Annotated in this window: 105 protein-coding genes and 2 pseudogenes; 62 read left to right on the forward strand and 45 right to left on the reverse strand. The window is 67.3% G+C overall.

The window, feature by feature from the left end; translation table 11 throughout:
* Nucleotides 1-363: hypothetical protein (locus J8N05_RS46650; RefSeq protein ID WP_210894563.1), on the forward strand; the 363-nt coding region annotated here is incomplete at its 5' end.
* Entirely contained in the window at nt 360-626 is a 267-nt protein-coding gene (locus J8N05_RS46655) for a hypothetical protein (protein WP_210894564.1), read from the forward strand. The genes J8N05_RS46650 and J8N05_RS46655, both read left to right, overlap by 4 nt.
* Nucleotides 627-790: 164 nt before the next feature.
* Here J8N05_RS46655 and J8N05_RS46660 read toward each other — a convergent pair whose 3' ends face one another.
* Complete coding sequence (locus J8N05_RS46660; protein ID WP_210894566.1) at nt 791-943, reverse strand: hypothetical protein; 153 nt, start codon at nt 941-943, stop codon at nt 791-793.
* Between the two features lie 543 nt (nt 944-1,486).
* Here J8N05_RS46660 and J8N05_RS46665 point away from each other — a divergent pair.
* The 11 genes from J8N05_RS46665 (at nt 1,487) to J8N05_RS46710 (ending at nt 6,142) form a co-directional block, all read left to right on the forward strand.
* Nucleotides 1,487-1,810 (forward strand): hypothetical protein, encoded by a 324-nt coding sequence (locus J8N05_RS46665; protein ID WP_247707049.1) that lies wholly within the window; start codon nt 1,487-1,489, stop codon nt 1,808-1,810.
* 85 nt (nt 1,811-1,895) lie between these two features.
* Nucleotides 1,896-2,078 carry a hypothetical protein gene (locus J8N05_RS46670; RefSeq protein WP_210894569.1) on the forward strand — a complete coding sequence of 61 codons (183 nt, stop codon included), beginning with the start codon at nt 1,896-1,898 and terminating at the stop codon, nt 2,076-2,078.
* The gene (locus J8N05_RS46675) at nt 2,071-2,916 is read left to right on the forward strand and encodes a sigma-70 family RNA polymerase sigma factor (protein ID WP_210894571.1); all 846 of its coding nucleotides are present in this window, start codon (nt 2,071-2,073) and stop codon (nt 2,914-2,916) included. The genes J8N05_RS46670 and J8N05_RS46675 overlap by 8 nt, the downstream gene beginning before the upstream one ends.
* 303 nt (nt 2,917-3,219) lie before the next feature.
* The gene (locus J8N05_RS46680; protein WP_210894573.1) at nt 3,220-3,591 is read left to right on the forward strand and encodes a PadR family transcriptional regulator; all 372 of its coding nucleotides are present in this window, start codon (nt 3,220-3,222) and stop codon (nt 3,589-3,591) included.
* A gap of 125 nt (nt 3,592-3,716) precedes the next feature.
* The gene (locus J8N05_RS46685; RefSeq protein ID WP_210894575.1) at nt 3,717-4,019 is read left to right on the forward strand and encodes a hypothetical protein; all 303 of its coding nucleotides are present in this window, start codon (nt 3,717-3,719) and stop codon (nt 4,017-4,019) included.
* A complete protein-coding gene (locus J8N05_RS46690) occupies nt 4,016-4,294 on the forward strand; it encodes a hypothetical protein (RefSeq protein ID WP_210894577.1) in 279 nt (92 codons plus the stop codon). The genes J8N05_RS46685 and J8N05_RS46690 overlap by 4 nt, the downstream gene beginning before the upstream one ends.
* Nucleotides 4,295-4,577: 283 nt before the next feature.
* Nucleotides 4,578-4,706, forward strand: coding sequence for a hypothetical protein (locus tag J8N05_RS48035; protein ID WP_282108217.1), 129 nt, complete (start codon nt 4,578-4,580; stop codon nt 4,704-4,706).
* 109 nt (nt 4,707-4,815) lie between these two features.
* Nucleotides 4,816-5,064, forward strand: a complete 249-nt coding sequence (locus J8N05_RS47845) for a hypothetical protein (RefSeq protein WP_247707050.1) — start codon at nt 4,816-4,818, stop codon at nt 5,062-5,064.
* Nucleotides 5,065-5,176: 112 nt separating this feature from the next.
* Nucleotides 5,177-5,554 (forward strand): PadR family transcriptional regulator, encoded by a 378-nt coding sequence (locus tag J8N05_RS46700; protein WP_247707051.1) that lies wholly within the window; start codon nt 5,177-5,179, stop codon nt 5,552-5,554.
* Nucleotides 5,547-5,942 (forward strand): hypothetical protein, encoded by a 396-nt coding sequence (locus tag J8N05_RS46705; RefSeq protein WP_210894579.1) that lies wholly within the window; start codon nt 5,547-5,549, stop codon nt 5,940-5,942. The genes J8N05_RS46700 and J8N05_RS46705 overlap by 8 nt, the downstream gene beginning before the upstream one ends.
* A complete protein-coding gene (locus J8N05_RS46710; protein ID WP_210894580.1) occupies nt 5,939-6,142 on the forward strand; it encodes a hypothetical protein in 204 nt (67 codons plus the stop codon). The genes J8N05_RS46705 and J8N05_RS46710 overlap by 4 nt, the downstream gene beginning before the upstream one ends.
* Before the next feature lie 229 nt (nt 6,143-6,371).
* Here J8N05_RS46710 and J8N05_RS46715 read toward each other — a convergent pair whose 3' ends face one another.
* The 3 genes from J8N05_RS46715 to J8N05_RS46725 form a co-directional block, all read right to left on the reverse strand.
* On the reverse strand, nt 6,372-7,691 hold the full coding sequence (locus J8N05_RS46715; protein WP_210894582.1) for a ParB/RepB/Spo0J family partition protein: 1,320 nt from the start codon (nt 7,689-7,691) through the stop codon (nt 6,372-6,374).
* Nucleotides 7,688-8,842, reverse strand: coding sequence for a ParA family protein (locus tag J8N05_RS46720; RefSeq protein WP_210894584.1), 1,155 nt, complete (start codon nt 8,840-8,842; stop codon nt 7,688-7,690). Before J8N05_RS46720 ends, J8N05_RS46715 begins: the two co-directional genes overlap by 4 nt.
* Nucleotides 8,843-9,074: 232 nt before the next feature.
* Nucleotides 9,075-9,383: a hypothetical protein gene (locus J8N05_RS46725; protein ID WP_210894586.1), complete on the reverse strand. Its 309-nt coding sequence runs from the start codon at nt 9,381-9,383 to the stop codon at nt 9,075-9,077.
* Between the two features lie 95 nt (nt 9,384-9,478).
* Between J8N05_RS46725 and J8N05_RS46730 the strand changes: the two genes are divergently transcribed.
* Nucleotides 9,479-11,929, forward strand: coding sequence for a coiled-coil domain-containing protein (locus tag J8N05_RS46730; RefSeq protein ID WP_210894588.1), 2,451 nt, complete (start codon nt 9,479-9,481; stop codon nt 11,927-11,929).
* 73 nt (nt 11,930-12,002) lie between these two features.
* On the opposite strand, the gene J8N05_RS46735 is transcribed toward J8N05_RS46730, so the two are convergent.
* A complete protein-coding gene (locus J8N05_RS46735) occupies nt 12,003-12,668 on the reverse strand; it encodes an HNH endonuclease family protein (protein WP_210894590.1) in 666 nt (221 codons plus the stop codon).
* Nucleotides 12,669-13,111: 443 nt separating this feature from the next.
* Here J8N05_RS46735 and J8N05_RS46740 point away from each other — a divergent pair, with 443 nt between their 5' ends.
* The 3 genes from J8N05_RS46740 to J8N05_RS46750 all read left to right on the forward strand — a co-directional run bounded on the left by J8N05_RS46740 (nt 13,112) and on the right by J8N05_RS46750 (nt 15,008).
* Entirely contained in the window at nt 13,112-13,555 is a 444-nt protein-coding gene (locus J8N05_RS46740; RefSeq protein WP_210894592.1) for a hypothetical protein, read from the forward strand.
* Between the two features lie 242 nt (nt 13,556-13,797).
* The gene (locus J8N05_RS46745) at nt 13,798-14,010 is read left to right on the forward strand and encodes a hypothetical protein (RefSeq protein ID WP_210894594.1); all 213 of its coding nucleotides are present in this window, start codon (nt 13,798-13,800) and stop codon (nt 14,008-14,010) included.
* A gap of 140 nt (nt 14,011-14,150) precedes the next feature.
* Entirely contained in the window at nt 14,151-15,008 is an 858-nt protein-coding gene (locus J8N05_RS46750) for a hypothetical protein (protein ID WP_210894596.1), read from the forward strand.
* Between the two features lie 12 nt (nt 15,009-15,020).
* Here the strand turns inward: J8N05_RS46750 and J8N05_RS46755 are convergent, their stop codons facing one another.
* A complete protein-coding gene (locus tag J8N05_RS46755; protein WP_210894598.1) occupies nt 15,021-15,230 on the reverse strand; it encodes a hypothetical protein in 210 nt (69 codons plus the stop codon).
* On the reverse strand, nt 15,158-15,733 hold the full coding sequence (locus J8N05_RS47850) for a DUF6233 domain-containing protein (RefSeq protein ID WP_308287150.1): 576 nt from the start codon (nt 15,731-15,733) through the stop codon (nt 15,158-15,160). Before J8N05_RS47850 ends, J8N05_RS46755 begins: the two co-directional genes overlap by 73 nt.
* A gap of 64 nt (nt 15,734-15,797) precedes the next feature.
* Here J8N05_RS47850 and J8N05_RS46760 point away from each other — a divergent pair, with 64 nt between their 5' ends.
* From J8N05_RS46760 to J8N05_RS46775, 4 genes are all read left to right on the forward strand, one after another.
* Nucleotides 15,798-16,322, forward strand: coding sequence for a DUF6292 family protein (locus J8N05_RS46760; protein WP_210894599.1), 525 nt, complete (start codon nt 15,798-15,800; stop codon nt 16,320-16,322).
* On the forward strand, nt 16,315-17,325 hold the full coding sequence (locus tag J8N05_RS46765; protein WP_210894601.1) for a PIN domain-containing protein: 1,011 nt from the start codon (nt 16,315-16,317) through the stop codon (nt 17,323-17,325). The genes J8N05_RS46760 and J8N05_RS46765 overlap by 8 nt, the downstream gene beginning before the upstream one ends.
* A gap of 294 nt (nt 17,326-17,619) precedes the next feature.
* Nucleotides 17,620-17,970, forward strand: a complete 351-nt coding sequence (locus J8N05_RS46770) for an STAS domain-containing protein (RefSeq protein WP_210894603.1) — start codon at nt 17,620-17,622, stop codon at nt 17,968-17,970.
* A 374-nt stretch (nt 17,971-18,344) separates the two neighbouring features.
* Nucleotides 18,345-18,671, forward strand: coding sequence for a DUF6221 family protein (locus J8N05_RS46775; protein ID WP_210894604.1), 327 nt, complete (start codon nt 18,345-18,347; stop codon nt 18,669-18,671).
* Between the two features lie 158 nt (nt 18,672-18,829).
* On the opposite strand, the gene J8N05_RS46780 is transcribed toward J8N05_RS46775, so the two are convergent.
* Nucleotides 18,830-19,207, reverse strand: coding sequence for a hypothetical protein (locus J8N05_RS46780; RefSeq protein WP_247707052.1), 378 nt, complete (start codon nt 19,205-19,207; stop codon nt 18,830-18,832).
* Between the two features lie 295 nt (nt 19,208-19,502).
* Between J8N05_RS46780 and J8N05_RS46785 the strand changes: the two genes are divergently transcribed.
* Nucleotides 19,503-19,826 (forward strand): hypothetical protein, encoded by a 324-nt coding sequence (locus J8N05_RS46785; RefSeq protein WP_210894606.1) that lies wholly within the window; start codon nt 19,503-19,505, stop codon nt 19,824-19,826.
* A gap of 319 nt (nt 19,827-20,145) precedes the next feature.
* Here the strand turns inward: J8N05_RS46785 and J8N05_RS46795 are convergent, their stop codons facing one another.
* From J8N05_RS46795 to J8N05_RS46810, 4 genes are all read right to left on the reverse strand, one after another.
* The gene (locus J8N05_RS46795) at nt 20,146-21,876 is read right to left on the reverse strand and encodes an ADP-ribosylglycohydrolase family protein (protein ID WP_210894608.1); all 1,731 of its coding nucleotides are present in this window, start codon (nt 21,874-21,876) and stop codon (nt 20,146-20,148) included.
* A 22-nt stretch (nt 21,877-21,898) separates the two neighbouring features.
* Nucleotides 21,899-22,582 carry a DarT ssDNA thymidine ADP-ribosyltransferase family protein gene (locus tag J8N05_RS46800; RefSeq protein WP_210894611.1) on the reverse strand — a complete coding sequence of 228 codons (684 nt, stop codon included), beginning with the start codon at nt 22,580-22,582 and terminating at the stop codon, nt 21,899-21,901.
* Complete coding sequence (locus J8N05_RS46805) at nt 22,579-23,967, reverse strand: 3'-5' exonuclease (RefSeq protein ID WP_247707053.1); 1,389 nt, start codon at nt 23,965-23,967, stop codon at nt 22,579-22,581. The genes J8N05_RS46800 and J8N05_RS46805 overlap by 4 nt, the downstream gene beginning before the upstream one ends.
* 1,426 nt (nt 23,968-25,393) lie before the next feature.
* Nucleotides 25,394-25,660 (reverse strand): ribbon-helix-helix domain-containing protein, encoded by a 267-nt coding sequence (locus J8N05_RS46810; protein ID WP_247707054.1) that lies wholly within the window; start codon nt 25,658-25,660, stop codon nt 25,394-25,396.
* An 886-nt stretch (nt 25,661-26,546) separates the two neighbouring features.
* Between J8N05_RS46810 and J8N05_RS48040 the strand changes: the two genes are divergently transcribed.
* Both J8N05_RS48040 and J8N05_RS46815 read left to right on the forward strand, forming a co-directional pair.
* Nucleotides 26,547-26,681: a hypothetical protein gene (locus J8N05_RS48040; protein ID WP_282108218.1), complete on the forward strand. Its 135-nt coding sequence runs from the start codon at nt 26,547-26,549 to the stop codon at nt 26,679-26,681.
* 3 nt (nt 26,682-26,684) lie between these two features.
* On the forward strand, nt 26,685-27,065 hold the full coding sequence (locus tag J8N05_RS46815; RefSeq protein WP_210894613.1) for a hypothetical protein: 381 nt from the start codon (nt 26,685-26,687) through the stop codon (nt 27,063-27,065).
* 423 nt (nt 27,066-27,488) lie between these two features.
* Here the strand turns inward: J8N05_RS46815 and J8N05_RS46820 are convergent, their stop codons facing one another.
* Entirely contained in the window at nt 27,489-27,860 is a 372-nt protein-coding gene (locus tag J8N05_RS46820; RefSeq protein WP_210894615.1) for a hypothetical protein, read from the reverse strand.
* A 202-nt stretch (nt 27,861-28,062) separates the two neighbouring features.
* Here J8N05_RS46820 and J8N05_RS46825 point away from each other — a divergent pair, with 202 nt between their 5' ends.
* On the forward strand, nt 28,063-28,338 hold the full coding sequence (locus tag J8N05_RS46825; RefSeq protein ID WP_210894617.1) for a hypothetical protein: 276 nt from the start codon (nt 28,063-28,065) through the stop codon (nt 28,336-28,338).
* Nucleotides 28,339-28,346: 8 nt separating this feature from the next.
* Here the strand turns inward: J8N05_RS46825 and J8N05_RS46830 are convergent, their stop codons facing one another.
* The 4 genes from J8N05_RS46830 to J8N05_RS46845 form a co-directional block, all read right to left on the reverse strand.
* Nucleotides 28,347-29,945, reverse strand: coding sequence for an ISL3 family transposase (locus J8N05_RS46830; RefSeq protein ID WP_210894619.1), 1,599 nt, complete (start codon nt 29,943-29,945; stop codon nt 28,347-28,349).
* Between the two features lie 165 nt (nt 29,946-30,110).
* Entirely contained in the window at nt 30,111-31,118 is a 1,008-nt protein-coding gene (locus tag J8N05_RS46835; protein WP_210894621.1) for a Ppx/GppA phosphatase family protein, read from the reverse strand.
* Nucleotides 31,119-31,910: 792 nt separating this feature from the next.
* Entirely contained in the window at nt 31,911-32,177 is a 267-nt protein-coding gene (locus J8N05_RS46840) for a hypothetical protein (protein ID WP_210894622.1), read from the reverse strand.
* A gap of 258 nt (nt 32,178-32,435) precedes the next feature.
* The gene (locus J8N05_RS46845; RefSeq protein ID WP_210894624.1) at nt 32,436-32,756 is read right to left on the reverse strand and encodes an STAS domain-containing protein; all 321 of its coding nucleotides are present in this window, start codon (nt 32,754-32,756) and stop codon (nt 32,436-32,438) included.
* Nucleotides 32,757-33,457: 701 nt separating this feature from the next.
* On the opposite strand from J8N05_RS46845, the gene J8N05_RS46850 reads away from it, so the two are divergent.
* Nucleotides 33,458-33,883 carry a DUF5994 family protein gene (locus J8N05_RS46850; protein ID WP_210894626.1) on the forward strand — a complete coding sequence of 142 codons (426 nt, stop codon included), beginning with the start codon at nt 33,458-33,460 and terminating at the stop codon, nt 33,881-33,883.
* 1,093 nt (nt 33,884-34,976) lie between these two features.
* Here the strand turns inward: J8N05_RS46850 and J8N05_RS46855 are convergent.
* The 3 genes from J8N05_RS46855 to J8N05_RS46865 form a co-directional block, all read right to left on the reverse strand.
* On the reverse strand, nt 34,977-35,711 hold the full coding sequence (locus tag J8N05_RS46855) for a GAF and ANTAR domain-containing protein (RefSeq protein WP_210894628.1): 735 nt from the start codon (nt 35,709-35,711) through the stop codon (nt 34,977-34,979).
* Between the two features lie 5 nt (nt 35,712-35,716).
* Nucleotides 35,717-36,451, reverse strand: coding sequence for a GAF and ANTAR domain-containing protein (locus J8N05_RS46860; protein WP_210894630.1), 735 nt, complete (start codon nt 36,449-36,451; stop codon nt 35,717-35,719).
* A gap of 609 nt (nt 36,452-37,060) precedes the next feature.
* Nucleotides 37,061-37,474, reverse strand: a complete 414-nt coding sequence (locus J8N05_RS46865; protein WP_282108219.1) for an STAS domain-containing protein — start codon at nt 37,472-37,474, stop codon at nt 37,061-37,063.
* Between the two features lie 510 nt (nt 37,475-37,984).
* On the opposite strand from J8N05_RS46865, the pseudogene J8N05_RS47855 reads away from it, so the two are divergent.
* Nucleotides 37,985-38,287: pseudogene (locus J8N05_RS47855) on the forward strand (GAF domain-containing protein); the annotation flags it as partial.
* Nucleotides 38,285-38,521, forward strand: a complete 237-nt coding sequence (locus tag J8N05_RS47860; RefSeq protein ID WP_247707057.1) for an ANTAR domain-containing protein — start codon at nt 38,285-38,287, stop codon at nt 38,519-38,521. The pseudogene J8N05_RS47855 and the gene J8N05_RS47860, both read left to right, overlap by 3 nt.
* 106 nt (nt 38,522-38,627) lie before the next feature.
* Here the strand turns inward: J8N05_RS47860 and J8N05_RS46875 are convergent, their stop codons facing one another.
* Nucleotides 38,628-39,011 (reverse strand): STAS domain-containing protein, encoded by a 384-nt coding sequence (locus J8N05_RS46875; RefSeq protein ID WP_210894635.1) that lies wholly within the window; start codon nt 39,009-39,011, stop codon nt 38,628-38,630.
* Nucleotides 39,012-39,109: 98 nt separating this feature from the next.
* Here J8N05_RS46875 and J8N05_RS46880 point away from each other — a divergent pair, with 98 nt between their 5' ends.
* On the forward strand, nt 39,110-39,250 hold the full coding sequence (locus tag J8N05_RS46880; protein ID WP_210894637.1) for a hypothetical protein: 141 nt from the start codon (nt 39,110-39,112) through the stop codon (nt 39,248-39,250).
* Between the two features lie 160 nt (nt 39,251-39,410).
* Here the strand turns inward: J8N05_RS46880 and J8N05_RS46885 are convergent, their stop codons facing one another.
* From J8N05_RS46885 to J8N05_RS46900, 4 genes are all read right to left on the reverse strand, one after another.
* Nucleotides 39,411-39,563 (reverse strand): hypothetical protein, encoded by a 153-nt coding sequence (locus tag J8N05_RS46885; RefSeq protein WP_210894638.1) that lies wholly within the window; start codon nt 39,561-39,563, stop codon nt 39,411-39,413.
* 413 nt (nt 39,564-39,976) lie between these two features.
* Nucleotides 39,977-40,585, reverse strand: a complete 609-nt coding sequence (locus J8N05_RS48045; protein WP_308287152.1) for an STAS domain-containing protein — start codon at nt 40,583-40,585, stop codon at nt 39,977-39,979.
* A gap of 2,082 nt (nt 40,586-42,667) precedes the next feature.
* Nucleotides 42,668-45,187, reverse strand: a complete 2,520-nt coding sequence (locus tag J8N05_RS46895; protein WP_247707058.1) for a DEAD/DEAH box helicase — start codon at nt 45,185-45,187, stop codon at nt 42,668-42,670.
* A gap of 1,882 nt (nt 45,188-47,069) precedes the next feature.
* Entirely contained in the window at nt 47,070-47,993 is a 924-nt protein-coding gene (locus tag J8N05_RS46900; RefSeq protein ID WP_210894645.1) for a DUF4238 domain-containing protein, read from the reverse strand.
* A gap of 227 nt (nt 47,994-48,220) precedes the next feature.
* On the opposite strand from J8N05_RS46900, the gene J8N05_RS46905 reads away from it, so the two are divergent.
* The 3 genes from J8N05_RS46905 to J8N05_RS46915 all read left to right on the forward strand — a co-directional run bounded on the left by J8N05_RS46905 (nt 48,221) and on the right by J8N05_RS46915 (nt 51,653).
* Entirely contained in the window at nt 48,221-49,984 is a 1,764-nt protein-coding gene (locus J8N05_RS46905) for an Eco57I restriction-modification methylase domain-containing protein (protein ID WP_210894647.1), read from the forward strand.
* 1 nt (nt 49,985) lies between these two features.
* Nucleotides 49,986-51,080, forward strand: coding sequence for a BsuBI/PstI family type II restriction endonuclease (locus J8N05_RS46910; protein ID WP_210894649.1), 1,095 nt, complete (start codon nt 49,986-49,988; stop codon nt 51,078-51,080).
* Nucleotides 51,081-51,206: 126 nt separating this feature from the next.
* Complete coding sequence (locus J8N05_RS46915) at nt 51,207-51,653, forward strand: hypothetical protein (RefSeq protein ID WP_210894651.1); 447 nt, start codon at nt 51,207-51,209, stop codon at nt 51,651-51,653.
* 169 nt (nt 51,654-51,822) lie between these two features.
* On the opposite strand, the gene J8N05_RS46920 is transcribed toward J8N05_RS46915, so the two are convergent.
* The 16 genes and pseudogenes from J8N05_RS46920 to J8N05_RS48300 form a co-directional block, all read right to left on the reverse strand.
* Nucleotides 51,823-52,836: a helix-turn-helix domain-containing protein gene (locus tag J8N05_RS46920; RefSeq protein WP_210894653.1), complete on the reverse strand. Its 1,014-nt coding sequence runs from the start codon at nt 52,834-52,836 to the stop codon at nt 51,823-51,825.
* On the reverse strand, nt 52,823-53,023 hold the full coding sequence (locus J8N05_RS46925; RefSeq protein ID WP_210894655.1) for a hypothetical protein: 201 nt from the start codon (nt 53,021-53,023) through the stop codon (nt 52,823-52,825). Before J8N05_RS46925 ends, J8N05_RS46920 begins: the two co-directional genes overlap by 14 nt.
* On the reverse strand, nt 53,013-53,615 hold the full coding sequence (locus J8N05_RS46930) for a hypothetical protein (RefSeq protein WP_210894657.1): 603 nt from the start codon (nt 53,613-53,615) through the stop codon (nt 53,013-53,015). The genes J8N05_RS46925 and J8N05_RS46930 overlap by 11 nt, the downstream gene beginning before the upstream one ends.
* A 1,071-nt stretch (nt 53,616-54,686) precedes the next feature.
* Nucleotides 54,687-55,211, reverse strand: a pseudogene (locus tag J8N05_RS46935) (transcriptional regulator); the annotation flags it as partial.
* A 563-nt stretch (nt 55,212-55,774) separates the two neighbouring features.
* Entirely contained in the window at nt 55,775-56,266 is a 492-nt protein-coding gene (locus J8N05_RS46940; protein WP_210894659.1) for a PadR family transcriptional regulator, read from the reverse strand.
* 2 nt (nt 56,267-56,268) lie between these two features.
* Nucleotides 56,269-56,781, reverse strand: a complete 513-nt coding sequence (locus J8N05_RS48295; protein WP_210894660.1) for an RNA polymerase sigma factor — start codon at nt 56,779-56,781, stop codon at nt 56,269-56,271.
* A 73-nt stretch (nt 56,782-56,854) separates the two neighbouring features.
* Nucleotides 56,855-57,103: a hypothetical protein gene (locus J8N05_RS46950; RefSeq protein ID WP_210894662.1), complete on the reverse strand. Its 249-nt coding sequence runs from the start codon at nt 57,101-57,103 to the stop codon at nt 56,855-56,857.
* 431 nt (nt 57,104-57,534) lie between these two features.
* A complete protein-coding gene (locus tag J8N05_RS46955; protein ID WP_210894664.1) occupies nt 57,535-57,804 on the reverse strand; it encodes a hypothetical protein in 270 nt (89 codons plus the stop codon).
* A 55-nt stretch (nt 57,805-57,859) separates the two neighbouring features.
* Nucleotides 57,860-58,111 (reverse strand): hypothetical protein, encoded by a 252-nt coding sequence (locus J8N05_RS46960; RefSeq protein ID WP_210894666.1) that lies wholly within the window; start codon nt 58,109-58,111, stop codon nt 57,860-57,862.
* Nucleotides 58,112-58,489: 378 nt separating this feature from the next.
* Nucleotides 58,490-59,587, reverse strand: coding sequence for a hypothetical protein (locus J8N05_RS46965; RefSeq protein ID WP_210894668.1), 1,098 nt, complete (start codon nt 59,585-59,587; stop codon nt 58,490-58,492).
* Nucleotides 59,584-59,880 carry a hypothetical protein gene (locus J8N05_RS46970; protein ID WP_210894670.1) on the reverse strand — a complete coding sequence of 99 codons (297 nt, stop codon included), beginning with the start codon at nt 59,878-59,880 and terminating at the stop codon, nt 59,584-59,586. Before J8N05_RS46970 ends, J8N05_RS46965 begins: the two co-directional genes overlap by 4 nt.
* 432 nt (nt 59,881-60,312) lie before the next feature.
* Complete coding sequence (locus J8N05_RS46975) at nt 60,313-60,885, reverse strand: transcriptional regulator (protein ID WP_210894672.1); 573 nt, start codon at nt 60,883-60,885, stop codon at nt 60,313-60,315.
* 100 nt (nt 60,886-60,985) lie between these two features.
* Nucleotides 60,986-62,536 carry a helix-turn-helix domain-containing protein gene (locus J8N05_RS46980; protein WP_210894673.1) on the reverse strand — a complete coding sequence of 517 codons (1,551 nt, stop codon included), beginning with the start codon at nt 62,534-62,536 and terminating at the stop codon, nt 60,986-60,988.
* On the reverse strand, nt 62,536-62,964 hold the full coding sequence (locus J8N05_RS46985) for a hypothetical protein (protein ID WP_210894676.1): 429 nt from the start codon (nt 62,962-62,964) through the stop codon (nt 62,536-62,538). The genes J8N05_RS46980 and J8N05_RS46985 overlap by 1 nt, the downstream gene beginning before the upstream one ends.
* Nucleotides 62,965-62,992: 28 nt before the next feature.
* The gene (locus J8N05_RS46990; RefSeq protein WP_210894678.1) at nt 62,993-64,420 is read right to left on the reverse strand and encodes a hypothetical protein; all 1,428 of its coding nucleotides are present in this window, start codon (nt 64,418-64,420) and stop codon (nt 62,993-62,995) included.
* Between the two features lie 272 nt (nt 64,421-64,692).
* The gene (locus J8N05_RS48300; protein ID WP_210894680.1) at nt 64,693-64,878 is read right to left on the reverse strand and encodes a helix-turn-helix domain-containing protein; all 186 of its coding nucleotides are present in this window, start codon (nt 64,876-64,878) and stop codon (nt 64,693-64,695) included.
* 302 nt (nt 64,879-65,180) lie between these two features.
* Between J8N05_RS48300 and J8N05_RS47000 the strand changes: the two genes are divergently transcribed.
* Nucleotides 65,181-66,026 (forward strand): NAD(P)-dependent oxidoreductase, encoded by an 846-nt coding sequence (locus J8N05_RS47000; protein WP_210894682.1) that lies wholly within the window; start codon nt 65,181-65,183, stop codon nt 66,024-66,026.
* 7 nt (nt 66,027-66,033) lie between these two features.
* On the opposite strand, the gene J8N05_RS47005 is transcribed toward J8N05_RS47000, so the two are convergent.
* The 3 genes from J8N05_RS47005 to J8N05_RS47015 form a co-directional block, all read right to left on the reverse strand.
* Nucleotides 66,034-66,597, reverse strand: coding sequence for a phosphotransferase-like protein (locus J8N05_RS47005; protein ID WP_210894684.1), 564 nt, complete (start codon nt 66,595-66,597; stop codon nt 66,034-66,036).
* Entirely contained in the window at nt 66,594-67,625 is a 1,032-nt protein-coding gene (locus J8N05_RS47010; RefSeq protein ID WP_210894686.1) for an AAA family ATPase, read from the reverse strand. Before J8N05_RS47010 ends, J8N05_RS47005 begins: the two co-directional genes overlap by 4 nt.
* A gap of 195 nt (nt 67,626-67,820) precedes the next feature.
* Nucleotides 67,821-68,576, reverse strand: a complete 756-nt coding sequence (locus J8N05_RS47015; RefSeq protein WP_210894688.1) for a GntR family transcriptional regulator — start codon at nt 68,574-68,576, stop codon at nt 67,821-67,823.
* Between the two features lie 399 nt (nt 68,577-68,975).
* Between J8N05_RS47015 and J8N05_RS47020 the strand changes: the two genes are divergently transcribed.
* From J8N05_RS47020 to J8N05_RS47105, 18 genes are all read left to right on the forward strand, one after another.
* Nucleotides 68,976-69,803, forward strand: a complete 828-nt coding sequence (locus J8N05_RS47020; protein ID WP_210894690.1) for a hypothetical protein — start codon at nt 68,976-68,978, stop codon at nt 69,801-69,803.
* Between the two features lie 175 nt (nt 69,804-69,978).
* Nucleotides 69,979-70,119, forward strand: coding sequence for a hypothetical protein (locus J8N05_RS47025; RefSeq protein ID WP_210894692.1), 141 nt, complete (start codon nt 69,979-69,981; stop codon nt 70,117-70,119).
* The gene (locus tag J8N05_RS47030; protein WP_210894694.1) at nt 70,116-70,412 is read left to right on the forward strand and encodes a hypothetical protein; all 297 of its coding nucleotides are present in this window, start codon (nt 70,116-70,118) and stop codon (nt 70,410-70,412) included. Before J8N05_RS47025 ends, J8N05_RS47030 begins: the two co-directional genes overlap by 4 nt.
* Nucleotides 70,413-70,556: 144 nt before the next feature.
* The gene (locus tag J8N05_RS47035; protein ID WP_210894696.1) at nt 70,557-70,847 is read left to right on the forward strand and encodes a hypothetical protein; all 291 of its coding nucleotides are present in this window, start codon (nt 70,557-70,559) and stop codon (nt 70,845-70,847) included.
* A gap of 81 nt (nt 70,848-70,928) precedes the next feature.
* The gene (locus J8N05_RS47040) at nt 70,929-71,105 is read left to right on the forward strand and encodes a hypothetical protein (RefSeq protein WP_210894697.1); all 177 of its coding nucleotides are present in this window, start codon (nt 70,929-70,931) and stop codon (nt 71,103-71,105) included.
* Between the two features lie 202 nt (nt 71,106-71,307).
* Nucleotides 71,308-71,499 carry a DUF5999 family protein gene (locus tag J8N05_RS47045; protein WP_282108221.1) on the forward strand — a complete coding sequence of 64 codons (192 nt, stop codon included), beginning with the start codon at nt 71,308-71,310 and terminating at the stop codon, nt 71,497-71,499.
* A 101-nt stretch (nt 71,500-71,600) separates the two neighbouring features.
* Complete coding sequence (locus tag J8N05_RS47050; protein WP_210894701.1) at nt 71,601-72,449, forward strand: hypothetical protein; 849 nt, start codon at nt 71,601-71,603, stop codon at nt 72,447-72,449.
* Between the two features lie 21 nt (nt 72,450-72,470).
* Nucleotides 72,471-73,682, forward strand: a complete 1,212-nt coding sequence (locus tag J8N05_RS47055; protein WP_210894718.1) for a hypothetical protein — start codon at nt 72,471-72,473, stop codon at nt 73,680-73,682.
* A 58-nt stretch (nt 73,683-73,740) separates the two neighbouring features.
* On the forward strand, nt 73,741-73,884 hold the full coding sequence (locus tag J8N05_RS47060; RefSeq protein ID WP_210894719.1) for a hypothetical protein: 144 nt from the start codon (nt 73,741-73,743) through the stop codon (nt 73,882-73,884).
* 228 nt (nt 73,885-74,112) lie between these two features.
* Nucleotides 74,113-75,741 (forward strand): FtsK/SpoIIIE domain-containing protein, encoded by a 1,629-nt coding sequence (locus J8N05_RS47065; protein ID WP_210894721.1) that lies wholly within the window; start codon nt 74,113-74,115, stop codon nt 75,739-75,741.
* A gap of 153 nt (nt 75,742-75,894) precedes the next feature.
* On the forward strand, nt 75,895-76,923 hold the full coding sequence (locus J8N05_RS47070) for a C40 family peptidase (protein ID WP_210894723.1): 1,029 nt from the start codon (nt 75,895-75,897) through the stop codon (nt 76,921-76,923).
* Between the two features lie 3 nt (nt 76,924-76,926).
* The gene (locus tag J8N05_RS47075) at nt 76,927-77,202 is read left to right on the forward strand and encodes a hypothetical protein (protein WP_210894725.1); all 276 of its coding nucleotides are present in this window, start codon (nt 76,927-76,929) and stop codon (nt 77,200-77,202) included.
* A gap of 14 nt (nt 77,203-77,216) precedes the next feature.
* Nucleotides 77,217-78,392, forward strand: coding sequence for a hypothetical protein (locus J8N05_RS47080; RefSeq protein WP_210894727.1), 1,176 nt, complete (start codon nt 77,217-77,219; stop codon nt 78,390-78,392).
* Between the two features lie 96 nt (nt 78,393-78,488).
* Nucleotides 78,489-79,562, forward strand: coding sequence for a hypothetical protein (locus tag J8N05_RS47085; RefSeq protein WP_210894729.1), 1,074 nt, complete (start codon nt 78,489-78,491; stop codon nt 79,560-79,562).
* A complete protein-coding gene (locus J8N05_RS47090; protein ID WP_210894731.1) occupies nt 79,562-81,775 on the forward strand; it encodes a hypothetical protein in 2,214 nt (737 codons plus the stop codon). The genes J8N05_RS47085 and J8N05_RS47090 overlap by 1 nt, the downstream gene beginning before the upstream one ends.
* Before the next feature lie 347 nt (nt 81,776-82,122).
* A complete protein-coding gene (locus J8N05_RS47095) occupies nt 82,123-82,536 on the forward strand; it encodes an RRQRL motif-containing zinc-binding protein (protein WP_407700023.1) in 414 nt (137 codons plus the stop codon).
* A 20-nt stretch (nt 82,537-82,556) separates the two neighbouring features.
* Nucleotides 82,557-82,721, forward strand: coding sequence for a hypothetical protein (locus J8N05_RS47100; RefSeq protein WP_210894734.1), 165 nt, complete (start codon nt 82,557-82,559; stop codon nt 82,719-82,721).
* A gap of 15 nt (nt 82,722-82,736) precedes the next feature.
* The gene (locus tag J8N05_RS47105; protein WP_210894736.1) at nt 82,737-83,195 is read left to right on the forward strand and encodes a Pycsar system effector family protein; all 459 of its coding nucleotides are present in this window, start codon (nt 82,737-82,739) and stop codon (nt 83,193-83,195) included.
* Between the two features lie 146 nt (nt 83,196-83,341).
* On the opposite strand, the gene J8N05_RS47110 is transcribed toward J8N05_RS47105, so the two are convergent.
* A complete protein-coding gene (locus J8N05_RS47110; protein WP_210894738.1) occupies nt 83,342-83,875 on the reverse strand; it encodes a hypothetical protein in 534 nt (177 codons plus the stop codon).
* On the opposite strand from J8N05_RS47110, the gene J8N05_RS47115 reads away from it, so the two are divergent.
* The 11 genes from J8N05_RS47115 to J8N05_RS47165 all read left to right on the forward strand — a co-directional run bounded on the left by J8N05_RS47115 (nt 83,876) and on the right by J8N05_RS47165 (nt 91,062).
* Entirely contained in the window at nt 83,876-84,142 is a 267-nt protein-coding gene (locus J8N05_RS47115; protein WP_210894740.1) for a hypothetical protein, read from the forward strand. It abuts the gene before it with no gap.
* A 97-nt stretch (nt 84,143-84,239) separates the two neighbouring features.
* Nucleotides 84,240-84,770 (forward strand): hypothetical protein, encoded by a 531-nt coding sequence (locus tag J8N05_RS47120; protein WP_210894742.1) that lies wholly within the window; start codon nt 84,240-84,242, stop codon nt 84,768-84,770.
* Between the two features lie 189 nt (nt 84,771-84,959).
* On the forward strand, nt 84,960-85,664 hold the full coding sequence (locus J8N05_RS47125) for a GGDEF domain-containing protein (protein WP_210894744.1): 705 nt from the start codon (nt 84,960-84,962) through the stop codon (nt 85,662-85,664).
* Nucleotides 85,661-86,119 (forward strand): ASCH domain-containing protein, encoded by a 459-nt coding sequence (locus J8N05_RS47130; protein ID WP_210894746.1) that lies wholly within the window; start codon nt 85,661-85,663, stop codon nt 86,117-86,119. The genes J8N05_RS47125 and J8N05_RS47130 overlap by 4 nt, the downstream gene beginning before the upstream one ends.
* Entirely contained in the window at nt 86,116-86,685 is a 570-nt protein-coding gene (locus J8N05_RS47135; RefSeq protein ID WP_210894748.1) for a WhiB family transcriptional regulator, read from the forward strand. The genes J8N05_RS47130 and J8N05_RS47135 overlap by 4 nt, the downstream gene beginning before the upstream one ends.
* A 162-nt stretch (nt 86,686-86,847) precedes the next feature.
* A complete protein-coding gene (locus J8N05_RS47140) occupies nt 86,848-87,156 on the forward strand; it encodes a hypothetical protein (protein ID WP_210894750.1) in 309 nt (102 codons plus the stop codon).
* Nucleotides 87,134-87,577 (forward strand): hypothetical protein, encoded by a 444-nt coding sequence (locus J8N05_RS47145; RefSeq protein WP_210894752.1) that lies wholly within the window; start codon nt 87,134-87,136, stop codon nt 87,575-87,577. Before J8N05_RS47140 ends, J8N05_RS47145 begins: the two co-directional genes overlap by 23 nt.
* 109 nt (nt 87,578-87,686) lie before the next feature.
* Complete coding sequence (dnaN, locus tag J8N05_RS47150) at nt 87,687-88,820, forward strand: DNA polymerase III subunit beta (RefSeq protein ID WP_210894754.1); 1,134 nt, start codon at nt 87,687-87,689, stop codon at nt 88,818-88,820.
* A gap of 56 nt (nt 88,821-88,876) precedes the next feature.
* Nucleotides 88,877-89,590, forward strand: a complete 714-nt coding sequence (locus J8N05_RS47155) for a hypothetical protein (RefSeq protein ID WP_210894756.1) — start codon at nt 88,877-88,879, stop codon at nt 89,588-89,590.
* Nucleotides 89,591-89,672: 82 nt separating this feature from the next.
* Nucleotides 89,673-90,053, forward strand: a complete 381-nt coding sequence (locus J8N05_RS47160; RefSeq protein WP_210894758.1) for a hypothetical protein — start codon at nt 89,673-89,675, stop codon at nt 90,051-90,053.
* Nucleotides 90,046-91,062, forward strand: coding sequence for a DUF5131 family protein (locus tag J8N05_RS47165; protein WP_210894760.1), 1,017 nt, complete (start codon nt 90,046-90,048; stop codon nt 91,060-91,062). Before J8N05_RS47160 ends, J8N05_RS47165 begins: the two co-directional genes overlap by 8 nt.
* Nucleotides 91,063-91,482 lie beyond the last annotated feature (420 nt).

The following is a 91,482-nucleotide window of genomic DNA, read 5'->3' on the forward strand; positions in this document are numbered from 1 at the left end:
ATGTCCCATCAGCACGTAGATCCGCAGTCCACAGAGCCGTTGATTCCCCGTCCTGCTGTGACGGTGGAGGCGTTGCGCGCCGCGGTGGAACGACTGGATCCGGAGCAGACAGCCAAGTTCGACAGCGAGTTGACTGCTTTCGAGGCTGAGGCGGAGCGCACCGGCAACCCACAGTCCATGCCGACCTTTCTGCGTACGTGGGCGGTGTGGGTGGAGCGGTATCGGGTGCCGGCGACCGCGACCCGGATCCATGAACTGGAGATCGCCATGGGGGCGGCCCGGACGGACGAGGAGGCGCGCGCGGTGGCCACCGACATGAGCAAGCTGCTGCACGAGATCACGGACGGTCTTCCGCTGCCGTGACGGACTGGGGATTCGAGTACACCGGGCACGCGCTGTCGTCGGTGGGTGACTTCCTGCCGGAGCAGCGCCAGCACCTGGACCAGATCGCCTCGCGGCTGGCCGCAGAGGCGGCCGCCACGTATCCGAATGATCCGGAGTACGGCGACCCCGGCGTGAGTAACCTGCTGAACCATCCGGAGACGCCGTGGCTGGTGTCGTACCAGATCCACCGTCCCCGCCGCCTGGTGTACATCGTGCAGATCCTCGATGGGCCGACTTCCTGACCCAGCCCCTAGACCCCCAACCTCCTGGAGAGGCCAGGAATCGAGGACACCGCGCCCTGCGACGTGCAAACCGTCTGAACGCTCTGGCGACATGAACCATCACGGCAACGGCCCGTGCCCCAGCATCCTGTCGGGGCACGGGCCGTTTTTGCGTTCCGGGCCGCTCACATTTTCAGGACCAGCATCAGCGCCGTGAACGCCGCCAGAGTGACCCCGAGCACCGGAAGGAGCGCGGGAGCGACCACCACAGCGACACCGGCGACAGCGGCACCGATCGCAGCCGCCGTGACGATCAGGGGGCGGTCGTTGGACGGCATGATTGTCTCCTCAGTCTCCAGAAAAAAGATGTCCCCTCCGGGCACCCCGGACTATCGGGGAGACCGGAGTAAGCGGCGCAACTGCAGAGGGGACCGAGGTACTGCACCGCCTGGAGCATCCAGGCTCGCCATGGGGCTAGCGGGTCGGTTACATGCTTCCGTCAACTGCGAGATCGGCTACACGCGAACCGTCAGGGAGTCCGGCGGTCACGAGTGTCCAGTTCTCAATTCCCTTCCGTCCGGCGCTCAGTGGATCCTGCGACCGGAGTGAACTCCCCGAGTGGGAAGCGATGCCCGCAAGCCAGTGTCGGCAGGAGCTGAGGGCGTGCCTTGTCCCCACCGTCGTCCCTGGCCTCGGGCCATTGCCGGAAGGAAGATGGGCCGACTCCCACGTACAAGATGCGGGCGATATTCGGAGACAGGTGGTCAAGCCCTCTACGGCAGCCATCCGGCAGCAAGAGCGACCGTTGCCGGAACAGGGATGCCGACGGAGGCGAGGAGCCCTTCAGGAACCGGGCGCAGACTCGGCGAGGCGACCGCCCAGTGACCCACGCGTTCTACTCCGACGCCGCCGAGAAGATCCGCAGCGAACTCACCCACAGTGAGCGGGCCGCCGTCGAGACCGTCCGGATCTCCCTGGAGAACGACCCGCACCAGGGCCGCGCCCTGCCCGGTCCCGACCCGCAATCGGCGTCGCACGTCGTCGAGCTACTGCCCGAAGCCACCGACGGCCGCGGCATCTCGGTAGCCTTCCGCTACAGCCACGACCTCGACGCCGCCCCCCATCCTCTGGCTCATCGCCGGACCGTGACCCCGCGGTACGCGGCCCCGCCGAGCCCGCCAGAAAGAATCTTGGCCGCCGGGTAAAGAATCCCGGGCGTTCTCCTCTCTCAGCAGGTGTACGGCCGCTGCTTCACCGCGAGGCGCCGGGCCGCAGACTGGAGGAGGTCCGGTGGAGTTGACGGGGATCGGTGTGGTGGTGTTCCTGGCGCTGCTGTTCGCGGGGCCGCTGAGCAGCGTGCTGAGGAGCATCGCGTTCCGCAACCGCGCCGCAGGCAGGGCCGAGGTGATCCGGGCCCAGCGCGAGCGGGCCGGCAAGGGGCGCCGGGCGGGGAAGCGGGGACGGCGTGGCTGAGCGGGACAGGCCGCGGTCGAGGCACGCCGAGGCCTTGGCGGAGCTGGTGGCGGAGCGGTACGACCGGATGGTCCGCTACGCAGCCCGCCGACTGCGCACCCGCGACGTTCCGCGGTCGTCGGCGGACCCCGAGGACATCGTGCAGAGCGCCCTCAAGTCCGTGCTGGCCCACGACGAGCCGATCGGCAACGTGCGTGCGTACCTCTACACCTGCATGGCCCGAGAGATCGACCGGGCGGCCCGGCACCACTACACGGGCCGGGGGTACGAGTCGCTCGACGTGGACGTTCGGCTGGAGGACGAACCGGTGGTCTGCCCCATTGCCGACGCCGAGAGGCGGTACTTCATAGACGAAGCGCTGTCCGAGCTGCCCCGTCAGCAACAGAGGGCGTTCTTCCTGACCTGGGAGCTGGAGATGACGCACGCGCAGGCGGCCGAGGCGATGGGGATTGCGGCGGGGACGATTGGTGTCCATTCGCACCGGGCGATTAAAGCGTTGCGCGTGACACTCGCCGTCCTGGGGACATGCCTAGTTTCATGGGTGACCTGCAGCGTAGTGCTCGGTAAGCGGGTCGTCTTCCCAGGCGCTGGCGCCGAATTCACACTGAGCGCATCGATGGTGGTACCCGCCCTCAGCATCGCGGTCGGTTTGATCTCCGTCGTCGTGTGCCTAGTGCTGTATCTGCCGGTAAGAGGGCAGCTCTCCTTTCGGGATCTGGTGTGGCCCGTGGGTTTTCCCGGAAGAAGGAGAGGCTCCGTCCCCGAACCTCTCAGCTACGACGAGGACGAGGCGCCGACTGACGATGATCTTGCGCCGGACTTCGCCGAGGAGGACTGAAGTCTTTCCCGGCATGCTGCGAATGTGACAACGCGTTGTTGGGGTGCTGTAACGGACCCTGTCCGAGACCACGCCGACATCATCGACCAGGCCACCGCTCGCCGCTGACCATACGGCAGCACCGTGAAAGGCGCCCACAGTCATTCGAGCTGGCTGCGGGCGCCCACCCATGAGCGTACGGACCTGGAGCGGTACGCGTACACCGACGCCCGGCTGCGTCTATCGAAGGGGAACTGACTCCCTTCACCTGGTCACCCTCGACCTAGGTAGACAGGAGAGTTTCGACCTAGGTAGATTGATGGCATGGCCGATCCGAAAATGACCCCGCATACGCAGACCGTGCTGCGCGTGCTTATGGGACAGGACGCCGGCGGCGAACGCCGCAGCGCGGTCCTGACCACCGGGCTTTACGGGCTCGAACTGTCCAAGATGACCGACCTGCCCAACGGCACCCTCTTTCCCTTGCTCGAACGCCTCCGCCAAGCCGGATGGGTCGAGCGCTACTGGGAACAGGATGACATTGCGGAGGAAGAGGGCCGCCCCCGCCGCCGCTTCTTCCGCCTCACCCGTAAGGGGGCCGAGGCGGCGCCGCTCGCGCTCGCCGTGGCCACCGCCGCAGCCCCGTCCTCCGGCCGCACCGCCAGCCGTCCCGGTCTCGTCGGAGGCCACCTGTAATGGACGACACGCTGGGCCTAAACATCGTTATGGAACTAGCGATCAACCAGCTGGAGCCTTACCCCCCACTGCATGCCTCTACAAGGATTCGGTTCAATCCCCGCACGCGGGACTACAGCGTGTACTTGACAGCAGATGGGAAAACCACGGTCGTGCATGTGTGCGCCAAGGACGCCGCGCGCGCCATCAAGAAGCACCAGTTCGGCCGTCCCGTGGAAGCTGAAGTGTCGAGGGTTCCTGGTGCGTTGCGCTGGGCCACCCACCTGTTGCCGTTGGTCGAGCGTGAGGACTGGTTGGAGGAGCAGCGGGGCTATCTCGCCGATCTGCCGTCGCGGCGGGCGTGCTGGGGATGGGTGGTACGGCAGCTGGCCGCGATGCCGCGGTACGCGTACACCGTGCGTACCGGGCGCGAGAAGGAGGCGGCATGAGCACGCCGCCCCCGCCGCCGCCCGGATCCGGCGCGCTCCCGATGATCTCCCAGCGGACCCTGCTCATCCTCCCGGCCGCCGCTGGCTGGACGTCCGCCAAGTTCACCTTCGACGTGCTGGCCAAGCTCCAGGAACTGGAGGAATGCTCCAGGCGGCACGAGCAGAACCTGCGGCCGGACAACAGAGTCGACGGCTACGCCGCCGACTGGAAGAGTAGGAACAGTTCGCCGCGCTGTTCGGCTTCCCGGTCACCGCCATCACTTTCGGCTCGCTGACCGCGTTCGTCGAATGGCTGTGGGTCCAGCCCGGCGCGAAGAAGGGCACCTGCACCGAGCCCTCCATCATCGACCGCCGGCTGTCCGGCGTCGTCACCGGCCGCACTGCGCGCCACCTGCTGCTCGCCAAGACAGTCGCCGCCCGCGCGCGACGGGTACCGCGGGCCAAGGTCTGCGAGCTGGAGAAGAGTGACGAGGCCCTCGGCCGGGGCCCGGCCCCCGCCTCCCCCGACACCCTGCTCGGACTCGCAACCGTGCCATCGGCACCCTCGCCTTCGCCCTCATGGCCCGCGAGCACGAGGTCGCCTTCCTGCGGCTGCGGCACCTGGCCGACCACGAGAACGGCCTGCTGGTCGACGTCCCGGGTCTCCAAGACCAAACCCCGCACCGTCAAGGTCCTCCAGGGCTCTAGGCCCTCCACCTGACCGGTCCGCACCTGGCGGGCTTGGAAGACTGCCGCTGGCCTCACCGACCCGGACGGGTTCGCCTTCCGCTGGCTGTACCCGCGCTGGCACACCGTGATGGACAGCGGGCTGCAGCCGGAGACCACGGCGACGCCATCACCGCCCTGGGCGCCGCCGCCGACCTCGGGGTGCGGCACACCGGGCACTTCCACCCGCCGCGGCGGCGCCGACGCCGACCGCCAGGCCGGCGCCGACCACAAGGCCATCGCCGTGCACGGCGGTTGGACTGCCAACAGCGCGGCCATGGAGGCCAACTTCGAGGCCGGCGAGGGCTGGGAGGGCAACGCCATGAACGGCGTGCTGTAGGGACGGACGCTGACCCGGGGTCCGCGGGAATCGCCGGAGCGGGCCTGGACACCCACCCTCGCTCTTTCGACCTAGGTAGACAGAATATCGTCGACCTAGGTAGATTGAGAACATGGCCGAACCGAGGATGACCGAGCACACGCAGACCGTGCTGCGCGCACTGCTGGGCCAGGGCGCCGACGGCGAACGCCGCAGCGCGATCCTGAACAAGGGGCTGTACGGACTGGAGCTGTCCAAGACGACCGACCTGCCCAACGGCACTCTCTTCCCTCTGCTCGAACGCCTCCGCCAGGCCGGATGGGTCGAGCGCAAATGGGAGGAAGACCCCACTGCCGCCGAAAGGGAAGGACGTCCCCGCCGCCGCTTCTTCCGCCTCACCGACAAGGGCGCCGAGGCGGCACCGCTCGCGCTCGCCGCGGCCACCGCCACCGGCCTTGCCGCCGGCCGTTCCGCCGGTCGGCCCGGCCTCGCCGGAGGCGCACATGCATGACTCCCGGTACGACAGCGGGTCGACGCCGACGGGGTTCGACGAGTCTCGCCCGACCGCGGATGAGACGGCTGCGAACAGGCTGGTGCTCCAGGAGACTCTGCTGTGTCAGCGGGCTCAGCTTCATAAGTCGCTGGGTATCCGCAAAATGGCGACGGTCTGGTTGCGCTCGGGGATGCCTGTGAAGGCGCCGCTCGGTGTCGGTCTGCTGCATGGTGCTGCAGGTCTACTGCCATCAGCCGAGCGTGAGGACTGGCTGGAGGAGCAGCGGGGCTACCTCGTGGACCTGCCGTCGCGGCGGGCACGCTGGGGATGGGTGCTGCGGCAGCTGGCCGCGATGCCGCGGTACGCCTACACCGTGCGCACCGGACGCGAGAAGGAGACGGCATGAGCCCCCCGCCCGCCGCCCCCGGCCCGGGTCCGCTGCTCTCCCCGCGGGCCCTGCTCATCCTGCTGGCCGCGGTCGTCATCGGAGCGATCGTCGGCGTGCTCACTTTCTTCAGCGCTGGCAGCGCGGCCGGCGCGATCCTGGCCGGTCTCTGCGGGTCCGGTGCGAGCATCATGGGGCTGCACCTGCTGATCGGCCCGTGACGACCGCACGCACCAGCAGACGCGTGGCCGACGGGCAGAAAGAGCCTGGACGGATCTCCTGTTGCTGCACAGCATCAACGGCCCCGTTACGTGCCCTGGCCTGCTGCAGATTGTTTTCTGAGCAAGACCGCGGTCGCATGTTGAAGGGGGTGGTTTGTTGTCCGCGGACAACAAACCACCCCCTTCAACATGCGACCGCGGAGTACCCCAACGTGCAGGAAGCTCGGCGTCAGGATGTCGGGACATCCGTTGCGTGTTCTGCAAGCAGTGCACGCAACGAGTCCGGTTCGCGTTGCGCCGCCGTCCGGAGCAGGCCCTTCAGCAGTTCCAGGGACGGCTCCGTGCCGGCCTTGTCCCAGCACCTTGCCGTCATCAATCGCGTGGCTTCCAGGAAGTCCGCAGACTCCATCTTCTGCTCAAGGTGCATGGCCACGTACGTCGGATCGTCGTACGGCAGCTTCTTCGGCTGACTCCCCCGCTGCTGTTCTCCCGCGCCGACGGCGTCGATGACCACATCGTGTCGCTGGCCCGGCAGCGGTGCCGAAGACTCCCCCGGTGCCGGCCCGCCAGACGGTCCGATCGCCTCCACTACAGAGGAGCCCTGGGGCACGGCGCCAGCCGAACTCGCCAGTTTGTTGTCCGCGGACAACAACTCCGTGGGTGCTTCCATCTCGACCGCGCCCGGCTCCGGCTCGGGTTCCGGCTCCGCGAGTTTGTTGTCCGCGGACAACAAACTCGTCTCTCGCGGTGCGGGCGGGGTGTCCGGTGCCGCTTCCAGAACCGCCTTCTCCTGCCGCCTGGCCTGGGCAGCCGACTCCTTCACCTGCTTGAGATGGTCCAGCAGGACCGCCGCGTCGGCGTCCGGGTTGTCCTTCAAATGGCGGGCGAGGGACCGGCCATCGCGTTCCGGCAAGGTGCCGACGCTAAGCATGGCCTGCAACTCCTCCGGGAGCTCCAGCAGCGAGAGCTGGTTCGTCACCCAGGACCGGTCCTTGCCCAACTGCTCGGCAGCACGGGAACGAGCGCCTCGCCCTGACTGCTCCGCGCAGACGTCGACGAGTTGTTGCACGCCGCGGGCCCGCTCTATGACGTCGAAGTCTTCGCGGTCGAGGTTCTCCTTGAGCAGGTGGTTGATGAACTGCTCGCGGGAGGAGGCGAGGTCGTCGCGGACAACGAAGTCCAGGGCGTCGAGCCCGACGTGGACGGCGCTGCGGAAGCGGCGTTCGCCGTTGACGAGAACGTGCTGGACAGGTCCGATCCGTTCCGCCTGCTCGGGCCACAGCGCCAGATAGGCGTCGCGGGTGACCGCCACGCAGGCAGCCAGCTGGGCCTGGCGCAGTTCCTCGCCGAAGCGTGTCTTGTCCTCGTCCGTGCCGAAGTTGCGGCGCGGGTTGAGCGGGGTGGGGGAGACCTCGTCCAGGTGGAGGCGTACGAGCTCGTAGGTCGGTACGTCACCCTGGGCGACGGCCTTGGCGCGGCCGCGGGCGCTGCGACCGCGCGGTACCTGGCCGAACGATGATCCGGTGCCCAGCTTGTCTGCGACGCTCATGTGCTGATCCTCCGTGCCGCGGTCCGCATCACGCCTGCCTGGTCGCCGTAGGGCGCATGGACGAGCAGGGGCTTTTTCACGCGGACGGCTTCTCGCTGGTCTTTCAGTTCGGGGACGATGGCAAGGACGGGCGGATCACCGATGTTGTTCCATTCATCGAGTGAGGACGTGGCGACGTAGCCCTTGCGGCTGTCGTACATGTTGACCACAAAGCCCAGCATGGCGATGAGGACGTTCAAGTCCTCGGTGAGGTCCTGGATCTGCTCGTACAGCATGTCGTAGGCGTCGGCGGAGGAGTCCTCGGCCAGCACCGGGATCACGATGCCGGATGTGTTGGCTTCCTCGTTCTCGCGGGTGCGGCAGTAGTACAGCGCGGTGTCCATGGCGTAGCCGAGGCTCGGCGGGCAGTCGACGACGATGTAGTCGAAATCCTGCTCCAGCGGGTCAAGGGCCTTCTCCAGCGCTGTTTCCTTGATACGCACGGACCTGCTGGTCGCCAGCTTCGCATCGAGCAGGAACGCGTCCTTGCAGGCGGGGAGCAGCCAGAGGTGCTCCTCGAAGTCGCCGCCCTTTATCGGCACGAGCAGTTCGTTCAGCGCGCCCCTGGCTTCGCCCAGCATGTGCTTGGCGAGGCTCGCGTTGTCGATGTCAAGCAGCGGATAGCCGAGCTGCTTGGTGAGGTGGCCTTGCGGGTCGAAGTCGATGAGCAGGGTGCGGTGTCCGGACTCGGCGAGCGCCTGGGCGACACCGGCGGAGACCGACGTCTTGCCGACGCCGCCCTTCTGGTTCCCGAAGATGATCCGGCGGGCCCCGGTGGCCCGCGGGCTCTGAGGCCGGGGAGAGGGGTTGCCGTCGAGCCACAAGCGGATCGACTGCGCGATGGCCTGGTTGTAGGAGATGTTGCGGGTCTTGCTGTCCTGCTTGAGCTTGCCGTACAGCCCGGCCGGGAGGTAGGTCGCGAAGGAGGTACCGCCGCTGGTGTCAACGGCCGGTCGTTCCTTGGCTTTCCGCCAGGCTTCGACGCCCTCGGTGACGGCGTCCTGGATGTCCTTGCCCAGTTCCGCAGCCCGGACCTTCAGTTCTTTGCGCAGCTCAGCAGGCAGCTTGGCTACTACCTTTTCCCGATCACTCGGGTCGTATGGCGCGGTCATGGCGCTACCTTACTCACCTCTGTGGCCTCGGAGGTCCCGTCAGACGCGTGTTCTGCCCCGTTTGTTGTCCGCGGACAACAAACAGACCCCTCCAGCAGAAGTGGGCCAGCGCGGCCTACACGCCGTGATGTCTCTGGCGAAATGCCCTGTTTTGCCTGCCCGTTGAGGCTGTGAAAGCAGCACGACGTTGCCCGACGCCGGGCTCGGCGACACCGCCCCGGCCGGGTGAAGTTCAGGGTGCGGGTGGGGGAGTGTCCGGTGTGCTTGAGCGGTTGCGGCGGCGGGTGGCGCGGTGGTTCCAGTAGTGGCGCCACCAGGCGAGGCGGTGCTGGGAGTCCTGCGGAAGGAAAGCCTGGAAGGCGGACTGGATCAGGACGACGAGGAGACCGGTCAGAGCGAGGGTGAGGACCATCGGCCAAGGGGCGCCGGTCAGGGCGATCGTCAGGACGCCGACCGAGGACAGGCCCGCGCCGGCCAGGGCGGGCGTGCGGGTGGGGCGGGCTGCGGTGTTGGCCTGCGGGGCGGGTTGCTGAGCGGGCATGGTGGGCTCCTGCGTCCGGTATCGGTGGATGAGGGGTCCACCGTCCGGGCTGCGGCATTGATGCAGAACGTGACCTGGGATAGGTCCAGGGGGGAATGAACGTGGCACGTCCGGGTCGGCCGTTGGGGCCGGTTGCCAAGGGCTTACAGCTGCCGGTGAGCGGTTGGGTGCAGGTGTTCCGCACCGTGGTGGTGGAGCAACTGCTGGGCGGGGAGGATCCGCTGACGCTGGAGCAGGTGTCCGCGCACCTGATGGCGTGCGCTGTGGAACGGCCGGATGAGCGGCTACGGCCGGTGGGCGCGGCGGGGGCGGACCGGCTGCAGAGTGTGCAGTCCGGGCGTGGGGAGACGTCGGTGCAGCGGATGGTGTCCGGGCGGCTGGTCCCGACCCGCGATGTGGTGCTGGACCTTCTGCAGCTGCTGGAGGACCGTGGCCTGCGGCCCGGTGAAGCCGACCTGGAAGAGTTGTGGCGGCTGTACCGGCCGGCCTTGCGCAGCCGCCGTCCCGATGTCGCGGAGGCCTACGACATCATCGACGAACGCGACGCCGCCCAGAGCGAGACCGCGGGGCTGCGCCAGCAGGTCGGCGTGCTCCAAGCCGATCAGCGCCGGGCCCTGCTGTCCCTCACCCGGGCCGGGGTGAACCTGCTGGGCGCCCACCGTGCACTGGCGGCCTCACAGAAGGAACTGACCGCCGCCACCGATTCCAGGGAGTTTGCCCGAGCAGAAGAGCACGAGGCACGAGCCCATCTGGAGGCGGCCGTAGACCGCCTGGACCGGCTCAAGGACGCTTACGAGCAGATGCGTGAACAGGCCGAAACCCTGCAGCGGGAAGCCGCAGCGGACCGCACACAGTGGCAAGAACGCCAGGCGCTGCTGCTCGAACGCCTGGCGCACGCCGAGGAAGCCCTCGCCCAGGCCGTCCACGACGCCGAAGGCGCCCGCCGGGATCTGGAACACGAACGCCGCACCGCGGATGCTGCCTTCCGCACGGCGCGCGAGGCCCAGCGACAGGCGACCGCCGGACAGGCCGACGCCGTCACCGCCCGTCAGGAAGCCGCGGCCGCTGAAGCGCGACGACTGCAGGAGGCAGCCGCCGCACAGCACGCGCTGAGCGAAGCCGAAGGCCACCACACGCAGGCGATGAACGCCATCACCCACCTGGAAGCGGAACTGCGCCAGACCCGCACCGAGTTGTGGCGCGCACAACAGCGCCTGCTGCGCGCGGACAACGAACTGGTCCAGGCGATGCGGGAACGGGCGGTGGAAGCCGACGCCCAGGATGTTCTGTCCCAGGCCCTGACCGCGCTGCAGACGGACGGTTGGTCCACCGGGCGCGCGCTGATTCCCGCAGGCCCTGAATCAACCACCGAGCCCAGGCCAGAAGGCCCCGGCCCGGTCCCGGGCCGCCCGCACACACCGCCCGCTCCAGACGCTGCCCCGCCCCTGAAACGGCTGCCGAAGCAGACCTCAGCAGGGGCCGCCCCGCCCACCGGTACATCAGCAGCCGCTCCGCACACGCCTGGAGGAAAGGCCGGTACCCGTACAGCCGAGCAGGGCCCGGCAGGCAGTCAAGCGGAAGCCGCACCACGTGAGGGGAAACCAGCTGCGCAGCGCGCGGGCACGCGTCCGCGCAAGCCCGAACCGGACCACAGCCTGGGACATACGAAGAAGATCGCGCTTGTGGCCGTCGTTGCTGTCGCGGTGGCGGGCGGCGTCTCCGCCCTGGCGTGGTGGTCCTGGGACCGGGATACCTCGCGCAGTGCCGACCGCGAATCGCCAACGCCCAGTGCGACGGCGAAACAGTCGAAAGTACCGAGCCTGCCTGCCAAGCCGGCCCAGGACTCGGTTGCCGATATCGGCGACCAGCCTGTCAACACTGCTGCGATCATGAAACTGCCGGTGTGTGCCGCCTCTGCTGTCTCTCCGCGGGTGAGGTCGGAGCGCAACGTGTTCACCGACAGGGATCCGCGCCTGACCCTGACCGTCAAGGCTGCCTCGAAGGCGGCCGGGCTTCCCTGCCGGGTGAACGTTGGCCGTGGTGAAGCGGTCCTCATGCTCACGCCCGCCGCAGGGGATGCCGCGGTGTGGAAGTCCTCGCAGTGCGCCAGCGACCGGGGCGGGCCGCGCTGGCTTGAGCTGACCGGGACCCGGCCTGTCACCGTGGACTTCCGCTGGAATCGGCGCAGCAGCAGGGACTGCTCGAAGGACACCGCGGCCCCCTACGGCACCTACCTCGCCGAAGCGGTCCTCAAGGGTGCCCCTAAAACGCAGAGCAGCTTCGTCCTGGCTGGCGAGGAAGCCGAACAGCCCGTCAGGACCCCGTCCACCACACCCCCGCCTCAGCAACCGGACTCCTCACCGGAGGAGACCGACTCGTCCAACGGCTCCTCAGGAGGCTCCGACGGAGGCTTCATCGGAGGACCCGAGAGCACGCCGTCTTCGACGGCCCCCAGCCCGTCCGACGACCCGACCGGAGCAGACGGCGCCAACGGAGGCGGCGACGGCGGAGACAACGGTGGTCTTTTCGGCGGTTCCAGCAGCTGACCAACCAACGCGCAGGGCAAGCGCCTCGATTTTCCACTGCACGAGACAGACCTTCGGCGCTTCACCGTCGGAGCTACACGACAGGTTCGTACGTCACGGTCTCCAGCGGACAGCCGTCGGCGATGTTGCGGAGGGCGGTGAGTTCGGTGTCGTCGGCGGTCAGGTTCCAGCGCAGTTTCGTGCCGACCCACTGTGCGGCGTACGTGCAGCGGACGGTTTCGTCGGGGGCGGGTGGCATCCAGTCGGCCGGGTCCTTGTCGCTCTTGCTGCGGTTGGAGCGGCCGGTGACGGCGACCAGGGACGTGTCCGCGCCCTGGTCGTTGGCGTAGGTCTCGCGGCGCTGGGGTGTCCAGGTGGAGGCGCCGGAGTCCCAGGCTTCGGCGAGGGGCACCATGTGGTCGATGTCCAGGCCGGATGCGGAGGTGACCCAGGTTGCGTCGTAGTAGGACCACCATCGGCCGCCGGTGAGCCGGCAGCCGGGGCCGACGTCCGGGGCGTCGACGGCCTCCGCGATGAGTACCTCGGCTCGGGTGTTGCAGCCGTCGGTGGGGTTGTTGCCGGCGTTCCAGTGTTTGAAGGAGGTGCGCTGGTAGCCCTCCCGCGACTCGGCGCCGGGGGTGAGGCGGTCGACGGCCGCGGCGAGCGGCAGGCTCTCCGCCGCGTGGGCCGGCGGGACAGTGGCGTAGGGCAGGACGATGAGGGCGGCGGCTGCGAGGCCCCGCAGAGCAGTTTTGATCACTTGCCGTTGATAGCGGCTGGCCGATCGCGCCGTGCCGTGGCCGCCGGGCAGGTCACCCGTGCGAGGGGAACAGTCGTACCGGAGAAACGAACCTGCGCGCGGGGCCGGCCGCAGGGCACGCCGGGGGCGGGAACAACTGGCGGTGCGTGCTGGTTGCAACAGGTGTGGTTATGGAGGGGGCAGTGTCCCCGGGCCTCACCTATAGCCCATGAGGACGATCGTTCGGCTGAAGCCTCATGGAGCCTTTCGCCGCGTAGGCGACCGCCCCTCCACAACCACGCTCTTCGCAAACAGCCGCTGTTGGGACTCCCTTTCCGGTAGCGGCTGTTCACGCCCGGCAGCAACAGTCAGGAGGCAGGGGCTTGCCCGGACCGGCCGTGGCCGGTGGTGGGGCTTTGCCGATTTGAGTCCGGGGTCGTGCGGGGGCGGCTACGGTGCCGTCCATGCCAGCAGAACTGACCGCAGATCAGGTCATGCGTGTGATCGCCGCGCTGGAGGCGGCGTGGGCCGGGGATGACGAGGCACTGGCCGCGCTGGCGGGCGGTGGGCAGGGCGAGCAGTCGCTGGCGGTGATGGTCGCCCAGTACGGAGCCAGCCGGGTGCAGAGCATGCTGCTGGTCGTCACGGGCATCGCGGGTCTTGACGGGGCCGATCAGCAGAAGGCGCTGGCGGAGCTGCGGCAGGGACTCATCGCCCACATGACCACCGTGGCCCTGAGCATGATGGAGGGCTGGGCCCGCAGCGCGGGCGACGACGTCCGGGCGACCGGCGATCTCGCCCGTCGTGTTCTGCAGGCGATCCTGTCCTTCACCACGGACGGCGATGACCCGGAGCGGGTGCGGGATTTGTTCGCTCATCTGCGGGCAGACGCGGTGGCCCATTCATGACCTCAGCGGCTGCCCCGCCTGCCTGAGGACGATGGTGAACTGGTCCTTATGGCGGCAGCGGGGTGGGCCGCGGGTTGCCGGCTTCGGCCAGCGGTCGTGCTGAGGCAACGTCCACACATTGCACAACCCCGCGGTTCCGGCCGTTCCTGCACGCTTTGCTGCCATCCGCATGTATCTGCGCCGCCCTGGCTGTGTGTGCTCGCTACTCCTGAACCGTTGGTCACGGGTTGAGGAGGAGGCTCATGGTTCTGTCGATCAATGTGGCGGTTCTCCTGGCGGTCATCATCGTCGTGAGGCTGCGGCGTCGTACGCAGGCGCGGAAGCGGTCGGATGAACAGCTGACCGTGCTGATCGTGTTGGTGTTCGGGGTGCTGGTCGCTCCGACGGCGTTCGGGCAGTGGGTCGCCGATGTGGCCGGCCAGGTCGCTGAGGGCATCACCGATGCGGGCCGCTGACACTCACGGGCCCGACCGTGGGGCGGGTGCCTCGATCGCAGACCCGACCGCGGCCCCGGTCAGTGCACCGTGCTGGTGCGGGGGATGTTGGCGGTGAATCGGCCTGACGGGGGTTCTGCGTAAGCGGTACAAGTACCGGTGTGGCCAGGCTTCGGTGGGCGAGCATCGTGGAACGGGCTGCCGGCATCGTCGCCGGTTATGACGAGGTCGGCGGGTGCACGCTGCGCCAGGCCTACTACCGGCTTGTTGCGGAGGGCCTGGTCCCGCACACCCCGTCCGCCTACCGCCGTCTGTCCGCGCAGCTCGCCCGGGCCCGCCGGGAGGAATGCTTCCCGGACCTGATCGACCCGCTGCGCGAGGTCCATGTGCCGCCCGCCTGGCCGGATGCCACCGCGTTCCTGCGGGCCGCGTCCGGCTGGTTCGCCCTGGACCGCACCGTCGGCCAGGCGTGTGCGGTGTATGTGGCGTGCGAGAAGGACACGGTGCGCGCGCAGCTGATGGGCTGGCTCGCCCGTACCGGGATTCCCGTGCTGATCGTGCGCGGGTTCGCCAGCCAGAGCTACGCGCAGGTGGTGCGCGAGCGCACCGCTGGCGACCCGCGCCCGGCGGTGCTGCTGTACGTCGGGGACTTCGACGCGTCCGGGGCCGACATCGAGCGGGACTGGGTGGCCCGCACCGCCTGCTGGAAGCGTGTGGAGCGGATCCTGCTCACCTACCAGCAGGTGCACGGCTACGAACTGCCCGCGGCCGTGGGCAAGGCGGGGGATCCGCGGTGGCCGGCCTTCGCCTGCCGGTACGGGTTCGATGAACGGCGGCCGGTGCAGTGGGAGGTGGAGGCGCTCGATCCGGCGGAGCTCCGGCGCCTGGTCCTGGCCGCCGTCGCCCCGTACGTCGACGAAGCCGTGCTCGCCGACCGCATCGCGGAGGAAGAGCGCCAGCGCCGGCAGCTCGAAGTGTTCATTGCACGCTGGCGCCCGGGGCGCCCGGCTCGCCCGTGACCCCTGCAGTGGTCAGCGCTGGGTTCGGGTGCTGGTGAAGCGCACGGCGGGTCCCCAGTTCTCCTGTACGGGTGTCAGGCACCACTGGCACAGGGGCAGTCCACCGGAACCGTACTTGTGGGTGCTGCGCTGGCAGTTGGAGCAGGGGCCTATGTAGCTGCTGGAGATGGTGAAGGTGGAGGGGTCCGGTTCGCTGATCGGGGGCGGGGGAGTGGCGGGCATGCGGGGCGTCCTGTCCGGGGTGGGCGGTGGGTGGTCGCCGCGCGCGCGAGGGGTGGGGGCCGCCATGGGTGAGTGGCCGGTGGGTGCGCCGCGGTGGTGGGGGCCGTGCGGCGGGATAAGGGGATGTCGAGTGTGGTGTCGGGTGTGCAGTGGCTGCATGCGCGCAGTCCCTCGGCGAGGAGCCGGCGGGCTTCGTCGCGGCTGACGGGCCGACGCCGTTTGCCGATCGCGTAGCAGTGGCCGGCGTGGACTTCGGCCGGTGGCCGTCCGTCGCCGATGCCCAGCTCGACGACCCACTCCGGCTCGCGCTCGCGCCGGGCCCGCTGCACGCGTTCCTGCTGGGCCTGCCGCTCGGTCAGGGCGGCGATCTTCGCGTCTATGCGCTGCACACACATGGCGTGCCAGGTCCGCAGCGTGTGCAGCCTCGGCAGGTCAGGGGGCAGGTCATCGAGCATGGATCGTCCCTGGGGGTTGTGGACGGGCCGGACCCGCCCCTCTCGCATAACCGAATACTAGTTCGATAACGTGGGGCGGGCACGAGCGGGCCCTGCGCTCGACGATTCTGCTGTGGAGGTGGGTGCGATGCTGCTCAACCCGCCGGGACCGCTGCCCGCCGACCTGCTGCCGCACTGGCCGTACGCCCGCGCCCTCGATCAGGCGCTCACCGGCCGCGGCATCCCGCCGGGCGCGGTGCGGGTGGAACGCGCCTACGGCGCCCCCGAGACCGCGGTGCTCCTGGTCCTCGGATGGGATGCCAGCCGGTGCGCGGGCCAGGGCGGCATCCGGCTCGGGTGGAGCGATGACAGCGGCTGGTCCCACGCCCTGATCCGCCCTGTCGGGTCCGCGGTCTCCCGCGGCCCGCTGGCCGCGCTGCGCCGGGTGTTCGCTGCGCCGGAGGCGGTCGCGGACGTGGCGCACGCGCTGGTGACCGGCGGGTTCGGCGACTACGCCCGGCAGTGGCACGAGCAATGGGACGGTGCCCGGGACGTGCGCGAGGGGATCGGAGCGTTCCGGCAGGCCGTTGGCCAGCGCACGGCCCCGAAATCCTCTGACGGTCGGTCAGCGCCCGCATTACGATGCGCTTATGAGTGAGTTTGCGCTGGTCGCACGGCGCACCTTGTATCAGCGCGGGCCGCTGCGCCGCGCGTTGCTGGACACGTCCGTGCTGACTTCGGACGTCATTGCGGCCACTACGCGGCGGGAGCCGTCGTCATTCGTTGCCGGGGCGCGGGCGGGGACGGTGCGGTGCCTGATTCCGGTGCACGTGGCGGAGGAAGTGCCGCGGGTGCTGGGCGACCGGCACCGTGAGGGCGGTGGCCGGTTCGATCTGGGGCGGGCGCTGGACCTGTGGGAGTCCCAGTACCTGCCCGTTCTGTACGTCGTGGACGCCACGGGTCTGCCGCAGACGCCCGAGGCGAGGGTGCTGGCCGGGCGGGATCCGTCCGACGTGCCGATGCTGTTGCTGGCCGGGGTGATCGCTCCGGTGGTCATCATCGGGACCGATCCGGACCTGCTCGACAGCGGGCTCGCGGTCGGCGCATGGAGAGACCTGCGCTCGGCTCTGGGTGATGTCGGGGTGACGGAGGGCCGGATGGCCGACCTGGAGCGCCAGGCCGACGTCCTGATCAACATCACGGGCAACGTGGTCCAGGGGGTGATGCGGCGCAGTGGTCCGAAGCAGCTCGCGGTCGCAGCCGCGGTGATCGCCCCGGTGGCCGGGGCGCTGTACCTGCGGCAGCGCAAGCGCCCGCGCGTTGGTCCGCAGCGGCAGCCGTGGCTGCCCACGCTGGTGGAGTACGCCTCGGCGCGGCTGGCCGTACATGTCGAGCGGCACACCCGTGGTGAGGACCGGTGGCGGCCGGCGGAGCGGGGAACGCCCGGCGACACGCTGCTGCACCTGGTCGCCCGGACGCTGGTCGGCTCCCGGGAGCCCTTGACCCGCACGGCGATCGTGGAGCGCCTCGGCGAGGCTGTCCCCGGAGTGGGGCACATGGTGCGGATGGCGGCCGTCCTGGAGGTGCTGACCGCTCACGCGATGTTCGTGGACGTCACGGGGCGGGGGCACTGGCGGGTCGGCCGCCTCGGCGGCAGGTAACCCGCCCAAAGCGTGAGGCCCGCCCGTCGTGAGACTGGCGGGCCGCAGCTGCTCCCCAGGCGGAACGGTCACCGCACTTCCCAACTGACTTCCGTAGCTACCCCGGAGTGTGGGCGCTCGGTACCGTGGAATCCGGCGGGTTGTGGGCCAAGTTCGCCGCGGCGAACTTGAGAACGATCAAACATGTGGCCGCCTGGCGTCCTCTCGGTGACCGTGGTGGTTGGACCGGAAGGTTGGGTGTGAGCACGGCTGCATTGCGCAGTCATCTCCTGTGGCGTGAGGCAGGGGTGAGGTATGGGCAGTGACCAGACACGACCGAACGGCGGGCGCCTGCGTGTGTCCAGCGCGAGCGTCGGCGACTGCGTGACGGTGTCGGTGGAGGGGGCGGTGGACCACCTGTCCTCGTTTCAGCTCGCGGGTGCGTTGACCAGCGCTCTGACCGGCGATGTCCAGTGGATAAAGGTTGATCTTCAGCAGGTGGAGTTCTGCGACTGCTCCGGGCTGAATGTCCTGCTCGGTGCGCGTGAGCGTGCACTTGAGGCAGGGGCTGGGTTCCGGGTGACGGAACCGGTCAGCGCCGTGGTTGCGCGGCTGTTCGACATGACGGGGACGGGGTCATTGCTGCTGGGGCAGACGGCTGCTTGAGGGTGATCTCGGGGTGCATCGGCCGGTGAAGCGGACGGCCTGGGGTGGGCCCCGGGATGTGTCCAAAAGGGCTCTGAATAGGATGATCGCGGCATATGCTGAGGCATTCGTCAGTCGGCTGTGTCTGCGGGGAGGCGCCGATGTTCGACACCGTTAAGCCTGCTGCCCAGCGCAGTTATGACGCCTACGTGAAGCATTTGACGCGGTGCACGGAATGCCCGAGGCCGGACCTGCGGCGGTGTCCGCAAGGGGGTGCCCTGGTGCAGGTGTATCTCGCGGATGTGAGGGCGCCGGGGGGAGGCCCCGTGGTGTGGGGGCGGACGGCCTGATGGCGGCCGGCGGCGAGCCGTGTGGTGCGAGGGAGGGCTGCGGCCGTGCCTGTCGTCACCCGTCTGATGTCGTTCCTCGGGGACCGGTGGCAGGAGGAGCAGCGCGATGCCGCGCTCTTCCATGAGTTTGACTGCCCTGGTCCTGTACAGGCCGGACGCGTCAGCCGCTGCTCCTGCCCCTGTCCTGCCCAGATCCTCGACCGGGTTGCCACCGATCGGCGGATCGTGCGGGACTGCGAGCAGCGCATAAGACGGGAGCAGGACAGGGGCTTGTGCTGGTCTGTGGAGTCGGTCCGTGCTTTTCAGGTCATGAAGGCCTTCGCGCTGCCCTACGAACTGCACCCCGGATGGCAGGAGTCCTGGCGTCCCTGACGGCACAGCGCAGAGCCTGATGAGGAAGCCCTCTGCATGGAGTCCGGAAACCCTGGCCGGGTGCTTGTCCGGCGAGTATCCGCGCCGCTGTACTGACAGCTGGTTGCGCTGCGGCCATTGGCCAGAGCTTGCACGTAGAGGGCTTCCACATCAGGTTCTCAGACGCGGCGAAGGCAGGTCTGCGGGACCTGGCCGCCGGAGACGATGCGCCACTCGCTTCCGTCCTTCCCGCAGGCCCGGTAGGCCGGTCCGCTCTGGGTCCGGCCGATCGCGACGATGCAGGAGCGGACGATCTGGCCGCGGTGGAGGTGGTGGTGGACGGGTGAGTTCATCGTGGCGACTCGTCCGTCGTAGGGGCCGGGGCGGCGGACCGCGACGCGTTGTACTGCGCGCCACTTGGTCGTGCACGGCTTGGCTGCGGGTGCGTGCGCGGAAACTGCGGCGGGGGCGCCGGCCGCGGCCGGGGTGGTGGCTAGGGCGAGGCCGGAGAGGGTTGCGGCCACCATGGCGGCCGCCGTCATCAGTCGTTGGATCATGATCGGTCTATGGCGTCCACCCAGCAGCGGGTCACGGGCGCGGGCCGACTGTCACCCGGCGGTGTACCGCTCCCGCGTCAGCGAGCGACCGCCTCCGTGTCAGCGAGTGGTCACGCCCGTGTCAGCGGGTGCCTGTGCCATGCATCTCCCGATGGCTCAGAACCTGAGGTGGAATCCCTGTACCGGTGGTCCGGAAAGGCCGGTTGGCGCATGTCCGGTGAGCATCCGCACCGCTGTACTGAGAGCTGATGGTGCCGCGGCTTCGTGAACAGCTCGGTCAAAGGAGAGGGAGCCTATGACGAACACCCCCGTCCCCGTCGGCTTTGAGCCTGTGAAGTACGCCGTGTCCGCCCTCCCCGTCTGGCACCTCGACTACGCGGCCTACGTGATCCGGGTGATGGTCCGCCCTCTGGGCCGGTGGGTGATCTTCCATGCCGGTCCGCAAGGTGGCCATGGCGGCAGGTACCTGACCGCCAACGGCACCTGGTCCCGCGATGAACACCTCTTCGGTCTCGAAGAGGCACGTGCCCTGGCCATGGACGCAGCCTTGACCGTCTCCGTGCACGGCCGCACCGTGGCCGAAGTGATCGCCGCGGACAAGCCGGCAGTGGTCCGCTGACCACTCAGGTTCTCAGAGGCTGATGCCGGAGAGCCGGGAGAGCCGTTCGAGCTGGGGGTTGCTGCGCCGGTTCAGGGACGACAGGACGCGGAAGACTTCCCGGCCCATGGGATGGATGCGGGCCATCTGCGGAGCCGTGTCGAACGCCGACGACAGGTTCTCCAGCGCGCCCTCGCGGTCGCCGATGTCGATCTGAGCGCGCAGCTCCGAGGGAAATGATCCTCATGCCGTACCCGCACCACCGAATCCTGCAGCCCACGAGTACAGCCGGGTCATGCGGCGGCCGGAATGACTGGGACGTGTAGACGGCGTGCGTACGTCAGTCGGGCCGCTCGGAAGGTGGGCGGTGTCCTGGCCGGTTGAGAGTGACGGTAAGCCAGGGGTCCACGTGCACCAGGAAGTTGGTGTGCCCATTATCCACCGAGCCCGGCAAATGGTGCTCCTGGGCGCGTTGCCAGATCTCCTGCGGATGATCCGAAGACAGGCGCAGCTGTGCGCGCGGCGCTGAAGCTGCGGGAGGAGCGGCGGAGGAGTCCTCGGCGATGACGAGGTTGCCGTAGGCGACCCAGTTCTGCCCGTAGCGGTCTGGGTGCAAGCCAAAGACCAGCATCAGGACCTGTCGCACGCGCTGCACATCGGTCACGGCTAGATAGGCGCCCTGCAGTTGTGCGCTGGACGGACCCGGAGGCGTGGAGTGCGGGGGCGAGGCACGATGCACGGAATGCAGCAGGTGCAGCCGTTGCCCGTCGTCGGTGATCAGCCGGGCCTGGCGTGCTGCCCATTGCCCTGCATGTGTGTCTTCGTGGTCTTGAACCTGGGCGGTGCGCAGGTAGGGCATGGGGATGACGCTTCCCGGTACGGCGTCAGCCAGTTGGTCATTGAACTCGGCCAGCACCGCGCGGGCTTGCTCTGGCGAGGGTGGCTGTACGCGAGGGAGCGAGGATGGGGTCAGGAGGTCCTGTGCAAGACCTACCAGCAAGGGGCGGTCTTGAATGTTGCGGCCATTGGAGCCCAGCCATTCTTGTCCTAGTGCGGCTCCCAGCAGGCTGCCCGTCATGGAGGCAAGCGTGTCGGTGTCCGCACCCTCCAGACGGGCGGCGGAGGTGAGCGCGTGCTCTGGGCTAGCGGCCGAGCGGGCGGCGAGGTAGGCGGCTGCGACGGCGCACAGAGTCCCGGAACCGCGAGACTTACCGGTGAGGCCCTGGGACTTCAGGAAGACGCTCGGTGCACTAACGGCGCCGCCCCTGAGTTCCTTGTGCGCGAGTGCGAGGAGTTCCTCGACTTCGCGGCCGGTGGTTAGCCACAGCCGGTCGAAGGGATGCTCAAGCATGTGTGAAGCGCGTTGCTTCCATTCGTCTTCCAGCGTCTCGAAGACCGGCTTTTGCCACTGTGCGGCATTGTCCAGGAGGGCTTCGACTAGCCATCCGTAGGACAAGGGGGCGGGCTGGCGCATGCTTAGCCACAAGGCGTGGGCGTGGACGATGGCACCGAGGAGTGCTCGGGGATGGCCATGCGTGGTCGCGGCGTCGCGGACGACGTCGGTTGCGAGGTCGTCGAACCGGGTGTCCGCGTGATGGCGGATGACGTGCGGTGATACCCGCATCGCGGCACCGTTGGCGCCGGTGTCGAAGTACTTGCGCACGTCGCTGCCGGCGACGGTCCACGGGGAACGTCCCTGGGCCCAGGCTTTGCAGGAGCGTTTGACGCTGGCACCCGCGCCGCGTTCGTAGGACGGTAGGAGAGGCCATTCGACGCGTTGTAGCCAGGTGAGCCATTCGTCGCCGGCGGTGAGCAGGGCCCGTCCGACCGCGATGATCATCTGAGTGTCGTCGCTGTAGTCACCGGCCTTGACCACCTCGGTGAACGGTCGAAACCGGTTGCCCGCCAAGCGTTCCCAGGCGACGAACTGATTGAGGCCACTGTCCGCCAACAGGCGCCGGGTTCGGTCTCGGCGCTCGTACGGCCAGCCCAGGGCATCGCCGACCGCGGCAGCCAGCACCATGCCGACGGCACGATCAGGCCAGGGATGCGGCTGCGGTTCACGGTTCACGGGGTCACTCTGCCAGAGTCGGTCAGGGGATGAAGGGGAGCTCTGCGGGGCGGTGTCCGGCCCGCACGTTCTGGCTCAGTAGATACTTGTCGAACAGGGTAGGGGCGATGATCAGCGGCGGTAATACCGTGCCCATGTCGAGGTGCTGAGTGAGCCGGTAGTGTTCGAGCTCGGCCTGCGCAGCATCTTTCACGACGACCCCGTGCACGTGGCGAAGCGGAATTGGGCCGGGGAGCAGGACCTCGGCCTGGTCGTCGGTGGGCCACCAGTCGGGATGCCGGACGGTGCGGACCCGTCTGGCGTTCCCGGAAACAGCGGCCTGGAACAGGTCAGTGAAGGCGGCGATGCCGCTGCTGACGCCGCCTCCCAGGCCGCGAGCAGCGTTGTAGGGGCAGAATTTCGCTCCTGGCAGCGAAAGCAGCGCAGGATCCAGGAGCAGAACGACCCAATCCTGGAAGTGGGGATCCTCGGCTCTGGCCCGGTCCAGGTACCACGTATTGGGGTACTCGATGCTGCAGTTAATGTGGTCCGGGTAGCCGTCCAAACGGGCCCGGTCTGTAGGTCTGAACCCCTCAGTGCCAGCTCGCAGGGTCAGCGCATCGCGTATCTCACCGGTGGCCAGGATGTGGGCCAGATTTGCGGACTTGGTGAAGTGACACAGCCGCGTAATCCCGCGGCGCTGTGCTTCGGCCCAGATCTCGTTCATGACGGGAGCCTGAGGAAGAGATCTGACGCTTCGTCGGGCAGCAGCGGCGTCAACGCGCCCGAACGCAGAATGATCAATCCGGTACGGGCACGGGTCACTGCCACATACAGCTGACGTGCCTCGCGGGCCTTGGCCTCCTCCACCCCGTGCGACTCGACCTCGGAGGCTTTGGGTAGTTCGTCCGCGTCACACAGTGGCAGGATCACCGAGTCGAACTCCAGGCCCTTGGCCGCCGAATAGGTGCCGTAGTACACGCCTGGACCTGACGGCCACACCGTCAAGTCCCGATGCAGTCTGCTGATGCGGTGCCGCGAACCCAGGTGACGCAGCAGCTCGCTCTCGTACCCGCGGGTGCGCATGAGAACGGCGACCTGTTGGTCTGCTGCCAAGCCGTTGGCGAACTCTGCTGCGCGGCGGATCTGTTCCACCTTGCTGGCGGCGGTGACGATCGTAGGCTGGGGGCCGTCAGCGGTCGGAGCCTTGGGCTGTACCAGGTCGACCTCGTCACGAAAGTGCGGCATGTCGGAGATAGCCTGGGCAAGCTGGGCAATTTGGCGGCTGTTGCGGTAGTTCTGCTCGAACTCGACCTGCCGGGCCACCCTCAAGCCTAGGGAGCGCCACGACATGCGGCCGCCGTAAATCTGCTGGGCGTAGTCCCCGAAGAACGACAATGATCCGTCGGCAGGTATCGCTGCGGCCAACGAGCGGATCATCTCGGGGGTGAAGTCCTGCCCCTCGTCCACCACGACGTGCTTGTAGCGGCGAGCGGTAGCATCCGTTGCGAGCGCCGCCCGTACCACGGAAGGCAGATCATCCCAGTCCTGGCCGTAGCCGGCCTGGGTGCGTAGCTCGACATACCGGCGGTAGACGTCGTAGACCACTGCTCTGTCCGCGGGAGCCAAGGCTGTCCCCCTGCCGATCCGGCGTGCACCGTTAACGTAGGCGTCTTCGCCGGTGACGCCGTGACCGGCCATCCAGTGCAGTTCGTCCATGAAGAAGCCCAGCGGCCGACTGGCCACCGCCCGACGGTTGGTGTTGCGGACCTCGGCCAGCGCCTTGTCGACCAGGGACTGCTTGCTTGAGCAGATGGAGACGTGCTGCCCGGTCGCATACTTAAGGTAGCCCCGGGCGAACAGATGGTAGTTCTCCACGGTCAGATGCGGGCCGGAGGCGCCGATGGCCCGCAGGTACGTGACCAGCGCCCGGTTGAAGGTGACCAGCAGCGTTCGGCCTCCGATCCCCGGAGCCTCGGACAGATAGCGGGCACGGTGTACCGCCATAGTCGTCTTGCCGCTGCCTGCGGTTCCCAAGACCACCAGGTGACCTTGCGCTGTCAGATACACCACTTCACGCTGCTGGCCCTGCGGCTCAGGAAGTGCCCCCATCGCGACAGTATGGCGCACGCAGTACCCCAGTGCCCGCTTTCGGGGGAATCTCGCTGTCTGCACGCATCCGACCGCTCGCGCAGCTTGCTGTCACCGCACCCCAGCAAGCCACGGACGCATTACGTCGCCCATTCCAGGCCGAGGACGGCCAGTTTTGCGCGCCGCTCCGCAGTCAACTTCCCGACCCTTCGGCGTGCGTAATTCAGGAATGCCCCCAGCTTCACTGCCACCTCCTGGCCGCCGCTGCCGTCTCCGTCCGCCTCCACGGTGATCGTTTCGATGTGTTTGCGGGCGGGTCGTAGGTGTCCTTCGCGGGTGGCTGGGCCGGTCGGTGAGCTGGGGGAGGGCCTGTTCCGGTTCTTCACCCCGAGGAGGCAGCTGAACCGATCTCCGCCAACAGCCCATGAGGCTGCGCCAGGCCCTGTTCGGCAAACGCTCCGATATAGCCGGTCACCGTGTCTGAGGGCCCGGGGCGGCAGCTCAGGGTCGGCCCGACGTCACGTCGGGGGGAGACGGCTATGGGGTGAGGGTCCAACGCCATGACGGGAGTTGGACCCTCGGAGACTACGCATCCGCTGTGAGGAAGCGGGTGCGCGCTACTTCGTCAACACGCCGTCGTCGGCTGGTCACTGTGCTCGGGCGTCAGGATGCCCCTGACTCGATCGTCCGGCAGCGGATGCAAGGCTGTACCAGTGCCTGGGAGCAGTGCAACAGACTCGCCATGGAGAGAACGTGCTGCTGACCTTTCTCTCCAGTTCGGCCAGCCAGGCAACAGCATCCCTGCCAGTTACCTGACCCGCACGGCACGGCCCGGCCCCTACGAGCTCTAAGGGGCCGGGCCGGGCGGCGTCCAGAGGAAGAGACTCAGCCGCCGATTCTTTGGCGGCAGTGAACTTCCTACGATGGACGTTTGGCGCTGGGACCGTATCGTCGGCGAGTGGGCGACCGTGGCTGTTGCGGAGAGACACCGATGGAAAAGCCAGGGGCCCTGGTAATCGGCTGTCTGCTCCCGCTGTGCGGGAAGGTGGGGTGTGCCCGCTTCTGGCGGCACTTCGTGGCAGGAGCCGACGACGCGGCAGCTGTCTGGTGCTGGACGGTCTGCTGTTCAACCGCATGAGGGAAGCGGTTCACTGCTACGGAAGCCTGGCCGGCGCGCATTTTGGGATGGGTCACACGATGACCGACGGCCGCTGCACATACCCTCCGTGCCCCGTTTGAGACGGGCTGCTGGAGCATATTTGAGCAGGTCAGTCACGGGAGTTTCGGCGTTGTTGCGCTGCCCGGCTTGGGGTTTCTCGTGAGTGTCGTCGGTGACGGTGGCTGTCACATGGCGATCACACAGCTACGAGCCGCAGTGACAGCGGATGGCTGCGGCTGGCGGGTGATGTGGAGTGTTGACGCGGCGGACCAATGGTCGCCGCGTCTGTCACACGAGCCACAGCTGGCGGACGGACTTGCCGTCACGCGACTTCAGCAGCACTTCGTTGCCGTCTGCTGTCTCTCGCTCCACCAGTTCCAGAAGGGCCACTGCCCGCCGGACCGTCTCGGTGATCGAGATGCCCTTGTGTTCCTTGTACCAGCGGAGCTTGGAGGCAGTGTCTTCGTTGATGTTCACGCTGAGGCGGGTGACCGCTGTCGTCGACTGGGTGGTGCTCGTCGCCGACGCGGGTGTCTCAGTCGGGTGCTCGGGCATGCCAAGGCTCCTTGATTCGAAGAGTTACTCGAACGGACCCAGACACGGCAAGGTTCGGGCCCCGCCCTGCAGCGTGTCGCTACGGGCTCCCGAATGGCTCCGTGCTCATTGGGTCATCGCTGCCCGCACAAATGTCCTAAGCAACCACGGCCCCCCAAGGCGCGTGGTCCACCCCGAAAGGTGCGGTGCAGCGCAAGCGTCAGCCTGCTGGTCAGGTGAAGTCAGAGGACGTGTGAGTAGTCATTCTTCTCCCTTGCGTGGGCCGACTGATGCTCGGTTACTTCGACATCGTGCCCTCGTACGCATCCGATGTCAAGTAAATACTTACCATGTGTGGCAGTGGTACACATGGAATGTGTACCACGTGTGCATGAGAGGAACATGAGATGTTGAAAATGATCACATAGCATGTGGTATCGTCGGCCCCCAAGCACAGCTTGGGTGTCGCTCAGCAGCACCAGCCAAGCGCCGACCGCGGCGATGACATAGGGGGGCGCCCTCTGCATGGCGAACAATCCCGAGTGCAACTACGAGGTGCTCCACTACGGCTCACTCCGCTTCGTCACCCCGTACCAGGAGTGGCACAACGAACGGTCATACCCCCCGTTGCCCGAACCTGAAGTACGGGAAGTACCGCTCGGCCGCCGGATCCTGGTACGGCAGCGACGCAGCCGGGGCGAGTTCCAGGAGGACCTGCTACCGGCCCATACGGAAACATGCGGCCTCGGCCCGCCCCGGCGCATCGAGATCTGCAGCTGCAGGCAAGGAGACCATGAGTGAAGAACGGCACCGGGACGGTCGGGCACTTAACCAGCCACTGCAACGGGCGCCGGCACCCACCGGCGCCCAGTGCCAGAGCCGCCGCGCGCCGACGAGGTGAACACTTGTGACCACAGCCGCCACCCCGACCGGCTCGCAAGGACCCGACGAGCTCTGGGAAGACGAGATCCCCTCCACGGACAACAGCTTCCTGTGCATCGGGCCGGCCATCCCCATAACCCGCAGTCAGGAGGACGACTAACAGTTGGAAGAGGACGAGAACCCCTCCGACGAACCTGTAGTGGTCGTACAGGCCATCGAGACCAGCAGCCCGTCGCCGAGAAGTCCTCAACCCGGCTCCGGTCAAGAAGAGTTCATCGAGGACGAACCTCCCGGCTCCTCCGACGCAGTTCGTGAGGGCAAGCCGAAACACATCGACGAAACCCGTCGCACACTGGCCGTCGGCATGCTGTGGCTTGTGGCCGTCGTAGCGGTCCTCCCGACCCTCGGCCTGATCCTCACTCACTGGACCCACTTCGGGACCGAGGCTTACCGCGAAGTGAGTCTCGTCTTCACCCCGGTGGTCGCCCTCACCAGCGCCGCGTTCGGCTTCTTCTTCGCCAGCGACGACCGCAACCGCCCTTGACACGGCACACTTAGCAGCGGCAACACCCAATCGGTCCTACCGCTCCTGGCCTTGCTCACCCGAACAACACCCACTGCACGGGTGAGCTGGCCCAGCACCTGTAGCAGCCCGCGGCGTGTTCGGTAACGAGATCCCGTAACGCGATCAGGTCCAGTCCTTCTCACCCTCGCCGCCCACGCCCTTGATGCCGCCCGGGTATTGAGCAGGCGTCCCGGATGGTGCGGCGAGAGCCGGACGGGTACGCCCGCAGTTGGACCGTCGCCAGCGCCACCCCAGCCGTCCAGCACCCCGAGGACGACCTGTGCGTGGCCGTGCTTCCCCTGGACACCCCCACTGCCCCCGCGCCCGCACTGGTCCGAACAGCCCAGATGGCGCACTGCCCCTTCCCGCCGCCACCCCCTCAACCGGGGCGCAGATTGGCGCTCACGGCGCCTCCTGGTGATCAAGGGCGTTCGATGCGGTCAACCGTGGAACCGTCGCGCGTGATGGCGGAAGCCGGGCGGGGCAGATCTGTGCGCGGTGTGTGGTGCGGAAGACGAGCAGGGCCCAGTGCTCGGAGACGGGTCCGATCTGGGGAGCTCGGTAGGTGGAACCGTACGTATTGACGCTGTCCAGCTGCCAGCTCTGGGCTTTGACGTGCTCGATCGCGGCAGCGAAGAGGTGCTCGGCCGCACGGCCCGGGACAGGAGGGTTGTTCAGCGGCACGCTGGTGGAGAACACGCGGTACTGCGTCCTACGGGCTTGAGCCGTGATCTCGCTGATCCAGTCGTCCCCGCTCGCCACATTCGCGGTCACGCAAGCCCTCTCTCTCGCTGTGAGCTGCCCAGCAGCTCGCCCCGGCCAAACGTCCCCCTGGTGGCAGTAGTTGAGCCCGGCTGGCTGTGTCTGTTTCTTCGGGCTCTGGTCCGCTTTGTGTGGAGGGCTCACCGACAGTGATGTCCGAGGAGTGTGGTGGGATGGCCGCGCTCTGTCGGTCGTTTGGTGGGAGATCGTTCCGATGTCTGTGTACCCGTCGCTGGCCCGCGCTCTGGCGGAGGCTTTGGTGGATGTCCTCTGGTTCGTTGAGGGGTGCGAGGACGAGCAGATGGATCCGGATGACGCGGTCAAGGTCCTGGAGGGCGTCGCCCATCTGGTGACGCAGCTGTCGAGTAATCAGAGAAGCGAGTTCATCGGCCTGCTCGGTTCGATGGCTGCAGAGGAGGCCGACCCTTTGCGCCGTGCGTTCCTGGAGGGCTTCCCTGAAGGTTTCGGACTTGTTGAGGACGACTCCTGAGCTGGGCTCTAGGCAGAGAGCAGGACGCGCTTGCGGAGGAGTTCGAATCCTGCGCGGCCGAACATCTGGCGTTTGAGCATCTTGATCCTGTTGACGTGGCCTTCCACGACGCCGGAGTTCCAGGGCAGGGTGAGGCCGGCCGTGACGGCGTCGAGGTCGCGCAGGAGGTGCTGAGCGAAGTGGCGAAGGCTGGGCAGGTCGGAGGTGGCACTGGCCGCCTCGATCCACTCGGGTAGTCGGTCGCCTTGTAGGTGAGTGAGCATGTGGGCGAAAGAACGCACGTGCTCGGCAAGTGCAGTCAGGTCGGGGCAGTTGGCCAGGACGGCTTTGAGCTGGACCCGGTCGCCTTCGGGCATGACGTCGGGGTGGGTGAGGAGCCAGCGCGTGACGGCGCGGGCCGACGGCGGGCGGGGCCCAACCGGTTGGGGCTTGCCGCGGAGATTCCTGCTGACGTAGTCGCGGACACTGGCGTAGCCGCGGGGATAGCCCTGTTCTTTGATCTCCTCCCATAGTTTCCAGGCGTTGGTGCAGCCTTCCTGCCAGCGCTGATCGAGGTAGGGCTTGTAGTCGTCGAGCCTGGTCGCACGGTTTTGCCACTGGCCGGTGAACATCTCTTCCGGGGTGGTGGCGCGGGAGAAGCGCAGGATCGTGTTGAGGGTCATGCCGAGCTGTCGGGCGATGGACCGCTTGCTGTGACCGGCGGCGAGGAGAGCGTGGATGGTGGCGTGCTTGGCCCGGGTGCGTTCGGCGAACCGGTGTCCCGTCGGCCAGGGAGACGACGTGACCGGCTCTGCCTCCTCCGGGGGTTCCTCCCGCTGCACCGGAGTGGGGCGTAAGCAGCCGCGGTGCCGGTAGACGCACTTCTCGGCGGCTTCGCCCAGGTTGTGCCAGAGGTGCCACCGGTCGGCGACCTGGAGGGCCTGCGGGGCGCCGCGGGTGGCGCCTTCGGCGAAGAAGGGGGCCCGGTCACGGCAGACGATCTCGATGCCGGGCCGCTCGGCGAGCCAGGCCGCGAGTGTGTCCGCCTCCCGGTCGGGAAGGAGGCCGACCGGGCGACGTGTCTCGACGTCAACGAGCACGGTTCCGTCGATACGGCCCTTGCGCTGGGCGTATTCGTCCACGCCGACCACCCGGGGTGTGGCGGTGGCGGGGTCCGGAAGCGAGGCGATCAGCCTCAGCAGGGTGTTCCGGCTGACCGGGACCCTGAAAGTGTCCGTCATCCGGGCGCCGGCCCGGCCCGCGAGCGCAAGACCGACCGACACCAGCGCCGACCGCAGCCGCTCGGTCCGTCGCCCGAACCTGCGGGTCAGGCCAGGAACTTGCTCGGCGAAGGTCTTCCGCTCGCAGGATTCCTCCTCGCAGACGAACCGCCGCACCCGCAACGACAGCTCGACGAACTTGCCCGCTGTCGGCAGATCACGAGGGAACCGCAGGTAGGAGCCGTGTATTCGACCCGACCAGCACCCGCACCCCGGGCAGGCCGCCCGCCCTGCGGTCGTACGGGCCTCGACCCGGACGGCCGTGTCGGTCACCTCTACCGATTCCACCAACACGTCCTCGACCGAGGAGAACAGCAGCTCGTCCAGCTGCGGCAGCACTTCGTTCACGGCGAAGGACTGTCGACTACACCACCATCCAGCCGAGCGATTTTCGGGCGAAGTCAACCCCCATCACGCGAAGATCGACAGTCACCCTGCGTACGCAACCACACGAAGTGGGCCAGAGCCCGAAGTCATCGACATAGCCACCACCGGGGAATGTGCTGCAGGGTCTCAGGGTGTTGGTGGAGCTATCTGCACCACCGTATGTTCCGGGTTTGTCTGGCTGTTGCTTCGTTCCAGAACGGCGGACCACCATGCGGCTCCGTCTTCGATGTACCTCAGCAGGACTCCCTCACGGAGGGCCCAGGGGCAGACGGTAGCTGATGCGACTCCTGTCAGCTTCATGACGGTGTGGCCCACGATGGCTCCTGCCAGGCTCTGGCCGGCTCGTGGAGCTGAGATCCCCGGCAGCTGTGCCCGCCCGGCGGCCGGTAGCGCCGCGAGGCTGTCGATGCACTCCCGCAGATCACTGCATGACAGGTGGCGGGTGACGAAGGGGCCCTGGCGTCCGGGGGCGGCGCCGCTGAGGCGGGCCAGCTGCTGGAAAGTGCGCGAGGTCACCACTGCTGTCCGTGGTCCCTCCCAGCGGACTCGGGCTGAGACATCCCGCAGGGCATGGCGTGCGGTACGGCGCAGCGCTTTCAACCTGCGTCTGCTGGGCGGGTCCTCGTCCTCGAAGAACTGCTGGGTCAGGCGGCCGGCACCGAGGGGCAGTGCCGCGACGAAGTCGGGCAGGCGACCGCGGCCGAAGGCGATTTCGAAGGAGCCTGCGCCGATGTCGAAGAGCACGAGCGGGCCGGCCTGCCAGCCCATCCAGCGGCGGGCTCCCAGGAAGGTCAGTTCGGCCTCCACCTCGGCCGGAAGCGTGCAGAGGAACGTATCGGTGTCGGCGTGGATGGCCTGCAGTACTTCGTGGCGGTTGGGTGCGTTACGTACCACGGCCGTCGCAAAGGCCAGCGGCGCGCTGGCGCCCCACTGCCGGGCCGCCCTGCTCGCTGCGGAGATCGCCGCAGTGAGTTGTTCGACCGACTCGCCGGGCAGGAGTCCTTCGGCGTCGGTCTGCTCGGACAGGCGCAGCCTCCACTTGGCGGTGTGAACAGGTAGCGGAACACCGCCTTCCACATCCGTTACGACCAGCCGGACCGTCTTGGATCCCACATCCACCACACTCATCCGCATGAACAGGCCCCTACCCGCACAGAAAATCGCCAGCTACAGCATCCCGGCCACCTTCGCCCTCGCTCTACGCTGTCGTGTACGCGGTCCACCGACCGAGCTTCGAATAGGCGCACTGTCAGCACGGCGCGGCGATCGCACCGAACCTTCGAGGACCGGCTGGCAGACCCCATGGCCAGGGCTTGAGAGCCCTGGCCGTGGGGGGTTAGCAGGCGTCGATCGTGTCGCCGCCCATGCGTACCGCTCGCGTGTCAGCGAGTGCACGTGCCACTCGTCTTCCGAATTGCTCAGAGGCTGATCTCGAAGAGTTGGGAGAGCCGTTTGAGCCCCATCGCCTCGTCCGTATCAAGGCGTGTCCGAACGGGTGGGGGCCGGCTGAACGGGAGGGTTGTCGCGTGCGCTGTGTGGGCGGGGGGCGGGTGTTGGGGGTGGTGGGGCGAATGGGTGAGCGGTCAGTCGTTGGGCGGCGGTGGGTCGTTGTACAGGTATGGGAGTTTTCCGTGACGGTCCGGGTTCGGGTGTATGGCGTGCCGTGCGGGCGCAGGCTGTCTGCATGGCGTGTGGTGTACGGCAGCACGGTGGCGCTGGGGTCTGTCCGGGGACGGAGGAGCTCCGGTTTCCCCCGCACGCACGGACTGCAGTCGACACGGTTTCCGGCTCCAATACAGGCCGGTGGGCGGTCGTGGCGAGGGCGGTGCTGATCGTCTGCGCCGCCCTCTCGATCATTGCCGCGACGGTGTCGACCCTCCTGCGCACCGGCTCCTGATACTGCTCCTTACGGCATGCGGTGAAGGGTCATTCGTGCGGGGGGTCCGCAGACGGGGTACATGATCCGGTCGCATCGCCGCTCGTGCCCGTGGGGCCACTTACGGCGGCCGGCCAGGCGGTCTCGGGTGCGCGGGTGCTGCCTGTGCGCGCGGCGTTGGCGTCGGCCTCCTGCATTTCGGTGCACCAGCGGCAGTGGCCGGTGCACGAGGGGCGGCTGTCCTGCCAGTAGGCGCCGAGGAGTTCGGCGCGCACGCCGGAGGTGTATTCGTCACGTTGGCGCGGCTGCTGGCTCATGCCGGCCACAACACCGGCGGGTGGGTGGGGGTTGTGGCCCGTCATGCCACAGCATCGGCTCCGTGATCAGCCCGCGATGCGATGGCCGCTCTGGAGCGGACCGTCAGCTTCGGCCTGTGCCGGGCTTTCGCCCTTTCTGTCCAGCGATGCTTGCGGTCGTTTCGGGGCAGGCGTGCGGCCCGTCATGCCCGACTGCTCACCTGGCGGAGAAGGGGTCCGTGCCCGGTACCGGCCGGTGTCGGTACAAGGGCTCGCGGTTCAGTGTTCCGGTGGCCGGTCCGGGGTGCTGTCGCGTGCGGCCTCGGCCGCCTGCGGCAGCGTGGGGAATACCCGGAAGTGTTCCCGCGTGCCGGTCACCGTCAGTAAGTGCTCCACGTGCTGGGGCAGCGGGCCGATCAGCCAGGGCAGAGCATGGCCCCGCTGCAGCGGTATCAGTAGGGTGTTGAACGCCTCGGGGCCCAGGTAGGCCACACCGGACAGGTCCACAACGACCCGCTTGCCGGAGTGCTCCGCCGACTGCACCGCCAGATCAAGCAACTCCACGTCCTCATCGCCATCCAGGTCACCCTCCAGCACCACCAGGGCAAGATGCGGCCACTCCAATATCAGACGGACCGGGCTCTTTCCTGGAGGACTCGACATACATCCTATTTTCCCCCTGCGGCGACCGTCACGCGCAGCCAGCTCGCCCCGCCGCGTAGCGAGCGCCTCGCGGCGGACTGCGAGTCCAGCTCGTGCGTAGAGCTGTGAGCCGCTCGGCTATCTTGTCCCGCTCGACCGTCGGGAACAGGGGTTCCGGATCCGGGGTCGCGGCATCCTGTGACGCCGCGGGGCTGGTCCGCTTTCTGTGGGTCGTACGTCTGCTCGTGTGCGCTTTCCTGCGCGTCGTGCCGGATATGCGGAGCGGCATGGCCCTCAGCCGTGCAGCCGGTCAACGCCCGGTGTCGGCCCCGGGCAACGCGATGCCTCTTGCGAACACACGTGGTTGTGACACGGGCGGGAGTAAGGTGGCAAGAACACGGTCACACTTCTCCCGCTGCCCCAGGGCTGCGAATGAGGCGTCCCCCTTCCCCGTGCTGTGCTCCCTCGCCCCGCTTTCGTTCAGCGAGAGCGGGCACAACCGCCACGAGGTTGGCCGCAGTCGACTCGGGCCATCAGCCGCCATCATCCGTCTCCTCGGATGGGTGCACGACGTCCGTCGGCCGAGTCCAACCCGCATCGCCGCCCGCCGAGCCTGGCATCAACCATTCGTCCACGTACGGCAGCTGGCAGGAGCTTTCATGACCACCGCACTGCAACCTCCGCTTCCCTCCCACCCCCTCCTGCGCCTGCGCCTGGCACCTCAGGGCGGCATGTCCCGCGCCATCGATGGAGCGTGGTGGCCCCGTTCGTACGACCTGCTCGCCGAACTCCCCCGACTGATCGCCGAGTTGCCGCCCGTATGGGGTCAGATCACCAGCGTCACGGTCAACGCGGCGACCTGGTCCGCTGTGCCTGGCCGGATGCTCGTCTCCAACCAGGTCGTAAGGCTGCACAGGACCCTCACGGCATCCGCCGCGCACACCATCATCCTTCTCGCACCCGGCCAGGGGCGCTGGGACCTGACGGTCGTGCCGCCGAATACAACCGAAGAGGCCGCGGAGCCGCTCATGGCGGCCGTGGCGGACGGTCAGGCGCGAGAAGCTGCGAAGAAACCTCGATGTTGATCCCGTGGGCCCAGGCGAGGGACGCGAGCGCGTGCGGAGCGCGGTTCGGTGCGGACCGCGCTACCCAGCGTGGACAAAGAAGCCCATGCTGCACGGACCCGTTTACGGCACAGATCATCTCAAGCTCTGTCGACAGCACGTTCATTCCGGCGACGGCATCGGACTGGCACGACGGCCGTCTCGGCTGACCGGCGTCAAGCTCCCGGCGCTGCCCGCTCGGTACCGGCGCCGATGAGGATCTGTTCGGCACTCGTGAACGCCCTCGCGGAACGACGGCTTCTCTTGCGCGCCGGCCGGCAGGAGCACACAGTCCGAAGAACTTCGGCACGCACTGAGGCAGCACTGGTAGACCACACAGCGACTGCTCCACATCTAGGCGGCTTTTTTTCGTTCTATTCCGTACGGACAGAACAGGAATGACATATCGTCATACTGCAACCTCGTCGCGTCAACAGGACGCTGTCATAGAGAGGTTCTTTTCCGCAGCAGAGCGAGCCTGCGGAGCGCGAGAGCCGGGCCCCGCATTCGCTCCCACGGATGTCGGCGAAGCCCGGAAGCGTCCCCCGCGGCAGCTCCATACCGGAACAGTTCACACTGTCCCGGTGGCCTGAGGGGAATGCACCGCGGCGCCACCGGGGGGATACGTCGCGCAGGGCATGAGGCCGCCGCGCTCGAAGCGGCGGCCTCCGCCACGACACCCCGCGCGAGGTTCTTTGATCCATCGCACGGTCCGTGACCGGGGTGCGCCACGCAAAGAGAGTGAACCCGATCCGCAGACCGCGGCCCCTCCCCGAAAGCGCCTGTACGGAGAGCCCGACGTCGCCAGCCTTTGCGGCCAGTGCGGCCAGCGGCCCCATGGTGAGGCGGTCGCCGTTGTGCCTGACGTCGCCGAAGCGCTCTGCGATCTCAAGGACCGCGAAGCCGTCCGCCGCGACCTCGAGCCGGAGAACATCCTGTTGCCTTGAAGGCCACTGGCGCGGGGCCGCCTTCGACATCGCCCACTGCGCCGCAGCGGCCAGCGCCCGGCCCCGTGCCCTGGGCCGGGCAGGACGGGCATTGAGACGGCGCTGGAGAGGGGGTGTCGGTTCACGGGTTACGGGGTGTCGGTCTGTGTGAAGTCTCCGTCGAAGGTGTTGTCGATGACGTGCTGGGCGAGTTCGGTGAGGCGCAGGTGGTGGGGGCGGGCGTAGGTGCGCATGGCACTGAAGGTTTCGTCGAGGCTGAGGTTGTAGCGTTCGGACAGGACGCCCTTGGCCTGTTCGATGATGACGCGGCTGGCCAGGGCGGCCTGGAGCTGCGCCTTTTCTAGGTGGCCCTGTTCGATGGTGCGCTGCTGGAGGATGGCGATGGTTGCGACGTCGGCGATGGCCTGGCCGATCTGGATGTCGGTGTCGCTGAGGCGGCGCAGGCGGGTGCCGAACAGGTTGACGGCTCCGATGACCTCGTGGCGCAGTTTCATCGGCAGGGCGTGGGTGACGGTGAAGCCGGCTGTTCGGGCCTGGGCGGCGAAGGGGCCGAAGTCGAGGGTGGCGGCGCCTGAGGTGAGGCTGATGTTCAGCTGGGCCTGGCCGGTGTGGTAGCAGCGGACGCAGGGGCCTTGGTTGTGCTGGAGGGCGAAGAGTTCCAGGAGTCGGGTGTGCTCGTCGGAGGCGGCGATGAGCTGGAGTTCGCCGTGCTGGTCGACGATCATCACGCCCGCTGCGTCGACGTCGAGGAGTTCGACGCAGCGGGTGGACAGGCGGTACAGGAAGTCGATGAGGTCGAAGTCCTCGGTGAGCGTGTCCACGGCCTCCACGAGGACGTCCAGTACCCGCTGTTGACCTGTCATCGTCATCAGTCCCTGTCTGTGGACGGAGTGGCCGTCCCGTCTCGATTGTTCCGGAAGTGCAGCCGCCGGGCCACCACTTCGTCGGCGGTGGTGAGCAGTGGTTGTTCGGTGCGGTAGGCGTGGGCGCGCAGCATGGCCATGGCTTCGGTGAGGGAGGCGTTGGCCTGGACGCTGATGATGCCCGCGGCCTGGTGGACGGCGGCACGGTGCAGTGTGGCGTGTGGTTCTGCTTGGGCGAAGGACTCCCGCCACTTGCCGTGGAGTATCAGTGCGGAGGTGATGGCGGCGGCCATCACGAGTGCGTCGTCGATCTGGGCGGGGTCCAGTGCGGCGGCGCTGGCGCGCTGTGCGGTGAGAACGCCGAGGGAAGCGGCTCCCAGGTGCAGGGGGAAGCAGAAGAGTGCTCGCACGCCGAGGCGTGCGGCCTCGGGCAGGAAGGCCGGCCACCGGTGCGGATCGCTGTGTTCCAGATCGCCTACCGCGATCAGGGACCGGTTGCGGTAGGCGTCGAGTCCCGGGCCCTCGCCGAGGGTGAACTGGATGTCTTCCAGGAGGGCGCTGCGGCCGGGGGTGGACCACACCGTCTCGGTCAGGGACCCGTTGGTTCCCAGGGAGACGGCGATGCCGTCCACGGCGAGTGCGCGTGCGCAGCGTGCCGGGTCGCCGCCGAGAGGACCGGAGCCGCTTCCTGCGGGAAGATCACGCAGGATACGGGCCATGATGGCGCTCGTGCCGGTCATGTCACCGCTCTCAGGCTTGCCGAGAAGGCGCCACCCGAGGTGAGCAGCAACCCTGGACACCCTACACAGGGTGCATGGACAGGTACCGCGAGCGCGGGTAGGGCCGGAGAGCGTATTTCTGACCGTTCCGGCGGACAAAGCTTCCTCGCCTGCCGCGGTTGTGCCGTAATGGGGTGAGCGGGAGCAGACCGCGCCGGACACGGCGTCCGCGCCGAGCGCAGGGCGTCCGGGTCCGGCACGATCTGGTCCGCCGTGCTCCCTGTTCGGGTCGGGGAGCACGGACCGGTTGCGAGAACACCCTGCGGGTCCCCCGGATTCGCTGAACGGTGTCCTCGCGTCGGTTGTCCCTGCCGGGCGCCTGGGGAAGGCGGGATGCAGCCCGGCGCGACAGCGGCAAGGACATGAGATGGAGTTGTGTTGTCGGCGATGCGGCTCCAGCCTGCTTGGGGTCGGACAGGACCACGACCCAGGGGCAGGGGGCCAGGAGAAGCGGCGCAGCGCGGTGTCCGGCTGCGGCGGCTGTCGCCCTCCACGCTAGAGCCCGTGCCGGGGGAGCGGAACGTGAATTCCGGACGTGCGCCACACCACGGTGTTCGCATAAAACTGCCTCTAGCCGCTGCCGGCGGGAGACAGGGACGGTGCAGGGGCGTACCGGCCCTCACGTGGCCACGGACCGACCGGCCGGGAACGGCCCATACGGGCATCCAGAGTGGTCGCATAGCGGGGGAATCCGTCGGTGAGGCGCAGTGCCGTCAGTAGGACATGAATGCTGCGCTGGCTGTACACCAGACGGGTCCAGCCGCCCCGGTCCAGGCACCGGGTGCGGGCCACCGACAGTTCACGGACTCCGCTGGAATCCATGAACGACACACCCCGCAAGTCCACGATCAACAGGAACGCAGCTGGGCTCGGGGAGGGAGCGTTCATCCGGGCGGCGAACTCCACCGCGGTGCACAGATCGATCTCTCCGGTCACACGAACAACGCGGCACTGCCGCAGCGATATCGGGTCACGAACGTCCATAGCGGACCAACTCCAGCCGGCACAAGCACGGAGACTGCATTGCGCGGAAGAGCCAGGGGCCGGGGATACCGCTTACCCAAACCCTAGAGGTACACGGACCTTCGTCCCCACAAAAGTCGGCCCTGCACGCAGCGATGCCTCATTTCGCCCGAATGAGACTGAAGGTGAAAGCTTTGCAACTCATGCCGGGATAGTTCGAGGCGCCTTCAGTAGATGAGTGCGCATCCAGCGACGGGTCAACGGCGTCTGATCGCGCCGCGGACCAGAAGGAGATGATCAAAGACCCGTAGGTGAGGCCGACGAGGATGCCGGTGCTGGCGACCCCAGAGACGCTCAGCCTGGTGTCTAAGATTTGAAATCTGCTACTTGTGTACAAAACTTGGGCGTGCAGGCTTCCAAGAGCGGGAGAGGTGGGAGGGATGAGTCCGAAGCGGCGGAGGGCCTGGCGGACCGGACGGCTGCGCTGCCGGAGGTGCCGAAGGTCGGGATCGTGCTGAGGAGCAAGGAGTCCGCGCCGCTGCTAGTGGTTGTCTCCGAGGACAGCACCGATCTGCTCGACCTGCTGCACCGCCACCACACGCAGGGCCCTGGCTGGACTGCTTGTTCACAGGGCAGCCGGTTGTGGTGGCCGGCTGGGACGACATCGAGCGCCGCTGGCCCGCTGTGGCAGCAGATCTTCAGGCGCTGGGACATTCGCGCATCACCACGCTGCCCATGCGGCTGCGGGAGGAGACGATCGGTGGGCTGAGCCTCTTCCACGACCACCCGGTCCCCGCCCGTGACGCGTATCTGGCGCAGAGCCTGGCGAGCATGGCAGCCATCAGCCTGCTCCAGCAGCGGGCGATCGCGGACGGTATACCCCTCAACGGCCAGCTCCACCAGGCTCTGGAGAGCCACCACCGGATCCAGCAGGCGAAACAATCTATCACCGCACGCCTCTCCATCAGCCCCGAGGACGCCTTCAGGCTCCTGCGCGACGCAGCCCGCCACAGTCGGCAACGGGTTCGGCAGGGGCGGCGGCTCGGGGAGTCCTGGTGGGGCTGCTGACCGCCAGGGCCATGAAGATCAGCCGCGTTGGGCTTCGCGGGAAGTCGTCTGTCCGCGCGCACGCTGCGATGGCTGGGGTGCCTGTCCGCGCTGTCCGGCCTGCGGCTCATGTCTCCGGGTGCCGGCCCGGCGTGCTGTCACCGGCGGCTTCGGCCGCTTCCTTCAGCGTCGGGAAAACACGGAAGCGCTGCCTCGCGCCCGTCACCGTCAGCAGTTGCTCCAGTTGCCGGGGCAGTGGACCGGCCAGCCAGGGAAGGGCACGGCCCCGCCACAGCGGCATCAGCAGAGTATTGAACGCCTCGGAACCCAGGTACGTCACACCGGACAGGTCCACAACGACCCGCTTGCCGGAGCGCTCCGCCGACTGCACCGCCAGATCAAGCAACTCCACGTCCTCATCGGCATCCAGGTCACCCTCCAGCACCACCAGGGCAAGATGCGTCCACTCCGAGATCAGACGGACCGGGCTCTTTCCCGGGGGGCTCGACATACATCCTATTTTGCCCCTGCGGCGACCGTCACGCTGCAGTACGTCCTAGGAGGCTGCCTGACGCACCGGTATGTGTTTCCAGGAGCGGCCCTCTACCCGTGCGTGCCAACGTCACTGAGGGTCGCGCGTCGTTGGGAGCTGAGGCTGCCGGCCCGGCGCTGGGCGGTGTCGATGAACGCTCCGAGCTTGATCCCCTCGCCATCGACAAGCTCGACAAGTTTGCACGTCTGGCCCTTTGAGGGCACCGAGACCTCGGATGAGGAAAGCCGGGTGGGGTGAGGGCCCAACGCCATGACGGGAGTTGGACCCTCGGAGACTGCGCATCCGCTGTGAGGAATCGGGTGCGCGCTGCCTTGCCAACGACGTTGGCGCCTCGTGGGCACGCCTACCGGGCTTGTTTTATGCGTGGCCGTGGTGGCGTGTGCGCATCCTGGCGGCCGCGGCGGCGAGGTGGCTCTGCAGAGGTGTCGGCAGCGGCTTGCCCTGGACACTGGTGTGGAGGGCTTCGGCCACGTCGTACAGCTGGGTGGCGGAGTGTCGGAAGACGTCCACCAAGATTTCCTGTGCGTCGGAGCAGGAGCAGAGGACCATCAGCGCTCCGTGGGCCATGTCGATGACCGACCGTTTCGCGAGCGCGTCCCGCAGTTGGGTGCGCGTTTCATTGACTGGTGTCCGGGCCGGGCGGGCATTGGGTCGGCCTGCGTCATCGGGCAGGTGTGAGTTGTGGTGCGTGGCGCGGTATCGGGAGTCTGTTCTGCGGTGGGGTCAGGCCGGGAGCCGGGAGCCGGGGCGTGGAGCGGGACGCACTCATCGAACGTGCCCGGGCGTTCACCGGATGCGTTCTGCTGTTCTTGTGGATGCTCGGGTTGGTGGTCGCGTATCCGGTGGCGTAGGGGGAGGCGGGCTGTGCGTTCCGTCGGTGCAGAACGCAGAACCCATTGCCGTACACCGGCGGGGCGTGTGGATCAGGAGGGCCTGGTGGTCGTCTGTCCTGACCAGGCGTCATCGGGGCTGGAGTAGCGGGGGAAGGCGGCGGACAGGCTGCTGAAGGCGAGGAGGCGGCCGATGGCGGGCTGGTCGTAGACCAGGCGCAGTCCGTGGCCGGCCTGTGCGCAGCGTTTCTGTGCGGTGCACAGTGCGTGCAGCGGGGTGCAGTCCATGAAGGTCACCGCGGTGAGGTCGACGATGAGCCAGGCGTCCAGGGTGGTGCGGCAGGTTCCCCGCAGGAGTAGTGCGAAGGCATTGCGGCTGGCGAGGTCGAGTTCTCCGCGGGGACGTACCACGCGGCACTCTTCGCGGCGGACGGGCCAGGGGGCGGTGATGGGGTGACAGCTCCTTGTGTGGTGCGCCACGGGCGTGGCGGCCGGACTTTTGGGCGGGCTCTGCTGGCGTGGCGGCGGCCGCCACGGATGTGGCGGCCGCGTGCCCGGCCCGGCGCCGGTTCCCCCGAGCAGCGCCGGTGGGCACTCCCTCCGAGTGGCCGTGGCGTAGGCAGCCCGGCACTTTGATGCTCCGAGGGACGCGCCGGGCCTGCACCGCATCCGCGGGAGGAATGCGGGGCCCGGTGTCTGCATGCCACAGGCTCGCTCTGCTGCGGGCGAAAGGGCCTCTGTCTGTCAACGCCCGGCTGGCGCGGAGAGGCTGCCCTTCGAACATAAAGTAACCGGCCGAACACCGCAGCGGCCTTGACGTAACCGGTACGAAGAAAGACGTACCGGCATATGCCGATACCGGAGTGAGGAAGATGACTTCCGCGCGGGCGGGCCTGCCTCCAGCCGCCATACGGCTGACGTCGCATACTCGCCTGCACTGCAGGATGTGGCTGAAAGCCGGGCCGGAGCCGCACCGCCGACCGCACGGCCCCAGCCCTTCCGCTCTCCTGGCGCACCCGGCGAGGCAACTCCCGCTCCCCGCACCGCCAGGAGAGCATCGCGAGGACCGATCGGGGGGCCTCGGTCCTCGCGCCTCCGGCCGTCACCGCGTCAGCGCGGTGGCAGCCGCACAACAAATCTCCTACCACGGACGCGACTTGGTGGGCAATACGCCCTGTTGCGCTCCCGAATGTGAGGGACCCCAGAGGGGAAAGAACCCGGTGACGCGCAGGCGTGTGTGGACCGTGCGCTCCATCGGCGCAGAGCGCACGGCTTACTGCCGACTGTCCTCTCCCATGCGGTGCATACCTGGTCGAGGGGGATCAGCAGTTTCGGCATCCGGCCGGAGACGCCCCCGGCCCGATGCCGCCTCGCTCGGCCCATGACCGCCATCTCGGCAGAGGGCCACGCGAAGGGGTGTGCGTCCGGGGTCTGGGGACTTCGAGACCGCCGCCCACGGCAGGGGCGACTAGGTGCACGGCCACTCCGGCCGGCCCACGGTCTCCACGCGCCGAAAATTATGACCATCCGCAATCCGCGCCGCAACACCGCAAAACGCGGTACTTGGCCGACCACGCACCATCGACAACGGGTACACCACGAGGTACGGCAACGGGTACACCACGGGGTAGCACAGCAGGTATCCCCACCCGATTCCGCAAGCACGTATCGGCACAGCTCAGGACCCCTGGTCGGAGCAATCCGCTTGAACTGACATCCCCCTCAGCACACCTGCACCCCCTGCCCGGACGAAAGAAAAGAGAAGACGGAAAAGGGGCGGGGCGGGCAGCCGCGCCTCAGGGACCAGGCCGGCGCTCGCCGGTTGCGCGTCGGCCCGGCCTCCAACCCACACCACCACACCTTCGCCCTCAGCGCCTGCCTCTGCATCTGCGCCGGTCAGGACCAGTCCGGCTGCACGTCTATGCCTTCACCCACAACCGTCGTGCGCGTGCCTGCCGCCCGTTTCATTAGGGCGGGTCAACTCGTGACCATCACCAGTGCGGTGACCACGGTGAGGGCTGCCACGGCCACGAGGATCATCCGGGCCCCTTCCATCCGCCCTGGCCGTCTGCTGTCCCGTGCAGCCGGACGGCCATCCCGGCTGCCACTGTCACCAGCGCCCAGGAGCTCACGGCAGCCGCCGCAGTCAGCATGGTCATCGGCCAGCCAGTACGCATGCGTCAGTGAGGCGAAGACCGCCGGCGCCACGTGCTGCTGGTCTTCTGTCCTCATACCGATCCCAACGACCGGCACCACCCCCGGCAATGCTCCGTTCCGCCATCGTGATCACGTCGTCACCAGGGCTGCGGGCTACCACACCGCAATCGGCCCGGGGGCCCGCGGCACGGACGGACCAGACCGGGCGCAACCGATTCCGGAACCACCTCCAGCCTGCGTCCGCAGGAGACCGGCAGGTGTGACACCGGCCGTCACCGCCCCCTCGCCCTACAAGATCCACACCCCTTATGCCCTACCCGGCTCCGGGCCACTTCTGCCCGTCGACGTATCAGGCAGCCCTGCGACAGGCGTAGATGCCGCCTACGGCCGCATCCGGCCCGCACCCGGTACCGGAAAACACAGACAGGGACGGCCCCTCGCAGGAAAGGGGGCCGGTTCAGGGCCCCGGACCCCGGCTCCTGACCCTCCCCACCCCCTCCGGAGGGCCAGGAGCCGGGGGAGGAACGCTGCGCAACCGTGCCGGCTACTGCCTCAGCCGGCTGTGCGCGAGGGGCGCCCTGTACCCGCCACCTGACGGGTACAGGGCATTCAGCCGCACGGGATCATCTACCAGCGCATGCCCAACGCATCGAGTGCCGCCCGCCGCTCCGCGCTCAGCTTTCCGACCCGGCGGCGGGTGTTGTCCACGAACGCCCCGAGCTTGACCGGCTCGCCGTCCACGTCCTCAATGTGTTTGCGGGCCGGCCGTAGGTGGCCTTCGCGGGCGTGGAACTGCTGGGCAGCGGTGAGGTTGGTGTTCCACCGCTCATCCTGGGAGCGCCGTACCGGCACCACGACTTCGCCGTCCGTGGGTGGTTCGATGCCGAGCGTCTCCAGCAGGTACTGCTGCGCGGGCACCAGGCCGTCCCACCCGGCCCGCTGCGCGGTGATCCAGGCTCCGAGGTCTTCGCCCTGGACGACCAGCTCGCCCGCCCCGGCCGGGAAGCCGCCGCCGGCCTTCGCGTGGGCGAGGGCGAGTCGGTAGGCCCGCTGCCAGCCGACTTCCCACGCCATCGGGCACCACCCGGGGTCGATCTCCGCCAGTGCCTCCTGCCGGGCTTCTGAGAGCTCCCCGGCGTAGGAGACATGGGTTTCCCCGGCGGCGCGCCGTACGGCGTTCTCTGCCGCTTTCCTGGCCGCCGCACGCTGGTTCTTGGCCCACACTCCGATCGGCATGGAGCCGGCGCCGCCCCCAACTCGCTCGGCGCCGCTGCCCCATACGGCCCCGGTGGGCGGTAGGAAGTGCCCGTGTACGGCTGCGTAGGAGCGGGCGACCTCTAGTCCGGCCTCCCACGCGGACGCGTGTACAGACCAGACCATGCCGGCCTTCTCCAGCTCCGTGACGCGCGAAGCCTCCAGCGACCCGGCCACGTAGTACCGGCGCTGATCCGCCACCCATACCCCCAGCGGATGCGAACCGGCCGATCCCCACTCCTCTGGCGTGACGTACGTGTACGGCACCCGCAGCTCGCTGTTCCCGGTCTCGCGCAGCCACCGCGTGGCGGCCTCGATGCCGCGCAACCAGTACGCGCCTTCGGGGTCGATGACGCGCAGCTGCACGAACCGGGTGAGCGCGGCCGGGTCGCGTTCCTCGCTGAACCGCAGCATCGTCGCCGCCCGCTCCGACACCCGCCGCGTCTCCGGGCCGACGTCGTCCTGGCCGTCGTCCTCACCGTCCGACAGCTCGCCCTCGTCCTCGCCACGATCGTCGTCGGCAGCGGGCCGGCTGTTGCGCAGCCGGGGGTCCGCGAGCGCCTCGATCGTCTCCGCATCGTGCGCCCGCAGAGCAGCCAAGATCTTACTGAGATTGTCGTAAGCCGCCGAAGTGAGCAATTCATTCGGACTCTCATCCGGCCCGAGGAGAACCGGAACAATCAGCGTGGCAAGCTTTCCGTGATCCGGATTCAACCGCAGAGCACGACCAACCATCTGCACGATATCTACCATCGAACCGCGAGCATCCGAAAATAGCACGGAATCACATTCGGCAGTATCAACACCTTCACCCAAAATGCGAACTGAAGAAAGCACCCTCAATTCAGCACGCTTATTCTGATCTTTCCCCAGGAAATCGGAGGCGAACTCATTGAGCACGGCCTTGCGGTGCCCGGGAGCGTGCTCGCCGTACAGCCAGTCCGCCCACACCTGATCCGCAGGCGGGTAGGTATCGGGGTCGTCCTCGGCGAGCCGGGCCGCGACCGCCGGCACCGAGACCGCCATCGCCTCGGCCTCGGTGACCCGGCTGTGGAAGGACAACACGCGCCGGAACCGCTCCTTCGTCGCCGCGTGCATCAGCCCGCTCTGCACCGCCGCGAGCCGGGCCCCGCGCACGGCATCCGAACCAGTGGCCTCCGTAGCCAGCGCCGCGTACAGCTCGGGATCGCGGATGTCCAAGCACAGCACCTGATACGGGGCAACGATGCCCCGGCCGACCGCCTCCGAGAGCGTCAGCTTGTACGCCACCGGACCGAAGACGGGCGAGTCGTCCTCCATCGACGCCACCAACCGCGGCCGCTCGCCTTCGGCCTCCCACACCCTGGCGGTGGCCGTCATGTACAGCCGGCGCTCCGCAGGAAGCTGCGCCTGGTCGTGCACGGCCGCCCACGGCTTCATCCCATCCCCACTCACGCGATGCGCCTCGTCCACGACCATCAGGCTCCACACCCCCAAACCGGCGGCGTGCGCGCGCTGCAGGATGCCCAAGCCGACCGACGCGTACGTGGCGAAGACCGTGACGGTCTCCAGGCCAGCCATCCAGGTGACCAGCTCGTCCGGGTCGGTCGTGCACGGCAGTCCTTGGCTCTCCTCCGCCCGCAGCGAGCACACCCCGACCATCGCCCCCGGACGGCCCGCCCGGCGCCAAGCAGTGGCCATCTGCGTCAGCAGGTCCAGCGTCGGCACCAAAACCAGCACCCGCCGGGCAGAAAGCCGATGCGCCGACTCGGCACCGATCAGGGTTTTGCCGGAGCCGGTAGCGGCGATGACCTGCGTCCTCAATCCCTCCGGCGGCATACGGCCACCGGGCGGCACACCGAGAATACGGACGACATTATCGACTGCCTCAGCCTGGTGTGGACGCAATTCCATCTGAGTCACGAGACCTCGCATTCTCATTATTCGGGGAGGTGGTCTGTCCTTAACCCGGATTCCATCCAGGATCCAAAATGACGAATCCTTCGACTCTCACAGATCGGCGTCTTTTCGGACCCTTGCAGGAGGGGGAGGTACTGAGCCATCATCCCAGAAGCAAGCCGAGAACAGAAGTGACGCACTCAGTTTGTTCGGAAGTGGCCTGAACTTGTTCGACAGCGACCGGACCCGACGGGATGCGGTCCACCTCGACCCCCTACCTTGCAGCCAGCCGTCTTTTCTGTCGCGCGCGGAGCGCGTGGCAGTACCTGTACGGGACTGCGGAGCAGGCCTGTACAGGGTTAGGATCGGGCGAAGCCGGATCCGTCCCGGATCGCGGAGCGATTCCGGGCAGGCGGAACGGAGTCGTTACCGTCGCTTGCGACGGAGCATTCCACTCCGTGGAATGCGGCGGAACTCCGTCCCGCCCCCGGAATCGCTCCGCGATCCGGGACGGATCCGGCTTCGCCCGATCCTCACCCTGTACAGGCCTGCTCCGCAGCCCCGTACAGGTGCGCCCCGCGCTCCGCGCGCGACAGGAAGGGCGCAGCAGTAGGGGCGGCCCCCTCGCTGCGGTCGGCTTCAGTCGCGGATCATGCGTCATTTCTAGAGCCTGGATAAATTCTGGTATTAATACCTACCACAGATTCCGGACGCCAGGAAGGAAATTCACCCACGGAACAAGGATTCATAGCAACACGAAACCTCACCAAATTCTACCTTGGGTGCCCTCAGGGAAGGGTTTGCAATTTCACTCCATAAAGAAATCTATGGTATACTTATAACATAGGAGTAGCCCCCTACTGAAACAGAGGTGAAGCCTATGGATAACCCCACCGGGAGAGGAAGTGAAATGAGCAATGGGAATTGCAGAAACAATGTACGTTCTAGGTACAGTATATTACGCAATCTGCCTCTTTGAGAAGTTCTATCGCAGATGATAAAAGGGCCCTCGGCTACTAGTCGAGGGCCCTTTCCTATTCTTTCTAAAATTCTGCCAAGAAAATTTTCTAAGGCTCTCCCGCAGGGATGATCTGTCTCTCAGACACCCCCGAACGTGTGTATTGCATGCGGAGGTGGAACTTTAGAGGCTTGTAGCAGCGTTGCGGTGTACATGGACAATGCACTTCTCAGTACGGCTGCCGGTGCGGCTGGCGCCGTAATTCTTCTCTTCCTCGGTAGTTGGGAGACGGCCAGGCAGAACCGACGGGTGGAAGCACGTAAGGACGCAGCACAAGACCGGGCGACGCTTGAGGCTCAAGCTGACGAGCTCCTCTCGGCAGTGTTGGCGGTGAGGGGGGCGGGAAAGATCCATGACCACTTGTGGGGTGGCTGGCGAGCTAGAGCAGTAGTTCTACTACGTGCGGCTATCCGAGCCGGCGGTGCTTACGGGAAGTCCGTTCAGAGAGGTCTTCCAGGCGCCCTCGTCGGCTACGGAGCTGCTGTCGGTGAGGTCGTTCGCTGGGACCGGGACAGCGCGATGTCCGCGGCTCAGTTGGCGGGTCCGCTTGCACGGCTCGGGTCAGCTGTCGCGCCGTTTCTCCGCCGCCAGGAGCCGGGGTTGGCTGCGTCAGCGCAAGAGGTGCTGTCCGCTCTGGTGGACCACTACAGAGACGAGGAACGAACCACACGAGCTCTGGCAGCGTTTCACGAGGCTCTGCGAGGTGCGTTGCAACCACCGCCAGTTTCCGGGCGGGGATGGGCTGTGCGACGCGGCAGGAGAGGTCAAAGGGCCCGGTAGCCAGGTTGTGCCGCTGAGTCGGTTCCGCTTTCGGGCGCCAGAGTTTCGCAGGCGTCTCGCGTCGGCAGCTCGTACCGAAAGGGTTCTGATGAGACTGGCCTATGAAGCGCGGCCCCCGGGGGCGTAGTCCTGCAAGAAGGCGGGTGCGACGGTGCGCTGTCTCTTGAGGAGTTCTGGCAGGTTTTCGGCAAGTTGCGGGTGAGCTTTGGGCCATTCTGGGGAGTGCGCTACGAATTCTCTGCTGTTGAAGACGGTGAAGCGGTTGAAGTCTGCGACGCGGAGCCGGGCAGCGTCCTGCGGGTCGCGGGAGACTATTACTGCGAGGTGACTGCCGAGCGGCACGGTCAGGCGTTGGAAGTTCTGGAAGCCGATACCAACACCGTGGTCAAAGTAACCGCGGGGAATGTCTGGGGGCGGTGTACCGACAATGCCGGAGAAACATACTGGGTTGTCGCTGACGAGTAGTCCGCCGCTGCGAGGGCGATAGCTGGACCAGTACATTTCGCTGGACAGTAGCGTGGAAACGAGGTTGTTCCACTGATCCTTGTAGTGCGCGTCGTCGTCGTTTCGTAGGCGCCAGGGGTTGAGCACAGCGCTGTCGATCAGCATCATCATGCCGGTCTGGATCTCTTCGTCGGACAATCCGGTGTTTTCGACGTCGATTTTCTCGCTGACCAAGTGTCGTAGAAACCGGCTGCGCTGCCACTGCAAGGCCAGCAGCCACGCCAGAGCCTCACGGGCGTGTACGGGGACCGCACGCTCTCGGCTCTGGACTAGTTCTCTCACCGCAGTGGCTGCCGCGCCCTCGATGTTGCCCATGGCAGCTTCCATCGAGACGTGGTCCGGCTCCTGGCCGGGCCGGTATATCGAATGCCCGAGATTGCGGTGGCCTACATCGTTGACCGATGATTTGAAGCGCCGTTCGCTCATCACCTGGTGAATGACCAGTTTGCCCTTCGGTCCGGCGAAGTGTTGGAGCAGGAACTGAGGGACGAAGTGGTGCTTCTTGGCATGCGATGGCATGAGACGACCTTACTGGCGCTAATCCATGCACTCCACGGTGCAGCGCAGCTCCTGCCGGGTGTGAGCCAGAACCTGCCGGAGAGTTGTCGTGCCGGATTCTGGGGCCGATGCCCAGGTGGCCCTGGTGTTGGCCTCCCTGTCTCAGGGTCTAGGCTCCCCTAATGCAGAAATCCCATGATCCCGTTGGGTAGGGTGGGCGCGATTCCCAAACCGGAGGACACCTTCTGATGCCCGACCTGCTCGTCGTCGCGGCTCTTTCGGAGGCTCTTGAGAACGCCTCAGCCGCACGTCCTCTTGGCTCACGCGGCTCCCGCGGTGCGGTTGCAGACAGCGACCCCGCAGAGCTGACCCCTACAGCTACCGCTGTATTGGCTGCGATTCCGGCATGGTGGCGGGCACAGGCAACAGCGGCCGGCCTCACCGGCAGCTGGCTGGAGATCGAAACAGCTCTTCAGGCTGTCCCGCCGGTTGATGTTCCAAGTGATCCGCCGCTGGGTGACTCCTGGGGGGCGCTGACGCCGGAACAGGTGGGCGCTGCCTACGTGGAAGCTCTTTCGTCGGCGACACGTGCGCGGCACGGCCGGCATTACACGCCTCCCGAGCTCGCTTCGCACCTGTGGGGGTTGGCTCGTACATCGTTGGGTCTGCCTCCGGGTAAGCAAGTTCTTCCTGGTCTGGTGCGAGATCCGGCGTGCGGTGCGGGGGCCCTTCTTCTGCCGGTTCTGCGGGAGCACCTGCACGCTTCGTACGACGTCGACCCGGCACTGACCCTTGCGGGTCTCCCGAACCTGGTCCAGGGCGTTGATACCGACCCGGCCGCCGTGTGGGTTGCCAATGTCGTGCTGGCCGCGGAGATGCTTCCCACGCTCGCCCGTGTCCCTCAGAAGGTACGCAGGCCGCTGCCGGTCCTGGCTCAGGTGGGTGATGGCCTCGCGGACTCCGGGCACAAGGCCCGAGTCGTCGTGATGAATCCGCCCTACGGCCGCGTGCGGCTGTCCTCTGCCGAGCGGGACCGGTACGCGCACGTGCTGTACGGACACGCGAACATGTACAGCCTGTTCATGGCGTCCGCCGTCGCCTCGCTGGACAGTGAGGGCGTCCTGGCCGCGCTCGTCCCCACGAGCTTCACCAGCGGACGCTATTTCTCGAAACTGCGCACTTACCTAGGCCGTGAAGCCGGCATGAGTGCGGTCACCTTCGTTGAAGACCGCAGTGGGGTGTTCACCTCCGTTCTTCAAGAGACCTGCCTGGCCACTTTCGAGCGGCGCAGGCGTAAGAAGACGCGCATCAGCAGCCTCGGCAGCACCCAGACGTCGATCGCCAGCGTGAAGACCCAGCGGACTGGCGAGCCCTGGGTGCTGCCGCGCCGCTCGGACGATGCGCCCGTAGCTGCTGCCGCTTCCGCGATGACCGAGTCATTCGCCTCGTTCGGCTGGCACGCTTCAACCGGACCTCTCGTGTGGAATCGTCGCAGTGCTGACCTCTACCCGACGTGGGGTCCATCACGATCGCACGTCATCTGGGCAGCGGATCTTGACGGCGGTGTGCTGCACCGTGATCCGGCCCGTGACTCGATGCGCTACATGGCACTCACAGCGGCGTCTGATCCGAAGGTCATGGTTCTGGATAGACCGGCCATACTGGTGCAACGCACGACAGCTCCCGAGCAGTCACGACGGCTTGTTGCCGCGTTGCTGGACAATGACGCACTGAAAGCTCGCCATGGGCGGGTCACCGTTGAGAACCACGTCAATGTCCTCAGGCCCACCGCTGCGGACCCAGTCCTCACCAACGAGGCCATGACGCGCCTGCTGGCCACCAAGGCGCTGGACCGAGTGGTGCGCTGCATCTCAGGTTCCGTCGCGCTCAGCGCGTACGAGTTGGAGTCGATCCCGCTGCCGGACCCCGACGTAGTACGTAAGTGGAACGATCTTGAGGGCGGCGCGTTGGAAGCAGCAGTTGCCGCCGCCTACCGGCCGGAAGGCATGTGACTTGAGAAAGATCATCACGCCCGAAGAAGCAGAGCACCGACTGGAGTTTATTTTCCCGCGCGCTGCTTTCGATACGGTTCTTTCCTCTCCGTTGGCGGGCACAGCGGTTGCCGCTCTGATTTATGTCGATGCAGTGTGCAAGGCCGACGACGCTGCGGAAACGGCGCGGTGGGCACGCCCTTCGACCGTGGTATGGATTTCAGACGCGGCTCTGGAGCACCAGACGGACGGCGAGCGTCTTTCATGGCGAGTCGCCGCCCTCCAGAACAGCAAGCTCGTTGAACAGCTCCAAGAATCATGGGGCATCCCTTTCCAGCCGAAATATAGGGACAACACGCGCGAAACGCTCCGCGATGAGACGTTCAGGGCATGGCGCGAGCATCACGCGATCCGGAAGAGGCCCGGGATTGCGGTCAACAGCAGTAAACCCACCTGGGCGCTGCTAGACGATTTCGCAGACCTTTTTGACCCCGACATGACGGATGATCAGGTTAGGGAAGCGGCTCAGCAGTGGCGGGACCGGCATATGACCCCCGGTACCAAGCTCAAGGCTATGCGCGCTATCAAGGCGCAGGAAGCCAAACATGCTGTCATTGTTAAACTCCCTGACAATACCACCCGAACCCTTGAACCCGGAAAATCATCCCTCATAATTAAGGGCGTTATCGAGGAATGGGCTCCTGCGCGCATGGGAGAGCCTGTGGTGCTCGCAATCTCCGAGCCGGGAGATAAGGTCCACATCGGCGACAAGGGGACCTTGCAGAGCACGGGCATCAAAATCGACCCGAAAGACGTGCTCCCGGACGTACTGATGGCCGACGTGAACTCGGACCCTGTAACGTTTTGGATCATCGAAGCAGTGGCGTCTGACGGCGCTGTGACCGAGGGACGCCGCAAAGCACTCCTCGGATGGGCAGCACAACAGAACATCAAGGCCAGCCAGTGCTCATTTCTCAGCGCTTTCGAGTCACGCAACGCAGCCCCTGCCAAGAAGCGCCTCAAGGACCTCGCTGCCGGCACCTGGGCGTGGTTCGCTGACGAACCCGGCCATGAACTCTCCTGGTATCAGATGTTTCCAACCGCAGACGATGTCTGACATGCGCGGCCCAGGGCGAGATCACCAATTTTGAATTGGATCTTCGCAAGCATCCTTCACCGTGGCATGGGTCTGTCCTGTTCAGGTGACTGCGTCCAAGAGGTGGCGGCCGTAGGGTCGTCGACCATGGACGCAGTTGAGGTCGTTCAGATGGTCATGGGTGCTGTCGCGCTTGGCGTCGGAACCGGTGCAGCGTTGACGTTGTGGGTGCAGCATCGAGTAGCAAAGCTGAAGGATCCAGAGCGGGCTGAGACGCCGGCGAAGGCCGCCGTGACCAACTTTGATGAAGCGATGCGGACCTTGGAGCGGTCGGCAACAGCCATCGGTACTGCGCAAAAGTTCGCCAACGCCTTGAAATGGGATGAGTGGAACACCGAGAGCGCTCTTCGCTTCGTAGGTGCTCCCGATGAGGTAGGAGATGCCGCCGCCAGGTACGCCGAAGCGATTCATGCGTACATGCTCGTCAAGTACGAACGGCGTGCAGACGGAAACGTTGATTCCCTGACGAAGGCGACGGCGACAGTGCAAGAGGCGCGCCGAACATTCACGAAGATGGCTCAGGATTGGCTGTAGAAAATAAACCGAATCGTTCTCTATCTTAAGAAACAAAATATCCCACACAGAGAGAACCATCACCACACAGGAACTCTTCATGTGTCTTAATTACCGGCCCTTTGACAATTGGTAGGTCCACGCCTTTCGGTCCCCGGGCATCAGCCCGGGGACCGAAGAATTGAGGGCATCAGAGCACTTGCATGAGCAGTACCGCCGTCGTGACGACCGCGAGCAGGACATTCGAGAGCATGAACAGGCCTCGGGTGGATGCGCTGAACGAGACGGGCGGCGGCGTGCTGTCGGTCTTGACGGGACGCAGCGGAGGCGGGGTGGTGGCCATGATCGGCATGTGCTGTTTGCGGTGCCTCAATGCGGCGATCTTGATGCGTGTCACCGTGTAGTGCCAGATCAGGGTGCGCTCGGGGTCAACTCCGCACGCTCGTAGGAAAATGTGCAGCCATTCCGTGGTGGGCAGCTCGTTTCCGCTGAGCACGTGTGCGAAGGTCGTGCCGGAGATCGGGTAGATCGGCTTGCTCCGGCGTTCAAGGTCTCCTATCGTCAACCCCTTGTCCGCGACCATCTCGCGCATCACCTCCAGGACATCGCCGGGCGTGGTGCAGAGGGCCAGCGCGGTGTGAATGTGGTCCACAGTGAGGCTACTGACGCGCTGGGCGTCGCCTTGGAACTCGGTGTCCAGCTTCGTGTGGATGTCCACGAACTGCTGGACCAACGTCATCAGACCGTCCGGCTGCGTACGGATTATGGTCCCGTCCGGCTGGGGAGGCACGGTCTTCTGTTGATCCTGCTTGTTGCGTCCTCGCCGGCCTCCAGGATGCTTGTCGGTCTCGTCCTCGGTGGTGTCGTCCGTCGGCACAGGGGCGGGGTCGGTGGGCTGGACCACGGTGTCGCGCACGGCTTGTTCCGTCATGGCGCGGACGTGAGCGTTCTGGTAGAGCCTGCGCCATGTCGGCAGGTCCGCTTCTTTGGCGCCGCATGCGCGAATGAAGGAGTCGACGACTTCCCACTTCGGTACGGTGTTGCCGGACGCGGCTGCCGACAAGGTGGCCGTGGAGTAGTGGGACCTGGTCGACAGGGATTGGTAGGTCAGCTTGGCGGAGCGGCGGAGCGCCCGCAGTTCGCGGGCAAGCTCTGCCACCTCCAGCGGAGCCGTGGCCGGGATCTCCTTCTCAGGACGCGCCATGACTGCCTCCATGCTGAGTACTTGTGGCGTTGGTGGACACCCCGGCCGGTGGAGCGGTCGTGGGGTGGATGGTCTTGGTCGGGTGCGGGTACGAGGAGACGGCGGAGCGCCGGAGCGCCCGCAGATCGCGGGCAAGCTCCGGCAGCCCCTTCTTGTCCGTCACCGGGATCTTCCGGTCACGACGCATCACGACGCCTGTCGGCCTGCTGTCCGACGGTCCGTTCGTGGAAGCGGCGGACAAACCGCTGCCCCCACCTGTGCAGGTGACGGTGGCGCAGGTTCTGTGGCACCGTCACCTGAGAGCGTCGTCGGGCAGGGACGTGCAGCTGTCGGGCGCTGTGCTGGTGCCCCTCGTCCTCGGTGCAGCGGGCGTATCCATGGCCGGCAGCACCTCGGTGCCGACGATGGCCGAGGCCGACGTGACCCGCGCCGAGTTCGCGGACATCATCGTCACGGGCGTCGACATGCCCATCTCCGTGCTGACCTTCATCACGGCCTTGACCGACAACTTCTCGGTCGAGATCTCCGTAGCCGTCGTCGAGCTCCGCGACATGCTCGTCGTCGTAGGTGTCGCGCTCATTGCGAGCGCCGACGACCTGGAGAAGGCCGTCGGCGACCACGCCGGACACGAACGTCCCCACCAGGACCGCAATGGTGGGGTCGGAGCAGACGGCCTGCGTAATCACACCCGAGGTGGCGCCGGCCCCGTTCGCGGTCACGATCGCGAGGGACAAGCGCCTACGGCGCGCACGGTTGAGCCTGTTGTTGCTGGTGGACATCTCTCTCCTTGTTCCTTGGGCCGGGGTGACCCGAGGGAGATCCGGAAAGGGCCGCCTGTGGGGCGGCCCTTTCCGGCACCCGCCTCGGAAACCCGGGGCGGGTGTGGTGAGCGGCCTGAGTGCTCAGTACGTACCTGTATGTAGTTGTGGGTGGTGCTGCTTGTGTTCACCGGCGAGAGCGCCAACTCCCGTGGGCCCAGAGCGGTCGGGGGCCCGACCTCCACATGCGTGTGAACAGTCTGCCTCATGGGGGTGCGGCGGTGATACTGCGTCAGGTACCCAACCCGGGGCCTGTGGTCCTGTGGATAACCCTCATGGCGGCAACACGTGTGAACGGAGAGAAGCCGAAAAACCGGGGATCTGGTATAGCCCTCAGCACCCCCACGAATCGTACATTCGTGCCCATATGCACCTTTCGAGGGACGGCTTGAACACGCGTGGCTGACGAGTCAACACTTCTCGAACAACGTCAAACAGTGCGATCCCCGCAGCTCAGCAGTATTATTAAGTTGTGCGGGTTGTTCGGCGTAGCACGTCGAACGCTGCACACGGCCTTCCCGGCACGCCACCATGGAGGCCGCGGTCAGCGCCAACTGACCGCACAACGGAGACATCTCAAGGCCTGAGTGCTCCACGGCCCCCCGCTTCGGCGGGGGGCCAAAAAAATGCCCGCGCACAGTACGGGCCCTTCGCCCCTTTTGTGATCACGCTCGCCAAACTCTGAACAATCCGCCGCCACCTCCGACCTCGCCGCGAGCGCTTGTGACTGACATCACTCGATGGTGGCTGGCGCCAAGGGCCGAGCTTGATCACCCTTGATGGAAGTTGGCGCGAAAACGGTCACGAAGTAACAGTGGGACGGGTGCGGCACCCGGTCGCAAGGGAAAGGTTTGGCGCGAGAGGCGCGACTCGTACGATCCAGGACCGGTGCGACAGTCACGCGAGAGCCACAAGACCGCTCCTGTCCTGATCAGAGGCGTCGGATGGGAGACGAACCCGGGCCCTCGGCTTGGATGAGTAATGGTTTCCGCGGTGCCCCGCGGCGCGGCCGCGAGCACTGCGTCCGAAGGCTTAAGCGGCGAAGCCGATGTTGGTGACGTACTCGTACTGGCCCCACTGGGAGCCGAGGTCGATGACCTGGTCCACCCACGCCTCGTCCAGCTGCTGGCCGTCGCCGGCGGCCCATGCACCGACGATGCGGTTCCAGTGGCGGACGTTCATGGTGCGGAACTCCATGGCGCGCTGGCGGGGCCGGTCGACCTGGGACTGGTTGAGCGGGTGGATTTCCACCCGGGTGCCGCGGCCGTCGCGGTTGAGCCGGGCGAGCAGATACCGCGCGACATTCTCCCGCCGCACAGTCCGATAGGCCTGCTCGATCACGGCGAGGTTCTTCCTGGAGGGCGTGCGGGTGCCGGCCTGCCAGGCGCGCAGAGTGCGGCCGGTAACGTTCAGACCGGCCGCGCGGGCGGCATCAAGAGCGTGGGCGCTGCGGGTGAGGTAGTTCAGGCGGGCTGTCAGGCCGCGGCGGGCGGTGACAGGGGTGGCGATGTAACCGGCGAGCGCGTCCAGCTGCCGGGCGACAGCTTCCTGGCACTTCCGCTTTGCCCTACTAAACGGATTTCCTTCGGGCGATCATCGAGTTTAGACGTTGATGTGACCTTCGGCGTTTTAGTGCCATCATTGGGCTCTCGATTAGCGTCCTGGCGATGTACTGAAACCTTGCAGTCCTAGGGCAGGAGTAGAGTGTCGCCAAAACCGACTCCTTATATTCACTGCGCTCCCGGGGCGGAAGGGGTAGTGAGGAGATTTCGACAGTCATTTGCATAAGTTCCCTGATGAACCATGAGGTTGCTGCTGGCAGCGAAAGGAGAACAGACACAAGTATTACACTGCCAGAAAAAAGGGCCGTTACCGTGCCCATCGGAAAATGCCCCGGGTAAATAGCATCCAGAATAGAGTAAGCGGCCGATACGACTACTAGCACTGAAAGGCAGATCAGGAAGCCTTTTTTGCCGTTCACCGACTGGGTGTAGTTATTTGAAAATGCCCCAACTGCCCACATTCCAGATGAAAGAAGAGCCCCTAGACCAACAAAAGAAAAGGCTGAATTCGCCGCGATTGAAATGACTTCGTAGGGCAACGGGAATCTCCCTTGCTGGCTAATTTGGAGCTTCTTTTGGATGCCTTGCGTAATTCGAGGAGGATTTTCCAGCGGTCTGCTGATCGTACTGGGCGAGAGCGATAGGCAATGCAGTGGACCCCTCAGGGGATAGCCGGTAAAAGCGACGTCGAGGCTCCCCAGCGGGAACATCTTCTTCCCAGTAGGAGTAGAGCCACCCCGCTTCTATCATCTGACGGACTGCGACATACACTCCAGGAGGCGACACTTTGGTACTCTCACAGATAGTGAGATCAGTGATCCAATCTCCCGAATTTTTGCGTAGCAGCTTCCCAACGGCTGCCACTTCTGCGTTCATGAAAAATCCGCCTTGTGGAGTTGCTGCCACAGACTCGCGTTGGTTCTTCAGTACAGTACCTTCACGTTTCACTCTTTCTAGCGCAGCCGTCATATCTATAAGCTCTTCAATTGCTTGAGCGTGATGACGGCGTGCTTGCCGCAGACGTTCTTCCAGTTCATTGCTTCTTTCCACTGCTATCCCTCCTTTTCTTGTAGCAACCTTTTCAATGTGGCCCTCGCGTGCCGCAGATGGGATCGTACCGTCGATTTCCTGACTCCCATGGTCTGCGCAATTTCACTCACTGTGAAACCGTCTACATGGAGCGCCATCGCGATACGCTGCCCTTCCGGAAGTTGAGAGAGAATGAATTTTATCCAGCTCTCACCTTCAATATTCAGCGTATCTCCCTCTGTGTCTTTCGGGGACCTGAGCCAACCTCCCTTCACCGCGCGAGCAATATCCTCTCGACCTCTAAAGTAATTTTTACCCGCCTCCCTAATGGCTATTTTAAACGCGTAGGCTTTAGGTGTACTCAGGCCTTCCCAACGCGAGTATGTTTGAGTCATAGCGGTTTCTGCGGCATCCCGCGAGTCCTCAAGGGCGTATCCTTCCGAGACTAGAAATGAAACGATCCGAGGGAAACATTCACGGAAGAATACGTCGAAGCTCTCAGACGCATTCCCCCCCACTTCGGAATTTGCATCCATTCATTTCCCCTCCCCTGGATCGCTAAGATAACTTCCATCCCTGCATCGTTAACGATGCAGGGATGGAAGGCCACTAAGGCTTTCTTCCCACGATCAGAGCAAGCAATGCACCTAGTACCGCTGCCAACGCTGTGATCAACACTGACTGAGTGCTGATGTAGATCCCACCTGTCCCAGCTACCACAGCGTTGAACAGTACGACTGCTGCACCTGCGTTTTGGTTCGGCGCAGGAACCTTTTTTTCATGGCTCTTTGGAGCGGAAAAGATCTCTTCCGGACCGACTCCAGTGCCCGGCATGTCTTCTTGGTCTTCACCCTTCATGCCCCCTGAGAGCAGTAGCAGGACCGAAGTGTGCACGCCGATGGAAAGATTTTTTACCCGCAGACGCGCCGCCGCTGCTCGTGGTGGACAACGGATTCATCGGCACGCCCTCGCCGACGCCGTCGGCTTCCCCGTCCGTCTCGAAGAGCTGACAGGTGCTGTGGCTCCGGCACGTCCCCTGTGCCGGAGCCACTCGTGCTCTTCCGTGTCCGGCGCCGTAGGTGCCGGACAGGCCGCCTGCGCCTGTGCCCCTGTACGGCCCCGCGCAGGCCCAAACAGAAGCCCCGGCGGGCGGATGCCGCCGGAGCTCCTGTCGACGCTGCGAGGTGCTGCTGAGGGGCGTTGCTGACGGACGCTTCCCGCGGGCCGGGGCGGTGTGCGTGAGGGAGATGTCCCGCATCTGCGGTCTCAGGGGTGCGGGATGCCGTCGCTCAACCGGCCTGCTGCTCCTTGATCTGCTCCCGGCGGTAGCTGGCGATCATGTCGTGGATCTTCTGCCGTGACTTGCCCAGCTCGCGGCCCATCTCGGCCTGAGTCCAGTCGCCGCTGTCGGTGGCTTCGGCGAGGGCGGCGCCGCGCTCGTGGGCGAGCGCAGCTTTGGCCGTGTCGATGAGTTCTGGGCAGCGCTTTGCCCGTTCGACGGGCGGCAGTTCGGCGAGCTGCTGAAGAGCGGTGATCAGATCGTTCAGCGCGGTCGTCATGATGTCGCCCTTCGTGCGGGAGGGGCCGGGTTTCCCCGGCCCCTCGGCTGGTCTGTTACGTCCATGCGACGAATTCGTTCTCCCACTCGGTGAGATCGCGGTCCATCCACTCGGCGTATCCGCTCTGCCGACCCTCGGGGAGGAGCTTCCCGGTGCGCCGGTTGCTCAGTTCCAGCTTGTGACTGCTGTCGTAGCGGGCGGCCCACTCGTCGAACATGTCGTAGGCGGTCTGCTCGTCGATGTCGAAGTAGAACCGCTTCACGGGGATCTTGTCCGCGTTCTTGATCTCAATCTGGTACGTCTTCATCTCCGCCGTCCTCTCCCTCTGCTGTTGTCGTCCCTACACCCATCAATGCACCCCCCTACAGGGGTACGTCAACCCTAGGGGGGTACATCTTTTCAAGATTTTCAGAGCGCGCTCCTGACCAGGCCTTTCCTGCCGCCCCGCGGGGGGGGGCGAGGTCGATGACCTGCCCCCCCCCACGCTTCATCCTCGGCCGCTCGCTGCCGCAAGCGACTGGTTACCTGGCCGTGCTCGGTGCGCTGGTCACGCTGGCAATGCAGTCGGCGGTCTGCGGGAAGCGCGGGCGGCAGACACCCCCGCACAACAGGAAGGGGCCTGGAACTTTCCCAGGCCCCTTCCTGTCAGTACAGCGGATTCCAGCACACTCTGCCGGCTGCCCTTTTAGGGACCGTAATTAACCGCTTGACATTTCACCGGCTCCCTGTGAACGGTCACCTCAAGGCTAGTGACGAAAAGCTGCCTGCCGTCATAGAGCGGAATGACGTACATCTTCCTGCCATTCGTACTCAATGTACTGCACTCGAAACCGAGTTCCGTGCCCGAGGGGACCTTCACTTCTTCTCCGTACGCACCGTACAGAGTGACTTCTCCGTTTGCCCATGTCACACCGTATCCAGAAACGCGGCTCCGTTCAATGAGATCAGGAACCAGCCTGTACTCATCGCCTGGCGCAACAGCTCCGGGTTTACTCGCGTAATCCCTGCTTTCATCGCGCGAGGAATCCGGCGGGAGCGTAGGAGCCGAGGTCTGGACTTCATCACTCCAGGCCGGGGATGGATGGTAGGTACTACAGCGGTATTCGCTGGAGCAGGAAACTTTGTCCCTGCCGCTTGTACGCGAATCGGAGTCTCCGCCCAAGGCACCCTGAACAAGGGAAGCCATCATCAGGAGGACGATGACGGTAGCCAGCGCTGCGGACAGCCGGAGTTTCGCACCTTCTCCCCCGCTTCCTCGTTTTCCCTGATTTAGTCGGGGAGTGGCGACAGGGGTGCTGTTGACTGCACGTGCTTTCTTTTCCGTTGCCTTGGCGCCTTGCTTTCCGTCGCGGATCCAGGATTCGGACCATCCTTCCGCTTTTGCACCTGCGCTCCATGCTTCGGTCCACCAGGTCTTGGACTGCGGTGCTTTGACCGCGGCGGCAAGGTTCAGGACGGTGTCCCGGTCGGGGTAGCGGCCTTCGGCGTTCAGGAGACGGCTGAGTTGCGACTTGCTGGCGTGGACCAGGTGGTCCTCGACGAGTTTACGGAGTGTCAGTTCGCTCTGCAGATACGCAGTGCGAAGTTCTTTGACGAGGACAAGGCGTTCCGGAGTGAGAACAGGCTGCTTCGTGAGGGGCTTGAAGCTTCGGCCCCGCCTCGTACGCCGGGCTTCTGTATCGCCGCACGCACGTGGCTGGGGAACGCATGCCGGCAGGAAGTCCGGCTCGTCCGCGAGCGCCGACAGCGCGACGCTGCTGGAGCTGTTGTCGCTGTCGCTCATGCTGCCGGCCTTTGGCCGGCGTCGGAGCCGGGCTCGTCCTTCGGGGCGGGAGCGGCCATGACGGCCAGCGTGCCGGAGCTGCCGTCGATGCGGTCATCGCCGGTTTGCGGGCGGTGTTCAGACCGCGCCGGCCGGTCGAATGTCTGAGAGAGCTGTTGGACTCCCACCACGATCGCGAGGATCGCGGTGCTGATAGCGCCTGTCGGTTGGCCCTCACGAAGCATGAAAATCGTGAGGGCCGTGAAGAGGAGCAGGGCAGTTACCGAGAGTATTAGCCGGTAGCAGGGGGTCATCTGATCTCCGTGGTGATCACCATGCTCGGGATGACCCCACCCGGTATTCGCCGTACCGGGCCCCGAAACGGAATGCTACTCCGGGTCACTACTGCAGAGCTATCACGTCCGATCTGTCCGACGTAAGGGCGTGGATAACCCTTGGGACAACTACACAGAGTGAATCCACGGCCAATGGGAGCGCTCTACCTGAAGTTTGTGCCAGTTCAGGGGCTTACCGGAAATTGTCCCAGAAAGGGTTGCGCCAATGGCCCTCCGCACGAGTCAATGGGAGGTAGGTGCGTCCGTGGCGCATCGCCTGCTGTGCTATCCGTCATCGCGGAAAGCATCGGCTACACGACCCCCTCGTCGCCGCGAGGGGGTTCGCCGTTTCCAGACCACGCACCACACGCCACACGACAAGACACCCACACATCCTGATGCCGGATCACATCAAGCGGCGAAGCCGATGTTGGTGACGTACTCGTACTGGCCCCACTGCGAGCCGAGGTCGACGACCTGGTCCACCCACGCCTCATCCAGCTCCCGCTCGTCGCCGGCTGCCCACGCGCCGACGATGCGGTCCCACCGTCGGACGTTCATGGTGCGGAACTCCATAGCGCGCTGGCGCGGCCGGTCGACCTGCGACTGGTTGAGCGGGTGGATCTCCACACGGGTGCCGCGGCCGTCGCGGTTGAGGCGGGCGAGCAGGTAGCGGGCAACGTTCTCCCGCCGCACGGTCCGGTACGCCTGTTCGATCACGGCGAGGTTCTTTCGGGAGGGTGTGCGGGTGCCGGCCTGCCAGGCGCGCAGGGTGCGGCCGGTGACGGTCAGTCCGGCCGCGCGGGCAGCATCCAGGGCGTGGGTGCTGCGGGTGAGGTAGTTCAGGCGCGCCGTCAGGCCGCGTCGGGCGGTGACGGGGGTGGCGATGTAGCCGGCGAGGTCGTCCAGTTGCCGGGCGACGGCTTCGTGGCCTTTGAGGCCGCGGGCGCCGTACTTGCCGAACTCGATGTTCCGCTCAGGCATCGTCTCTTCCGAATCCAGAGTGTTGGATCACTGTACGGGGCTGTGAGCGCCGATCTCCTGCCCCGGCGGGGGGAATTGACGCCGGGACAGGGAAACGGCGTCAGGAGGTGCGCTCAGGGGGCTCCGCGGTGGTGCTGGGGTCGGTGCCGACGGTGTAGGTGTCCTTGACCTTCACCTCGGCCACGCCGCGGCCCTCGGGGAAGACCGCCCGCCAGTCACCGGCCACATGCAGTTCGTCGGTGCCCATGGCGCGCACGACCAGGAGGCCTTCGTCGTAGGCGCGGTGGACTTTCCACCACAGGTTCGCGAACGCCTGGGCGCGGATGAGGTGCATCCAGTCGGTGCGGTAGAGCTCGCGGTTGTAGTTCGACTCCCCCAGCGTGGAGACGAACTTGGAGTACATGGCCTTCACGTACTCCAGCGTCACCTGGTCGTCGTCGGAGATCGCCCGGTCCCGGGCGTCCTTCAGCGCGATGCGGAACTTCTCCAGCAGGCCCTCGGTCGCCCCGGACGTCCACGACTCGTGGATCTCGGGCGGGTCGCACATCCCGTACTTCGGGCCCGACAGGCGCAGCAGCAGGCGCAGCGTCGGCTCGGTCACCCACAGAGGGCCCGGCTCGTCCCGGTTACCGATCGGATTCGGCAGCACCGCCCCGTGCTCCCAGACCGGAGGGGTGATCAGGTGCAGGCCAGCGCGGCGGCGGTCGTGGTGGTTGTTGGTGGAGTGTTCAAGCTGACCGAGCGGGAGGTGGGTCTTCAACGCGCTGAGGTAGGCGCCGTTGATGTCGAGTGCCGTGATCTCGTGCCGGCCGGTGGGGAGCTCAGGTCGGCTCCACTTGGGGCGGGCTTCCCAGACCTGGTCGGCACCGCGTGCGGTCTGCTTGCGCAGGATGTCGGGCAGCCATGGGTGCGCGACGACGTCGTAACGCCCGCCCTTGCGGGTGTCGTCCAGCAGCGCCATCGCATCCGGGATCGCCCGCTTGATCAGAGCGACGGTCGCCGCCTCGACATCCCCGGCGTGTTCGGCGAGCGCGGCCGCCACCGCGGAACCGATCCGGTCCGGGGCATCGGCGGCCTGCAGACGGCGGCCGACCGGCACCACCTTCACCCCGCCGACCGCGGGGCACGGCTTCCTGGCGGGCGCCGGCTGCCGCGGTGCCGTGCGAGGCGCGAGCTTCTCTGCCTGCACGGGCACGGGCGCAGATGCGGCCGAGGCACACTCGGCGGGGTCCAGGTGCTGGGGGAACCCTTCGACCTGATGGCGGGCCGGCTGCCCGCACAGTACGCACGGCTGCACGACGGCCAGCATGGCGACGTCGTCGGTGTCGTCGGTCTGCTCGGCATCCGCCGACTGGTCGTCCGCGAGCTGGCCGTCGGCCGCGGCCTCCGTAGCCGCGCTGGCGGTGTCCAGCTTGGTGCGAGCGCTTTCGAGGAAGTACGCGTACGCCTCCCGCACTTCCTTGTCGCTGGGATCACGGCCGGTTTCCCATCCGCCGACGGTCGACGGGCTCACCTTCAGGGCCTGCGCAAGCTGCCCGCGGGTGAGGTTCAGGCTCTCGCGCAGCCGGCGCCGCTCCTCGGCCGACGGCAGCGGAGTCCGCTCCGACGACGCGGAGGCGAGCAGGGTGTCGATCGCGTCGAAGTCCGCCATCAGTTTCCTCCGGCGGGGCCAAAGTCGGCCTCGCTGGTCAGTCGTTCCATCGCCGTTTCTTCATCGGGTCGTTCGAGGAGTACGCGGACCAGGCGGGCAGCTTCGGCGGCGTCCTCAAGGAGGCGCATGGTGTGCCGGAGTGAAGCGGCCAGGGCAGGGTCTGCGACCAGGAGCTGTTTCACCGATTGCATGGAGTCGTCGAATAGTGCCCGCTCAACACGGTCAGCCGGGTACGGCAGTTCGGCTGTGCCTGCGTTGGGCGCCGCGGTCCCGCGGAAAACGTGCGTGATGGCTTCCGCCAGACCGTGTCGCAGACTCTGGGCATCCAGGCTGATCCGGTTGAGATAGTGCGCCAGATCGCGCGGATCGGCGCAGGTGGATCCGTACTCGGCGCGCGCCTGCCGGTACTCGAAAGCAGATTCGCTCATGATCCACACCGTTTCTGCTGTCGTCTCGTCATGCCTGCGTGCTCCCTACGACTGCTGCCACGGCCTGCTGCCACTCGTCAGGCTCTGCCGGAGGCTGGGCTGCCGCGGCTTCGGCGTTCTTGGTGCACCGGGCACACAGACGGCTGCCGGGCAGGGCCAGGCGCTCGCAGAATGCTGTGCCGATCTCGCCCTCGCAGGAGCGGTGCGCGGCAGGCGGAGTGGGCCGGGACTGGCCCTGGCTGACCTCCGGCCATGCCGTCGGGCCGGAGGCTGCGGCCTGTGCGGGGAGTTGGCTGCTGTAGCCGATCGGCGGGAGAGGGATCCGGGCCAGACGTCCGGCGATAAGCGAGGCCATGGTGTGGGTGCGCTCCGCAGGCTCCGGGTAGGGCCGGTCGAGCAGGACCGAGCGGATCTCTTCGTGCGTGATCCCTGCCGCGAGCAGGGTGTTCACCACCCGGCCCTGATCGGCCAGCGTCGATCCCATAGCCAGGCCGGCTGCGATCTCCGGATGGTGGCGCCCGATACGGCGCAGCAGGGTCTCACCCGGCGAGGGTGCTTTCTCGCTGCCAGCCGTTGTGGCCTCTTCAGTCTCCGGGGCGTTCGCCGCCTTCAGGTCCTGGTCCTCGATGACGTCGCCGCTTCCGTCCGTCCCTCCGTCCGTGTCCACACCAGCCTCATCACTTACGGACAAGGAAGGACGGAGGGAACCCCCACCCTCTGAACGGTAAGTCTGAGCGGAAGGTCTGAACGGGAGGTCTGGTTTCTGCAGGTCAACCACGGAATCCGGGCCAGAAATCTGGCCCCGCGGGCCAGAAATCTGACCCGACGGGCCAGAAATCTGACCCGCGTCATCGGGCGGGCCAGAAATCTGGCCCGCTACCTGAGCCCGCTCAGCACGCCTGCGAGCGGCCCGCTCCCGCTCCTTGCGAAGCGCTTCCACCGCCGCCGCCTCCGCCGGCTCCCGCACCTCATCCAGGAGCGCGAACGCGTTGCGCGGACCGGCATAACCCCGGCTGGGACGGTCATTGATCCGGATCCGCAGCGGCGCCGCCGACGCACTCGCACGGCTCGACGACTTGATCGGGCCGCCCTCCGGCGTGCTCAGCAACCCGTACTCCGACAGCTCCGACAGCAGCCCCCGCACACGCGACAGACTCGACGGCTGCGCAGCCTCGCCCGGCTTCATCTGCTTCGACGGCAGCAGATGGCACAGCTGCAACAAGGTCAGCTTCCGCACCGGCCCACGCTTCTCGATCACCAGCGCACGCATGATCCAGTACAGGCGGATCGCGCTGTCCCGCAGCTGCGGGCACAACGGAACCCAGTCGTGCAGCTGACTGGTGTAGAAGCCCTCATCGTCAGGGGCCCACAGCTCCGCACGCTGACTGGTGTCGGAGCCTTCGTCATACCGGCCGGCCGACTGGCCAGGACCGGCAGATGGATCTTTGCCTCGCAAGGCGGGTCATCTCCCCAGATTGGGGAGCCGTGACCAACAGATGTGACCTGGTAGTACCCGCCGATAGTGGCGTAGCGCGAGATACCGCGCTTATCCTTGGGTACAGGTGACCACGCGGGCTCTTGAGCCCACGGGCACACCGGCTGCGAGGTCACCTCGCTGCTCACGACTCAAGCTTTTGTCAGGGTGCGAGTCGATTCGCTAGGGAGCGGTCCTGTTGTGGCGACAGGGCCGCTTCAGCGTTTCTAGGGGCCAAGTGGCATTAGTGCTCCTCAGCCTGCCTGTCGTGTCAGAGCGGAACGGCTTGCGATCTCTGCTGGGTATTTCTCTGCCCAGCCGTTCAACAAGCGAGCGTAGGCTTCCAAGCGTCGGCGGTAAGGCTTGGCCTGGCCGGTCTCCCAGCGGTGAAACGCAACCCTGGTGACTCCGAAAACCTCAGCGACCTCGTCCTGCGTCAATCCGGCAGCCTTGCGGAGACGGGCTCGTACTTCTGGCGCAGGCAGGACCTCTGGCCGCGCGAGTAGAGCGTCGACCGCATCAAGTAGTTCAGACACTGCTCCACCTCCTCACTCACGTGATCCAGGACTATACATAAGTCTCCACTCTAGGTAGTGGAGTTGGCCGTGTGTCGCACGAAAGATCCTCCAGGCTTAAGGTCACCGGATGCGCCTCGCCCTAGACGGCTCTCTCGCCGACCGTACGGCCGCCTTTGCGGACCACGTCAGCGGCTACCTCCTCACCCACTCCGCGGAGTAGACCGATGTCTCAGCAACCCGTCGTCGGCATCCTCCACCCCGGCAGCATGGGCGCCGCCGTTGCCGCATGCGCTGCGGCCAATGCCGCCGCGGTGCTGTGGTGCCCATCTGGCCGGAGTCCGGCGAGCGTCGCGCGCGCGGAACAGCACGGCCTGGAGCCGGTAGTCAACCTTCCCGAACTGCTGGATCGGGCCGACACGGTGATCAGCCTCTGTCCGCCCGCGGCCGCTGAAGACCTTGCTGCCGAAGTTGCCTCGCATGGCTACGGCGGCTGGTACGTCGACGCAAACGCCATTAACCCCGAACGCATGCTGCGCATCGAAGCCTTGCTCGCCCCACACGCCAAAGCCGTCATCGACGGCGGCGTCGTGGGTTCTCCGCCCACCGGAGGCAAGACACCGACCCTGTTCCTGTCCGGACCGGCCGCAGCCGCAGACCGCGTCGAAGCGCTGTTCGCCGGCACCGACGTCCGTACCAAAACGCTGGGCCATACCATCGGGCAGGCTTCTGCGCTCAAACTTGCGTACGCCAGCTTCCAGAAGACGTCGCGCGTCCTCGTGGCACTTTCTGTCGGTCTGGCCCGTGCACATGGTGTCGACCAGGAGCTTCTCGACATCGCATCCCAACGCAGCGACTCGTACCTGGCAGAGCCTGAGTACATTGCGAAGACCGCGGCCCGCGCCTGGCGGTGGGGGCCGGAGATGGAAGAGGTCGCCGACACGCTCACGGCCGCTGGCCTGCCCCCGGACATCCTGCGCGCAGCCGCATCCACGCTGGAACGGTGGACCGACGCCAAGGACGACCACGAGCTTACGCTTGCCGACGCCCTTGGCCGGCTTGCCCAGCCGTAGCCCGGGGTCATGCCGAGGCGACAGCCGCCCGCGTATGCAGCAGCTGGTCGATGAGATGGGCCGCCCGCTCCGGCGTTGTCGTCGCCGTCTCCACCGTAAGATCCCAGCGCATGTCCGGGTGCGTGGCCAGGTCCTCACGTGTTGCCTCCCACGCCGTCAGACGATCGGCGGTGTCGGCGTCGCCGCGCTCCCGCGAGCGCTGCGCGGTCACGGCTTGCGGACACCACAGCAGCACTCGCAGCCAGTCGGCCGGATAGCCGTCGACCAGGGCATGGACGCCGTCGATCTGACCGAGATGGACCGCCGGTACCCCGGCCGCGAATGCAGCATCCAGGCCTGGTCGATCGAGCACGTACATGTTGCCGTACCGACGGTTCGCGTAGACGACGTCGCCGGCCGCCTCCAACTTCCGCAGCTGTGAAGCCGTGCCCATCCGGTAGCCGGAGCTCTTACCCGAGCCGACCTTGAGCCGTGTGAACTGTCCGTACCGGGAATCGGCCTTCTTGAGCGCTGCCGTCACGGTGTCTTTCCCTGCCGCCGGCGGACCGTAGAGGATCACGCCCTGCTTCATGCCGCTCCCACCCCGATCGCCTGCCGAGCCTGGTCCGCCAGAGAGATCGCGGCACCCATCCGGTTGTCTACGACTAGGTGCGGCACCGCAGGGCGCAGCTCCACATTCACGGTGGCCACATATTCGTCCCACCGCTCCAGCTTCCAGGCGTCCCGAGCCGCACCTCGGTGCGAGATGTACTCATGCATCGATTCCACATCGCACCGCACCCAGACCGGCGCCACATCAACACCGTGCGCCGCGCACTTATTGATCAGCCGTTCCATCCACTGCCGGTCCGTGAGCTCCGCGATGAAGGGGGCCGTCACGACCGCTGAAATGCCGCACGAGACATGTGAGTAGACGGCCTGCATCAGCGCGGCATACTCAGCCGGCCGGACCTTCGTGCGGTACAGCTCCGTGTGCCGGTCGTGCGCCTGCGATCCCAGAGCGGCCAACAACGGCTCCACCAAAGGCCTGGTCAGCGGATCTTTGTCAACCAGCGGCCAGCCCGTCAGCTGCGTCAAGAAGCGAGCGAATTCAGTCTTCCCACTGCCGGCGTACCCACCCACCAAGATCACGCAAGGCCGGTGCGGGTCCCCTCCCGTACGACGGCGCTTCCACGCCTCCATCACCCGCTGCTGCCAGCTGTAACTGTCGAACCCGTCACCGTCCGTGATCCGCGTCAGTGCGCGCTCTACAGCGATGACATGCAGTCCATTGCGCTGCTGAGGCAGCGGACTGACCTCGAATTTCGTCTCCTCGCCCGGCAGCGCCGGCCGGAATCCCAGCGACGGCTCCGTTGCCCGGTAGAGGAGACAGTAGGCCCGGCGGTACGACGGTCCCGGGTAGCTCTCCCCCGTTTCGTGCTGACTCAACGTCTGCGGATTCGCAGCAGGCACACCCTTCAGCCCGGCCTGCTCTGCCACGAGACGCAGCTGCTCTCCGGCCTCTTCGAGCGTCAGCCCGTGAGCCTCCCGGTGCTCTCTCAGCTTGTCCGGTCGCCAACCAGCGCGCTTGCCCACCCCGAAATCCTCCGTCAGCACCATGATCCGGAGCCTAAGCGCGAGCCCCGAAAAGCCGTGTGTAGCTACTCGTTGAGAACGTGTTGAGGAACTTGTGCATCAAGTTGACGAGCAGTTCGTGATGTTCCTCCAACCCTCCTGACGGTGTGATGGCTACCACACAGCGACGGGTTGGAGGACATGAGAGTGGATGGTTGCGATAGAGCCGAATTGCGGGTCTTACGCATCGAACTCGTAGTCCAGCACGTAAGCCGCCGAGTCCAGCGTCATCTCGTTCACTTCCACGGCGCGGCCGGCTGCGTCAAAAGCTGTCCGAGCCAACTTGATAACGGCTCGCTCGGTAGGAATGGAAAGCCGGGTCGCTTCATCGGTCGATGGCAGGCGGACACGGATCTCCTCCCGGAACCTGACAGGGGCGTGCCCGAGGTCGGCCAGCCGTGCGTAGAGGCCCCCAGGTCCCGTGTCAGCTTGGGTAATGGGCGATCCAGCGACCAGGGCTTGGGGCATGTAGGAAGCCGCGAGCATGACCGGGCGGCCGTCCACGACGTACCGGCGACTGCGCACGCAAGCTACTTCGCCGGGTGCCAGATCGAGAACGTTGCTGATGTGCGGTGGCGGGGTCGTGTCTACGAGCACCGCGATCTGATCGACGTCTGGGGCGACATCGTCTGTGGACCAGATCGATCGTCCGCTTCCCCACTGTTCACGGGCCAAGCGTGGAATGCCGCGGCGCCGAATGGGTTGGAACGACAGGACGCGAGCACCCGCCCCCTTTCGACTTTCGACGAGCCCCTCAGTGCGCAGGATCTTGAGAGCCCTCCGGGCGGTGAGGCTGGCGACACCGTACTGCGCGGCCAGCGCGTTCTCCCCCGGCAGCCGATCGCCGGGTTCGTAATCTCCGCGCTCGATCGCCGCCTTCAACTCATCAGCGATGTGCTGCACCTTCGTGCGCTGCGCGCCTGCCTCATCGGACATCTGTCTCCCTACCTCGGTAGCGATCCTAGGGCGGCTTGCTACCGAGGCGTCTTGAGGGGCGCGCTCGCGTCCAGGATGACGTGCACAGCGTACAACATCGGTAACGAGGTTCTTGACATAAGTACCGAAGTTAGCTTCACTGATCTCGACCTCGTTACCGAGGTCTAGAGATCACTGCAAGATCGCAGGATGCTGCCGTCCCTTCATTGGGGTGGCTGGGGTGATAGCCAAACCAAATCCCCCAGGTGCTCGGCTCTCCGGGCTCTCAGCTTCTGCACTGCACGTCGCAGCGCTGATGCGTTGTCCGTCCGTCAGGTCGCCGGACCAGTCCGTGGACCTGACGAGCGGAGAGCACACCGCGACGCACCCCCGGTTTCCTCCCGCTCGCAAGGAGTCCGTGTGACCACGACCGCCGTGACGCCGACAGCTCGTAAGAGGCGTCGCAAGACCCGCACGAAGCACGTCAGCCACCTCCCCGCGATCATCGCGTCCGACCTCAAGGTCAACGAGCTCGATCTGAGCCCCGGTACTGAGCATCTGGTATGTCCCGACTGCTCGACCTGGTGCCCGATCACGGGTGTCCTGGGTAAGACCCCGAAACTCGTTCCGCACCACACCGGCAAGGCCAAATCCCCGAACCCGCGCCGCTGTTCAAGCAGTAACCGCCTGGTGAATCTCGACATCGAGGCCGGCGCGTGGTGCACGAAGCTGATGGAAACGAACCCGACCACCAAGTCCCGCCGCACCAACCGGGTCAACCGCAAGGCAGGCACGGTCGCCGTGCCGCCGGTGAGCCGGTTCAGGACTGCACCCAGGCAGCTGGAATCCCGGCTGGCGTCCCTGCTGGAAGACGCCCGTACCGTCGTCACACAGCACCGCGCGTCCTGCCCGGTCTGCCGGAAGGGCGGCCGGTGCGAGACAGGCGGCGAACTGGAACTTCGGCGGGCCGAACTCGCGGCTTCCGTTCAGTTCGACCGTGAGCAGCGGCAGCAGAGTGAGCGGCAGGTGCGCGATCTCACCGCCAAGCGGGCAGGTGAGTGGGCTCAGCACAGCACTGACGCTGTTGCGGAGACGAACAACCGCTGTGCGCCTCGTGTCGAGGGGTCGCTCTCTGAGTTCCGCGGTCCCCAGCTTCCGCTGGCGCCGAAGGACGAAACGGCTCACGACCGGCGGCAAGCCGAACTGGGCAAGCAGTACGCACTGAAGGCGACCAGGCCAGCTGCCTGACACGCCTACGACAGCAGCCTGTGCTGCCCGTCGTCGACCATCCGCTCGCTGCGGGGCCGGTCGGCGACGGAGTGCGCAGGACGCACTGACCCGCCGCACATAACGAACCCCCAGGGATTGCCGCCCTGGGGGTTCGTGGTGCTGCGGGCGCCCTTCCACGACGAGGGACACCCACATGCCCATCATCGCCGACGCCTTCACGGCCGTCACCCGTCCGCCGCTGCCGAAGCGGCCCGTCCCGCACGAGAAGACCCCAGACCGGCCCACCCCGACCAGCCCCCGCCCTCACCCGCGCCAGATCGGAGCCACAGCATGAAGGTCACCACCGTTCCCGCCCTGGCCACCAACACGGTCGCCCACGAGGTCGGCCCCCGACGGCCCGGCGCGATCTACCAGAACACGACCGGCGCCTACGAGGTCCTCGCGCTCATCACGGACCCGAAAACGGCTGCGCAACTGCTGCGCCGCGACAGCGCCCGGTGGGCGGTCATCGTCCGCGACGTGCTGCGCGCCGACGGTGAGCCGTTCGCCACGGGCGCCGTGTGGACCACCGAGGACCACCTGGTCTGCGAAGCCAAGCCGACCCCGGTCTACGCCCCGGCTGCCTGACGATCCGCCACGGTCCCTCTCCCACCCCGCGCCTCACACGGGGCGGGAGACGGGCCGTGGCAGGCCGTCCGGCCCGCCACGGCGACAGCCCCGGAACTCTGACCTTCCGGGGCTGTCATGGTCAACAGGAAATGGGAGTCCCATATGACCGCTCAAATCATGGCACGCCCTCGCCCCGGCACAGCAGGAAACGACGAAGCGAACCGGCGCCTCGGGCAGCACCTCCTGGACGTCGTCCGCCGCCAGGACGCCGCGATCCCCGCCGAACGGCGCGCACGGCGCACCGTCGCGGAGATGCGGACCCGGCTCGCGGAGCGCATGGCCGATGACGCGTGCGGAGTGTGCGGGTTCTGGCGCTGCCGGTGCGGCGGGCAGAGCACCGCAGCCGCGCGTCCGGTGCCGGCCCGTTCGACCGGGACGGAGGCCACCCGATGATCCTCAGCCTCACCGACGCGGAGCGCGAGGAACTCTCGCGCAAGGTCAAGGAAGCCAACAAACGCTCGCAGGACCGGCCGCGTGGCTGAGGACCTGTACGAGCGCTACCAGACCGCAGCCGCCGCACACCGGTCCCATCACGGCACCTGCACCGCGTGCACGGACACCGAACGCTGCCCCGCCGGGCAACGCCTCTACAGCTCCTTCGCCCGGCTGCAGACCGCCTACCTCAACCGTCAGCGCGAACAGCGGCGCTGACCTCCGTACAGCCCGACACCGCCACCTCTGTCGGCTGCCTGACCCGCACGGCCCGGCCACCGCACCCCCTACGCGGTGGCCGGGCCGTGCGCGGTCCAGGGGAGCCGCGCAGCCCCGCGCACCCCACTCTTCGTCGACCTCCTGGAGGTTCTGCATGCGCACCCTCACCCCGCCGGCCGCCCTGCCCCGTCAGCCCCGCAGCCTGTGCACGCACCGGCAGCTCTGCCCGGCCGCCGACAGCCCCGACCACGAGGCCGCGGTCGTCGTGGCCGCCCATCCCGAGCAGGGCTGGAGCCTGTTGTGCAACGGCGTCCTGCTCTTCGAGGACACAGGCGAACTCCTGCCCGACGGCCGGATCGTCGCCCCGCACCGGCCCCTCACCGCCACGGCCTGACGGCCGACCGTCACCGCCCGCCTCCTGCCCGCCCACCGTGGCGGCCGGGGCCGGGCGATGGCGGTCGGCCGGACAGTCCGGCCGGTCCATGAGGAGGACCCATGGCCCACACCCTTCCGCTCCGGGCACCGCTCGACGACAACGGGCTGCCCCGCACCACCCCGCCCCCGGCCGACGTGCCGCTCCCGGTCCCTGCTCTCGTGACGGAGACCGGAACCGGGCTCGGGGGGCGCGGCTACGAGATCACCCCGGCAGGCATGGACGAGATTTTCGCCCGCCTCCGGCCGCACCTGCCGACGTATTTGAAGGCGGTCCACCACCACCGGTACTCGATCCAGTACGAGTTCGCGACGTTCACGGGACGCGAGAAGGAGCCGTCCACGCCGGACGTCTACACCGACCCGAAGCTCGCCTGCGGTTCGGACGACGAAGCCGAGCGGGCTTTACGGAAGGCGGCTCGCCGGATTCTGGTCGATCTGTACCGCCAAGCCAGCCAGCGGTGGCAGGACGCGGCGTACGTCGCCGACCTGAAGGAGACCGTCGGGGACGCCAGTACCCGCTGGCAGGCGTACGAGCGGGAGATCAAGGCGCTGGAGTCGGCGTACGCGTATCTGCGCACCCCCGAGGCCGCCGCGGAGTGGCCGTCCGCGCTTAGCCGCATGGTCGACGCGCAGGACCGGGCCATGGCCGCGGCTTCCGCGTTCGACGACCGGGCCTGGGAGATCGCCCGCGTCCACGAGACGCACCTGTACGCCGACCTCGGACACGACGCCGCCCTCGAAAGGGCCGGCTACCCCGAGGCCAAGGACTGGGACATCGCATCCGCCGACACCTACGCCAGCTCCTGGGGGCCCGGCGTGCCGCTCACGGAGCAGGTACGCCGCCTCATCACGGACCAGGACACACACGTCGCCAAGGTCGGCCGCCTGTCCGGCACGACCACCGGCTGACCCGAACACAGGAGAACGAGCATGACCGAAAAGCCTGATCAGACCGACACGAAGTGGTGGAAGGGCCGCCCGTCCCCGCGCGGGGCGGTCCTCAGCATTCTGGGGATCGTCACCCTGGGGGTGGCCGTTCTGTCGATGGCCGTCAGCTACCAGATCCTCGAACCCCGCTTCGGGGCGTGGGCGGTGCCGACCGTGGGCGCGCTGGACGCCCTGTGGGTGGTCTTCCAGGCCACCGAGATCCTCTCCGGCAACAACAAGCGGCGCGCGATGCGCGTGCAGATCGCGGGCCTGGTGCTCACGGTCGTCAACGCCGCCATTCCCACCGCCGATTTGGTGATGCGCGGCTCCGGCCGGTTCGAGCTGGCCGTGATCCTCACGCCGATCGCGATCGTTGCGACCAAGGGCGCCTGGTGGATCGCGCTGCCCTCCCTCGGGCGCAAGGTGTCTGCCGACACCCGGCAGGAGATCGCGGCCAAGCGTCAGCAGGTCTCCGACCGGCTGGAGACGATGGAGGCTGAGGCCGCCCACCGCATCGAGCTGCTGGAGTGCGCGAAGGCCCTGGAGAAGCAGGTGGCCGAAGCCGAGACCGCCTACCGCAAGTCCGTGCTCAAGCGCCAGCAGAAGTCGATCGACACGCTGCACGAGCAGGCAGAAGCCACAGCCCAGACCGTCGCGGAGAAGGAACTGCCCGCCTCGGTCGCCGCGATCCTCCTGCCGGACCTCGACACGTGGACACCCCCAGCGCTGTCCCTGCCCGGCACGGCTGACCGTGACGCTTTCGGCACCGACCGGCCCGCTCTGCCCGCCGGGCGTGCCGCATCCGGCACAGGCGCTGACGGCAGTCACGCAGGTCAGAGCGATTCGACCGACAGCCGTCACGGTGAGCGGCACGGCGAGGAGCACACCGACCGTGACGCGGACCGTGACGCCGTCACACTCGCGCAGCTCGCGGCCGTGGCGAGTGTGCCGCTCCCGGAGCCCGGCGAGACGCTGAGCGACGGTCAGCTCGCCGTGGTGCTGAGGCACCTGCGCTACCGCGACGACCCGCCGCTGTCCTACCGCGCGGCCCGCGACATCTTCCGCGAGGGCGGCTTCGTCGGCTCCGAGAAGCGGGTGCGCCGCACCTGGGGTGCCCTGCTGTCGAAGGAAGAGAGCACCGACACCGACCCCGACGAAGAGAACACCGACACCGAGGAAGAGACCGACTCCGAGGAAGAGGACTCGGACGCCTGAACCGGACGCCCGCACCCGGAAAACCCCAGAACAGCCCCCACCCCCGAGAAGGAGCCTCATGGGCCAGGACCAGCAGGACCAGGGCGGATTCGTCGTCACAGAGAAAGCCGAGGGAGGCACGAACACGGTGATCGTCACCGCCGACGGTGTCGACGTCCACCACATCCCCGGCGGCCTCACCGAGGACGACCTTGTCGACTGACCACCCCGTCCGGCACCACCAGTGAAGGCCAGACCGCACCCCGTGCGGCCTGGCCTTTGCTGCGACTGCCGGAAGAAAAAGTGCAGTCGACCCGGTGCAGACCCGGCGAGTGACCTGGCGAGCGAACCACGCGTTCGCAGACCCCGGAAGCAGACCCGGCGAGCACCACGCACCACCAGTCAGAACACACCCGAAGCAGCGTGCTCACCATCGGAAGAAAGCAGAGGCATGAGCAAGAAGAAACAGCAGGTCAGCGAAGACCTGTACGGGCAGACCGCCGGAGCGATCGGCGCCCTGGTGGTTGTCTTCGCCATCCTCGGGGCCATCAAGGACAAGCTCGGACTGTCCATGCCGGTCACCGTGCTGCTCACGGTCGGCGTGATGGTCCTGATCGGCTGGGGAGCCTGGAAGCTCCGCTACCGCATCCTGGCCGCGCTCGCGGGCACGGCCGGGAAGCCAGCAGCCACGACCACGGCCCTGAAGCAGGAAGCGCCAGCCGCTGCGGGCGCCGGCGGCGACCAGGTGGCCCCGCATCCGGAGCTGACGGAGGCACTGCGCACGGCAGGCGTGATCGGCCGGGACGAAATCATCCGCGCCGACGAAGTCACCGTGACGTCCCTGGCCACCGGCAAGCGCTACGACTTCCTGCTGCCCAAGACCAAAACGGTCAAGGACGTCGGGCACAAGCTCGCCAACATCGCCGGATGGTTCGGCGTCAGCCGGCTGCAGCTCCAGTTGGAGCGCAGCTTCGACAACGAGCGCCGTGTCCTGCTGCTCAGGCTCGACCAGGCGCCGTTCTCCACTGCCCTGCCGCTGCCCACCCGGCACGAGATCACGACGTTCGCCGGGGTGCCGCTCGGACACGACGTCACCGGCCGGCTCGCCGGTGTCGAGACGTTCGACAAGGCGTCCATGCTGGTCGCAGGCATGTCCCAGACCGGCAAGACCACACTGATCAACGGTCTTATCACGTGCCTCCTCATCGGCTACGGCGAATTCGACATGTATTTGCTCGACGGAAAAATCTGCGGGCTGATCACATTCGAAAAGAACTGTGTCCGCTACGAGGCTTCCGACAAGCCGGACGTGTTCGAGGACATCGTCGATGAGCTGACCGCAACAGGCATGGGACGGTACCGGCAGAAGCAGGAAGCCCTGCGCAACCGGGAACCTTCCCCCAAGTTCAAGCCGGTCATTTTCATCGCCGACGAGGTCGCCAACTTCTTCGCTGACGACGGCACGCCCAAGGGCAAAGAGAAAGCCGGGCGCATCAGCGAAAAAGCCCGGAAGCTCGTTGCCATGTCCCTCGAATCCGGGATCTCCTGCATCTGGCTTACGCAGCGCCCCGACAAGGATGCGATTCCGACCAACGTCCGATCTCAATTCCAGTACCGGCTCTGCCTGTATGTGGATTCGGAAGGAACCGCGAAAGTTGTCCTCGGCGACACCTATTTCGAGACGGTCGGCCCGATCAACCCCGCACTGCTCAACCCGAAGATCAAGGGACAGGGAGTGCTCTTCTCCCACGGGGAATCCACTCTCATTCGAGGATTCGATTTCGACAACGAGTTCATGTGGAATGTTGTCGACGAAGCACACGGGCGACAGCAGCAGAAACTTGCACAAGCCCCCGCTTCCCCTCTGACGCAGGCCATCGATCTGATGCGGCGCCAGGGCGTGGACTTCATCCCGACCGCCGACCTGGCCCCGGCCCTCGGCATCACGGAAACCAGGCACGGAGAACGCGGAAAGCAACTGTCGAAAATGCTCGGAGTCACATCCAGCAAGGACGAAAAGAGCGTCGTTCGCGGCTACTGGATCAACGACCTCATCGCCGCGGCCACATCCGGACCATGACCGCTTCCGGACCCGTCCAGGTACCTGCCGAGAGTCCGCTGAACACCCGCTACGGACCCGTCCAGGGGGCAGCACGACCCGTCTCCCGGACGGACTCCAGCGGACCGCCAGCGGACTCCCAGCGGACCGCACGGACGGTTCTGACCAGCAGAAATGATCAACTACCCCGGAAGGGAGCGAGAACCCCCGTTGCGTGCCTCTGCAGCCGTCACCGCCGGCATAGGAGCGACCGCGGCCGTCATCGTGGCCGCACTCGTGCAGACCGCCGCCGACGACCCCCTCGGTGCGGCGCTCAGCATGACCGTTCCCACCGAATACAAAAAGCTGATCGAGGACGCCGGAAACACCTGCCCCGAGGTCAGCCCGAACCTGCTCGCCGCGCTCCTCACACAGGAATCCGGATTCAATCCGGACGCGAAATCACCGGTCGGCGCAGAAGGAATTGCGCAGTTCATGCCGTCCACGTGGGAAAAACACGGGATCGACGGCAACGGTGACGGAAAGCGCGACGTGCGGGACCCCGAGGACGCCATCCCGTCATCCGCCAAGTACTTGTGCGCCATCGCGGACGACGTCAAGGACGTGCCCGGCGACAAACAGAGCAACATGCTCGCCGCCTACAACGCGGGAAGCGGCGCCGTCCGGAAATACGGAGGCGTCCCCCCGTACAAGGAAACACAGAACTACGTCCGTTCCATCAGTACCCTCGCCAACCAGCCGACCGGCGGGAACTCCGCGACCACGAAGCAGGCTGCTACCGCTCTCAAAGCGGCAAAAGCGATGATCGGTACCCGGTATTCGTGGGGCGGCGGAAACGCCAGTGGACCCAGCAGGGGAACCTGCTGCTCACCCCGGGGCCGTTCCGGTGCATCCATCACCGGATTCGACTGCTCCGGACTCACCCTCTACGCCTACGCGAAAGCAGGCATCAGCCTGCCGCGCACGGCAGCACAGCAGTACGCCGCATCCGAGCCGATCAAGCCCGGAAAGACACGCCCCGGCGATCTCGTCTTCTACGGCGACAGCGCCGCGAACATTCACCACGTCGGTATTTCCATCGGCGGCGGCTGGATGATCGACGCTCCCCGGCCCGGCACAGAGGTCCGCTATTCCCCCATGGATTCCATGCCGGATCTTTTCGCCGTTGCACGTCCCGTATCCCGAAACTCCAAGGAGATCTGACCCATGCGTAAGCTCACCACCCTCGCCAAGCCCATCGACATGTCCGGCGGATTCCAGGACTTCTTCGACACCATCGGCCTCACCGGCGGCGGCCTGGTCACCAAGGGTGTCGCCGCGGTCGTCGCCGTAATCGCGGTGCGCATGCTGCTGCAGTTGTCGAGCGACCCCAAGGGCGCCCTGAAGAAGGGGAGCCTGGCGGTCGGCACGCTGTTCGTCGCCGTGGTCCTCGCGCTCTACGGCGACACTCTGTTCAGCACGGTCACCGAAGCCAAGGGCTGACCGCAGTGGCTTTCATGGCAGACCGTGATCCCTGCGACGCCATCTACGGACCAGGCAAGGCGCTCTGCACGCGGGAGGACTCGGGCAGTCGTCCCGGCGCGGGAGGCGAGGGCGGCGTCACGGACGGAGCCACCGTCACCGTCCGCGAGCTCGCCGACGACCTGATCGCGAAGATTAAAGGCTTGGTTGCGCCAGGTCACACGTGGGCGCCGGAGCGGGCCGACAGCTGGGTGTACGAGCAGTTTCTGTGGCTCGGGCAGCACCTGGCGGTCGCCATCTTCGTGTGCGTGGTCGTCGTGTGTGGTCTGACGGCCTGGCAGGGCGTGCCCCGGCTTCGGCAGATGGGCGCGTCGACCGGCTGGACGCTCGCGGCCGTCGCCGGTATGGCGTCGGTCCCCGGAGTCGTGATGCTGCTGAACCGGGCCGTGAGCGAGGCGTTCACGATCATGTTCAGCAGCGACGAGGCGACGCTGTTCGGCGCGATCAGTAAGGACATGGAGGACGCGGCGGACAAAGAGAACCCCTTGGCGCTCCTGATCATTTTCAGTGCGCTGGTGGTGTCCTTGGCGTTTGCCGTGCTGGTCTTCATGACCCGTCAGATCGGCATCCTCGTGTTCGTGTGTATGGCTCCCGTGGTGCTGGCTTCGCTGGCTCGCGGGGGCGACACGGGCGCGGTCAAGCGGTGGGCGGGTCGGCTGCTGGGGTTGATGTTCGCTCCCTTTGCGCTGCTGCTGGTCAGCCCGTTCGTGGAAATGGCCAGAGGCGCTCTGGTGGTCGACTCCGTGCTCCTGATCGCTGCGGACGCCCTGATGCTGCGGATGATCTTCCATGGGGTGCCGTACTTCGGCCCCCGGATCGCCCGCGGCGCCCGGTCCCTGGTCGAAGCACGCACCAACAGTCCGCTCGCGCGGGCCGTGGTACGGGCCGGAGCACCGACCGTCTACGAGCAGGAGAACAAGCCGCGCGGTCCACGCACCGTGGACACCCCCGGCCGCGCCGTGAACCAGGACCGCGGCGTCCTGTTTGCCGCGTACGGCATCCCGAAGGCTGAGCGGCCGGGACGGCTGACCGCTCAGTCCGCAGCTGCCAACCGGGCACGGGAGGCTGCGGATTCGGCGGTCCGGATCCAGGCCCGGAACGCAGCACGAAACACCGCCAACCCACCTGCCAACCCGCCCGCCAACCCGTAGAGCTGACCGACCGAGGCCCCGGTATCCGTCGTCCCGCTTCTGCGGGGCGAGAGCGGACGCCGGGGCCTTGGCCGGTCACCCACCAGAAGGAGAACTGTGTACTCCCTGACCCCCGGCTACCGCATTCCCGCCCTCCAGCGCGGACTCAGCCCTGTCGAGACTCTGCTGACGAAAGCCACCGCCGGGGCCGGGGGCGCCGTGCTGATGTCCGCGATGCTCACCCCGCCCCCGCTGTGGACATTCGGCGCGGTCGGCACCACGGCAGTCCTGCTGAATTTCGCGCCGGGGCCGCGGTCGATCGCCCGGTGGGCGGCCGTCGGATACCGGCACCTGCGAGAGCGCACCACCCCGGACGCCATGGCCGCTCATGCAGGAGCGACCGAGACATGGGCGCTGTACCCGCACCACGGCACCATGCAGGACCCGCAGAGCCGGGCCGCCTTTCACGAGGCGTTCGCCCGCGCGCTCACCTTCGCCGGTGACCAGGCCCGCCAGGCCGGCGTGCAGGTGCACGTCACCCACCACTCCACAGCCCGCGAACACACCACCCACACCCAGACCATTTCCGTCCACGTCCCCAAGGGCCTGGTCGGTCACCCGGACCGGGTCATCGGCAGCCTGGAAGCTGAGTTCGCCGCTCTCGGAGCGCTGACCCCGCTCACGCCCGAACCGGTTCCCGCCGTCACCGATCGCGGCTCCGGCTGGGTCGCGCTGGACGACGGCCGGCACGCCACCACGGCACGCATCACCGCCTGGCCGCAGGAGACCGGCGGTGACCTCATGGCGAAACTGCTGCTCGGGCCGGGCACCGACCGGTCCCTCGCGGTTCTGTACCGGCCGCTTCCGGCGGGGCAGTCCCGCCGGTCCGCGAAGTGGCAGCGCGCCGCGTCCGAAGCCTTCACCAACGACAAGGTGAAGGCCGATGCGCAGGACATCGCCAGCGGCACCACGCACGGCGAGCTGGTCGGCGGCGCGACCCTCGTGGACATCGACGCCTACCTGACCGTGTGGGCCGACAGCCCCGAAGCCGTCACGGACGCCCGCTGGCAGGCCAGCCTTGCGGCCGACCGGCACCGTATCCGGCTCGACTGGCTCTCCGGCCAGCAGCACCGCGCCCACGTCATGACCAGCCCGCACGGAGTCTCCACCCGGAAAGGGGCGATCCTCTGATGATTCGTCTGCCCACCACCCATGCCGCGATCACCGCCCCGCTGGTCGCCTCCAACACGGCTTTTCCCGGCATCCCGATCGGCCGGTCCCTGCTCGACGGGCGGTCCTTCCACCTCTCCCCCGTCCAGGTCGACGACAGGCTGCTGCCGTCCACGAGTTCCCTCGCGCTGGGAGGACTGGGCTCCGGCAAGAGCACCACCGCCAAGACGCGGATCCGCCGCGAGATCCTCCAGCACGGCCACCAGGCCGTCGTCATCGACAGTTTCGGGGAGGACAGCAGCGGCGAGTGGGCGCCGCTGGTCCGTTCCCTGGGAGGCCGGGTCATCGAGGCCGGAAGCTTCACCCTCAACCCGGTCAGCCCTTTGTTCACGACCGAGGTCCGCGAGCAGCTGGTCCGCACGCTGATCCTGGCCGTCGAACCCGGGGCATTCGACCACCATGCCGCCCATGCACTCCAGCACGCCCTGACCCACCCGAAAGCGACCTCGCTCAACGGAGTCGTGGACGCCCTGGTCACACCTGAGGCCGGCCGCTGGCCGGTCGCGAAGCTCACCGAGTGGGGCGAGGGCGCCGCGATCGCGCTGTCCCGGTTCACCGAGGGCTCGCTGCAAGGTCTGTTCGACGGCCAGGACGCGAGTCTGCCCGAGACGGATCTGCCGATCATCAGCTTCGACTTCTCCCGCATGGACCGCAACAGCCCCGCGATCCCGGCGCTCATGTCGGCGGTGTCGTGCTGGGCAGAGCAGGTGTGGCTGCGCCAGTCCACGGCCGTGCACCGGCACCTGGTGCTGGAAGAGGCCTGGCAGATCCTGCTCTCCCCCGCCACGAGCGAACTGATCCAGCGGCTGGTGAAGAACGCGCGCAAGGCCGGGCTGTCGCTGGACGTGGTGATGCACACGCTGTCCGACCTCGGAGAAGGCAAAGCCCAGGATCTGGCGAAACTGTGCGAGATCGTCCACGTCGGGCGCTCAACCCCGGAAGAGGCCGCGATCGTCGGCCACCTGCTCGGACTGCCCGCGTGGGCCGTCGACCGCATCCCCACACTCGATCCGGGACAGGCCGTGTGGAAGGTCGGCCCGCATCACATCGACATCGTGCAGACGATCCGGAGCGAAGAGGAAGCCGCGCTCACCGACACCTCGATGCGGCGCCGCATGGCACAGCAGGCCGTAGCCGTCGAAGCCGTTGAAGAGGCCACCCCGGACGTCTCGACAGAGCCGCTCCCGGAGCCGACCGAGGACGTCGACACCGACGTCGATGTTGACGCGGGCGAGGCCCTGGCCGTCCCGGGCGGCAGCCTCAGCGATGACCTGTACGCGCCGTTCGAGGACACCACCGACGTCTGGGACTGGGAGGCGATGCCGCCGAACGTCATCGACACCGAGTCCGGTCCCTTCGATCTCGCCCGGCACGAGGCCGTCCTGCAGACCGCGATGGAGGGCCGGTTCAGCGAGGCCGCCGACCTGGCGGCGATCTGCGAGCGGGAGGACATCACCACCCACGGCCTCAACTCCGCTCAGGCGCTGGCCTGGACAGAGACCCGCGCTCAAATTGCGGAGCTGCGCGGAGATACCGGACAGGCCGCGCAACTGCGCGCTACCGTCGCCCACATGGGACACGATGCCGATTGGTTCGAGCGGACCGGTGACAGCACGTCCCCGGCATGGCACAGCGGGCCCCAGCCATCCACACCGCCCGCTCCGGCTGAACCGCCCTCCGCCCCGCGGCGCCGCACCTGGCCGTATGTCGCCGCGATCGCAGCCCTGTCCCTCACCGCTGCAGGCGTATGGCAGCACGCACAGAGCGAAGACCAGCGCCAGGACCGGCAGGAGAAAGCCGCCGCGTACAAGGGGCGGTCAGGAGCGGCACTCAAGATCGACGGCGTCAAGGCGGACGTCGTGGCGCACTGGAACAGTGACCGGGACAAGGTGATCCTGGAACTGCGCAGCTACTTCGACCGCAACGCCCGGTACCTGCGCATTGACGCGTCTGGTGAGAGCGCCAGCAGCGTTCGGGAAGACGGATGGTTCCCCAAGGATCCTGAGATCGCGTTGCCGGTCACGGACCCTCTTGCGGACGTGACGGTCCGGATCGCGGTCGGCGGACGGACCTGGAAGGAAGGGGCCCGGGCAGAATCCCGCGACATCCGCCTGTCCCCGACTGGGGTTGCATTCGACGCCGGGACCGGCGAGGAACTGCCGTCCGACCTCTGACACTCCCTGAACTGTGATGGCCCGCTCCCCGACCTGGGATGTGGGCCATCGTCGTATTCCGGTCGCTCCGTCTGGTCCTCGCGCACCCACGCGAGGACCGGGCAGGCCGACCGGCCGCCAGCACCATCCTGCGCCCCGCTGACGCACCCGCGTCGGTGGGGCGCGCTGCTGTCCACCGACGCCTGGAGGAACCGCCCCGTGCTCATTCCCCGCCCGCGCCGCCGGATCGGCCGGCCCCGCCCCCTGCGTCCCGGCCCCCGCTACCCGCACCGTCCGGCCCGGCTGCCCGCTCCCTGGATCCGGTGATGGCCAGGACGCGTACGAGGGTCCGCCGCGCGATACAACGCGTGCCACGCAGCAGCGCGGCCCTGGAGGAGTTCGACCGTGGCGCCTGCCCCGGCCACCTCGCCACCCGCCGCCAGCTGCGGGCCCGGGAGGTCAGCCCCGGAGGGCACGGCCCGGTCGCCGTACTGCGCTGCGCGCGCTGCCGCTACACCCCGCAGTGGTCATGCAGCCACCCCGGCCGTGCCTGGCTCTACGACCTTCGGCTGACCCGGCCCAAACGGATCCCGACGCTGGCTCAGGAGTGGGCGCTGGACCGGGCGATGGCCGCGAGGTCCACCTGCCCCCGCTGCAAGCGTCGGTACGTGTACTGCCTTCCGCTGCGCACCCTCGGCAGCTGCCTGGAATGCCACGACGGCACCCCCGCCGACCCGACCAGCTACACCGCTGTCCCGGCCGCACACTCGCTGGCCGCCTGACCAACGAAAAGGACATCCGCATGGGTTTCATCGACGACAAGACCGCCGAACTGAGGACCGCCGTACGGGCCGGTGACACCGACCGCGCCGCTCAGGTCATCACGGAGACCGTTCTGGAGAACGACCAGTCGTTCGAGGCCACGATCGCCGACATGACCGCCACCGACCTCCGCCAGCAGGGCTGAGAGGACGTGCCGACCATGACCACTGTGTCTGACACGACTGTCGAGACGAACCTGGACACCGCGCTCGCCGCGGTCGGCAGCGAGATCGCCCGGACCGACGGAAAATCCAGCCTGCTGCTCGCCTTCACCGGCGCCGTGCTGGCCGGGCTCGCCTCCGTCGCCGACAAGCACCTGCCCCCGGCCACCCAGGTGTTCGGCGCGGCCGGCGTCCTCGCCCTGGCCGCTGCCTCGGTCCTGCTGCTCCTGGTCGTGCGCCCCCGGTTACGCGGAGGCGGCCGGGAGTCGTTCCCGGCCTGGGCGGTGATGAGCGAAGCCGACATCCGCGAGGTGCTGCACGGCGACCTCCGCGCCGCCCGCATCCGCGTCCTGTCCCGGATCGCGGTGCGGAAGTTCCGCCGTCTTCAGCGGGCGGTCGACCTGATCCTCGCTGCTCTTGCCCTGCTGCTCCTGGCCGTGATCGGCGCCCTGTTCTGACGGTCCTGCGTCCAGCGCCGCATCCTCGCCGCACCCGGCGGCCGGTGGGGGGCCGGGCGCAGGACCGGACAGCCCGGCCCGCGCGACGACGGGCCGCCCACCCAGGGGGTGGCGGCCCGTCGTCGATCTGCTTCCGAGCCTGTTTTCTAGGCTTCCTTCGTCTTGCTCTTCGACCATGCGCGTGCCGTGTTCGGTGCGACTGCCGTGAGTTCGTTGATCCGGCGGTAGGGGACTTCCATCCGCACCGCTTCCGCGACCAGTGGACGCAGCCCTTCTTCGATCTCTTCGAGCTGGGCAAGGAGCTTGATCCGTTGTTGGCCCGGAGCCTTGAGGCTCGCTTCGGCGTCTGCCCGGAGTTCGGCCGGTGTTTTCTGCGTCATGCCGTCAGACTGCCATGTCGTATCAAGCTGAGTCAATGAATCAAGATGCGAGCATTGCGCAGACTGACTTACTGTGTCAGTATGAACGAACGACGCAGATTGATGTGAGAAGGGGATCTCATGGGGAGCACGTTGATCGCCGTACTCGGAACCCTGCTGGGTGCTGCTCTGACCGGCATGCTCCAGCACCTGATTACAGTGTCCGGTCGGCGTGACCGGGACCGGATCGCTCAGCGCACCGCCATTGCCGGTCTTCTCGGAAGCGCGAGCGCGCACCGGGGAGCGCAGTACCGCAAGCACGTGGCCCAGCGGGCGAGTGAGCCGGACACCGACACCGCGCGCGCTGAGCGGTACGCGGCCCGTACCGCCATGACGAGCGCTCTTTCCAGCGTCCGGCTGTCCGGTGCCCCTGCCCGCTTGAGCGAGCTGGCCGTGGCGCTCGTTGCCGCCTCCGTGGCCGTAGGTGACGCACCGTCCCTGGACCACGGCGCAGTTCAGGAAGCCGGAGACTCGGCACGGGCGGCGCACCAGGCTCTCGAAACCGCCGCCGCCTCGCACCTGAGGTGATCTCTGTTCACCGGCCCCCGCCGACTCTCCGGCGGGGGTTCCCGCTGACGGCCGACCACACCCCGTCCGTACGAAGACGAGAAGGAGAAATCCCAGTATGGATCCCGTTCTGCACACCCCGGCCCGCCCGTACGAGCCGGACTCGCCGCTGGCCTACCTGATGGAGATCGCCGCCGCGGCGGTCGATGAGGAGCCCGAGGACGAGCAGCGCGACGGAGCGGAAACGGGGGCAGCGCACCACGTCTACGCCGCCTACGCCTACTCGCTCGCTCAAGCCGTCGACTCCGCGGTCTGGCAGGGCTACCCGTGCGTGCGTGAGCACGGGGCCCGCCGCTTCGAGGCGTCCGCGGTGGCACTGCTGGGGGGCGGGCTGTGGCTGCACCACACCCTGCGCGTCACGGAGGCCGACGGAGCGCACGACGTCCTCACGCTGATCGCACCGTGCACGTGCGGGCGCGGCTACGCCGACATCACCATCGACACCGAGGACGTCCTCATGGAAATCCTCGCGGAGCTGAAGCCGACGTATGGCCGGTCCCTGCACGACGACCAGGCGCCGGACTGCCACAGCGTCCAGCAGGCTCCCGCCGTCGCAGGATGGCCCCGGAGCGCCCGCAGCATCGGCTAAGAGGCAGGCCGGCCGCCCCGGGGAATCGCTCCCGTTCCGTCACGTGGCGGAAGCACTTCCAGCATGCCCGACCACCAGGCCCGACCCAAACCACTTGATCAAAAGCAAGAGGCGCACCCCCATGCCGTGCAAAGCGCGGGGTGCGCCTCTCCCACACCCGCCCCGCAAGGGGCGAGAACGGAGACCATCATGCCCGGACCCGGCGCCTTACGGCAGCCGACCCGCACATTCCTCATCACCGCGGCCGTCGTGCCGCTCGCCCTGGCCGTCGTCGCCGACGACGTCCGGGTGCGCCGCCAGCTGCACACCGCCCGCCGGGACCCGCTGACCGGTCTGCCCGGCCGCGACATCCTCACTGACCGGATCGACCGGCTCGCCCACACCCGCCGGGAGCTCCTGCACGTCCTGGTCGCCGACGCCGACGGACTCAAAGCCGTCAACGACACCCTCGGACACCCCGCTGGCGACGCGCTGATCGCTGCGATCGGCCGTCGCCTCAGCACGTGGGCGGCCGGCCGGAGCGGGCTCGCCGCGCGTCTGGGGGGTGACGAGTTCGGTGTCACGGTGCTGATGCCGCGTGCCACCGCTGTTCGCGACATCGTCGACCTGCACACGGCGCTTGCGCAGCCCGTCACCTATGAGGGGCAGCCGCTGCGCGACATCGAGGGGCAGCTCGTGCGCCCGTCGGTGTCGATCGGTATCGCCCGCGCGGCCGACCTGCCCGACGCGGCCGGCGCGTCCCGGATCCTGCGGGGCGCGGACATGGCCATGTACAAGGTCAAGACCGGCCAGGAGCCGCTCGGCTATACGGCATCCCGGCAGGACGCGTACGCGCCCGCCGTGCACGGCCGCCGTCCGGGCCGCCGCGGTACCGCGCTCGGGGCAAGGGGATGACGGCCCCGCTGTACGCCCCCGACTGGCTGCGCGGCATCACCGTGAAACAGCCGTGGGCCGCCTGCATCGTTGACGGTGACAAGCGGATCGAGAACCGCCCTCGGGCCTGGTCGACGGGCTGGCGTCTGCTGCACGCCGGCGGATCCGTCGACCGGCCCGCGCTGCGCGACCCGCTGGTGGCCCGCACGATCCGCGGCCACCACCTGCACACGAGCGCGGTCCTCGCCGTGGTTCGGATCACCGGCTGCCACACCGACCCCGACGACGGTCCTGCGTGCAGCGAGTGGGCGCAGCCCGGCTGCTTCCACCTCGACCTGGACGACGTGCATGTCCTGCCGCTGCCCGTGCCCTGTCCCGGGGCGCTCGGGCCGTGGCGCGTGCCGCGGCCGGTCTTCGAGCAGGTCCTGCTGCAACTCCCCCACCTGACCCAGCTGTTCCCGGAGGTCACGTCATGACCCGGCCCGGCATCCCCAAGACCACTGACCACGCTGTTCTCGACCCGCGTTTTCCCTTCCCCCACACCGCCACCGGCACCGTCTGCCAGAAGACGCCTGCCCTGTTCGACCTCACCATCGGTGACCGCGGCGCCGACCGTGCAGCGACGGAGAAGCGGCTGGCGCAGGCCCGCAGGGCGTGCGCCTCCTGCCCCATCGCGGTGGCCTGCCTGCGATGGGCGCTGGTCAACAAGCCCGCCACCCGCATCGGTGTCTTCGCCAGCACCACCCCCAGGCAGCGCACCGAACTGCGCCTGCGTCTCGCCGACCGTCTCGGGCCCGGCTGGATCGACGTGCTCGCCGCCGAGGACGAGCAACGCCGACAGCGGGCTGCCGCGGCCCGACACGATCCGCTGACCGTGCCCCAGTCACGGATCGTGCACCTGGACCGCGAGATCAACGGGCCGATGCGCCCGCAGCGCAGGCTCCCCGCCGTCCGGCAGCAGAGCAACCGCGCACTCCTGGACACCGCAGCCCGCCAGTTCTACAACCGCGGACTCCCCCACGGCCAGACCCGGTCGGCCTGACCGGCCGGCCCTCCCGGATCCGGCCCGGGGCAGCCGTCGACCCCCATGTCCGGCTGCCCCGGCTGCCATCGCACCGCCCTGACGCATCTGACGTGGGGCGTGCCCCGGGGGTAGACACACGCCCCACTGCCCCCGCCCCGGGGGAGACGGAGGTTTCCCGAGATGACCACAAATGCTGCCGGGGCGACAAGCCACTTACCGGCACTCCTGCGCACCGCCGAAGACGAACTGCAGAAACTGCGCGGCCAACTCGCCGCGGTGGCCGCGTTCATCCACGACCCGGCCCACGACCTGGACGCCCGCAGCCACCTGGCGCGGCTCCTCACACTCCCCCAACCCGCACCCGCCAACAGGCCCGTCCCGGCGACGGAACGCCACGACATCCCCTCGCCCCGCCCGCCGTCGACCACGCAGCACACGCCCCCGCCTTCGAGGAAGGACCCCGCGCATGAGCACGCCCTCCATCGTTGACCGCCTCATCCGACGCCTTCGACGAAGGACCCCGCCGCCCGGGCGCTGCACCGTCGACCGCCTGATCGGCCCCGAGCGCACAGCCCGCGTCATCCAGCCCCTCGTACGCGAGCTGATGCGCGACGACCTCCTGCCAGAGCCTGTCGCCTACCGGATCGTCTGCGAAGGCGTGCTCGCCGGGGACCCGTGGTGGCTGGCCGAACCCGGCCAGGTGTGGCAGCTGCGCCCCGACGCCGCCGAACCCGCCGCTCCCGGCCTGGCGCTGCTGGTCATCGTCCAGCGGGACACCGACCAGCTCACCGTTCAGCTCGAAGACGACGACGCGCCACACCTGCAGATCCCGCTGTGCGCGCTGGCCGCCTACGAGCTGACGTCGTGGTGCTGGCTGCGCGAGGACCACGGCCCCCTGCCCACCTCCTGACCCACCACCCACACGCCCACGGCCCGGTCGGGGCCGCCCCTCATGCGGGCGGCCCCGACCGGGCCGCTCTTCGCCCGCCCTCCGTCACTTCTGCAGACAGGACCTCTTCGTGCAGTTCACCGTCGATCAGACCGACCTCGCCGCGGCCGTCAGCTATGCCGCCCACAGCCTGCCCGCCAAACCGCCTGCCCCCGTCCTGGCCGGACTGCTCCTGACCGCCACCAAGGACGGGCTGCGCGTCAGCGCTTTCGACTACGAGACGTCCAGCGACACCACGATCGCCGCGGCGGTCACCGGCCCCGGCCGCGCTCTCGTCTCCGGCCGGCTCCTCACCGACATCGCCTCCCGCGTCCGCGGCACCGTACGGGTCGAACTCGCCGGGCCCCGCCTGATCCTGACCGCCGGGAGCGCCCGGTTCACCCTTCCCACGCTGCCGCTGGAGGATTACCCGCAGCTCCCCGATCCCGGCACCGGCTCCGGCACGCTGCCCGGCCCGGCGCTGGCCGAAGCCGTCACCCAGGTCGCTACCGCGCTCGGCAGCGACGACGCCCTGCCCATCCTGTCCGGGATCTCCCTGCACCACGACCAGGACGCGGGCACGCTCACCCTCACCGCCACCGACCGCTACCGGTTCGCGGTCCGCATCCTCGCCTGGAAGCGGTGCGATCTGACCGGCGAGCGCACCGCCCTGGCCCCCGGCAAGAAGCTCCTGGACGCGGTCAAGGCCTGCGCCGATGACCCCACCGTCGACCTCACCCTCCCCGGCGACAGCGGCACCTCGGGTCTGTTCACCGTGCGCAGCGACAACAGCACCTCCACCCTGCGCGCCATCGAGGGCTCCCTGCCCGCCTACCGCACGCTGTTCCCCACCGAGTTCGCCCACACCGCGACTGTGGAGATCGGCGCGCTCAAGGAGGCTGTCCAGCGGGTCGCGCTGGTCGCCGTCAGGAGCACGCCCGTCCGGCTGACGTTCACGGCCGACGGTTCCCTCGTGCTGGAGGCCGGCAGCAGCGACGACGCCCAGGCCGTCGACACCGTCGACACCGCTCTGCGCGGCGACGAACTGAACGTCGCGTTCAACCCCGGCTTCCTTGTCGACGGCCTCACCGCCCTCACCCTCGGCGGCGCCACGGCCGTCGACTTCCAGTTCACCTCCTCCACCAAGCCCGCCGTCCTGCGCGGCCACGACAGCGACGAACACGCCCTGCGCTACATGCTCATGCCCGTCCGGCTCACCGACTGACCGCCCCCACCGCCGCTTCCCGGCCCACCACCCCACCCCTGTGAAGGAGAGAGTCCATGCCGGACGACACCACCCACCTCGCGCGGCTGCGCGAACGCATGCTGGCCACCGCGTACTGCAACGCGGACTTCTGGACGCAGCGCACCGCCTTCCGCACCGACCAGGCCGTGGCCGCGCTCGCCCGCTACGACGCGGCCGCAGCCGAGATTCTCGCCGCATCCGTGCTCGCCCCGTACCCCATCGACGACACCCAGATCCTGGACGCGGCCGCGGAGGCCGGGATCGACACCAGTACCTGGGAAGCACGCCGCGACACGATCCGGGCCTACGCCCGCAACACCTACGAACTGCCCTCCACTCCCGACCCGGCGACCGAAGCCGGACGGATCTGGACCTCGCTCTTCGGCAACTACCGGCCGGTCGCGGCCGCCCTCGTCCGCCTGCTCCGGGACCTGCCGGCCACCTGGCACGAGGACCTGTTCACCGTGCCCGCCCCCTTCGTCTCCCGCCAGGCGGCGGAGCTCCCCGGCCCGGAGACGGCACCGTACGACCCGCTGGACTGGGAGGACTGCCCGGCCTGCATCGAAGCCCACGACCAGTGCCGCTACCACCGGGGCGTCGCCGAAGGCATGGAGTACCAGCGTGCACTGATCACGACCGCGCTGACCGACCACACCGCCATCGACCACCTCCAGCAGCGCCACGGCGAACTTGAGGCGGCCACCGCCAAGACCCCGGCCGAAGACGCGAGTCCCCCCGCCACCGTGTGAGGCCCCGGGGTGGCCGCGCAGGCCTCAGCGCCCGGCCGCCCCCGGCACACCACCACCCACGCTCACCACTGAGAGGACCACTGTGCGCCATCAGAGCGTCACCACCCCCGACACCTCCGCCTCGCGCCCGGCGATCGTCGTCCTGTGCGGATCGACCCGGTTCTGGGAGCAGTTCACCGAAGCCACCCTGTACGAGACCGTGGCCGGCCGGATCGTCCTCGCGCCTGGCTGCAACCTGAAGCAGTCGCACCCGCTGTGGGCTGACCCCGTGCAGGCGGACCGGCTCAAGCGGGTGCTGGACGACCTGCACCTGCGGAAGATCGACCTGGCGGACGAAGTCCTCGTGGTCAACCCGGACGGCTACATCGGCGAGAGCACCCGCCGCGAAATTGCGTATTCCCGCAGCCTCGGCAAGCCTGTCCGCTTCACCCACGCACCTGCGCGGGAGGCCAGCGATGGCTGACACCACCGGCATCGAGTGGACCGACAGCACGTGGAACCCAACCACCGGCTGCGAAAAGATCTCTGACGGCTGCACCAACTGCTACGCGGCCACCTTCGCCGAACGGTGGCGCGGCATCCCGGGCCACCACTTCGAGGCCGGCTTCGACATCACCCTGCGGCCTGAGCGCCTGCGCCTGCCGATGACCTGGCGCACCCCGCGCCGGATCTTCCTCGACAGCATGTCCGACCTGTTCCATCAGGACATCTCCGACACCTACATCGCCCAAGTCTTCGCGATGATGGCGCTCACCTCACGCCACACCTACCAGGTCCTCACCAAACGGCACGCCCGCATGAAAGCGCTGCTGTCCCGGGCGACGTTCTGGCACCAGGTCGCGGAGCAGGGTCGGGAGCACTTCGCCGGCTGCCAGGAGGAGTGGCTCGCCGCTGGCGCGATGCTGGGAGGCGAGCCGCTGCCCAACGTGTGGCTGGGCGTGTCCGTGGAAGACCAGCGGTGGGCGGACATCCGGATCCCCGCCTTGCTCGGCACCCCGGCCCACACCCGGTTCCTCAGCTGCGAGCCCCTGCTCGGGCCCGTGTGGATCGCTGACCATATCTGGCAGGCCTGCCCGTGCTGCGAAGGCGAAAGCCACGACGAAGCCTGCGCCCGCTGCGCAGACCAGCGCTGCGAGTCCGGCCATATCCGCCGGCTCGACTGGGTCATCGCGGGCGGCGAGTCCGGGCCCGGCGCGCGGCCTCTGCACCCGGACTGGATCCGCAGCCTGCGTGATCAGACCCGTGGCCGCAACGTGCCGTTCTTCTTCAAACAGTGGGGAGACCACGCACCGGAAGACCACGGACATGACCGGGGACGTCTCACCGTGGTCGATCCCCGAGGACACGGCCAGGACCACGACGACCCGTGTGCTTCGCAGACGCCAGTACGGATGCGCCGCGTCGGCAAGAAGCAGGCTGGCCGCCTCCTGGACGGCCGCCACCACGACGCCTTCCCGGCGCCCGCCCGGTGAGCTGCATGATCGGCCGCCTCTACCTCGAACGCGGCCAGCCAGTCACCGTGACCATCCCCTACAGCGCCCGCCGCCCACCCGTCCTCATCTACAGCTGGCTGCACTTCGATCGGAATGGACGGCGACCGGGCGCCGGGCCGCGCAACGTGGCTATCCGCCGTACCGACGGAACGACCGTCGTACGCCCCTTCCGTGGCCTGACACGCCCCCCGAACCCCTGGTACTGGGATTAGTCGGCAGGCCCCGACCTGCGGTGACGGCCCGACGGATCATCGTCCGGCCGTTCCAACATCCAGCCGGCGTTCCACCGTTTTCCACCATCCGGCCAGCTGATCTCCCGGCGGCGGCAGTGTGTGCCGCCGGGGATTGCTGCGGCTTCTTGAGCCATCCCTGTTCTCGCATGCCCGAAGGAGCACCGTC

The organism is Streptomyces liliiviolaceus, from assembly GCF_018070025.1.
Taxonomy (GTDB): domain Bacteria; phylum Actinomycetota; class Actinomycetes; order Streptomycetales; family Streptomycetaceae; genus Streptomyces; species Streptomyces liliiviolaceus.

What these genes read in the sequence shown, in the direction of transcription:
- J8N05_RS46860 (WP_210894630.1), bottom strand. Translation starts at nt 36,451, where the DNA reads ATGACCGGCACGAGCGCCATCATGGCCCGTATCCTGCGTGATCTTCCC.
- J8N05_RS46740 (WP_210894592.1), top strand. Translation starts at nt 13,112, where the DNA reads ATGCCAGCAGAACTGACCGCAGATCAGGTCATGCGTGTGATCGCCGCG.
- J8N05_RS46915 (WP_210894651.1), top strand. Translation starts at nt 51,207, where the DNA reads ATGGACGCAGTTGAGGTCGTTCAGATGGTCATGGGTGCTGTCGCGCTT.
- J8N05_RS47005 (WP_210894684.1), bottom strand. Translation starts at nt 66,597, where the DNA reads ATGAAGCAGGGCGTGATCCTCTACGGTCCGCCGGCGGCAGGGAAAGAC.
- J8N05_RS47135 (WP_210894748.1), top strand. Translation starts at nt 86,116, where the DNA reads ATGACCCGGCCCGGCATCCCCAAGACCACTGACCACGCTGTTCTCGAC.
- J8N05_RS46715 (WP_210894582.1), bottom strand. Translation starts at nt 7,691, where the DNA reads ATGAGCGTCGCAGACAAGCTGGGCACCGGATCATCGTTCGGCCAGGTA.
- J8N05_RS46835 (WP_210894621.1), bottom strand. Translation starts at nt 31,118, where the DNA reads ATGCGGATGAGTGTGGTGGATGTGGGATCCAAGACGGTCCGGCTGGTC.
- J8N05_RS46955 (WP_210894664.1), bottom strand. Translation starts at nt 57,804, where the DNA reads ATGACGACCGCGCTGAACGATCTGATCACCGCTCTTCAGCAGCTCGCC.
- J8N05_RS47145 (WP_210894752.1), top strand. Translation starts at nt 87,134, where the DNA reads ATGAGCACGCCCTCCATCGTTGACCGCCTCATCCGACGCCTTCGACGA.
- J8N05_RS47130 (WP_210894746.1), top strand. Translation starts at nt 85,661, where the DNA reads ATGACGGCCCCGCTGTACGCCCCCGACTGGCTGCGCGGCATCACCGTG.
- J8N05_RS47845 (WP_247707050.1), top strand. Translation starts at nt 4,816, where the DNA reads ATGGACAGCGGGCTGCAGCCGGAGACCACGGCGACGCCATCACCGCCC.
- J8N05_RS46925 (WP_210894655.1), bottom strand. Translation starts at nt 53,023, where the DNA reads ATGCGTCGTGACCGGAAGATCCCGGTGACGGACAAGAAGGGGCTGCCG.
- J8N05_RS47055 (WP_210894718.1), top strand. Translation starts at nt 72,471, where the DNA reads ATGACCGAAAAGCCTGATCAGACCGACACGAAGTGGTGGAAGGGCCGC.
- J8N05_RS46780 (WP_247707052.1), bottom strand. Translation starts at nt 19,207, where the DNA reads ATGATCCAACGACTGATGACGGCGGCCGCCATGGTGGCCGCAACCCTC.
- J8N05_RS46755 (WP_210894598.1), bottom strand. Translation starts at nt 15,230, where the DNA reads ATGCCCGCCACTCCCCCGCCCCCGATCAGCGAACCGGACCCCTCCACC.
- J8N05_RS46745 (WP_210894594.1), top strand. Translation starts at nt 13,798, where the DNA reads ATGGTTCTGTCGATCAATGTGGCGGTTCTCCTGGCGGTCATCATCGTC.
- J8N05_RS47860 (WP_247707057.1), top strand. Translation starts at nt 38,285, where the DNA reads ATGGCAGCCATCAGCCTGCTCCAGCAGCGGGCGATCGCGGACGGTATA.
- J8N05_RS46900 (WP_210894645.1), bottom strand. Translation starts at nt 47,993, where the DNA reads ATGCCATCGCATGCCAAGAAGCACCACTTCGTCCCTCAGTTCCTGCTC.
- J8N05_RS47065 (WP_210894721.1), top strand. Translation starts at nt 74,113, where the DNA reads ATGAGCAAGAAGAAACAGCAGGTCAGCGAAGACCTGTACGGGCAGACC.
- J8N05_RS46875 (WP_210894635.1), bottom strand. Translation starts at nt 39,011, where the DNA reads ATGTCGAGCCCCCCGGGAAAGAGCCCGGTCCGTCTGATCTCGGAGTGG.
- J8N05_RS47010 (WP_210894686.1), bottom strand. Translation starts at nt 67,625, where the DNA reads ATGGTGCTGACGGAGGATTTCGGGGTGGGCAAGCGCGCTGGTTGGCGA.
- J8N05_RS46710 (WP_210894580.1), top strand. Translation starts at nt 5,939, where the DNA reads ATGAGCCCCCCGCCCGCCGCCCCCGGCCCGGGTCCGCTGCTCTCCCCG.
- J8N05_RS47080 (WP_210894727.1), top strand. Translation starts at nt 77,217, where the DNA reads ATGGCAGACCGTGATCCCTGCGACGCCATCTACGGACCAGGCAAGGCG.
- J8N05_RS46840 (WP_210894622.1), bottom strand. Translation starts at nt 32,177, where the DNA reads ATGAGCCAGCAGCCGCGCCAACGTGACGAATACACCTCCGGCGTGCGC.
- J8N05_RS46960 (WP_210894666.1), bottom strand. Translation starts at nt 58,111, where the DNA reads ATGAAGACGTACCAGATTGAGATCAAGAACGCGGACAAGATCCCCGTG.
- J8N05_RS47050 (WP_210894701.1), top strand. Translation starts at nt 71,601, where the DNA reads ATGGCCCACACCCTTCCGCTCCGGGCACCGCTCGACGACAACGGGCTG.
- J8N05_RS47100 (WP_210894734.1), top strand. Translation starts at nt 82,557, where the DNA reads ATGGGTTTCATCGACGACAAGACCGCCGAACTGAGGACCGCCGTACGG.
- J8N05_RS46975 (WP_210894672.1), bottom strand. Translation starts at nt 60,885, where the DNA reads ATGCCTGAGCGGAACATCGAGTTCGGCAAGTACGGCGCCCGCGGCCTC.
- J8N05_RS47140 (WP_210894750.1), top strand. Translation starts at nt 86,848, where the DNA reads ATGACCACAAATGCTGCCGGGGCGACAAGCCACTTACCGGCACTCCTG.
- J8N05_RS46720 (WP_210894584.1), bottom strand. Translation starts at nt 8,842, where the DNA reads ATGACCGCGCCATACGACCCGAGTGATCGGGAAAAGGTAGTAGCCAAG.
- J8N05_RS47105 (WP_210894736.1), top strand. Translation starts at nt 82,737, where the DNA reads ATGACCACTGTGTCTGACACGACTGTCGAGACGAACCTGGACACCGCG.
- J8N05_RS46800 (WP_210894611.1), bottom strand. Translation starts at nt 22,582, where the DNA reads ATGAACGAGATCTGGGCCGAAGCACAGCGCCGCGGGATTACGCGGCTG.
- J8N05_RS46770 (WP_210894603.1), top strand. Translation starts at nt 17,620, where the DNA reads ATGGGCAGTGACCAGACACGACCGAACGGCGGGCGCCTGCGTGTGTCC.
- J8N05_RS46785 (WP_210894606.1), top strand. Translation starts at nt 19,503, where the DNA reads ATGACGAACACCCCCGTCCCCGTCGGCTTTGAGCCTGTGAAGTACGCC.
- J8N05_RS46985 (WP_210894676.1), bottom strand. Translation starts at nt 62,964, where the DNA reads ATGAGCGAATCTGCTTTCGAGTACCGGCAGGCGCGCGCCGAGTACGGA.
- J8N05_RS46705 (WP_210894579.1), top strand. Translation starts at nt 5,547, where the DNA reads ATGCATGACTCCCGGTACGACAGCGGGTCGACGCCGACGGGGTTCGAC.
- J8N05_RS47165 (WP_210894760.1), top strand. Translation starts at nt 90,046, where the DNA reads ATGGCTGACACCACCGGCATCGAGTGGACCGACAGCACGTGGAACCCA.
- J8N05_RS46810 (WP_247707054.1), bottom strand. Translation starts at nt 25,660, where the DNA reads ATGCCCGAGCACCCGACTGAGACACCCGCGTCGGCGACGAGCACCACC.
- J8N05_RS47025 (WP_210894692.1), top strand. Translation starts at nt 69,979, where the DNA reads ATGCCCATCATCGCCGACGCCTTCACGGCCGTCACCCGTCCGCCGCTG.
- J8N05_RS48045 (WP_308287152.1), bottom strand. Translation starts at nt 40,585, where the DNA reads ATGCAGACACCGGGCCCCGCATTCCTCCCGCGGATGCGGTGCAGGCCC.
- J8N05_RS46825 (WP_210894617.1), top strand. Translation starts at nt 28,063, where the DNA reads ATGTCTGTGTACCCGTCGCTGGCCCGCGCTCTGGCGGAGGCTTTGGTG.
- J8N05_RS46930 (WP_210894657.1), bottom strand. Translation starts at nt 53,615, where the DNA reads ATGTCCACCAGCAACAACAGGCTCAACCGTGCGCGCCGTAGGCGCTTG.
- J8N05_RS48295 (WP_210894660.1), bottom strand. Translation starts at nt 56,781, where the DNA reads ATGGATGCAAATTCCGAAGTGGGGGGGAATGCGTCTGAGAGCTTCGAC.
- J8N05_RS47120 (WP_210894742.1), top strand. Translation starts at nt 84,240, where the DNA reads ATGGATCCCGTTCTGCACACCCCGGCCCGCCCGTACGAGCCGGACTCG.
- J8N05_RS46765 (WP_210894601.1), top strand. Translation starts at nt 16,315, where the DNA reads ATGAGTGAGTTTGCGCTGGTCGCACGGCGCACCTTGTATCAGCGCGGG.
- J8N05_RS47850 (WP_308287150.1), bottom strand. Translation starts at nt 15,733, where the DNA reads ATGCGAGAGGGGCGGGTCCGGCCCGTCCACAACCCCCAGGGACGATCC.
- J8N05_RS47035 (WP_210894696.1), top strand. Translation starts at nt 70,557, where the DNA reads ATGACCGCTCAAATCATGGCACGCCCTCGCCCCGGCACAGCAGGAAAC.
- J8N05_RS46970 (WP_210894670.1), bottom strand. Translation starts at nt 59,880, where the DNA reads ATGACCCCCTGCTACCGGCTAATACTCTCGGTAACTGCCCTGCTCCTC.
- J8N05_RS46980 (WP_210894673.1), bottom strand. Translation starts at nt 62,536, where the DNA reads ATGGCGGACTTCGACGCGATCGACACCCTGCTCGCCTCCGCGTCGTCG.
- J8N05_RS47070 (WP_210894723.1), top strand. Translation starts at nt 75,895, where the DNA reads ATGATCAACTACCCCGGAAGGGAGCGAGAACCCCCGTTGCGTGCCTCT.
- J8N05_RS46680 (WP_210894573.1), top strand. Translation starts at nt 3,220, where the DNA reads ATGGCCGATCCGAAAATGACCCCGCATACGCAGACCGTGCTGCGCGTG.
- J8N05_RS46850 (WP_210894626.1), top strand. Translation starts at nt 33,458, where the DNA reads ATGACCACCGCACTGCAACCTCCGCTTCCCTCCCACCCCCTCCTGCGC.
- J8N05_RS47075 (WP_210894725.1), top strand. Translation starts at nt 76,927, where the DNA reads ATGCGTAAGCTCACCACCCTCGCCAAGCCCATCGACATGTCCGGCGGA.
- J8N05_RS48035 (WP_282108217.1), top strand. Translation starts at nt 4,578, where the DNA reads ATGGCCCGCGAGCACGAGGTCGCCTTCCTGCGGCTGCGGCACCTGGCC.
- J8N05_RS46895 (WP_247707058.1), bottom strand. Translation starts at nt 45,187, where the DNA reads ATGGAATTGCGTCCACACCAGGCTGAGGCAGTCGATAATGTCGTCCGT.
- J8N05_RS47015 (WP_210894688.1), bottom strand. Translation starts at nt 68,576, where the DNA reads ATGTCCGATGAGGCAGGCGCGCAGCGCACGAAGGTGCAGCACATCGCT.
- J8N05_RS46700 (WP_247707051.1), top strand. Translation starts at nt 5,177, where the DNA reads ATGGCCGAACCGAGGATGACCGAGCACACGCAGACCGTGCTGCGCGCA.
- J8N05_RS46905 (WP_210894647.1), top strand. Translation starts at nt 48,221, where the DNA reads ATGCCCGACCTGCTCGTCGTCGCGGCTCTTTCGGAGGCTCTTGAGAAC.
- J8N05_RS47030 (WP_210894694.1), top strand. Translation starts at nt 70,116, where the DNA reads ATGAAGGTCACCACCGTTCCCGCCCTGGCCACCAACACGGTCGCCCAC.
- J8N05_RS46730 (WP_210894588.1), top strand. Translation starts at nt 9,479, where the DNA reads ATGAACGTGGCACGTCCGGGTCGGCCGTTGGGGCCGGTTGCCAAGGGC.
- J8N05_RS46660 (WP_210894566.1), bottom strand. Translation starts at nt 943, where the DNA reads ATGCCGTCCAACGACCGCCCCCTGATCGTCACGGCGGCTGCGATCGGT.
- J8N05_RS46920 (WP_210894653.1), bottom strand. Translation starts at nt 52,836, where the DNA reads ATGGCGCGTCCTGAGAAGGAGATCCCGGCCACGGCTCCGCTGGAGGTG.
- J8N05_RS47125 (WP_210894744.1), top strand. Translation starts at nt 84,960, where the DNA reads ATGCCCGGACCCGGCGCCTTACGGCAGCCGACCCGCACATTCCTCATC.
- J8N05_RS47000 (WP_210894682.1), top strand. Translation starts at nt 65,181, where the DNA reads ATGTCTCAGCAACCCGTCGTCGGCATCCTCCACCCCGGCAGCATGGGC.
- J8N05_RS46725 (WP_210894586.1), bottom strand. Translation starts at nt 9,383, where the DNA reads ATGCCCGCTCAGCAACCCGCCCCGCAGGCCAACACCGCAGCCCGCCCC.
- J8N05_RS47155 (WP_210894756.1), top strand. Translation starts at nt 88,877, where the DNA reads ATGCCGGACGACACCACCCACCTCGCGCGGCTGCGCGAACGCATGCTG.
- J8N05_RS46855 (WP_210894628.1), bottom strand. Translation starts at nt 35,711, where the DNA reads ATGACAGGTCAACAGCGGGTACTGGACGTCCTCGTGGAGGCCGTGGAC.
- J8N05_RS47060 (WP_210894719.1), top strand. Translation starts at nt 73,741, where the DNA reads ATGGGCCAGGACCAGCAGGACCAGGGCGGATTCGTCGTCACAGAGAAA.
- J8N05_RS46865 (WP_282108219.1), bottom strand. Translation starts at nt 37,474, where the DNA reads ATGGACGTTCGTGACCCGATATCGCTGCGGCAGTGCCGCGTTGTTCGT.
- J8N05_RS46965 (WP_210894668.1), bottom strand. Translation starts at nt 59,587, where the DNA reads ATGAGCGACAGCGACAACAGCTCCAGCAGCGTCGCGCTGTCGGCGCTC.
- J8N05_RS46950 (WP_210894662.1), bottom strand. Translation starts at nt 57,103, where the DNA reads ATGAAGGGTGAAGACCAAGAAGACATGCCGGGCACTGGAGTCGGTCCG.
- J8N05_RS47090 (WP_210894731.1), top strand. Translation starts at nt 79,562, where the DNA reads ATGATTCGTCTGCCCACCACCCATGCCGCGATCACCGCCCCGCTGGTC.
- J8N05_RS46805 (WP_247707053.1), bottom strand. Translation starts at nt 23,967, where the DNA reads ATGGGGGCACTTCCTGAGCCGCAGGGCCAGCAGCGTGAAGTGGTGTAT.
- J8N05_RS46690 (WP_210894577.1), top strand. Translation starts at nt 4,016, where the DNA reads ATGAGCACGCCGCCCCCGCCGCCGCCCGGATCCGGCGCGCTCCCGATG.